Genomic DNA, 84,487 nt, shown 5'->3' with positions numbered 1-84,487 from the left:
ATAAGTATCAAGGGAAATACGAGTTTGCAACACTACAAACGTTTCAACTCATTAAAAAGTTGATTTATTAAGAAATCAACTTTTTAATTGTTTTATTAAATTTATTACACCTATTTTTTCGAAATAACAGTAAACATCCCTGTCATGTTAGGCGAATAATCTTTAAAATCATATTTTTCGTAGAATGACGTTTTACCTTGCGACGCAAACAAACCAATGAATGCTTTATCTGGAGCATTCTGATTTAAGTATTCTACTAAAGTATTCATTATTTTCTTTCCAATACCATTCTTTTGATACTCTGGATGAACCACTATATCTTGAATATAGAAATAGATAGCCCCATCACCAACAATTCTCCCCATGCCGATGATTTGATTATTATCCTTGACTGTTATACAGTAAATCGAATTTTGAAGTGATATTTCCGCCACCTCAAAGTTCATATAATTAGTCCATCCCACAGAATCACATAAATATTTATATTCTTCCAATGTTGGAATGTCACTTTTAATCTCATATTTCTTCAAAATGTCCCCTCCAAGAATTCATTTCCACCAACTACAAAGTAAATTCGACAAACTTTTATCTATCCCTTCTTACTAACTTAGCACTGTAAATCCTGATTAACCTCACGCTAATCCTTATATAATAAAGAAAGAGGCTGACGTATAGCCGTCAGCCTCTTTCTTTATTATATATTACGCCTTATGACACTCTGGACAAACGCCATAAATTTCTAAGCGATGACTATTGATAACGAAGCCTGTCGTTTTCGCAGCTTCCTCTTCCAGCTTTTCCAAGCCTCCATAAGGAAAATCAACAATCTTACCACATTTTTCGCAAATTACATGATAATGTTGACTTGTAACATAATCAAATCTACTTGAAGCGTCTCCATAAGTTAATTCCTTTACAAGTCCAACCTCTTTAAACACACGTAAGTTATTATAGACAGTTGCAACACTCATATTTGGAAACTTACCTTCTAATGCTTTATAAATATCATCCGCTGTTGGGTGCGTCATTGATTCCACAAGGTACTCTAAAATAGCATGACGCTGTGGAGTAATGCGTACACCCGTATTTTTCAGCATTTCTAGCGCTTCTTTTAATTCTTCTTTGACCACCGTCATGCACCCCGATTCTATACGGATTATTATTTTATAATTCTTATAAAGAGTGTACTCCTTTTCTTATAAATCGTCAATATTTCTACTATAAGTATGTGGTTTATTTTTATATTCAGGACTTGTTTTTATGTATCTTTCCCTTTTTCTTCATATATTAAATAGAAAAAAGTGCGACATAATCGCACTTGGAATACTATCATCTGAGGAGGTATGCCCTACACTTCCACTTTATGTAAGGCAGTAAAATATGTATAGACACTTGCCTTGTTTCTGCATATTTTATCTCCAACGTAGATTTATTTTATATAAGAAAGAACATCCTCAATATGTCCTTTCACTTTCACTTTACGCCACTCTTTTACAAGTTCACCGTCTTTATTAATAAGGAATGTAGAACGCTCGATTCCCATATACTCTTTCCCAAAGTTCTTTTTTAACTTCCAAACATCGTATAACTCTGCTACTTTATGATCTTCATCTACTAAAAGGGTAAATGGCAATTCATGTTTCTCAATGAATTTCAAATGTCTATTCGCTGAATCAGGACTTACTCCAAGAATAACCGTATCCTTCTCTTGAAATACTCCATACGCATCACGAAAATCACATGCTTCAGTTGTACATCCTGGCGTCATATCTTTCGGGTAAAAATAGAGAACTACATTTTTACCGCGGAAATCAGCTAGGCTAACTTCTTCTCCGTTACTTCCCTCTAATGTGAATTCTGGTGCCATTTCTCCTACTGTAATCATTGTTATCACTCCTACTCTTTTCCTTTACTATAACAAATGCTTCCTTATTTTTCATTGTCTATTACAGACCTCATCACAAAAGCAAAAGGGAGTGTATATCCAATTAGCGCTTCTGCAATTGCAATCCACCGCCCAATTCCAATCGGAGATATGTCACCATATCCAACAGACAATAAAGTAACTGCGCTAAAATATAAACAAACTTCAACGAGTTGAAAAGAATGAGCGTTCAAACTTTCTCCGTCCTCTTTCAAAACTGCGAAACCCATTTCCTCTAATACAACGTAACTTAATCCAAACGCGATCAGTACTGTTGTATAGATCAAAAATAATGTGGCCAAATTATACAGCGAAAAAAAACGCGTTGAATCTGAATAGGAACTCCATAATAATTGGACACTTTTCAAAATAGCGATTGCTGCAATTAATAGAATAAATCCCCATAACATGTCCTCCACCTCATTTTATATGTATGAGGTGGAGGACTGATTTATCCCTTAGAAACGAACAAGCTTCTATAATTAATTACCCGCGCCACGGTATCTTTTTACTCCTTGGTTCCAGAGGTTGATTGCAATTGTAAAACAGATAACACCAACAAGTGGCGTCGCGAATGCATAACTATTCCATTCTGTTTTTCTTAAAAAGTACGCTGCTGGATATACTCCAACAAACGCGAACGGTAAAACAAACGTTAAAATGAAACGAATTACACGATTATAAATATTAACAGGATAGCGCCCGTAATTACCTATGTTATACATAAGGGGCATAATTGAACTTTTCGCATCCGACCAAAAACCAAGGCTCGCAAGCGTAACAAATATCCCTCCATATACAAGTGCTCCTCCTCCTACCATCAATATAAATAAGAAGAAATCATACCAGTAAAAAGATAATTGTAACTCCACAGCTGCATATCCCATTACAACAATCCCTGTAATGGCTCCAATTAAAGATTCAAGTTCCATTCTTTCTAATATAATTTGAAATAGGCTATGGATCGGTCGCGTTAATACACGATCCATCTCCCCTTTAATAATGTATCGATCATTAAAATCCCATATATTAAAGAAAGCTGAAAAGATGGCAAATGGTACTAAAAAGAAACCATAAATAAAGATTACCTCTTCTCGACTCCATCCCTTCAATGCTTGTGTATGCCCAAATACAACGAGAATAAATATTAAATTAACTGCTTGAAGCGATAAATCAGAAAGTAAACCAACGATAAAATCGCCTCGATACTCCAATTTCGTTTTTATATATTGACTTGCATATTGTAAAAATAAGTTTATATATAGCATCTCATCATCCCCCTTGTACAATTAGACGTTTTCTCGCCGTTCTCCACATGAGTACAATTGGAATAATAAGTACAATTGCCCAAATCACTTGAAATACTAAAGCCTCATACAACTTACTCCCCTGTATACCTTCAGAAAAAATCATACTTGGAATATAACTAATAGCCTGAAACGGTAAAAACATCATTGCTTTTTGGGCCCATAACGGATAAAAACTAATTGGTAATAATAGACCTGAAAATAAATCAATAACAACGCGTTTTGCATACATAATTCCACTATTATTGAATAGGAAAAACGTAAGCATTCCCGTCATTAAATTAATTTGTGTATTAATAATAAAACTAAATATTAAAGATAAGAAGAAATATAACCACGTTTGAAAATTCGTTGTAATTTGCAATGAAAATAATAGCGTAACGATAACCATGCCCGGGATGGAAAAGAATGCAAAACGGAATATCCCCTCGCCAAGACCTTGCATAACTTTCATACCTAAATAGTTGTAAGGACGAATTAATTCTACAGCCACACGGCCTTCTTGAATTTCCATCGCAATTTCTCTATCTATATTATTAAAATAAAACGCACGTGCCATCCACGCGATTGCGATATACGTAGTCATTTGCGAAATAGATAAACTTTCAATATTCTCTTTTCCGCTATAAATTGCTTGCCACAAAAAATAATATGCGCCGATATTAATTGTATAAATTAAAATCCCGCTATAATAGTTTGTGCGATACGCAAGCATCATTAAAAAGCGAATTCGAATCATTTCAATATACTTACCCATGCGTAATACCTTCTTCATAAATGTTACGAATAATTTCCTCTGTAGACACTTCGTTAATTTTTAAATCTTTAATTTGAAATGCTTGTACTACTTTAGAAATAAGCATCGAAATAATAACTTCTTCATTCGGAATTTTTGCAACCCATGCGTTTTCCTCTTTCGCTTTCGACCAAACAACATGATTATCTGGCATAACCATTGATAAAGCCTGATAGGAAACTGGTGCAACAAACTGAAAGTGTATTTCCTTCTCTGCTCCCCACTGCGTACGAAGATTATTTAAAGAACCGTCATACATAATATTTCCTTCATCCAGCATGATAACACGCTCACATAAAGCTTCAATATCCGTAATATCATGAGTAGTTAATAAAATTGTTGTTTTATAACGTTCATTCATTTCTTTTAAAAATTCACGTATTTTCAATTTCACAAGTACATCTAACCCAATTGTTGGCTCATCTAAAAATAATAACGGTGGATTATGAATTAAGGCTGCTGCTAATTCACAACGCATTCTTTGACCAAGAGATAATTTTCGAACTGGTTTATCTAATAAAGGCCCTATATCTAACGTTTCAATTACGTGCTCCATATGCTCCTTATACTGAGCGTCTGATACACCATACACTTTCTTTAATAAACGAAACGATTCTTGGACTGCAATATCCCACCAAAGTTGCGAGCGCTGTCCAAAGACAACACCAATTGTTCTTACAAATTCTTCTCTTTGTTTATGTGGATTCATTCCATTTACTGTGATTTGCCCTGATGTCGGAGTCAAAATCCCCGTAAGCATTTTAATTGTTGTTGATTTACCAGCACCGTTCTCACCGATATAACCAACCATTTCACCTTGCTTTACAGTAAAAGATACATCATTTACTGCTGGTACTATTTTATAATTACGATTTAATAAATCGCGAAATGCACCCTTTAAGCCCGGACGACTTGAATAGGCTGTAAACTCTTTACGTAACCCTTGTACCTCAATTACCGATTTCATAATCGGACCCCCCTCCTAAATGTCACAACGAATAGTTTACCCAACTGCCTTCGCTATCACAAACAATACGTCTTTTCGAAAAACATGTTAGAATAATACATAGATTTTTGTAAGGAGATGAATTGTAGTGAAATTCACAAAGTCAGAAGAATTACATAAAGAAGCTTTAGAGCATATCGTTGGCGGTGTTAACAGTCCTTCTCGTTCTTTTAAAGCAGTTGGCGGCGGCGCTCCTGTTGCTATGGAACGCGGGAAAGGCGCTTATTTCTGGGATGTAGACGGAAATAAATATATCGATTATTTAGCAGCATACGGTCCTATTATTACCGGCCATGCTCATCCGCATATAACAAAAGCGATTACAACAGCTGCTGAAAATGGGGTACTTTATGGAACACCAACAGCGCTAGAGGTAAAATTCGCAAAAATGTTAAAAGAAGCAATGCCTGCATTAGATAAAGTCCGTTTTGTAAACTCTGGTACCGAAGCAGTGATGACAACGATTCGTGTTGCTCGTGCTTATACAGGTCGCACAAAAATCATGAAATTTGCTGGTTGTTACCACGGCCATTCTGATTTAGTACTTGTGGCAGCTGGATCTGGTCCTTCTACTTTAGGAACTCCTGACTCAGCTGGCGTACCACAAAGTATCGCACAAGAAGTTATTACCGTTCCATTTAATAATGTAGAAACTTTAAAAGAGGCGTTAGATAAATGGGGTCATGAAGTAGCAGCTATCCTTGTAGAACCGATTGTTGGAAACTTCGGTATTGTAGAGCCTAAACCAGGATTCCTTGAAAAAGTGAATGAACTTGTTCACGAAGCTGGCGCACTAGTAATTTACGATGAAGTTATTACTGCTTTCCGCTTTATGTACGGTGGTGCTCAAGACTTACTTCGTGTGACACCTGACTTAACAGCGCTTGGTAAAGTTATTGGCGGCGGTTTACCGATCGGTGCTTACGGTGGTAAGAAAGAAATTATGGAACAAGTTGCTCCGCTTGGACCTGCATACCAAGCTGGTACAATGGCAGGAAACCCTGCTTCTATGGCATCAGGTATCGCTTGTCTAGAAGTGCTTCAACAAGAAGGACTTTATGAGAAATTAGATGAACTTGGTGCAATGCTTGAAAAAGGAATTTTAGAGCAAGCAACGAAACATAATATCGACATTACATTAAACCGTCTAAAAGGAGCTTTAACTGTATACTTCACAACAAATACAATTGAAGATTACGATGCCGCACAAGATACAGACGGTGAAATGTTCGGTAAATTCTTCAAGCTTATGCTTCAAGAAGGAGTTAACTTAGCACCTTCTAAATACGAGGCATGGTTCTTAACGACAGAACATACAAAAGAAGATATTGAATATACAATCGAAGCTGTCGGCAGAGCATTTGCTGCCCTAGCAGACAATAAATAATCCCGTCATTAAAAGGAAAAAAGAAAGCTCACCTTTCTTTTTTCCTTTTTTCTATTTCATAAATCCCGTATTAATAGTATAATTATTCATAATTATCTGTTTTATATTCTTTTACAGCATTACTATCTCTGTGTACAAGGTGATTTGCACCTTAAATAGTAAGATTATTCTAACTTTTACAAGAGGGGGGATTGACGGATGCTCAATACAAAAAATACATGGACACCGTCTTTATTTCGAGATTATAGAAATGCAGAACACGATGCGTGTGGAATCGTTTCCGTTATGGAGAAAAGAAAAATTGCTACAAAAGAAAACATTGACCTTTGTATTCAATCACTCGTCAAAATGAATCATAGAGCTGGTTTCATTAATGGTGAGGGCGATGGCATCGGCATTCACATTGATGTACCAAAAGCGCTTTGGAATGAAAAACTAAAAAGTAGCGGATATAATCCAACGATTGTGGATCATCCCCACTTTATCGTTGGACATTTTTTTCTAAATAAAAAAGAAAACATTACTATCTTAAAAGATTATATTCGTACGCAATTAAACAACAAAAACTTTACAATCATTTTCGAAAGTGATGATGTAACAAACTCCGATGCACTCGGTCCACTTGGCAAACAAGAAGAACCTTTATTTTGGCAAGTTGCCCTTATCGCAGAAAACGAAATTACAAATATTGAGCAAACATTATTTTCTGTCACAATAAAAATAGAGGAAAACGAAGCAATTCATGTTACTTCATTAAGTCGTGATCATGTTGTATATAAAGTTCTAGGTGCTGGTGATACACTTGTTGCCTACTATAATGATTTACAACATCCACTTATCGCTTCAACTATGACATTAGGACATAACCGCTACTCTACTAATACATTATCTAATTTTTTTCGTGTACAACCATTTAGCATTCTCGGACATAATGGTGAAATTAACACAATCGCAAAATTACGCGATCAAGCTGAAATGATTGATGTACCACTTACTGCTGGAGGCAGTGACTCGCAAGATTTAAACCGCACCTTAGAAACCCTACTTGTTCAATACGACTACAGCTTATTTGAAGCAATGGAAATATTGTTCCCTCCAATTATTAATGAAATTAAACTTTATGAAACACCTTTACAAGATTTATATACGTATATACGTGAAGCATGGGGACATTTTGCACAAGGACCAGCTGGCATCATTTCCCGTTTTAAAGATGAAGCTGTTTTCAGTGTTGATTCCCTTGGATTACGCCCAGTATGGAAAGTAGAGACAGAGAGCTCTTATATTTTCTCTTCTGAACCTGGAGTTGTATCACCAACTAAATATGTAGCAGAACCAAAACCACTCGCCCCTGGAGAAAAGGTTGGATTAAAATGGAATGAACAAGATGAACTTGTTCTTTATGAATATGACAAATATCAAATCCAAGTATATAACCGTTTTAAAAAGCGAATTGATACTACCAATTACCATTTAAATTTATCTATCCCTGAAACGAAAAAAATCCAAGGGCTATGTGATTCTGTTCAAGTTGAAACGAAACAATACGTCGCTTTCGGATGGGACCGAGAACATATTCAGCTCCTTGAACAGATGGCAACAAAAGGCGTTGAGCCAATACGCTCACTTGGGCATGACTCACCACTTGCCGCACTCGATACTGATAGACGAAATATCGCTGACTTTATTAAAGAAAGTGTAGCTGTTGTTACAAACCCTGCAATTGACCGTGACCGTGAAATTGAACACTTCTCTACACGTACTGTACTTGGAGAGCGTCCAAGTTTATTAAGCGGCGCAAAACGGCCATTTGTAGTTGAAATGCTTTCACCAATTATTTTAGAAGGCAGCGTGGCACAACCTATTGCAGAGGAATTACACACAATTACGTATGAACAACTCATAGAGCTATTTATGACTCATAACTCTATCGCCACAATCTCTGCTACATTCAGCTCGTCAGAAACCCTGCAATGTGCATTAAGCCGCATTAGTTCTGAAGCGATAGCTGCTGTTAACAATGGTGCTTCTCTACTAGTATTAGATGACGCAAAAGCTCATCTAAATGAACGCTTGTGGATTGATCCACATTTAGTTACCGCTAAAGTACATCAAGCATTAAGTGTAAATAAATTACGCCGCAATTGTTCTCTCGTTATACGTTCTGGTGCCCTTCGCTCCTTACATGACATTGTAACGCTATATGGATTAGGAGCAGATAGTATTAATCCATATTTATTATTCGCGACTGTAAATGATGGAACAAAAATACCAATTACGAATCTGTATAATGCACTTAATAAAGGACTAGAAAAAGTCATTTCAACAATTGGAATTCATGAGTTACGTGGTTACGGACGTCTCTATTCATCTATTGGGTTACATGAGGAAATTGCAAATATATTACAAATTACAAATTTCTTCGGTTCAAATGATTTAGCTTTTTCACTTGAATCACTTACTGAAGATGCAAAAATACGAGCAGAGGATTATAACAATCCTAAAATTAGAATGCGAAAATCATTTCATATATTCCCGCGAATTTGGAAAGCAATTGGCGATGTTGCAAAAGGAAATTCTTATGATGATTACCGTGACAAGTTAAGTGAACTAGAAGAGAATAATCCAATCGCAATCAGACACCTTGTTCAAACGAAACAAACAAAACATGTCGTTCCAACTGAAGAAGTATCTATCGGCATTCAAAATCATAATTTACCATTTATTATTAGTTCTATGTCATTTGGTTCTCAAAACGAAATCGCCTTTCGCGCATATGCAGAAGCGGCCGATCAGCTAAATATGATTAGCTTGAACGGTGAAGGCGGCGAAATTAAAGATATGATTGGGAAATACCCACATACACGTGGACAACAAGTGGCATCTGGACGATTTGGAGTAAATGCCGAACTACTAAACTCATCAAACTTAATTGAAATCAAGATCGGTCAAGGCGCAAAGCCTGGGGAAGGTGGACATTTACCTGGTTCAAAAGTGACAGCCAAAATAGCTGAAGCACGTAATGCGACAATCGGCTCAGATTTAATTTCACCTTCTAATAACCATGATATTTATTCAATTGAAGATTTAGCTCAAATGATTACAGAAATTAAAACAGCTAATCAACTTGCCAAAGTAGCCGTGAAAGTCCCTGTCGTTCCTAATATCGGAACAATTGCTGTCGGTATAGCCAAAGCTGGTGCTGATTTTATTAACATTAGCGGATTCGATGGCGGAACAGGTGCTGCACGTATTCACGCATTGCAGCATGTAGGTCTCCCTGTAGAAATTGGTGTTAAAGCCGCTCACAACGCTTTATTAGAAGCAAGTATGAGACATAAAGTAGAGATTTGGGCAGATGGTGGTATTCGAAGTGTAAATGATGCCTTGAAAATCATGCTCCTCGGAGCAAACCGTATTGGATTTGGCACACTATCAATGATTGCAATCGGCTGTACTACTTGCCGTGGGTGCCATCTAGATACTTGCCATGTTGGAATTGCGACACAAATCGAGTCTGAAGCACAAGCAAAAGAACACGGATTACGCCGCTTCGTTCCGCGCGAATTAGAAAGCGCAGTTGCCGGCCTGTTAAATTTATTCACCTCTTTCGGTGTAGAACTACAACGATTAACAGGACAGCTTGGATATACAAATTTACAAGCAATTGTTGGGCGTTCTGATTTATTAGAGCAAGTTCGAGGCAAAAATTTATTAAACTTATGTAATTTACTACAAATACTAGAACATCCATCTGTTACAACAACAGAAGACGTGCCGGAAAAACAATTTAAAACCGTTCATTCCGCTGACTCAAAAGAATTAGTAGGCGTTGGTGTAGAGCAACGCGTTATGGGTGGTCTAGAATCATGTTATCGCGTTCGCAGTAAACTATATGAAGCTACTCAACTTGAACCACTTACATTAAAGTATACGAATGGTTCTATTCCCGGAAATGGGTTAGGTGCTTACAATAGTGAAAATTTATTTATACACGTAAATGGCGGCGCACAAGATGGCATTGGTAAAACTTCCTTTGGTGGTGGGATTTATATAACGAAATCAAAAGGAAAAGATGGAGTATATTATAACGGTTCTGTCGGAAAAGGATTTGGATATGGCGCACAAAAAGGGGCACTATACGTACAAGGGAACGCTGATGCTCGCGCTGGCATTCGCCTTTCTGGGGCAGACATGATAATTGGAGGTAGAATAACAAAACCACTCCGTGAAAAAGAGCAAGGAAATATAGGTGCATACTCCAATATTAAAGGTTTTGCTTTTGAATATATGACAAATGGGCGAGCGCTTGTTTTAGGTGACCCTGGTCCATGGATTTGCGCTGGCATGACTGGCGGTGTTGTTTATTTGCGTCGTGATTCAAACTTAGGCTTAACAGAACAAGCCTTAAAAAGAAGAATCGCAAAAGGCGCAAATGTTACATTACAACCAATTAGTAAAAATGGTTTGAAAGATGTAACTGAATTATTGCTAGACTATATTCGTGTACTAAACGAGCACGAGCAATATGAGGAAGTTGCTTTGTTAACACCATTATTAGATGATATACAGAACCAGTTTTTTGAGATTATCCCGAAAAAAGAACAGGCAGATCCATCTATCTCAACAGAGTAACATGAGTAATTTTCATTATTAAGAAAAAATTGACGAAGTACACTTCTCATAGTAATCTATAGTAACAATTTGAGACCTGCTGAAATTCAGCAGGTCTTTTTACTAAAAACTGATGTTTAAAAGAAATTAGAAAAAATTATAAAGTGAAACTTTAATTAGCCTACAGCAATTGAGCGTTTACCGGCATCCAGCTACTGAATTTAGAGGCGGGAATCTTACTGTTCACAATTAACGCGATAAAATGAATACTAATTTCTTTTAACGTCACTAAAATATCACTTGCTAACATATTGTAATGAATGTATAGTATCATGTTGTACATTCATTATGACAAGAGAAAGGATCTTATTAAGGGTATGAAACTTGGTGCTCGCATTTTAAAAACGGGTATTGCCATCACGTTAGCTTTATTTGCTTGTATTTTACTTCAATTACCGAGTCCGGTATTTGCGGGAATTTCAGCTATCTTTGCTGTTCAACCGTCTGTATACCGTTCTTATTTAACCGCACTTGAACAAATTCAAGCAAATGTAATCGGTGCGATATTTGCTATCGCATTTGCTACTGCTTTTGGACATAATCCTTTTATTATTGGATTAACATGTATATTAGTAATTGCTCTTACACTGCAATTACGATTAGAAAACACAATATCAATTGCCTTAGTAACAGTTATCGCCATTATGGAGTATCAAGGCGAAGATTTCTTTAGTTTTGCCTTACTTCGCTTTGCGACGATTATGATTGGTATTATTGCGGCTTCACTTGTAAATTTAGTATTTATGCCGCCGAAATATGAAACAAAACTTTATCATCGTATCGTTGATAATACAGAAGAAATTGTAAAATGGATTCGAATGAATAGCAGGCAAGCTTCTGATTTTACAACGCTAAAAACTGATATTGATCGTATGAAAGAAAAAATGATCAAATTAAACCATTACTATTTGCTGTATAAAGAAGAAAGAAGCTACACGAAAAAAGTAAAGTTCGCAAAAATTCGTAAGCTCGTTTTATTCAGACAAATGTTAGCGACAACAAGCCGTGCTTTAAGTACGTTAAAATCATTACACCGTACTGAAAACGAACTGCGTTACATGCCAGAAGAGTTTCAGGAATCTATCCAAAACGAACTTGACTCATTAACGCATTATCATGAACAAGTTTTATTAAAATTTATTGGTAAAGCAAAAAAACAACAATCTGTTGAGATGCTTGATGAAGTTGAAACAGGTAAACAAGAATTAATTGATATCTTTATGGAATATCAAAATAAGGACGATGAAGAAGCATATAAAACATGGCTACATCTCTTCCCTCTTATTTCTTCCATTATTAACTATAGTGAAGAAGTAGAGCATTTAGATTTACTTGTAGATAGCTTCTACACATACCATAAACCAGAAAAAGAACTCCAAATCGATGATAAAAAAGAAGACGAATAAAAAAACAGCTCCTTTTATGCTAAAGGAGCTGTTTCTGTTATATGTTGAAGTTGATATAAATTGTAATAAAATCCTTTTTTTCGCATTAACTCTTCATGAGAACCAGTCTCTTTAATCTCACCGTCTTCAATGTAAATAATCGTATCAACATGCGTAATCGTCGCTAATCGATGTGCGATTATAATCGTCGTCCTGTCAGCAGCTAACGTCTGAAGCGCCTCTTGAATATACCTTTCATTTTCTAAATCCAATGCCGAAGTTGCTTCATCCAATATAAGTACCGACGGATTCTTTAGAAACACTCGTGCAATTGCCACACGTTGTCTTTGCCCGCCCGATAGCTTTACACCACGTTCTCCAACGACAGTATTATAACCATCTGGTAAGTCTATAATAAAATCATGAATTTGCGCAGCTTTGGCAGCCGCAATCACTTCTTGCTCTGTAGCTTTCGGATTTCCATATAATATATTAGCTCCAATTGTATCGCTAAACAATAAATTATCTTGCAGTACAATTCCAATATTACTACGTAAATTTCTCATGTTATACTTTCTTACATCTATCCCATCTACATAAACCGCTCCCTCAGAAACATCATAGAAACGCGGGATCAAACTAGCAAGAGATGACTTTCCTCCCCCACTCGCTCCTACAAGCGCTACTTTCTCTCCAGGCTGCATAGTTAATGACAAGTTGTGTAATATCTCTTTTTCATCTGCATTATAACGAAAAGAAACATTATCAAATACAATTTCTCCATTTAATTTTTTCGTTTGTACCGCATTTGGCACATTAACAATATCGTATTTTTCATCTAACAGTTCAAACACACGGTCCATCGATGCAAAAGATTGTGTTAATGTTGTAGATGAATTAACAAGGCGGCGAAGCGGACTATATAAACTATCCATATATCCAACAAAAGCTACCATCGTCCCTAGCGTTAACTGCCCTTGAATTACTTCATATGCTGCAAAACCAATCACAAGTAATGGACCTAAATCTGTTAACGTATTTACTGCCGAGAATGTTCTCGCCGTCCAACTTGTATGGGTTAATGCTTTCGTTAAAAACTCATTATTTCTTTTTTCAAACTGCTTCCCCTCATACTCTTCTAACGCAAAGCTACGTGTCACTTGCATTCCTTGAATACGTTCATGCAAATACCCTTGCATCGTCGCTAACGCTTGTGAACGCTCTTTCGTCAATTTCCGAAGACGTCCGAAAAAATATTTCACTGCTATTACATAAATAGGTAAAATCAATAATGCAACAAATGTTAATTTTATATTCATAGAAAACATAACAATGATGGCAATAGCAATTGTTGCAGTATCTAACCAGACGTTCATCAAACCAGTAATTACAAAATCCTTCGTTTGTTCTACATCATGGATGACACGCGAAATAATCTCTCCTGTTTTTGTATTGGAGTAATAACGTAAACTTAACTTTTGTAAGTGACCGAAAATATACTTCCGCAAATCATACAGTATTGTATTTGCGATACGCTGCGCGAAATATTGACGATAATATTCAATCGGTGGTCTTAATACCGCAAAAATAAAAAAAGCAATTCCAATCGCTGTTATTAATTGAGATGTTTTATCTTGAAGTGAACCTCCGCCTTGAATTACATCATCGATAATATACTTTAATAACCACGGCATAATAAGTGGGATACCAAACTTAACTAGTCCAATAATAATTGTAATAGCGATAAGCCATCGATATGGTTTAACAAATTGTAAATATCTTTTTATGCCCTGCACATAATCCCCCCTCTAATAGGACAAACCTGCCGGGAAGCCCCCTGCAGGTTTGTTTTAATTTCTGTACATTAAATATCGTTCATACCACATATCTACGAAGTCTGGTGCGAACGGACCTTTTCTTTGATGAATCCACTGTGTTAAATGTGCTACATTTCGTTTTAAAATTGTATCGATAACAGGTGGATACTGCATAATTTGACTATGTTTTTCATACTCATCTTCATCTAGAAGCGTATACGTCATATCTGGATACACTTTAATATCTAAATCATAATCAATATACTTTAATGCTTCAGAATCATACGCAAAAGGGGAGCTTAAATTACAATAATAATATACGCCCTCTTCCCTAAGCATCCCAATCACATTAAACCAATAGTTGGCATGAAAATAACAAATTGCTGGTTCACGCGTAATCCATGTTCGGCCATCCGATTCTGTAACTACTGTACGATCATTCGCTCCGATCACAAGACTCTGTGTCCCTTTTAAAATTGTTGTTTCTTCCCACATTCTATGAATGGAGCCATTATGTTTATAACTATGTATTTGTACTTTTTCTCCTTCTTTGGGAAATCCCATATATGCTCCCTTCTTTCAACTGCAAATGCCCTTTGAACGGCATTCACTTTTCTTCTATTATAACTTTTTTGTCAAAATTTTAAAACTAAAGGGATAAGACTCTATTTTCCACACTGAATATGCAGGAGGTTTATCGTTGAATACAATAATACCCAATCTTCTCAGAACACAAGGATTGTACTGTATTATTTATAAACGAGGACATGTAATAGAAAAAGCCCCTCTCTATTTGAAGGACTTTTCACCTGAAGGCAATAATATATCTTATCCTAAATTTGAAATCATTTTTTCAGTTGTAAAAGATTGGATTACACTATTCGTTTGTTCTTCAAATTTCTCATGTAACATCTTCAACGCTACTTCTGTTCTATATATTTCCTGACGGATAAAATGCAGTTCTTTTTTATCGCACGTATCTTTTTCATTCATTTCAATTTGTTGATACTTCTCTAAGTGTGATTGCAATTTTAACAGCTCATCCATCGTTTCCAATTGTTCTCCCACCAACTTATCAAAATCGTTCATTACTTACCCCCTTTTGGATTTCTTCATCAGTTATTATTCCTAATTACATATTTCTAATCTTTAACTTCCTTCTCCTTTGACAACATTTGTTGACTTATTAGAAGTTATGTCGTTCACTTTCTTTTCATTACAATGACCCGCACACAAAGAAAACACTTCTCTCGAATTGGAGAAGTGTTTTTCTTTCATTACTCGTTTGAACTAGAAGATTGTGATTGTTTTGCAGCTGACTTAGCATTTTGTTTTTTCACAGCATGCACGTCTGTTTCAGTTGCAAATTCTGTACCATAACTAGCGTTTGCACTTTGTGCACCAGAAGCTTGTGCTTTCTTTGCTTCTGATTGTGCGTTTGCTTGTTTTACTGCTTGTACATTTGTTTCAGTTGCAAACTCTGTACCATAACTAGCATTTGTACTTTGAATGCTAGCACCAGAAGTTGCCTTGTTATAACCTTGTTGTTTTTTACTCATCTTTCTCACCTCCACAATCAATAATGTAACCAATTCAACTAGAAGCTATCCGTAATTTTCTTTTAAAAAAATTCCGCATATATCTCTTGTTACTCATTCAAACTATAGAAAATGGAGGTGGAAATATGTATATAGGACGCGATATGACTGAACTAACGATGCTTTCAAAAAACGAATGGAAAGAAGATGAATTAGCTTATTTTCATCATTCATTACAACAGATTTTGCCCTATTTAAATGCGGAAGGGCAAAGTATTTATAAAGAAATTGTAATAGAGATCGAATCAAGGGGCGGCTTACAAGAAGGTGATGCCAGTTGGACTCATGGGACAAAAATTTCTTACGATTAAAAAAGTGTTCCCAATTTAGGGAACACTTTTTTGTTTATTGCATTGTAATTTTCTCAACACAACTCTCATAAATCGTACGATGCGATTTAGAGAAAGGTAACTGCTCAAATGCTTCTTTCGATACAAGTTTCAATGTATCTGTTTCAACAATATCACCGGTTACTTTTCCGTAAAATACAAATATATCCCAAGTACGATGAGTAAATGTATGTTGTACATTCATTGCGTACTCATCAATAGAAATCGAAAGCTCAAACTTTTCTTTCATATAATCTATAAGCTGTTCTTTCTGACTTCGAATCCCTTCGCCAAGTTCAATATTCGGAAACTCCCACATATTAGCTAATAATCCGCTACTTGGACGTTTATTAATAACGTAACGACCATCTTTAGTTTGAAGTACTCCTGCAACAAGCGGTACCATTGTAGGAGCTTTCGCTTTACTTTTTACTGGTAGTTCTTTTTGAACACCTTCAGCATATCCTCTGCAATGCTCACGTACAGGACAAAGTAAGCAAGATGGATTTTTTGGAATGCAAATCAATGCACCTAACTCCATCAAACCTTGATTAAAATAAGATGGATTTTCTTTCGAAATAATTTCACGCACAATCTCTTCAAAAACTTTTCGAGTCTTTGGTTTTGCAATATCATCCCATACTGATAAAATGCGAGATAATACACGCATAACATTTCCATCAACTGCCGGCTCTGGTATACCATATGCGATACTTAAAATAGCGCCTTTTGTATATGGTCCGACACCTTTTAACTTTTCAATTTTCTTTACATCACTCGGTACAACCCCGCCGTATACTTCTTTTACCTCTTTTACTGCCGCATGTAAATTACGTGCTCTAGAATAATATCCTAAACCTTCCCATGCTTTTAATACTTCTTCATCATCTGCGTTCGCTAACGCTTCAAGTGTAGGAAACTTCCCCATAAAATTTGCGTAATATGGTTTTACAGCTTCTACTCTTGTTTGCTGTAACATAATTTCCGAAACCCAAACGCGGTATGGATCTTTATTTTTTCTCCATGGTAAGTCGCGCTGTTCTTCTTCAAACCAACCAATTAAATCATTTTGAAACTGCTCTATATTAAAATTTTTTAGTATTTCAAGTGTCAAACTTGATCCCCCTCATTTTTTTGCATATAAGTACTATTATAAAGATTTTAGGAAAAAATTTAAGTAAGATGACATAGGAAATTGAAGGCAAAGGACTTGAGGTATCGAATAAAAAGAGTTACATTAATAAAAAACGGAGGTGGATTTCTATGGACACAGCCACTCACCTTGTTATGGGTATCACTTTAGGTAGCTTAGCAACATTAGATCCAGCCATAGCACAAAGTGATATTGGCCCACAAGCTGTTATGCTTGCTACAATTGCTGGTTCCAACATTCCTGACATTGACACAGTTTTAAAATTGCGTAATAACGCTAAATATATAAGAAATCATCGCGGAGTTACTCATTCCATTCCCGCGGTAATTCTTTGGTCATTCCTTATAAGTGGCATCTCTTTCGCCTTCTTTTCAGACGCTCCATATCTTCATCTACTACTTTGGTCATTTATTGCAGTCTTCCTTCACGTCTTTGTAGATATTTTCAACGCCTATGGTACACAAGCATTACGGCCTTTCACAAAAAAATGGGTCGCACTCGGCGTGATTAATACATTCGATACCGTAATTTTCTTTATCCATATACTTGCAATTGCTTGCATGCTCGTCGGTTCTCATAAAGGATATACTGCCTTAGCAGCATATATATTAATGATTGTTTACTATATCGGACGAATTATGATGCACAGAAATATAAGAAGCGTTGTACACAAACGTTTCAAAAATGTCGAAAAGATTATCATTTCTCCTTCTTACCGATTTTATCATTATCATTTAGCAGTCGTTACAGCTGATTATTACTACGTTGCGAGATGGCACCGTGGTAACATCATGATATATGACAAGTTCGATCGGGTACCGTTCCCAGACAATGATATTATGCGAGCAGCTAAACAAGATGAAAACATCTCGGCCTTCCTATCTTTCTCTCCTGTATATCGCTGGGATATTTTTGATCATGATCATTATTACGAAGTACGATTCATTGATTTACGGTATCGAAGTAAAGATTATTATCCATTTGTCGCGATTGTTCAGCTCGACCATAATTTAAATATTATTAGTTCCTATACAGGATGGATTTTTAGTGAAGAAAAACTTCGAAAAAAACTGGAATTACTTCCACATTAAAAAAAGCGACTCAAGTCGCTTTTTTTAATGTTTCAAATGATCTTCTTGATTAATTAAATGACTATACTTCGGATTGTTTGTACGCATTTCATGAAGGCGTACACCATGATTATTAATCCATGATCGTACCACTTGCTCAGTCATTTCCTCACCTTGATAACGCCCTGATTTTGCATAAGTTGTTTGAAAATCTTCCCAAAGTAATTCAACCCATGCACGAGCTTGTCCGTAAGAAAGCTTGTCATTCTTGTCTAATAATTCTTTCGTTAATGCTTCATAAATATCATTCATGTTCTAATCTCCTTTTACCTATTTATCCCTTCATTTCTAAAGGATAGTTTCTTCTGTTTTGCACATTCTATAAGTGATACTTCTTAAAGAGGTATCAACTGATGAGGAGGAGGGCGTTCGCAATGGGTAAACAAGCCGAATTTTGGTCTGAATCAAAAAACAACAGCAAAATCGACGGTCAGCCGAAAGCGAAATCACGCTTCGCTTCGAAGCGACCTAACGGCACAATTAACACGCACCCACAAGAACGTATGCGTGCTGCAAATCAGCAGGAAGAGTAGTACAAATTAAATTAACTTCCTACACGAGGTGATAAAGATGAGCTACCGTGATCGCTTAGATAGTCGTTCTGAATTATTTAACCATACGTGGACTCGTCCAAAACATGCGAAAGCGCAAGTTAACGGACAGACGCAACAAACCCAGTCTCTCATTATATTGGCAAATGAATGTAAAAAACGCCAATTTTAGAATCTCCTATCTCCTTTAACGCCTACCAAAGATGAAAACCAGAGAGATATGTGCTCTCTGGTTTTTATTTTTCTTGCAATAAGGAAATTGGTATGCCAATCTCTTCATTATCATTTTGCTTATATCCCCAAGCAAATACCCCATTGAAATACGTAATTTTAAATAATACACCAGGTTCTTCTACTAATTCATATATTTCACCAATACGGAACTTGTTTATATCCGTCATATAAGCACGAGCCATTGCCATTTTTCTCATTAATACATCAAATTCATTGACAATCCCAAGCTGCTCAGCTTTTACTGCTTGCTCCTTCAAAGCGCCAATTTCTTCCCTTAGCTCATGCGGTGTCATTTCACTGTAGCGTTTTGGCATATTCATCTTATTCTCCTCATTCCTCTTCGCGTTTCATTTGCAAAAATATCTCAATTTCATCAATCGAGAATCCTTTTCTATATAACGCTTGTTTCATCTTGTTTTCAAATGTCCATCCATCATACTTCTTATATTTCTCATAATATTTATTCCCATGATAGTGTAACGCTTCTTGTTGCTTTTCGTCATCTCTTTCGTCTTTCAATTCTTCCAAACAAATTTGAATTACTTCTCTAGAATATCCTTTTCGAACAAGCATCTCATCTAACTTTAGCTTCATTTGTAAAAAAGAATGCTTTTGATAAGATTTTTTCTTCTTTTCTATGAGAAACAAGGCATTCTCAATTTGCTTTTCCTTCGGATATTCTTGTAAACTGTGCATAATAAGTAAATCTTGAACACCTTTATTTAACAACTCTCTTTTAATAACAGTTGGACCTTTTCGATTCACATTACTTTGCGTTCGCGTATATAAAACAACGTACTCTTTATCATTAATATATCGGTCATGTAATAATTTCGAAACGACTTCAGAGATGATGGCCTGTCCCACTTCTTTTTTTCGTAAAAAATCTTCTATTTCTTGTTTTGTTCTCATTTGATAGGATAAATAGGAGATTGCTTGTAAATATGCTTTTTGTACCTCTTCATTGTACAAAATATTTCCTAACTCTATTTCATCAATTTCTAAGCCTTTTTGTAATCCATGTTTCATTAAGATTACTTGATCCACACTAAACCCGTACTCTTCACCTTGGCCTTTATCAATATAAATATTAAATCGTTCTTTCGATCGTTTTTGTACTTCTATTTTTGTAATGACAGCCATACTCTCACCTCTCTATTATTTTAACATAGTCGAGGAACATTTTTTCTTTTCAAGAATATATATAATGAGGAGGAAATACTTGTGAAAATCGCAATTTCTGGTGGTACAGGCTTTATCGGTAAATATCTTTCTACTTTTTTTGTTCAAAAAGGATATACTGTTTACATCCTCACACGAAAAAAAACTACTGAAATTTCCGACCCTAACCTTCAGTATGTTCAATGGACACCAGATTTACAAACCTTCCCCCTCTCTTCTATTGATGTAGTTATTAATCTAGCCGGAGAGTCTATTAATAGTAGATGGACAAAGAAACAAAAGAAAGCCATTTTAAACAGTAGAATTCAAACAACAAAAGGACTCATTAAACAATTGCAGGCACTCCATAAAAAACCACATACATTTATTAATGCAAGTGCTATTGGATACTACGGAACATCTGAAGTAGAGTCTTTTACTGAGCAACAAGAAACTCCCGGAAATGACTTTTTAGCAGAAACAGTATTTTTATGGGAACAAGAAGCAGCTAAAGCATGTTCTCTCGGAATAAGAACAATTTACACAAGATTTGGCGTTGTATTAGGTGCAGATGGCGGAGCCTTGCCAAAAATGTTACTTCCCTATCAATTCTATATCGGCGGCACCATTGGTTCTGGGAAACAATGGTTATCATGGATTCATATAGACGATGTCGTTCGTATGATGGATTTCATCATACACAAAAAAGAAATTGATGGTCCTCTTAATATGACAGCACCAACACCTATAAGAATGAAGGAATTTGGAAAGACCATCGCTGCTGCAACGAGAAAACCACATTGGCTGCCTGTCCCTTCATTTATGCTTCACGCCTTATTAGGTGAGATGAGCATACTTGTACTAGAAGGGCAACATGTATTACCTAGTAAAGCAATTAAACATGGATATCAATACACATTTCCGGCAATAGACCATGCATTACAAAATATACTTTCGCATACAATGTAGTACTTCTAAAACACAATTTTACATGGGCCCTTTTAAAACTTTCATTTTCTAGGATCCGAAGCATTACCATACAAATAACCTTTCAGTTACTTTCCCTCAACTTCCATTAGCATTATAAAGTAACAGAAATGAGGTACCTATGAAAATATTGCTCAAACAAGCCATTGTATACCCTATTACATCTCCAAAGTTTCAAGGCGATGTACTCGTTACAGGAGAGCGAATTACCGAGGTCAAACCTTTTATTCAACCTACTCAAGATATGACCGTTATAGATGCACGAGCACTCCATCTCTTACCTGGCTTTATTGATGTCCATACTCACCTTGGTCTCTATGATGAAGGTACTGGTTGGGCTGGAAATGATGCCAATGAAACATCTGAAGTTTCAACACCACATATTCGTTCTTTAGATGGAATCCATCCTCTCGATATCGCCTTTCAAGACGCTGTACAAAATGGAATTACAACCGTTCACGTTATGCCTGGCAGTCAAAATATTATCGGGGGTACTACTTGTGTAATAAAAACAGCTGGAACTTGTATTGATCATATGATTATTCAAGAACCTGCTGGTTTAAAGATTGCCTTTGGAGAAAACCCTAAAAAAGTCCATAGTAATGGAACAAAAGAATCCATAACACGTATGGGGATTATGGGGTTACTTCGGGAATCATTCTATGAAGCACAACACTACGGGCACGAAGCTGATTTTCGAATGCTTCCTATTTTAAAAGCATTACGTCGTGAAATACCCGTACGTATCCACGCTCACAGAGCAGATGATATTAGTTCTGCGCTACGCTTTGCAACGGAATTCAACCTCGATCTACGTATTGAACATTGTACAGAAGGACACTTTCTTGTTGAAGAGCTTTCGAAACACAATTTGAAGGTTTCAGTTGGTCCCACTCTGACACGCCGTTCTAAAATCGAACTAAAAAACAAGACATGGGATACTTACCATATATTATCCAAAAATGGTGTGGAAGTTTCTATAACAACCGATCATCCTTATACACCCATTCAGTATTTAAATATTTGTGCTGCTGTCGCAGTAAGAGAAGGGTTAGACGAGAAAACAGCACTAGAAGGAATCACCATATTCCCAGCGCGAAATTTGCGGTTAGAGGATAGAATTGGAAGCATCGAGGTTGGAAAAGACGCCGATCTCGTGTTATGGACTCATCATCCTTTCCACTATTTAGCCAAGCCTGTACTAACTATGATTGATGGAAAAATAATTTACAAAAAAAATAAAAAAAACTAGTTTATTTTTTTGACTAGATAAAGTATTATACGATTATAAACTGAATGAAACCATAATCAATTTGTGTCGTGATTATCATTTTCAAATTGATGAATGGGGAAGGCAAATGGTGCGCCACCAGCGTTAGAAACTGGTTCTAGTGGGTTCGATTCCCACCCCGAAATTTTTTAAAGATTGATATAAAAATTTCGAGGGTGGGGTGTTTTTTCGTCATGCTACCCTCGTGTGAGGAGGAGTTAGTATGTTGAAAAAACGCGACTTACACGACAGCCACGTTCTATACGAGTTAATGGTGGATCCAGCTGTCTTCCCTTTTGTGCGTCAAAAGGCTTATTCTTATGAAGAATATTTATTCTTAACGAAACAAACGATTGAAGCTGAAGAGCGTGGTGAATTAATTTCACGCACAATTTTAGATGAATGGGGTAACCCTATCGGAACAATTACTTTATTTGATGTGCAAGAAAAAGCTGGATTTCTCGGGACATGGCTTGGCAAACCATATCATGGAAAAGGCTATAATAAATTGGCAAAAGATTCATTTTTTAGTGAACTTTTCTATGAATTAGATATTGAAACAATTTTCATGCGTATTCGTAAAATAAATATTCGTTCTATTAAAGCTGCAGAAAAACTGCAATATGTGAATCTAGCAAATGAAACAAGAAAAGCCGTATATGATGAAATTAACGCAAACGAAGAAGTATATAACTTATATGAAATTCCAAAAGATCAATACACACTTGCTACAATGCGAGATACAACCTTCCAAGATGCTCATCAATTAAAAGAAGCATAATCTAAATTTTCCGAAATGATAATCAATCATTAACATTTTCCATATGCGTATATCCCCTCATGTCTTTGGAAACGATAAATAGTAACTTTAAGACACGAGGTGATTTGTAATGGATAAAAAGAAACGTGATAAAGCAAAAAACACATTATCTAGTACACAAGAAGTTCTCTATCAACGCGAATTTCAAAAAGCAGATCGTGCAGCAGGATATCGCTCGAAAAGCATTTAAAGTGAAAATGAATAATTAGAAGTTTCCCCCCTAATTATTCATTTTCATTACATAATTTTCTCGACTGATAGAAGTAAGCAAAAAGGCCCCTTATGCTTATGCATAAGGGGCCTTTTTGCTGTGGACAACTTTATCCACAAAACTGATGCAATTGTTAGTAATTTTCAAAAACATTTAATATCTTTCTATATTCAAGCATATATCGACTGTTTTAATTGTGGATATTTTTCTAAAAATTGTGGACAATGTGGATATAGTTGTTAATATTCCGACTTTACTGTTTAATGAAAGCGCAATCCTTTTGTGGATAAGTAGCTAAATTTTCTTTGAAAATAACAAAGAACCCTCTTTACATATACAAAGAGGGTTTCATATTAAGTAAAAGATTGTGCAAGAGCAGGTGATTTAATAGGTATATGACGCGGTTCTGCATGATTTTCTGCCAAAATTGCATCTACAATATGACCAGCTGGCTCTGGAAGATAGATGCTTTTCATTGCTTCTTTCATTTGAAGAAGCTTCACATCATCTTGTAATAATGCCTCTGTTTTTGCGAAAACCTCACTATCATCGCGAATGACAACTGCTGCTCCTTTTTTTTCAAAGTACATCGCATTTTCATTTTCTTGTCCTGGAACAGGCTTATATAAAATGACAGGTACTTGCAACGCTGCTGCTTCACTTAATGTTATTCCGCCTGGCTTCGTAATCATACAAGAAGTAACTCGGAATAATTCATCAATATTTTCAACATACCCAAACACTTTTAATGCATCGGAATTTTGCTTCTGTAAACTTAATAAATCATGTTTTAAAGCTTCATTTTTTCCACAAACGACAACTACTTGTAAATTAGGCACTGACATAAATGATTGGCATAGTTCTTTTACATTTCCTAATACCCCATGAGCACCTGCTACAATTAGTAAAATCTTTTTATTCTTACATAACTGATATTTATTATATATGATGTCTGAATTTACCTTTAACTCAAAACTACTCCGAATTGGAATTCCTGTTTCAACAATTTGTTCCGCAGGTACACCGATATCAACCATCAATTCTTTCACGTAATCCGTTGCAACAAAATAACGATCTACTTCTCGATGAATCCATATTTTGTGCACGCAAAAATCCGTTAATACGTTATAGACAGGAATTGAAATCCCCGTTTGTTTTTTCAATTCTGGTACAGCAATAATTGGAAATGTATTAATTACAATATCTGGTTTCTCCACCTGTAACAGTGTTTTCAAACGTTTTCTTCCAAAGTTCGCATACCAAGATGCTATTTTCTTATCATAAATTTTTTCTACCCCGTAATAAAACAAACGATATAATTCTTTTCCTATTGTATAACTTTTTAAATATAGATATTTTGTAATGTCAGTTATAAATGGATGTGATTCTCCAAACAAGTCGCATACAATAACATCTTCAATTCCTTTTTGGCGAAATGTTTGTTCTAATGTTTTTGCTACTTGCACATGACCATTACCGTAATGTGCAGTTAATATTAAAACCTTGGGGTTTTTTATCAAACAAATCCACTCCTAGCTTTTTGTTTCTCCATATTGCATATACGACAATAGGAAAAACATTTTCCTTAAAAATTACATAAACAGATTCTAATAATTCCCTTTTCAGCTATGTACCTGTCGTGGATATGCAAAGCATATAAGATTGACCCCTTAATCCTATCTGTGCTCATATCTTTACATTATACTTTCCTATAAGAGCTTTCGCAATAACTTACAAATCTTCTCTATTCCATGATACTCACTCTTTTACTTCTTAATTCTTTTTACTATTTTGATTTCCCTTTACAATTATGTAAATTTATCCACTTAGTCCGTACAAAATTATGGATATTCTACTTTCAGTATACTCTTTTATCAATATATACTCTAGATTTTATTGTAAAGAAAGCAAAAAGCCTAATCCAATATTTGGATTAGACCGCTTGTAAAATATGTTTAGCATGTTCTACATTTTTCTCAGTAGGTGGTTCTACATTTGCGAGTGGATACTTGTGTCCAAGCGCCTCCCATTTATATACACCAAGCTTATGATATGGTAACACTTCAACTTTTTGAACATTAGACAGACTTTGAATAAAGCTAGATAGTTTTTGTAGATCCTCTTCATTATCCGTAACACCAGGAACTAATACGTGTCGTACCCAAATCGCTTTATTCTTATCCGATAAATAACGAGCAAATTGTAAAATATGTTCATTTGGTTTCCCTGTTAATTTACGATGCTTTTTGGAATCGATATGTTTCAAATCCAATAAAACTAAATCTGTATAATCCATTAAAATATCTAGCTTATTTTGGAATTCTGGTTCCTCAGAATAACACCCACCAGAAGAGTCGATTGTTGTATGGATACCAGCCTCTTTACACTTTTTAAACAACTCAATTAAAAAGTCTAGCTGTAATAATGGCTCTCCACCGCTAACTGTTATACCGCCTCCGGAGGCTTCAATAAATGGAAGGTAACATGTCACATCCTGCATCACTTCTTCAACTGTTATTTCTTTACCTTTACCGATTTCCCACGTATCAGCATTATGACAATATTGACAACGTAATAAACACCCTTGTGTAAATATGACATAACGAATCCCTGGGCCATCAACAGTACCACAAGACTCTACAGAATGTATTCTTCCTTTTACCATGTTACTTCCTCCTTTATTGAAACAGCCTCCCTTCGCTATGTATTAAAAGCGAAGGGACACTTTTTTTCATTTACATGCTTTCATGCATTGTACGGTTAATTACATCAATTTGTTGTTCACGAGTTAATTTAATAAAGTTTACAGCGTAACCAGATACGCGAATTGTTAATTGTGGATATTTCTCAGGATGTTCCATTGCATCCATTAATGTTTCACGATTAAATACGTTAATATTTAAGTGATGGCCTTCTTTTACTGCATAGCCATCAAGCATAGATACTAAGTTACGTACTTGTACATCATCTTCTTTACCAAGTGCTTTTGGAATAATAGAGAATGTATTAGAAATACCATCTTGTGCATCTTCATATGGTAATTTAGCTACAGATAATAATGAAGCTAATGCACCTTTTGTATCACGTCCATGCATTGGATTTGCACCTGGTGCAAATGGTTCTCCAGTACGGCGTCCATCTGGAGTGTTACCAGTTTTCTTACCGTATACAACGTTAGATGTAATAGTTAAAATTGACATTGTATGAACGGAATTACGATATGTTTTATGTTTACGCAGTTTATTCATAAATGTTTTCACGAGATTTACAGCGATCTCATCTACACGATCATCATTGTTACCGTATTTTGGGAAGTCTCCTTCAATCTCGAAGTCAACTGCAATACCATTTTCATCACGGATTGGTTTTACTTGTGCGTATTTAATTGCACTTAATGAGTCTGCTACTACAGATAGACCCGCGATACCTGTTGCCATTGTACGAAGAACATTTGTATCATGAAGTGCCATTTCAATACGTTCATAGCTATATTTATCATGCATGTAATGGATAACATTTAATGTGTTTAAATATAGACCCGCTAACCATTCCATTGTCATATCAAACTTATGCATAACTTCTTCGTAATTTAGTACTTCAGAAGTAATTGGTGCGTACTCAGGACCAACTTGTGCTTTTGATTTTTCATCTTTACCACCGTTAATCGCATATAATAATGCTTTCGCTAAGTTTGCACGAGCTCCGAAGAACTGCATTTGCTTACCGATTCTCATTGCAGATACACAACAAGCAATTCCGTAATCATCGCCGTAATCAGCACGCATAATGTCATCATTTTCATATTGAATTGCTGATGTTTTGATGGACATTTTCGCACAGTAGTTTTTAAAGTTCTCTGGTAATTGTTTAGACCAAAGAACTGTTAAATTCGGTTCTGGAGCTGGTCCTAAATTATCTAATGTATGCAAGAAACGGAATGAGTTCTTTGTTACTAATGGACGACCATCTAATGCCATACCACCGATAGATTCAGTTACCCAAGTTGGGTCACCAGAGAATAATTCATTATAATCAGGTGTTCTTGCGAATTTCACAAGACGTAATTTCATAATGAAGTGATCTACAATTTCTTGTACTTCTTCTTCTGTTAAAGTACCATTTGCTAAATCTCTTTCAATGTAAATATCTAAGAATGTAGAAGTACGTCCAAGACTCATTGCAGCTCCGTTTTGCTCTTTAATCGCTGCAAGATATGCGAAGTATAACCACTGGAATGCTTCTTGTGCATTTGTTGCTGGTTTAGAAATATCGAAACCATGAGAAGCAGCCATTTGTTTTAGTTCTTGAAGTGCACGCATTTGCTCAGATAACTCTTCGCGTAAACGCATTGTATCTTCGCTCATTACACCACCAGTTAAATTCAAATCAGCTTTTTTCGCTTCAATTAAATGATCAATACCATATAATGCTACGCGTCGATAGTCACCGATAATGCGTCCACGACCGTATGCATCTGGAAGACCAGTAATAACACCTGATTTACGTGCATTTCTCATTTCTGGTGTATAAGCATCAAATACACCTTGGTTATGAGTCTTTCTCCAATCTCTAAAAATACGACTAAGTTCTTTGTCCATTTCGTATCCATAAGATTCACAAGCTTGTTCTGCCATACGAATACCACCATATGGTTGTAAAGAACGTTTAAATGGTTTATCAGTTTGGAAACCAACTACTTTTTCAATATCTTTATTTAAGTATCCTGGGTCATGTGATGTAATAGAAGAAACAATTTTTGTATCCATATCAAGAACGCCACCGTTTTCACGTTCTTTTGTTGTTAAATCCATTACTTGATCCCAAAGTTGTTTCGTTGCTTCAGTTGCTTCTGCTAAGAAAGATTCGTCTCCTTCGAAAACGTTTACATTATTTAAAATGAAATCGCGAACATCAATCTCTGCTTTCCATTTTTCACCTTTAAAGTTTTCCCATGCGTTTTTAACATTTTCTAATACTTGAGTCATCCTAATCTCCTCCATTTTTGATTAGTACAGGACTAAGATTTTTTATATAACAGCTTACACACTTAGAATACTACTTTTTTACGAAAGTGAACGAAATAGTTGTGACATGTTTGTGAAATATTGAGCAAACTACTATATATATAGTGTTAACTTCATTTAAAAGTCTTTAAAATTAACCCTTTCCTTAATTGTATTTTTTTGGTATCCTTATATACGAGTCCTATTTTGTAATATAAGAACAATACCCATTGTAGAGCTGTAATACTCTTATCTCCTAATCTGTTATAGTTTTTATAACAGAACAAAAAAGTGTACACATGTTGTACACTTTTTTTGTTACTTCTATAAAACATCTCTTTTTCTATTGCCATCATAGAATCCGCCACGATTGTCTGTTGATGCAATTATTTGCTCTAGTCCTTCTATATGATCACCTATAATTCGAAGTACAGCTGGAGGATGACCTATTTTTGCAAAATGTTCACTGGGACGAATACGGTTCATCTTATCAACCTCAACACGACATACACATGCAATTTCAAATCCAGAAAGAAGAGCCTTCACCTGTGCTACACAAGGTGACAATAAAGATTTATATCCAATTGCTTTCAAACACTTGTGGCTAAATGCATTAGGTACCGCAATAAGTGAGCCTACCCCTAAATCCTTTCTATCACAAGCTAAATTTAGTGCATACTTAAATGCAGTTACAAGATGAAGTGGTACTCTTAAATCTAAATAATGATTTAAATCATTTAATGCGACGTCCTTTCCATCTGCAATAGCTTTTGCAAAAGGATATAGTTCACTAGCTGGAATAACAAAATCACCATCTATAAATAACACAATTTCTCCTTTTGCAAAATAAGTTCCAAGTGAACGCCCTACATCGTTTCCAAGGGCTTCTTTATATACAATGGTTGTTGCGCCTTTGTCTTTTGCAATCGTTGCTGTTTTATCTGACGAACCATTTACGACAACGATGATTTCAAAAGGTTCAATTTTACGAAGCTCTTCTATAACCTTTCCAATTGTTTTCTCTTCATTTTGTACAGGAATAACAACCGATAGTTGCTTTTCTCTATACAAATTGGATGTAACGCCCCATCCTTGATAAAAATCTTCGAAATTTAAAGTATGATAGACGCTATCCCTTTTCCTATTTCCATCATAATATCCCCCGCGTATATCACTGCTTACTATTCGTTCTGCAACTGCTTCTATATGATCACCTATCATTCGTCTTTCAGATTGAGAAAGGTTCGTGCCATATGCAGCATGTTCAATCGGTCGAAATTTATTCGGCGTAATAACATCAATAGCACAATGACGGTTAATTCTCCATTTACTTTGTGCTATACGTAAATGAGCTACAATAGGATTAACTAAACATTCATATCCAATACTTTGGACGACTTCTTTCGTCAACGCATGAGGTACAGATAATAAAGAATCTATCTTTAATTCTTCACGCTCTAACATTGCATTTAATATTTGACGCCACACTGTAACGGAATGGGGTTTTTGTTTCTTTAAAAACAATGCGTCCAAATTATTTAAAACGATGTCAGTCTGATCATGTAAAATTGGATTAAGAAACAATTGTAATTTGGAAGTTGGAATAGCAAAGTCCCCATCTATAAATAGTAATACATCACCTATCGCATGTTTTGCGCCAACTGCACGCCCAACATCGTTTCCTAATAGTTCTGTATACCTGATTACTTTACAACCTAGCTGATCAGCAACCTCTTCTGTACCATCATTACAACCATTTGCTATGACAATAATCTCTACTGGATTTAACGGTTTTACCGATTGAATAACTCCTGAAATCGTATCTACTTCATTACTTGCAGGAATAATAACTGATAGCGACTTAGCCATTGTTTTCTTCACGAAACCATTTAATAGTTTCTTTCAATCCTTGTTCCCACGTTACTGTCGCTTGAAATTGAACAAGTTCTCTTAACTTTGTTACGTTCGGCCTTCTATTCGGAATTTCTTCAAAGCCATGTGGATATACTTCCTCAAAAGGAACTTGTACAATTTTCGAAGAAGATTTCGTTAGTTTTTTTATTGTTTCTGCTACTTCTTTTATACTCTGTTCGTTCTCAGAACCTATATTAATAATCTCACCATTTACCTTCTCATCCATTGCCCGAATTGTTGCTTCTACCGCATCACTCACATACGTAAAGCAACGTGTCTGCTTTCCATCTCCGTATACGAGAATGTCTTCTCCTTGCAAAGCTGCACGGATAAATCGCGGGATTACTCCTGCATATGGACCATCTTTCGCTCTTGGACCATAAATATTAAAATAACGAACAATCGTTACAGGTAAGCCTTCTAATGCGTATCCTAAACATAATGTTTCTTCTAACGTTTTACAAACTGCATAACTCCAACGAATTTTAGAAGTTGCCCCGTACAATCGATCTCCTTCTTCAGAGAAAGGCGGTTTGCCTTTACCATATACTTCTGAAGTAGATGCAAAAACTACTTTCTTCTTTCCTTTTAATGCTGCTTGTAAAATGTTTCTCGTTCCGTCAAAATTCGTTTCAATGAGCTCTATACTTTTTTCCATTGTCGTTTTAACACCTAAAATTGCTGCTAAATGAAACACTACATCATGTTGATTTACTAATTCATAAATAGAGTTTTTATCTAAAACACTTATTGGAATAACCCGAATCTCTCTCATTAGCTCATTATGATACTTATTTTTCCCTTTATAGAAGTTATCCACAATCGTGACTTCATAACCCCTTCTCACCAACTCTTCAGCTAAATGAGATCCAATAAATCCGGCCCCACCTGTAATTAAACATTTCTTACTCATACACTCACCTTCTTTACGATTCCCCGTGTATCTATTACTCGGTTCATTCCTTTAAAAAGCTTCCAATCGATATTAGAGTGGTCAGTTAAAATTAAAATACAACCTGCCTCTTTAACTGTTTGTTCATCTAAAGCAACAGATTGATACACCTTATCTCCAATTTCCGCGGAAGAAATATATGAATCATGGTATTTTATCTCGTATCCTTCTTTTATTAGTAATTGAATAATTGGCAAAGCCGGTGATTCTCTCAAATCATTTACATCTTTCTTATATGCGATTCCTACAATTAAAACTAGTCCGGGTGATTGCACCATGCCCTTTACTTTCCGGACTATTTTCTCTGGCATTTCTTCATTAATTACATGTGCCGCCTCAATTAATTGACTAATTGCCCCATTCTTTTTTATTCTCCATTGAAAATATAAGGGGTCTACGGGAATACAGTGCCCCCCTATCCCTGGTCCTGGCCAATACGGAGTAAATCCAAAAGGTTTTGTAGATGCCGCTTCAATGGCCTCATAAAAATCAATCCCTAAACTTTCACATAATGTGTTTAATTCATTTACTAGAGAGATGTTAACTAAGCGCTGAATATTTTCAAATAACTTACACATCTCTGCTACTTTCGGCGAACTAACAGGTACAACTACGTCAAAAATGGTACTATATAAATCCTGTACTTTTTGTTTACACTTTTCTGTTTGTCCACTAATAACTTTTGGAATAGATTGAACTGAATATTGACTATTTGCTGGATCAATTCTCTCAGGGGAATATCCGATATAGAAATCTTCTCCTACCTTTTGGCCAGCTTGAGAAATAATAGGAATAATAACTTCCTCAAGTGTGCCTGGATATGTGGAACTTTCAAAAATGAAGGTTTGTCCTTTTTGGAGATTTTGTTGTATATAATGCGAAGCTGAAATGAGAGCACTTAAATCTGGTTCTCTTCGTTCATTAATTGGAGTTGGAACAGTAACAATAACATAATCACTACTTTGGAAATCAGTAATACCTTTATCTGGTGTATTTACTATTAATTTATTTTTAGTCAATAAACTTTGCAACACTTTAGAAGAAACATCTGGAATATAACTTTCTCCTTTTATAATCGATTCTATTTTTCTAGTATCTTTATCTAATCCAAGTACGGTATGTCCTCTTTCTGCAAAATGGACTGCTAAAGGAAGACCAACATACCCTAATCCAATAATAGCTACTTTACTACTAGCATTCATCTGTATTCTTTTCTTCCTTTCTCAATTGTTGAATAGTGTCTCTATCGCGATCTCCATCTGTAAAACTCCCACGTTCGTCTGTATATTGTAATAGATAAGCAATCGCCTCAAGTTGATCACCGAAAATACGGTCAAATGCCGGAATACGTCCATTTACAAATCCATGTTGCTCCGGGCGTACCCGATTGGTTTTTATAACATCTACAAATTCTACTGCTGTAATAGAAAAAACCTCCAAAATAGCTTTCATTTGAGCTAATGGCGGAATAACAAGCGAGTCATATCCTATTTTCTCTATTACCCTTTTATGCATAGCATGTGGTACTGCCGTTAATGAGTTATTCCATAAATCCGGTCTTTTCGCTACTAAATTCACAAAATATTTCCCCATACTAATTGGATCTGCAGGATGAAACATATCTAATAAGCATTGTAAATCATTTAAAACCACGTCACCTCCATCTTCAACAGCTTGCAAAAATGGAGTGAGTTTTTTTGCTGGAATAACAAAATCACCATCAACGAATAAACAAATATCGGCTGTGGCATGCATAGCTCCTATCGCTCGAGCTACATTATGTCCGAGTGCTTCCTCGAATTCAATAACGATAACATTCTCTAACTTTGCCTGTTTAACAGTCTCAAAATCTGCTCCATTCGCGACAACAATAATTTCATCTACCCCTGCTTTTTTCACTTCTTGTATAACAGATTTTATCGTCATTTTTTCTTCTGACACTGGTATAATCGCACTATATTTCGCTTTTTCCTTCTTTAATACAACTGGTTTATAGTTCCCTATAAACTCCCTATCCCTGTTTCCCTCCGAAAAACCGCCGCGTTTACCATATGTTTCGATTACATATTGCAAAGCACGTAAATGATCACCCATAATACGGCTAGTCGCTTTCGGATAAGGAGAACCAGGTGATGTTCCTGTATGCACAGGACGAACCTTATTTGTGTGAATTACATCGACCGAAGCCATATCAACAATATCTACTCCTCTAGACATCGCTATCGCTTGAAATAGTGCTGGATCTGCTAAATTCCACCACCCAAGTTTCTCGATAACTTCCCTGCTCATCGCATGTGGAATTGCAATTAAAGATCCAACAACAAGCTCCTTTTTATTCAAATAACGATTCAACATGAACTTTCCAACTGTCGTATAATGTGGTCTCATCTTTAAATAAACCGACCATGTTAAATTATTCACAACAATTTGATGCCCTTGTCGAATTCCTTTCACGAAACGTTGTAACTCTTTACTATCAATAACAATATCACCATCTAGAAACAAAACAATTTCACCTTTTGCTTCTCTAGCTCCAATAGCCCGTCCAACATCATTGCCAAGAGAATGTTTATAATAAATCACGTGACAATGATGTTGTAACGCTATGTCTTTCGTTCCATCTGTCGAGCCATTATCTACTACAATAATTTCGTAAGGCTTGAGCTTCTCCACTTCTACTAAAACTTGTGATAAAGTACTCGCTTCATTGTGCGCTGGAATAACAACTGATACTCTCATACTTGTATCACGCTTACCCTTCCAAGCGAACATAAGCAATAATAGGAGTACGCACAATTACATCTTCCGGTGGTCCATAAGAAGGAGAAGTACGAACACTTACCGCCCCATCTGTCACAGATAAAAGAATGCCTGTAACAATTTCTACAGCTGTCACAACTTGCACTAATTCACCAACATGGTTACGTAATTCATCAGTAAATAACATATATAAGTCTCCTTTCTTACACTTCTTTAATTGATATAATACTTGTAAATGGTAATAAAACTTCAGTTCCTATACCTTCTTGCAATGTTAAGAAATCATCACCGACTGCTACAATAACGCCTGTTAATTGTCCAACTGTCACCGTAATTTCAACGTTTTTACCTAAATACTGCTTTGCAATTTCTTTAAAAGGTGATGTATTGCATTCTTTTAAAATGTTGCAAATAATAGATTGAAATTGGCTTGATTTTATAAATTCTTCCGTAGCTTGCTTAGAGTTTCTTTGAATAAACCTTGCAAAGTTTTGCGAAAATAAAAGTCGTTCCACAGCAGGCAATAATTTATCATCTAAAAAATAGCTTAATTGTCTATTAAACAATCTTGATAATTTATGCCAATATTTTCTGAACAGACACATACACTTCTCCTCCTATTATTTTTAGATTATAAAATTTTACATCCATACATCTTAATGTATACAAAATAGATATTTTTGTGATAGGTAAGGCATACATTTTCAAAAGAAATATTTGTTTCAGGGCAAAAAAAAACTATCCAAAAGGATAGTTTTTTACACTTCAATATTTCGCAACATCGTATAAATGTCATTATTCACTTTACCAAATGATTTAATGTTATTTTGAATGTTAGATAATAAAACAACATACACACTACCATTTTTACTAAATCCATTTAAACAATTCCAACCTGGCATTACACCGTGATTCGAATAGCTTCCTGGGTCTACGTACCAGCCAAATCCGTAATCCTTTTTCACGGCTGTAAACATTTGATCGTAACTCGCTTTTGAAATTAACTTTCCAGAGTATAACGCTTCGTTAAATAAATATAAATCATGTGCACTCGTATATATATCACCACAACCATATAGTTGTGACATGCTCGGAATATTAGGTGTTGTCATATTATTATTTACTATTTTATAACCCGTTGATGGGAATCTTGTTTGTTCTAACGCTGTGCCAAAACCAGAATGTTTCATACCAGCAGTAGCAAAAATATGTTGTTTAATATATTCTTCAAGCGACTGTCCACTTACCTTCTCGGCAATGTATGCAAGTATAGAGTAGTTCGAATCGGAATACTTCCACTTCTCTCCTGGACCACCAATACGCTTTTGATTTCCTATTCGCTTTATCAGTTCTTCATGAGAAATATCTTCTTTTCCCTGCTCATATTCGGGAATCCCTGATGTATGTGTTAATAGATGTTTTAGCTGAATACTATTACCTTGTGGAAAATCTGGAATATACTTCGCAACAGTATCTTCTACTTGTAATTTATTTTGATCTTTCAATTGCATAATAGCAGTTGCTACAAACGCCTTTGAAATAGAGCCAATATAAAAAGTCGTCTCTGAATTATTCGGTACTTGCTGCTCTTTATTTGCCATACCGTACCCTTTATTCAGAAGAACTTTTCCGTTCTTCACAATAACAGCTGTCCCGCTAAATCCTGCGTTTTGTAAATACTGGTCCAATTGAGCGTTTTCATTAATTTCTTGAGGTGGTCCTTCAGCAGGCTGTTCCGCAGCTTGCGCTTGCTTCACTTGTTCTTCCTGCTCTTTTTGTTTTTGCTTCTGTACGTCTTGTTTCTTTTTTTCTTCTTTCTTTTTTAGCTCTTCTTGTTTCTTCATTTCTGCTGCCGCTTTTAAAGTTTCTTCTTTCTTATTATGCGCAACAATTTTTGTATACATGAAATATACAAGTGATAATAGTAAGACGAAAATGATTGTCCTTTTTATGTATACAATCGGCCGATTTGCTTTCCCATTCGCATTATTTTTTTCCTGATCCATAATTGCTTTTTTCCCCTTACTCACCAATAATTTAATTCCTCTGCTAAAGATTTATTTTAGTAGATTATGGATAATCCATTCTATATCATCCCTACTTTATCACGCACTACACATATTACCAACCCATATGTACAAAAAAGAAAAAGAAAATTTACAAAAGTAAGATTCCCGTTAAATTGTTAACAAAAAAAGAGGATATCCTGTAAAAAATTGATGTTATCAATCTTTTTAGACATCCTCTTATCTCATTATTTATACGTGTTTTTTCATATCATCGGCAACAGATTCAACATTTGTACCTACGATAACTTGTACACTTGTATTACTTAATTTCATAACACCTTTTGCACCAGCACGTTTTAATGCTGCTTCATTTACTTGACCAGCATCTTTTACTTGTAAGCGTAGACGTGTTGCACAGTTATCAATAACTGTTAAGTTTTCTTTTCCGCCTAAAGCTGCTACGTAAGTTTCACCAATTGAACCTGCAACTGGAGCTTCTTCACCTTCAGCTACCTCCTCTTCGTCTTCACGACCAGGAGTTTTTAAATCGAACTTCTTAATTAAGAAGTAGAATACAACGAAATAAATTACTGCGTAAATTAAGCCGACTCCCGCTAGTAATAATGGTTTTGTTGCAATACCGAAGTTTAAGAAATAATCGATTGCACCGGCACTAAATGTGAAACCATCGTGAATACCAAGAGTTGTTGTAATGAATAAAGAAAGACCTGTTAATACAGCATGAATACCATATAATACTGGTGATAAGAACATGAATGAGAATTCAATTGGTTCTGTAATACCAGTTAAGAATGAAGTTAATGCTAGACCACCTAACATACCTGTAACCATTTTACGTTTTTCTGGTTTAGCAGCCGCAATCATTGCGAAACATGCTGCTGGTAAACCGAACATCATAACTGGGAAGAAACCAGTCATAAACATACCCGCTGTTTTATCTCCGGCAAGGAAGCGAGCAATATCACCATTTACAACATTACCTGCTGCATTTGTAAAGTCACCAAGTACGAACCAGAAATATGTGTTCATTACATGATGTAAACCGATTGGAATTAATAGACGGTTTAATAAACCAAATAGACCTGAACCAACTGCCCCTAAATTAACAATTCCATGAGCTAATGCATCGATAGCATTTTGAATTGCTGGCCAAATTTGTGCGAATAGAATTCCTAATATTAACATCACAACCGATGTAACAATTGGGACGAAACGTTTTCCAGCAAAGAACCCTAACCATTCTGGAAGTTTAATCTTATGGAATTTATTATAAAGAAGTCCCGCTATAACACCAACAATAATACCACCTAAAACTTTCATATCCACTTTAGTCGATAATTCGGCTGCCTTAGATACTTGTGTCATTGTATCTGCAAGCTTAGATGGATCAACATTAGCGCTATTACCTATTAAATCTTGGACTTTGCCTAATTTATCTTGTAATTCTACAGTAGAATATCCCTTACTAAGTGCATCAATACTGTTTTTCATAACTAGATAACCAATTGCACCTGCAAGACCTGCTGCACCACTACCATCAACTGAAAGACCGATTGCAATACCAATTGCAAAAATGAGTGCTAAATTATCAAAAACTGCTGCACCGGCCTGTGCCATAACAGGAATATCAAATACATCTGGTTGCCCTAAACGAAGCAATAATCCTGCTGCTGGTAGTACGGCGATTGGAAGCATTAACGCTTTACCAATACGTTGTAAAAACTGCAACATTTTAATTCCCCCTATCAAATTTATGAAATCGTTATCATTATAAGTACGCCTTAGAAAACGCTTTCTATTTACATAACCATAATAACATATAGTTGTATAGATGTGTAGTTTTTATTTTCGAATTTTTTATGGATAAATCTCCTATTTCCAAACTGTTATATAAAAGGGAAATTCTCCTTTTTTAATACAAAGGACTTGAAAGAACGACCTACTATAGAACATATAACTTTCGTTTTATCATTCCACTTTTTCATGTTATTATTTATTTCCGAGCATATCGGGAAAAGTAAACTTAGTTAATTCGAAATAGGAGCGTTGGTACTATGCAGTGCATTGAAACAAACAACTTACAACAGTTGTTAGAACAAGTAAAACCATATACGAAAAAAGGAAAACTTGCTACTTATATCCCCGAACTAGGAAATGCAAATCCAGACGATTTAGGGATTGCCATTTTCCATAAAGAAACAGAATATATCCATGCAGGCAACTCACAAACACTATTTACTCTTCAAAGTATTTCCAAAGTAATTACACTTGCCCTTGCCCTTTTAGACCGTGGTGAAGAATATGTATTTTCTAAAGTTGGAATGGAACCAACGGGTGACCCATTTAATTCTATTATTAAGTTAGAAACGACAAGTCCATCCAAACCCCTTAATCCAATGATAAATGCAGGAGCATTAGCTATTACAAGCATGTTAGCAGGAAAAGATAACGAGGAAAAAATGGAACGTATTCTTCATTTTGTACGTGAAATAACAGATAACCCTACTATTAATTATTCCTCTAAAGTTGCCGATTCAGAATTAGAGACAGCTTATCTAAATCGTTCGCTTTGCTATTATATGAAACAAAACGGTATTATCGATTGTGATATTGAAGAACTTATGGATTTATATACTCGTCAATGCGCAGTTGAAGTAAACTGCATCGATTTAGCACGTATCGGCTTAATTTTTGCAATGGATGGATATGATCCATATAAAAAGAAACAAATCATCCCTAAACATATTACAAAAATTTGCAAAACATTTATGGTCACATGTGGTATGTATAACGAATCTGGTGAATTTGCAATACGCGTTGGTATCCCTGCAAAAAGTGGTGTAGCGGGTGGTATTTTCGGCTGCGTAAAAGGCGATATGGGAATCGGCATTTTCGGACCAGCTTTAGATGCAAACGGAAATAGTATTGCTGGTTTTAAAATTCTTGAACTTCTTTCTGCTCAAGAAGGCTGGAGTATTTTTTAATCGCGAGTTATCCTGCTATACTAGCAGGATTTTTTATTTCACCAAAACCTCACTTTTGTCAGTTATCAATCCTCTTACAAAAACAGTGCTGAAAGTTTCTCTATATCATGCATATTTGTTCCCCCCTCCTGAATAATATAGTACAACCTAGCGCTATATGTGGAGGTGTGAAAGATGAAACTAATATTTCAAATGGGAAAACAACCTGTTCTTGAAAAAACAATCCTTCTTTTTATATTGAGTATTGTAGAAAGCTTGAAGTTAAAAGTTGTTTCACTCGACGAAGCTCACCGATACATATTCAATTTAGAAGTACTTGAATTATTAATGGATCGGAACATCGATGATCAAGTACTTGAACTTATTCATTTCGGGATGGGACTTGAAGACATTCATCATGTGCTTCCTGAAGAACTTGAGCATACTATCGAGGAATTAAAATGGCTTTGCATCCAAGTGTTAAGTGAATACAGTATGCATGAAGAATCAGAGCAATTAATTGAAGACATACGCTAAAAAGCACCTATGTAGTATGTAGGTGCTTTTTATTTATTAAGAAGTAAATATCCGATGTCGATATATGCAATTTATTCAAGTATTTCCGAGGAAATGCTCGAACATTGCTTTTCTATTTTCACAACAACTGATCAATCCCAATAAGTATTAATAACACTCCTGCAATAACCGTCGCCCATTTCCCTAAGTAAGCTGCTAAATATCGTTTCCCTACATATGCAAAACCACTTATACAAATAAAACTAAACACCCCAGAAATAGTCGCTGTAAGCCAAAGATTTAAATTTGTTACCCCAGCATCAAACCCACCTGCAATATTATTAATAGATAATGCAACTCCTAAAACAAGTGCTTCAGAAAAACTAATTGTTTTAGATCCATCAAAATCTGCTTTTTCTGGATCACGTAAAATTCCCATAAGTACATTATCATCTTTAGAACCTACAGTATTTTTTTGACCCAAGAAAGGCTGACATAAAATAAACACCCCAATTATCCCTAAAACGATTGCTCCAATCAGGTTTGCTGTAAACTCTGAAATAAATAATGCAATCCAGTTCCCAAAAAATCCAGCTAGTAAAGTAAATAAAAATCCAAAGAATGCGATGATAAAATTGTTAAACCACGAAATACGAATTTTACGAATGCCATACGCAATCCCAACACCTGCATTATCTAAATTAGAAGCGATTCCGATTAAAAAAATTGAAAATAAACCTGCCGTACTCATAAATAGTCACCCCTTTTTCTCACTTTTCAATGCATATTATGAAAATGTTGAGCAACTGTGCCTGTCTGTTTCATATACTTGTAATAAATGCTCAACATTTTTTCAACACTAAAAAAGGAGTGCCTACACTATGGCTAATGAAAACCCGAATGATCGGCTTGGTAAATTAATAAAAAAACTTTTAAAAGAACGCGCCCTATCTATGCGCCAACTAGGAATACTTACAAATATTGATCCTGCAACAGTCTCAAGAATTATTAATGGCAAACAACCGCCAAAACAAAAACATCTACAAAAATTTGCAGAATGTCTTCAAGTTCCACCCCAATTGTTATTTGATGAAATGTACCCTGATTCTCCTCACATAAATAAAGAAAAAACGGATATGTACACATCTCTTGATACCATTCAGCAAACTTTACAATCCTCTAACTTATTCGATTTCGATTACACTACAACTCGCGTAAAACAAGAACTCGAAAATTACGAACGCTATGCCCAGACAACAGAAGGCGAAAATCGTATTCGTGACAGTTTCGCAAGCAAATTAGAGCAAATTGATAGTGCTGGTCCTTTTATTGAACAATTAACAGATATGTATCAACAATTTTGCAATGAAACCATTTCAAAAGAAGAACGTGCAGTTCTTGGGAGCGCATTACTTTATTTCATTTTATCGACAGATATTATTCCCGACTATCTCTTTCCAATTGGCTATTTAGATGATGCAATTGCCGTTGAATTAGTAAAAGAGAAATTACTTGAAATGAAACGAAAGACATAGCAAAATAAAGAACTATTTCAGTTGTTTATATTCAACTCTGAAATAGTTCACTAAAAAATCGTACAAGTATACATACTCGTACGATTTTACTATACAAATCTATTTTTTCGTGTGGCACCATTCATATATAAATGTTGTTATCACTTTTGTAAATTCAATTAACTGTTCAATTTCAACTTTCTCATTTACAGAATGTGCTTCTTCTAATGTACCTGGTCCATATATAATCGCTGGAATGTGAAACTCACTAAACCAACCGCCATCAGTTACCGTTGCAGACATATCTAAAATTGCATTTTTTGATAGAATAGACTCGTGTACTGAGCTAAGTTTTTTTACAGCTTTATGTTCACTATCTATTTCTAATGAAGGGAAAATTTCCCCACGATCTACAATCATTGATTCTCCGCCCCACTTAAATTGTGGCGGATTTTCACTTAACCATGGATCGGCAGCTGCCACCCTTCCAATATACTCTTCAATTTCGTTTATTATTTGTTCATGTGTTTCATTCGGATAGAAGTGCACTGTTATCCACAATCGGCACTCATCCGCAATAAACGCCGCATGCCTTCCTCCCTCAATAACAGCTGGATTAATTGTTGTTGTTCCAGATGGATAGCCTTCATATGTTTTCATAACTGCCCAGTGGCGCTCTAATTCTTGTAAGCTTTGTACAATTTTCATCATTTTTTCAATCGCACTCGCTCCAAATAAACGTCCTCCAGCATGGATCATTTGTCTGCGCGTTGCATCATGAAATGTTTGTGGACTTTTCACTGTAATCCATCCAGTAATGACACCGCCTTGTCCTTGCATATGTAAATCGCTCGTATCCACTACTACTGCAAAATCAGCATCGTAACCCCTTTTGCAGCATTGAAGTGTACCTGCTTCTCCAACTTCTTCTCCAATTACCGATTGAAAAGTTAAATCTCCAGGTAATTCAATACCAGCTTCTTGTAAAAGTTGAATGGCAAATAGCGCTCCAGCCAGCCCACCTTTCATATCTGCTGCGCCACGTCCAACTAACCAGCCATCTTTTATAAATGGATCAAATGGATTTGTTTCCCATGCCTCATCTGCTGACACTTCGGCTACATCCATATGTCCATTAATAATAAGACTTTTATATGAGTCACTTTTTATCCCTTTTTTTACCCCAACAACATTCGGATCATTCGGATATACATCCCATTTATCAATACTAAAATTTCGTTTTCTTAAAAACTCTGCAACAAATTCTTGTGCTTCATTTGTATTTCTCGCTGGCGGTGCTGGTGTTTCAAAACGAATTAATGTTTTTGTAAGTTCTAACAATTCCTCTTTCCTTGAATCTATTTGTTTTAACAACTGCGAAACTTCTGGATTCATCGCTAATTCCCCTTTGCATACATAGTATGTTTTCAGCTTTATTTTCACAAAAAAAGAGACTGTTTACAATTTTACAGTCTCCTAATTAATCACTATTATAAACTCTCTACTTCCGTTGTATTTGTCTTTTCAATATGCTCTACATTACTTCCCTTATTTCTTGTAGCACGATAAAACAGTAAGCAAACAATCATAAATGGAATACCACAATACAATGCCATTCTTTGTTCTGGAATAAAGGCCATGCCAACGATTACTGTTAAATTTAATACTAACGCAAGAAGTGGTACAAATGGATACAATGGTGTTTTAAATTTCAAGTCCTTAACATCCCCGCCCCGCTTCATGTATGACCTTCTAGCTAATAAATTTGATAAAGCAATAGATGCCCAAACTAGTATCGCTCCGAATCCAGCGATAGAAAGCAGCCATAAATAAACTGTATCTTCCGCATAAATACCTGATAGTAGTGAGAGACACCCTACAATTGTGCTTACAATTAATGCATAAATAGGAACACCGTTTTTAGATAACTTTCCAAAAATCGGACTAATCATTCCTTGATTAGACATAGACCATAACATACGCGAAGTTGCATATAATCCTGAATTCGCAACGGATAGTACTGCTGTAATAATAACGAAATTTATAATATCTGCTGCATAAGGAATACCAATTTTATCAAATACAACTACGAATGGACTTTCTATTACTCCTGCTTGCTGCCAAGGGAATAGTCCAGCAAGAATAAAAATAGATAGTACAAAGAAAACAAGTATACGCCAAACTGTATTGTTAATTGCCTTCGGGATCGTTTTCTCTGGATTTTCACTCTCACCTGCTGCAATACCAACTAATTCTGTTCCTTGGAAAGAAAAATTAACTGCAATCATTGTAATTAAAATGGCTGATAATCCATTTGGAAACAATCCACCATAATCAGTAAAGCTAGAGAACATTGGCGCTGGTTCATTTCCTTTCATATCTAGAAAACCAAACATTGCTGCCCCGCCCAAAATAATAAATGCAATAATTGTAATTACTTTAATACTTGCAAACCAAAATTCCACTTCCGCAAAACTTCTTGAAGATAACGCATTAATAGCAAAGAGCAGTACCGCGAACACTACACACCAAATCCATGACGGTACATCAGGAAACCAACGTTTCATCAAAATACTAACTGCAATTAATTCAATGCCTATCGTAGCAGACCAGTTTAACCACGACATCCATCCCCTGCAGGGGAAATATGCTTTGTCGCATACGTTTGATAAGACCCTGCGTCAGGCATCGCAACCGCTAATTCTCCAAGACAGAGCATCGTTAAATACATTACAAATCCACCGACAAGATAGGCTACAATTGCTCCTCCAGGCCCAGCTTCATGAATCGTATAACCTGATCCTAAAAAAAGTCCTGTACCAATAACTCCACCGAGTGCAATCATAAATATGTGCCTGCTTTTCAATTCTCTTTTTAATCCTTGGTTTTGATCCATCATATAAATCCCCCCTTTTCACTTTGCCAATCCATTTAATGTAAGCGTTTTTAAAATTATTCACCGTAAAAATAATGATTTAAAAGAGCAAAAATACACATCACTTACATTAATCACTGCCTGTTACTAAAAGGTCATCCCTTACTGTTATTAATAACTTTTGATCAGCAATAGCTTGTCCTTCTACTACTTCTAATGATTCAATATAACCACTGATTCCTATCTTAATTTCTACTTTCTGTTTATCTATCGTTTCAATTAACGCTAATTTCTCCCACTCGTATACGTAAGAACTTTCCGTAACAAATAACTTCTCTACTTTTCCATAACAAGGACTATACACACCTTCTATAACTGTCTTCACTTTATAAATCCCTCCCTCTTATTAATTGACACCGAAACGTTGTATATCCTGTAAAAATTCATATTCTCCCCTCTAGAGATTTCAAATATTATTTATGCAAAATGCGTACCAAGTCTCTAATTCATATATTAAATGAGAGTTTTACACAAAAAAGCGTGCACAACCGCAAAATTTTTCTATCATTTGAAAAGTTTTAAAAGGAAAATAGCAAAAAAATTTTGCGGTTTTATAAGAATTTTAATAAAATTATAAAAAGTCAGTCTTCATAGGGTGAAATGAGGAGAAGATAATCTATGCGTACAGAAGACATTAATTTTAAACAGATCATTGAAATGAACATGCTATATGAAACTTTACTCAATGAACTCGATATCGGGATTCATATTATTAATGAGGAAAGTAAAACGATTATCTATAACCGCAAAATGATGGAAATTGAATCAATGGAACGCTCAGATGTATTATATAAAAGTCCTTTAGAAATATTTGCATTTGAAGAAAATAAAAATAGTACTCTTATAGAGGCATTAAAATTAGGAAAAACAAACAAAAATATAAAACAAACGTATTTTAACAATAAAGGACAAGAAATTACAACGATTAACGATACTTTCCCTATAATAGAAAATGGAAAAATTAAAGGCGCTATTGAAATATCAAAAGAAATTAGTAACTTAAAGCAAACAATAAGAATGGGCCCTTCTCGAAAACAAAGTACTAAATTTACCTTTGATCACATAATTGGTGATTCTGAAGCTATTCAATCAATCATTACTGAAGGAAAAAGAGTAATTCGTACATCTTCCTCCATACTTCTAATAGGAGAAACAGGCACTGGGAAAGAACTATTTGCACAAAGCATCCATAATGAAAGTCAGCGTTCAACAAAACCCTTTATTTCACAGAACTGTGCCGCTATACCTGATACACTCATGGAAAGCTTATTATTCGGTACAAACCGAGGTGCATTTACAGGAGCTATCGATAAAGCTGGTTTATTTGAAGAAGCGAACGGAGGAACTTTGTTATTAGATGAAATCAACTCATTAAGTCCAGCACTTCAAGCGAAGTTACTACGAGCTATACAAGAAAAAACAATACGAAGAATCGGAGGCACACACGAAAAAGAAATTGATGTTCGTATTATAGCAACTATCAATGAAGATCCTTTCGAAGCCATCGCACATAATCGATTAAGAGAAGACTTATATTACCGATTAAGCGTCGTTACTTTATGTCTTCCGCCTTTACGTGAAAGAAAAGAAGATATTCTAGCTCTTGTTCAGCACTTTATTGAAAAATATAATACTCAATTCGGGCTAAACGTAACCGATGTAGATGTAAATGTAAGAGAATTTTTCTATGCATACGATTGGCCTGGGAACGTACGGGAGTTAGAACATATAATTGAAGGTTCCATGAACTTAATAGAAGATGAAACCATCATTACAGCGTTTCATATGCCTACTCGCTTCCGTGAACGAATAAAAACAGAATTCAATATGCAACATGCACTAACTAATCACAATACTGATGCACCAAAAACTTTAAAACACACAATAGAAAAAATGGAAAAGAACTACATTAACCAAATTCTTAAAGAGAATCATGGCAACATCTCACAAGCTGCAAAATTTTTAGGATTAAGTAGGCAAAACTTACAATATCGAATTAAAAAACTGCATTTACACATATGAAATGAACATGTCTCCAAGTGTAAAAACAACTTGGTAAAATATGTTATAATAAACATATAACATGCTAGAAAGGGGCTATATATATGAGTGATGATAAAAAATTAAAGTTATTACAATACTTATACTTTTTCCCTGCCATGCTCTGTATGATGTTATTCATTAATGCCGATGTAAGCAGCTCTCCTTATGCAAAGCTATTAGGAACAATTTTTGGCTCCTTTGCAGCTATTATGCTTGCTGCTTTTTGGAATTTGAAGCTACGTATAAAAAACGAGAAATCTTCGTAATACTAAAAAAATCGAGCTACTTAGCCCGATTTTTTTATTTGCCATTAAAACTCAACATTCTCTAAATACAACCCACTTGCCTCAGCAAGACAATTAATTTGATTGCGCTGCTTTTCCTCTAAAATGTTTGGAATTGCTTCAGCATCTAATTGTCCTAATCCAACTTCAATTAATGCCCCAACAATTTTTCTTACCATGTTATGAAGGAAGCCGTTACCACTTACTCTAATTTGTACAAACCCTGCCTCTTCCATCACATCAAGTGTATATACTTCTCGAACCATAGATTTTTTCTTTGATTTCGCATTTGAAAAAGCAGTAAAATCATGTGAACCAACTAAATGTTTCGCAGCTGCTTTCATGCTTTCCACATTTAATTTTTTATTCACATGCATGCTGTATTTACGCATAAATGGATTTGTATGCTCTTCATTCCAAATTTTATACAGATATGTTTTTGCTTTAGAGTTGTAACGAGCATGGAAGCGATCATGTACTTCTTCCACATTCGTAATGCTAATATCGTTAGGTAAATATTGATTTAAATATTTTTTCACTTTATGTTCCACTAACTTCTCATCACTTTGAAAGTTAGCAACTTGATTCAAAGCATGTACACCAGCGTCTGTTCTACTACAACCGATAATTTCAATTTCTTTTCCGACCATTTCAGATATGACACTTTCAATTTTCCCTTGAATCGTATTATCATTATTACCGAGACGTTGCCATCCTTTAAAACGTGCACCATCGTACTGAATCGTTAATTTATAATTATGCATAATATTCTCCTTCATAGAAAATATTCCCTCATACCATGAGGGAATATTAATAAACTTTACTTTCTAACAAGCTTCACTACATTTTCTACGTGAGCTGTATGCGGGAACATATCAACTGGTTGCACATACTCCACTTCATAGCTCTTCATTAATGCTTGTACATCACGTGCTAATGAAGAAGGATTACAAGACACATACACAACTTGTTTCGGCTTCACTTTTAAAATTGTTTCCAGTAATTTATCATCGCAACCTGTACGTGGTGGATCGACAACAATTACATCTGGACGCCATCCTTCTTTTACCCATTTCGGTAACCATTGTTCAGCTTTACCTGCTTCATATTTCGTATTTGTAAATCCGTGACGCTTCGCATTTTTCCTTGCATCTGCAATCGCTTCTGGAATTACATCCATACCACGTACTTCCGCTGCATCGTTCGCAAGCCAAAGTCCGATTGTACCAACACCACAATACGCATCTACAATTTTCTCATCGCCTGTTAACGCAGCTGCTTTTTTCGCTTCATCATATAAAACAACTGTTTGTTCTGGATTCAATTGGAAGAATGCACGTGCTGATAATTCAAATGATAAATCGCCAAGTGTTTCTTGAATTACTTCTTTTCCAGCTAATTTAAATGTTTTGTCTCCAAAAATAACAGATGTTTTACGCCAGTTTACATTTTGCATAATTGATTTAACCGCTGGCATCTGTTTTTGTACTTCTGCAACAAATTGTTCTTTATTTGGTAATTCTTCTTTTGTTGTAATAAGTGTAACTTGTACTTCCCCTGTTTGAACTGCAGTACGTGTTACAATTGTGCGTACTAAACCTTTTTGTTTTTTCTCATTGTAAATAGAAACATTTAATTTTTCTAAAATACGTCTTACAACTTTTGTCGCTTCATTCGTTGCTTTATGTTGAATCATACAATGAGCAATATCAATTAACTGATGTGAGTTTTGTTTATATAGCCCTGTAATAACCTTTTCGTCTTTACGCCCCACTTGTAATTGACTCTTATTACGGTAATGCCATGGATTTTCCATGCCAAGCGTTGGACGAATTTTCTCTTCCATACTGTTTTTCATGTACTTCTCAAATGCTTGTACAACGATATCACGCTTTTGATTCAATTGTTCTTTATAATCTAAATGTTGCAGCTGACAACCGCCACACTCCTCATATACTGGACACGGTGCTTTCACACGATGCGGTGAAGCTTTACGAACTTTTTTCACTTTCGCTTCAGCGAAGCCACGCTGAATTTTCGTTGTTTCTGCAACAACTTCTTCTCCTGGTAATGCCCCTGGAATGAAAACAACTTGTCTCTTAAAATAACCAACGCCTTCTCCGTTAATCCCAAGACGTTTAATTGTCACAGGAAACGTTTGACCAACTTCCAACTTACTCTCATGTTGCTTTTGTATCATTATTACACCTCTACTCTATACTTTTCCATAAATATAACGCTGCATAACTGCAGTATGGTTCACACTCTTGTTTCACTTTTTCTAAAAATACATCATCAGGTTTATCATCTAATTGAAATATACCTTGCACTGCACGCTGAATCCCAATGTCCGCTTTCGGGAACATATTTTTCCGTCCAAGCCCAAACATTAAAAAGTTTTGCACTGTCCATGCACCAATTCCCCTAATTGGCAACAATTGTGCTGAAACTTCTTCTTCCGTCTCATTTTCTATACTCGCTAAATTTAATGTACCACTGACAATACTTCGACCTAATCCTACTATATATTCAGCCTTTCGCTGACTAAACTTCTGCTCTCTCAATTCTTCTATTGAAATATTTGCTACTATTTCCGGAGTGGGGAAAAAGAATACACCGTTCTTCTCTGTTCCATACCGTTTCACAAATTGTTCTGTTAACACAGTAGCAAATTTCAAATTTATTTGTTGGTGAATGATACAGCGAAGAAGACAAGCAAAATAATCAAATTCTAAAATAATTGGAGTATAAGCATATGTTTCAAATAGTGGACGTAATGATGTGTTTAAAAAATGATTTTGTATATCTTGAAACGGTTCATTCCAATGAAAAATGGCCCTCATTCGTTTCATAACTTTCTCCGGATTTCCTGTCTGACTAGAAATCCAAAACTGTGGATTTTGAACAGTACCAATCCCTTGCAAGCGAACAATAACCTGTTCCTCGTCTATACAAAGCGGGATATAAATGACTTTCTCATCTAATTGAATGACGTTAAGAGGATCAAAAGATAAACGTTTTAATACTTCTTCAAAATGATACGGATACTCTAACGTAACATGTTCGCTCCACATACGTTTCCCCATCCTTTTTACACATCATTATAGCATGAGAAAACCGTAAGCATACATGCTTACGGTTGATTGCTTTTTACTAAGTCATCTAGACTTTTAAAATGATACCCTTTCTCGCGCAAATCATCAATGATTTTCGCAAGTGCTTCTGCATTATCTTTTGATATTGCATGAAGTAATAAAATAGATCCTGGGTGAATCATCGTCATAACATTATTATGCGCATATTGCCATCCTCTTTGCTGATCCACTTTCCAATCCAAAAATGCAAGTGACCAAAATACATTATAGTAGCCCATTTCTTTCGTAAGAGCTAACGTTCTTTCACTAAATACGCCGCGCGGAGGACGTACATATTTCACTTCTTTTTGCCCAGTTACTTTTTTAATTTCTTCCGTTACACTCGTCAATTCTTCACGAAGCTTCTCATCATTTACCGCTGTAAAATCAGGATGACTCCAAGAATGATTTCCAATAATGTGTCCTTCATTCTTCATTCTTAACAATAAATCTTTTTGTGTTTTAATGTAATGCCCCGTTACAAAAAAAGTTGCTGGTACTTTTTTCTCTTTTAATACATCTAAGATTTTCCCTGTGTATCCATTCTCATATCCATTATCAAATGTTAAATAAATATCTTTTTTCTTCGTATCTCCTAAATAAAACCCGCCATTTTTTTGCAGTAAATCCGTATATAACTTTCCTGCATCTGGTACTGTTTCATTTTTAGGACGCGGGATTCCCCAGTTATGTGGAGTATTTGTATAAGCCAATGCCGAAACTGGAACAAGTGCCATCATAATTGAAAAAATGAGACCGATATATAACCATTTATATTTCATAAATAGTCTCCTTTCCATATATAATCGTACCTGTAGTTTCTGTTTCCTTACTTACTTTCATGCTGTGCATGTTTTTCTATATATACCAAAAAATGCATCTCGAAAGATTCGAGATGCATTTTTGTTTATTTAAATACCGGCTCTTTAAAGCTCGCTAATTTTTCAAGTGATGTTTTATCAACATCTGCATGTAAACTATTACCATGAGAGTCCATCGTTACAACTGCTTTAAAACCTTCAATGCGTAAATGCCACATTGCTTCTGGAATACCAAATTGTAAGAAATCAACATCTTTCACTTCTTTAATACATTCAGCATAATATTGCGCCGCACCGCCAATTGCGTTTAAGTACACGCCGCCGTGTTCTTCTAAAGCCGCTAATGTTTTCGCACCCATACCGCCTTTTCCAATAACAGCGCGAATACCAAATTTCTTCATAATATCGCCTTGGTACGGTTCTTCACGAATACTTGTCGTTGGACCCGCCGCTTTAATTTGCCAATTGTCATTGTCATCTTTCACAACAACTGGACCACAGTGGTAAATAATTTGTCCATTTAAATCTACTGGACAATCATTATCCATTAAATGCTTATGGATTGCGTCACGACCTGTATACATCATGCCATTAATTGTTACAACATCACCAACGCGAAGTCCACGAATTTGCTCTTCTGTAATTGGTGCTTGTAATACAATCTCACGTTGCTCTGTTTTTTCTTGTGCTTCATGCTGAAGTGTATCTTCACCTTCTTGATATAACCAATCCATAATTTCACCTGTTTCAGGATGGATTGTTACACCTAGGCGGCGATATGCCCAGCAATTATACGCCACAGATACGTAGAAGCTAGCCGGCAGGCGGTTATACACGCCAATTTTACAGCCCAGTAAAGTTGTTTCTCCACCAAATCCCATTGTACCAATGCCAAGCTTATTCGCATTTTCTAATACGTACTCTTCAAGTTGTTGTAACTCTGGTACTGGATTGACATCATCTAATGTACGGAATAATTGATTTTTTGCTAATTCATAACCTGATGTGCGGTCTCCCCCGATACCAACACCAATTACACCAGCACTACATCCTTGACCTTGTGCCTGGTATACTGCATGAAGAAGGCATTTACGAATTCCTTCTAAATCACGGCCAGCTCGTCCAAGTCCTTCTAGTTCACACGGTAAGCTATATTGAATATTTTTATTCTCACAGCCACCACCTTTTAGGATTAAACGTGCATCAATATAATCTTTTTCCCATTGTTCAAACTTAATAACCGGTGTACCTGGTCCTAAATTATTTCCACTATTGTCTCCAAAAAGAGAGTCAACAGAATTTGGACGAAGTTTACCATCTTTTGTCGCCCGCTCAAGCGCATTATAGATAGCTTCCTTCAACTTTAATTGATTCACACCAACTGGTGTATAAATTTTAAACGTTGGCATCCCTGTATCTTGGCAAATCGGTGAGATGTTATCATCAGCCATTTTAATATTATTTGTAATTGTGCCAAGTGCCATCGCAGAACGAGTCCCTGCATTTTCTCGCTCTTTCGCTTGTTGAATTGCACGACGAACATCTTTCGGTAAGTTCGTTGACGTTTCAACAATTAGTTGATACATGCTTTCTTGAAGCTTTTCCATTGTTACTTCCCCCTCAATTGTGAACGCTACCAAAACGTTATGAGCTGAAAATTCCATTGTTATGCTCTTTAGCTTTTTATTTGTTTCACGCTATTAAAGCATAAATGAAATTTTTCACAACTTGATTATACCTCTTTTTCTATCGTCCTTCTATTATCCGCACAGAAAAAGGCTACCAAATTGGAATTGGCAGCCTTTTTAATATATTATTCGTCTTTTTTAAATTGCTCACATTTTAATTCTAATTCATCTAACATTGCAAGAAGACGATCTACATCTTCTAATTCTACTTCTTCAGGTTCAATTGTATCAATTACTTCAATGAACATATTTAAACGCTCTTTTAAATATACTAATTGTGTATCTTTATCTTGAATTGCTTTTCCCATGAAGGCACTCTCCTTTTAATTCGAGTTGCTTTTATTATACCGCAAAAATGATTGCTATGGGCATGAAATTTCATCAATTTTGTCACAGTCATCCACTATAATGTAAGCCCTCTCTCTTTTCACGCTAAAAAGTTTCACTTTATAAAAAGCACATATTCTTCTATTATAGAGAATGGACAAATTGTTATTTCAATAGTCAAAGGAGTATTTCATATGACGATATCACAAAAAATGAAGCCGATTACTCCTTCTTACGATCCATGGGAAGCGTATATGGACCTTGAAGAGTACGGCAAACTACTATTAACAAATGTTGAATTTACAACGACGACGTTATGCAATATGCGCTGTGAGCATTGCGCTGTTGGTTACACGTTACAGCCGAAAGACCCAAATCCGCTTCCGATGGATCTTTTATTAAAACGATTAGATGAGATTCCTCATTTACGTTCTTTAAGTATTACTGGCGGAGAACCTATGCTTTCAAAAAAATCCGTCGACAACTATGTAACACCACTCTTAAAATACGCCCATGAACGAGGCGTTCGCACTCAAATCAACTCTAACTTAACTATAGATTTAGCACGTTACGAACAAATTATTCCTTATTTAGACGTGTTGCATATCTCTCATAACTGGGGAACAATTGATGACTTCGTTGAAGGCGGATTTGCAATGATGGAGCGTAAACCTACTTACGAACAACGTGCAAAATTATTCGAAAGAATGATTACAAATAGTAAGGCTCTATCAGATGCAGGTGTACTTGTATCGGCCGAAACAATGTTAAACAAAAGAACTCTACCACATATTGAACATATTCACCGTCAAATCGTCGAAGAGATGGGCTGTAAACGTCATGAAGTTCACCCAATGTATCCAAGTGACTTCGCGAGTAATCTAGAGATTTTAACAAAAGCTGAAATTCGTAATGCAATTGAGCATTTACTAGAAATTCGCGATGAAAATGTATGGATGTTATTTGGAACGTTACCTTTCTATGCTTGTAGCGATGACGAGCGAGACATTGCCACATTTAAAAAATTACAAGAGAGCAAAAATGTCACTGTTCGTAATGATCCAGATGGCCGTTCTCGTTTAAATGTAAATATTTTCGATGGAAATATTATTGTGACGGACTTTGGTGATGTTCCACTTCTAGGAAACATACAAACAAACACATTACAAGAAGCATATGACAAATGGAGTGCTTCAAAAACAGCAAAATCATTAAGCTGTCACTGTCCTGCAGTAAAATGTCTTGGACCAAATGTTCTTGTAAAAAACAGCTACTATCCGACAGAAGATTTCTTATCAAAAACAGCAAACATTACATTATAAAAAAACGTCAGCTTATAAGCTGACGTTTTTTTATGTTATTGCGAGTGGGAAGAAGAAATGAATTTAAAAAATAAATGATCATGAATTGGAATCGCCGCTCCAATTCCTTGAGAAGTAATATTTTTCACAACAAGTCTTTTTTGATTTCCCTTTAATACAAGATACACTTCTCCAAATGTTACTTTTCCCTTTTCATTTACTGCTGGTGTATAAGCGTATAAATATCCGAGTTGACTCGGACTAATATTATACACACGCTCATGTCCAGTACCATAACCAATAGTTGTTTTAAACGAAAGGGGCAATTGTACTTTTTCAAGCGCTTTGAGAAGCATCATTTTTTTCACATCTGCAGCATCTTTCATATCTGCTGTTAAATCGCCTTCAACCGTCTTTTGTGTTTCTTGCTTATAGCGAAGTGGATATAAACGGTCTCCTCCGCGATTATCATACACATTTCGATTCACTTGTTTATATTCCCAATTAATCGATGTGTCTACTGATTCATAATGTAAAGCCCATTGACCTAAATAAATTTTTGCCCGGTACCCTACTGCAAGCGGCGCATTTGAAATTGTCGTTTCATTAAACATCCGAATTAAGTCTGGATTTTCAATTTTAATATTAGCTGTTTTCAATAGTTCTTGAGCAAACTTACTTGGCTGTAAACGTGGCAAATCTTGCGCATCATTTGGAAATGTATTGTCTTTTGAAATATTTAAAACAGATGAAGGCATTTTTGTTCCTACTGTTGTCTTTGCAAAACTCATGTTAGGAAATAATAAAATAAACGAGACCATAGTTGAAAGACATATGCTGTATACTCGTTTCACCTGTCTGGCTCCTTCCTATGTAAAGGTATATATACTACTTTGTTTATTGTTTTCTCTGAGCACAATTGTTATGCCTATTTTTCATAATAAATAAAAACCAATTCCCATAATGACATACGCCGCTAGTAAAGTGCCGCCTTCAAACCAGTTTGTATCTCCATCATTTGAAATCGCAATCGTTAAGAAAACAGCTGTAATCATAGATACAAGTTCTGGTATGGTAAATACTAAAGGCATCCTCTGCGCGAAGAACATAGATAGCAATACTAGTACAGGAGCAACAAACATGGCGATTTGTAATGTAGAACCTATTGCAATTTCGACTGCAATATTTACTTTATTTTTATAAGCCATAATAATTGCAGATGCATGTTCCGCTGCATTTCCAACAATTGCAACGATAATAACCCCTATAAATAATTCTGACCAACCAAATGATTTTGCAACAGTTTCAAAAGTATGCACGAGCGCCTCTGACACATAAGCTACTGCCAGTGTTGCTATCGCTAAAATAAGGAGTGCTTTCCCTTTCGACCACTCTGGCTCTTCTTCATGCGCTACTTCGTCACTTTTATGTTGATATACACCACGGTGCGTAACTAACTTAAATAGTAATGCAGCAAGGTACATGATAATCATAATAATAGAAACACCTATACTTAATTGATACGTCTTGCCAGCGTCCATCTTCATTGAAAAGATCTCTGGAATAACAAAGGCTACGACAACAGCAAATATTAATAAAGCTGAATTATGCCTTGCATCGTAAACGTTAAAGCTTTGCCTTTTATATTTAAGTCCACCTACAAAGAAGGATAATCCTCCTACTAATAATAAATTTCCAAGTACAGAACCCGTTAAAGAAGCTAACACCACTTCAATTAACCCTGCTTGAAGTGCAAAAATTGAAATGATAAGTTCAACTGCATTACCGAAAGTAGCATTTAATAATCCGCCTATTCTAGGACCAGATACAATTGCTAAACTCTCTGTTGCTCTCCCCATAAAACCAGCTAACGCGATAATCGTAATACAATACACAGCGAACATAATTGTTTCTGGCCAATGAAGTGTTTTTCCAAGTACAGATAGTGGTACACCTATAAGTGCTACTATAAGAAATATTTTATTAAACATGCTTTTCACCCTTCCATCGTATGTATTTCTCCTCAATATTATTATTATTCTTCTCCTAACTTGTCCGATTTCATCACAATTACGTTTAAAAAATCGGATTGAAGAAAACAGTATGAAAGATATTTAAATTATCTTGTTTAAACAGACAGAATTATAAATTGTGAAAAGGGGTTAAAATTATGCACTTAAAAGAAAAAATCGCAACTATTATTCAAGGTCAACGTACCGGTGTATTATCTACAGTACGAAATGAGAAACCTCATAGCGCCTTTATGATGTTTTTCCATGAAGATTTTGTACTGTACGTTGCAACAGATCGACAATCAAAAAAGATAACAGATATTGAAAACAATCCTAATGTCCATGTATTACTCGGACGAGAAGGAAAAAAATTAGATGAAGATTATATTGAAGTTGAAGGGTTAGCTTCAATCGAGGAAGACTCGACATTAAAAAACAAGTTTTGGAATAATAGCTTAAAACGTTGGTTACTCGGTCCTGAAGACCCTAATTACGTATTGATAAAAATCAATCCCGACACAATTTATTACATCGATGGTGCCGGTACGACGGAGCCTGAGTTTTTACGACTATAAAATAAAACAAGCCCCCCTTAGGTGGGCTTGTTTTGTCGAAAAGTTCTTTTGAAAAAAACAATAAAATAGGTGGAACTTTCTAAAGATTCTGTTATATAATAGCAGTAACTTAAATAAACTGTATTAAAACAGATTGAGAGGAGAAATAAAATTGATGAAGAGAGAAGAACGCAAAAACATGATTGAGTTTATTGAAAAGAAAAAAGGGATTGAGCGTGACGAATTACTGTTTATGACAGACGATGAAGTAGAACATATTTATAATGTAACGTACTTTTTATATGAGGAAATTGCAGAGTAGTATAATAATCCCCACCTTATTAAAAATATAAGGTGGGGATTATTTCGTTATTTAGCCCACTATTTGCGGGCAGTCAAACTCCCACCTTAAAATTCAGGTGGAACAAGAAGTTAAGTTGAAGTCGTGCTTCCTATAAACCTCAATTGCTTCAACTTTATACATGAGAATCATTTTCATGTATAATACTGTAAGATTGGAGGGATTTTACTATGAGTTCGTGGCTCTTGTTTGCACTATTATCAGCAATTGCTGCTGCCCTTGTATCGATTTTTGGAAAGTTTGGTTTAGACGGAATCGATGCAAACGTTGCAACAACAATTCGATCTATTATTATGGCATTATTTATGATAGGCGTTATTATAATACAAGGTAAATTTCAAAATATCGGCGACGTACTGCTAAATAAAAAAGCACTGCTATTTATCACATTAAGTGGGATTGCAGGTGCTTCGTCATGGCTATTTTATTTTCTTGCCCTCAAAACAGGAAAGGTTTCACAAGTAGCTCCTGTCGATAAATTAAGCGTCGTATTTGCTATCATTCTCGCTATGATTATACTCGGTGAAAAGTTAAACTTTATGACCGGCGTTGGTGTAGTCTTTATTACAGCTGGTGTATTATTTATTGCTTTCAGCTAAAAAAGCCGCTATTAGCGGTTTTTCTTTTTCTTTATATAAAACCATACAACACATGTAACAACTGCTGAAATTAATAAAATCCATATTCCATAATGATGTAAACTATACTCAACGAAGCGCCACTTCTCGCCTAACTTCCAGCCAAGCCCAATAAAAACACTTATCCAAATGAGCGCACCACCGTAAGCGTACAAACAAAAACGCCAAAGTGTCAAATTTGATACCCCAGCAAAATATGCTGTTAAATGACGTACTCCCGGTATAAAATAACCAATCATTAAAAGAAATGGCCCATATTTTTCAAATAAAATATGTGTTTTTTCAATGTGATGTTCTTTAATTCTAATTTTCGGCCCATATTTCTTTAAAACAGGGAGCCCAAGTTTTAAACCTAATATGTAGCTTAACGTAATCCCTAACATCGCACCAGCCATCCCACTTAAAAAAGCAGCGGTTCCTGACATAACTCCTTTTGAAACATTATAACCAACAAAGGTCAATAAAAACTCGTCTGGTATCGGTAATCCGACAATCCCACCAGCCAAGGCTATAACAATTCCAAAATAGCCATAATGCGCGATTAACTCGCCAATATGTTGTTCCATTCGGAAGACACATCCTATGCACGATCGTTATTCCACATTGTACCCTTTCTATCTTTAAGGCAAACATGGTATACATATTCACTATACATTGTTTTTATAATGAACTCTACTTCTATTCTTTCCTTTAACAGAGATAAAGTGAAACTTTAATCAGTGGGAGTTTTGTAATTATTAACCTATGCCAATCTTGCTTCTACAGACATCCCGACTCCCACATAACTCACTTACATTCACTAATTTTGAGATTAGATTCTTACTGCCTGCAAATGTCCTGATAAAAAATAAAAATTCATATGCGTGTTTTTTTGTTACAATAAAGGAAAGTTACTTTTCGCAACGGTTTAACTCTCAAGAAAAATGATATATCTAGCAAAAACATAGTTTGGTCTATATAATACAACTTCTACCTATTAAAAGAACATGAACCCTTTTACATACAACATCATTTTTCTAAATTATACAGGGGGGAACGAACATGACCATTGAAAATCAATTTATTCAAAAAGTTTACTATAAAACATTTTTAACAGAAGAAACTTCTACTCCTGCATCGGAAGTACTCGGTGAAGCATATATAAATGAATCTAAAAATGAATTCTCCAACATTTCTAATATTCGATTTGCTCAAGGTGAATTTTATTATCAAAATAAAGATTTTGAAGCAGCTATATTTAAATGGGAAAAAGTTAATAATACTCTTGCACTTTGGGCAACAAAAAATATTGCAGATGCTTATTTTGAACTAGGATTCCTACCAAAGGCAGAAGAAATTTATCAATCTATTCAAACAGAAGATACAACTCTTACGATGGAAGTTTCATTACAACTTCTTTCTCTTTATATCGAACAAGATCGTTTAGGACTTGCTTTTAAGACGATTAGTGAAGCTGTTGCATTCCAACCGGATTACCCAAATATTACTGCAATTGCACGTTCTTTCTATGAAAAACAAGAAGATTGGAACAACGCTATCGAACTAGCTGTTCAAGAAGGTATTCGAACACAATCTTTACACTGGTTTGATACATTAATAAATTACATAAACAAAGGATTTACTAAAAATATTAAGCCTGAATATTTCTATGAGTCTTTAAAAGCTCTATATGCTGTTGATCAAGCTCAATTTAAAGAACTTGTTATTGCTCTTTGGAATAGCTACCAACATGAATCCTTATACCTTCCTTGGATTCAAAGTATTAATCATTTATTCTTGCATATTGAAACAGACAATAATGACGATTGGAATGAAATTTCTACTCGCTATCAAGAAACATACTTTGCATTAATTACCGGAAATCATTTTATGCATGAATTAAACGGACTTGTACCAAATCTATTAACAAATTGGTTCAGTTTAACGAAAGCAAAAGATTCTCTAGTTGTCTCTGCAGCAGTATTAGCATGGAATGAAGTCTCACCTACAACCTTAGAATCATTACTCGTAAAAAGTGCTGGATCCTTACTTTCTAATACATCAGCTGAAGCAGATGTAAATATGGAAATAGTTTCTCATTTATTCGAAACAATCGCTGTATGGGCTGAGAAAAATGATGTAGATTTAAGTCATCAATTTACGCTACTCGTCCATGAGCTATGTGATTTAAATGTCACACCACTACTAATAGCTGGAACTAGTGACCATGATAAAACATCATTTGTTAATTCAATATTAGGAGAGAACATCTTAACTGAAACTTTAACAACTCCTATTCTATTTAAAGACGCTAGTCAAACTGAAATAACAGAATTTACCGAGTTAGATATCAGAAATATCTCTAACCTTGATGAATTCCACCAAATAGCGGCTACATCTGCTCAGTCAGAACTTGAGAAAAAATGTATAGAAATTAAGCTACCAAGTAGATTTTTAAGAAAAAATAAGTTTACATTTCTTATTACACCATCCATTCAAGGACAATTGGATAAAAACAATGCATACTTTGAATACTTACAAGCAGCAGATAGCCTTGTTTACGTATTAAATTCTTCTTCACCATTGCATAGTGAAGAAATTGATACGTTAATTTATTTACGTGAACAAGTACCAAACTTACAAATTCACTTCGTATTACACACAAATAATACGACTACTAATGAAAAACTAATTAGTAAACTTAAAGTACATTTTCCAGATGCACAATTCTTCCCATACTCTCCTTCGCAAGAGAGTAGTCAGCAACTTGGAGATGTAACAGAATCTATTCTCTCTAATCTTGCAAAACGCAATATAGAAAAAGAACGTATAGAAAAGCTAATATGGTTTACGCAAAAGACAATTGCTTATCTCATAAATGAACGTGTGGAATTAGAAAATACATTAGTAAAATCCGTACGCTGGAATAAACACATCTCAGTGAAACTTACTGGATTTATTAATAACCTTACTGCTCTTGAAAAAGATAAAATTCGCTCTATTACCGAATCCTATCTTTTAACGAAAGAAGAAATTACACGAGATATACATTCTCAAATTCCTGAATTATTACAGAGCTGCTCTGATCTTGTTCAAGAAGATAGTGATTTCAAACTAGTTCATGAAGAATTAAATGCTGCAATGAATGAACGAGTTCAAAAGCATGTACAACAGGTACTTCTTCCTAAATTTACTGGGTCTATTCAAGAATGGATTGAAACAGCACATAATGAATTTATTCAAGCTCAAGCTTATTTAGATGAAATGAGTGAAACGTTTAATAAATTATATAAAGAAGAACGTATGAAACTTCCTTGCGATTTCAAATTATTAGATGATTGGAATCGAGATGTTGTACGAATGACAAATCGAATTACAGTAACGAACATCAATATTTTATTACGCTTTACACCAACACAGTTTTTCTTAAAAAGTGCCGGAAAATTATTTGGTAATATGCAAAAAAACCAATCTATGCTCGCCAACAAATATAAACAATATATTGAAACAGAAGACTATACAGAAATTGCTCACACAATTTCAAAACAATTCTTCCTACAATTTGAAGTATTTGAAGGTGCATTAGAACGTGATATCATGATGTTCTTTAAAGATCCACTTAGCATATTGAAACAAAATGTGGATGCAGCTCAACTTGAGATAAAGGAAGACGAGCAAACATTAGCAACGCTAAGAAGCAATCCAGAAACATATCATGATCCTTTGGCGTTATTTAAACTACAATTGCTACAACATAAATTCGTTTTAAGTACTACAAAGAAACATGAAGATATGTTTGTATCTAACGAATCTCCTACTGTTTAACAAAAAAACCAAGCAAACTAAAATTTGCTTGGTTTTTTACTTTATTATTTTCATATGTTCAAACGGATAATAAATGCCTGCTAACTTTCCTAATACATCTTCTCTATCAATAAAACCTAAACCATTTCTACTATCTTTACTTATTAAGCGATTATCTCCCATAACAAAAATCTTATTTTTAGGAACTGTAATCGGTCCAAAGTCCTCTGTTAAATTCATAAGTTTTTTTTCTGCTTGTTTTTTATTACTATCCAAATACTCTTCATCTTTCACTTCAGAATTTACATATAATTGATCATTTCTCATCTCAATTATATCTCCAGATAATCCAATCACTCTTTTGACATAAAAATTATCTGTTTTCACAACAATAATGTCTTCTCTCCCATAGCTTTCAAATTGTTTTGCTAACTTATTAACAATTACCTTATCTCCATCTTGCAACGTTGGCCTCATAGATGCTCCTTTTACAGTCGTAGGGAAAAACACAAAAATTTTCGCCAAAAACACCAATAAACATGCAATTGCAATAGTTCCAAAGAATTCACGCCAACGTTTTTTCTTTTGCATCATTTCACCATCTCATCATCTTTTTACTTTTATTATAAATAATACAACCGATATTTTTCTACAAAATTCTGAATTATAAAATTATAATATTAGAAATTTCAAAATGGTAATACTGATCAAATTAAACAAGCAAAAAAGATACTCTCAAAATAGTCTATTCACTATTTTGAGAGTATCTTTTTATAATCCCACATATACAATACACATTTGAGCAGCTACATATGTAAACCAAATCCAAAGTGGCTCATACTTCAATTTACGCCCTCCGATATCTGTCACGCCAATAATAAAATCAGAAATCACAAACAGTAAACCACCAAACGCTGGTATCCACCATATTCCTGTATTTTCATAATATAAGGCGAATGCAAAGCAAGCCATTCCTCCAACCCACAATCCGTAAATTAGAGCTCCTATCGTAAACAATTTATCCTGTTTATCATTTCGGATAAAGAAGAACCATCCTACAATTAGAAAGAGCCCATATACGAGTAAGCCAATCCAAAAACCATTCCACGAAATTCCTGTTTGCAAAAATGCTTTTACATAAAAACAATGAGCAAGAGCGAAAGTAACCATCCCACCAATTAACCTGTGACCAATTGGAATCAGCCCAGCCATAAACAAATCTCCCACAGTCGATAAAGTCATACCAAGTGCAACCCACGTACTATACTCTACAGATGGATCTTGTAACCATATCCAAATTGCACTACCTGTTAAAGAAAAACTAAGAATAAGACGGATTGCTAAAGGTAACGGCATATTATCTTTCGTTCTTTTTGTCTGCCGCATTGCATAAATTGCACCAATTAAAAAAAGAAGTATTTGCCCAATTAACACCACGTAAAGTAGATTCATAATATGTTCTCCTCAATAAATGCTTTTTGTATCTTTTTTCGTTACACTTAGTCTATTATCCTTTTTCTATAAAAAAAGAAGAACAGTACTGTTCTTCCATTGTAATCGCTTTTCTGCTTTCTATGCTACTTGTTTTTCTTTCTCTATTTTTTGCTTAGCTGGCGTCCGATTTACCACAATAATTCCCGCGGCTACACATGCTAAACCGAGTAACACAAATGAATGAATTGCTTCACCTAAAATCATGCTCGATAATAACACACCAAATACGGGTATAAAGAACATATACATAGATACTTTTCCAACCTTATTGTACTTCATAATTGTATTCCAAATGCAAAAACCAGCTGCAGATAAGAAAGATAAATAAATCAGCATAAGTAGTGCATGTAGACTAAATGTAAATGGCATTACTCCAACTTGTAAAGCCCCTATACATAATAATCCTATAGAACCAAACATCATTTGGTATGCTGTCATATAGCCAACATCTAACGTTTTACTCCCTTCTTTCGCTAATATGTTTCCATATGAATACAGCATTGCTGCACTAAGAAGTAATAAGCTTCCGATTCCAAAATGAAATGATAAGCTACCATCACTCGGCATATTTACTAAAACGACGCCACAAAAGCCAATCGATACGCCAATTATTTTTCTCATATTGAGGGCATCATCTTTATATAAAAAATGGGCGAGTAAAATTTGAAAGAATGATGATGTCCCTGAAATGATAGCTCCTTCAATTCCCGAACTATAACTCATTCCAATATAAAAACAGATATATTGAAGAAACGTTTGGAATAAACCAATTTGTATTAACTGTTTCCCCGTTCCTTTTTTGAAGCTCATATCTTTTCCTAACACTTTAAAGAATAATAAGAGCATGAATCCAGATAAAAAGAAACGATAACCGGCAAATAATATTTGCTCTCCAACTTCTTGTGGTTGAATTCCAAGTTCAACATAACTTAATTTAATAAAAGGAAATGCGCTTCCCCATAAAAAAGTTGCTACTATTGCAGCAATAAATACGCCAATCGGATGGGTAAAAAATTTCTCTGTCTTCACTTGTTGTCTTCCTTTCCGACCTTTTTATGAACAATATTCATATATACCAAAGGAATTGCGAAAACACAAGTTTTCCGTTTATACTTGAAACAAAACCGTACCATCTCATAAAAACATATGATATACTATAGAATAATTACAACATAAGAACGATTAAAAACAGATTCAACAGAAATGCTGCTATCCATTATGGATGGCAGCTTTCGTCGTTTTATAGGGGTTTCGATTTTGATTATTTTTCTCAATAAGAATTCGGAAGGAGCGAGTAGTAATGAACTCAGAAGTAAAAACGTTACACGCAAAAGAAACAATTTCTCATCCCTCTTTATGGGACACATTAAAAAAACATTATGAACTTGTATTTGCAGTAGCATCTGGTATTTTTATTTTAGTTGGTTGGTTATTTACAAAGAACGATGCAATGAATGTAGGTATTACTTGCTATATCCTTGCTTATATAGTTGGTGGATATGCAAAAGCTAAAGAAGGCATTGAAGATACGATTGAAGAAAAAGAGCTAAATGTTGAAATGCTAATGCTCTTTGCAGCTATCGGTGCTGCAATTATTGGCTACTGGGCAGAAGGGGCTATTTTAATCTTCATCTTTGCACTCAGCGGTGCTATGGAATCTTATACGTTAAGTAAGAGCCAAAAAGAAATTTCCGCTCTTCTTGACTTACAACCTGAAGAAGCATTACGTATTTCCACCGGAACTGAGGAACGTGTTCCTGTTGGAGAGTTACAAATTAACGACATTATTTTAATTAAACCCGGTGAACGTGTTCCTGCTGACGGTACGATTCATAACGGTGAAACAAATATCGATGAGGCAGCAATCACAGGAGAACCTATTCCAAATGAGAAAAGACATGGCGATGAAGTATTTGCCGGTACTGTAAATTTACGTGGTGCTATCGAAGTTAAAATTACGAAGCCGAGCGATCAAACATTATTCCAAAAGATTATCCGTCTCGTTCAAAGTGCACAAAGTGAAAAATCACCATCACAACTATTCATCGAAAAGTTTGAAGGAACATACGTAAAAGGTGTACTACTCGTTGTTGCGCTTATGATGTTCGTTCCTCATTTCTTACTTGACTGGAGCTGGAATGAAACGTTTTATCGCGCTATGATCTTACTTGTAGTCGCATCTCCTTGTGCGCTCGTAGCTGCCATTACACCAGCTACGTTATCAGCCATTTCTAACGGAGCGAGAAACGGTATTCTCTTTAAAGGCGGTATACATTTAGAACGCCTTGCTTCTGTGAAAGCAATCGCGTTTGATAAAACAGGAACATTAACAGAAGGTAAACCTACCGTAACAGATGTATATGTTCGAGAAAATATAACAGAAAAAGAAGTACTTTCTATTACAGCATCAATTGAAAGTCACTCTACACATCCTTTAGCTGAATCCATTGTTAAATATGCACAACATGCGTACGACATTACTTTAAAAAAACCAGAAAAGGTTGAAGATGTAACTGGTTTTGGTCTAAAAGGAATATTGGAAAACAACGCTTATAAAATAGGTAAAGCTGATTTTATCGGTGAAGAAACAAAGACATTTCATAATGGTATTTCTGCCTCACTTGAAAAAGAAGGTAAAACTGTCGTTTATATTAGTGATGAGGGAGGCATTCTTGGACTTATCGCTTTAAAAGATACGCTTCGCCAAGAAACAATAGCTGCTATTCGTGATTTACAAAGCATTGGTGTCGAAGCAATTATGATTACTGGAGATAATGAAGAAACGGCAAAAGCAATTGCCTCTGAAAGTAATATAAAGGAATATTACGCATCATGCTTACCAGAAACAAAAGTTGAAACGATTAAAAAGTTAAAAGAAAAATACGGTACAGTAGCAATGGTCGGAGACGGTATAAATGATGCACCTGCACTAGCTACTGCTAGCATTGGTGTCGCAATGGGAGAAGGAACAGATGTAGCTTTAGAAACTGCAGATGTTGTACTGATGAAGAACGAACTATCTCGCCTTTCCCAAGCAATTCGTTTATCAAAACGAATGAACCGTATTGTGAAGCAAAACGTAATCTTTTCGCTAGTCGTTATTGCCATGCTAATTTGTTCAAACTTCTTGCAATTTTTAGCTCTTCCATTCGGTGTTATTGGCCATGAAGGAAGTACGATTCTTGTCATTTTGAATGGCTTACGATTACTAAAAGGAAGCAAATAAAACGGGTCCCTCATAGAGGACCCGTTTTTTTTAGTGATAGCTATTATGACCGTTCGCACTGCTACTCGTTTTATGCTTTGGATGCGAACTGCTCTTTTGTTTATTATTACTTTTATTATTATGGTTCTTTTTATTATTACTCATGAAATATCCCCCCTGTTCCTTTTTATTATGGAACAAGAACTCATTATTCATTACGGGAATTATTGTCACCGGTTCTATAATGGTGGAGTAAACCATTAATTTCACCGCCAAGTAAAATTACCCATCCAGTTAAATAAAACCATAACATTAAAATAATGATACCACCGAGACCACCATATGTATTGGCGTAATTCGCAAACTTATCTACATAATAAGCAAATGAGTAAGACACCACAATCCATCCTACAGTAGCAAATAACGCCCCTGAAATAACTTCTCTTCTTTTTAACTTTCGATCTGGTGCAAATGTATATAAGAAACTAAACAAAGCAAATAGTACGAAGAAACTCGCTACTAATCGTGTAATGCTCCATACGAAAGAAAAACTATCTGATAAACCGAGTGCTTTAAACACTGCTGCTCCAATAACTTGTCCGAATACCGGAACAATTAACGCAAAGACAATCATAAAAATAATAGCTAATGTAAACACAATTGATAACGCTCTTGTTGTAATAAAAGAACGTGTTTCCTTCACGTCATAAGCGCGGTTAAAAGCATTCATAACCGCATTAACACCATTTGAGGCAAACCATAACATGGATAATAAACCAAATGATAATAAACCACCATTTTGCTGGTTTACAACTTTATCTACATTTACCTCAATTAAGTTCATTGCATCATCTGGTACATAAACCTCTAATAAACTAAGCACATCCTCTGTTTGAATGGGAATAAATCCAAGAAGCGTAATTAAGAAAACGAGCCCAGGAAAAATTGCAAGCAAGAAGAAATAAGCGAGCTGTGCTGCCAAGCCCGCTACATCATCGCGCATCGTCCGGTCATATAAATCTTTACCAAACGAATAAGTACGATTTCTTCTCACCTTTTCTAAAATTTTTCTCATATATGTTTAAACGCTTTTCTTCTCTTCTTTATCTTGCTTTAACTCAATGTACGCTTCAGTTTTTTTTTCCACTGCATTTGAGTCTTTTATAAATAATTCACGCGCTTCTTTCATACCACCATCTTCAGCAACTACTGGCTCTTCTTCTGCTTTCAGCTCATCTACCTTTGGAGATACAGCTTGAATTTCAATCGTTTCTGGCTTTTCTTCTGGCCCAACTTTTTTCTTACTAAAAATTTCTTTCGTTTCTTTTAACGTCTCTACAACAGATGGGGTTAATTTTTTAATTTCTGCTACTTTCGCTTTTACCACATTGAAATCAGCAAGTTCGCGTCCTTTATCTGTAACAGTTTGCACTTTTTCTTTGATCTTTGCATTTTCACCAATTTCAATCATCTTTGTTTTTGCTTTTTCTGCTGTATTTTTTACTTTTTCACGGTTTTCTTTCTTTAACATGGATACAGCTACACCTGCCGCTACACCAATCGCAATGTTTCGAGCAATATTATTTTTCTTTGCCATATTCCTTCACCCTTTCATTTCTTATGTTAGAAAGTATTTCTTTCTAAGCTTCCTCATATTCCTTGTTCATTTCGAATGAAAGCTAATAGCTTTGCACACCCTTCTGTTACAAGGTCATATACTTCTTGGAAATTCCCTGTATAGTAAGGGTCAGGAACGTCTGTCCAGCCACCGTCTGGAACAAAATCGGACAGCCTACCAATATAGCCTCCAGTTTTACCTAAACTTTTTAAATCTGCTATATTCTTGTTGTCCATGGCAATAATATAATCAAACTTTGTTAAGTCTTCTTTTTCTACTTGCCTTGCTTTAATTCCTTCAAAAGTGACTGCATTTTCTTTTAAAATTTTTTGTGTTCCTTTATGTGGCGGATGGCCAACATGCCAATCTCCAGTTCCTGCAGAATCAATGACAATTTTCTCTTCAAGTCCCTCTTTTACGACAAGATTTCGAAAAATCGCTTCTGCCATCGGAGAACGGCAAATGTTCCCAAGACAAACAAACAATACTTGAACCATGTTTTTGTTTCTTCCCTTCTTGGTGCATTTCTTCATATATACTTATAGTATAAACAACCAATTATGAAATATAAAGGAAATCCCTACTAATTTAATAGGATTGAAAAGATTCATTAACGAAAATGATAAAAAATGTTAAGATAGCCTTATGTTATTTTAAAGGGGGACACTTCGGTGGATTTATCCGTAAAGTCAGAAGAAAACGTTGAATACATGGTCGAAGCTATTAAAGAAAAATTACGTATGGTTAATGCTGGAGCGATGAGAGCTGCTAGTTTTAACGAAGAAATGTACGAAGATTTACGTGACATTTATGATCATGTTATGAAACGTGAAACATTCAGCATTAGTGAAATGCAAGCTATTACAGAAGAATTAGGTACATTAATTAAAAAGTAAAAAGGGCCTCGCTTATATGAGGCTCTTTTTTACTTCCGACAAATTCATGACAACTCTTCTCTTTTCCTCAACCAACTGTAAAATATTGTACAATAGAAGTAGAACCTCACCTTAGATTTTTTCTCCATACATACTACTCACAAATAATAGCAACACTACCATTGCTAACTGTTTTTACTGGAGGTGCTTACTTATGAGCAATTGGTACAGTAAGACGAAAGATCAAACATTGATTGACCTAGAAACAAACGAACAACACGGTTTAACAGATGAGATTGTAAGTGAACGTTTAAAGCAATACGGTTCTAATGAATTAGCTACAAAACAAAAACGCACTTTATGGCAGCGTATTTTCGCCCAAATTAATGACGTCCTCGTATATGTCCTTATTATTGCTGCCCTTATTTCTGCCTTTGTAGGTGAATGGGCGGATGCCAGTATTATCGCGCTTGTTGTAGTTTTAAATGCTGTTATCGGTGTTGTCCAAGAATCGAAAGCAGAACAAGCTTTAGAGGCACTAAAAAAGATGGCAACACCTAAAGCTATCGTCAAGAGAAATGGTGAACTAAAAGAAATTCCATCTGAACACGTCGTTCCAGGGGATATCGTTATGCTCGACGCCGGACGATATATCCCATGCGATTTACGCCTTATCGAAACCGCAAATTTAAAAGTTGAAGAATCTGCTCTAACTGGTGAATCTGTCCCTGTTGATAAAGATGCAATCTACCACCCTTCCATGCAACGTGATGAGCAAGTACCACTCGGCGATCAAAAAAACATGGCCTTTATGTCTACTCTTGTAACATATGGAAGAGGCGTCGGTGTTGCTGTTGAAACTGGAATGAACTCACAAATTGGTAAGATTGCTACCCTTTTACATGAAGCAGACGATGATATGACACCACTTCAAAAAAGCTTAGCACAAGTCGGAAAATATTTAGGCTTTGTCGCTGTAGCTATTTGTATCGTTATGTTCCTCATCGGTTTTTTACAAGGTCGGGATACGTTAGAAATGTTTATGACTGCTATTAGTTTAGCCGTTGCAGCTATTCCAGAAGGCTTGCCAGCTATCGTTTCCATCGTTCTTGCAATTGGTGTGCAACGTATGATTAAACAAAACGTTATCATTCGCAAACTACCAGCTGTTGAAGCCCTCGGTTCTGTCACAATTATTTGTTCAGATAAAACAGGTACGTTAACGCAAAATAAAATGACCGTTACTCACTTTTATAGTGATAACACATACGATCGCTTAGAAAGTTTAAATGTAAATAATGATGCGCAACGTCTCTTGTTAGAAAATATGGTGCTATGTAATGATGCATCTTACAATAACGAATCACAAACGGGAGACCCGACTGAAATTGCACTTCTCGTTGCTGGAACCACTTTTAACATGCAAAAAGATCATTTAGAAAAAATACATGAACGTGTTAACGAAGTACCTTTCGATTCAGATCGTAAAATGATGTCAACTGTACATACATACGATGAAAGCTACTATAGCATGACGAAAGGCGCTATTGATAAGCTCTTACCTCGATGTACCCATATTTTTAAAAACGGCAAAATCGAGATTTTAACTGATTCTGATAAAAATCAAATATTAGAAGCTGCCGGAGCAATGTCTCAAGAAGCTTTAAGAGTACTTTCATTCGCATTTAAACAATACAATTCAAACGATGTGGATATAAATCATCTTGAAAAAAATCTTATCTTTATTGGTCTTGTCGGTATGATTGATCCACCACGAACTGAAGTGAAAGATTCAATTAAAGAATGTAAAAAAGCCGGTATTCGCACAGTTATGATTACTGGTGACCATAAAGATACCGCCTTTGCAATTGCCAAAGAACTTGGCATTGCTGAAGAAATATCGGAAATTATGATTGGAACTGAATTAGATAACATTTCTGATACAGAACTAGCTAGCAAAATTAATCATTTAAATGTATTCGCTAGAGTCTCTCCAGAGCATAAAGTGAAAATTGTAAAGGCATTACGCGCGAAAGGAAATATCGTTTCTATGACTGGTGATGGTGTCAATGATGCACCATCTTTAAAGCAAGCTGATGTTGGCGTTGCGATGGGCATTACAGGAACAGACGTTGCAAAAGGGGCAGCAGACGTCGTGTTAACAGATGATAATTTCTCATCTATTGTGAAAGCCGTTGAAGAAGGTAGAAATATTTATCGTAACATAAAAAAATCAATTCTCTTCCTACTCTCTTGTAACTTCGGAGAAATTATCGCTTTATTTTTAGCGATTTTACTCGGCTGGGCAACACCACTACGACCTATTCATATTTTGTGGGTGAATTTAATTACAGATACACTGCCTGCATTATCACTTGGGGTTGATCCTGAAGATCCAGATGTGATGAAGGAAAAACCACGACATGCGAAAGAAAGCTTATTTAATGGCAGCGTTCCTTTCCTGATTTTCAATGGAGTTATCATTGGACTTTTAACGCTAATAGCTTTTATCGCCGGAGCAAAATTCTATACTGGAGATACAAATTTATTTCCTCTTTTCCCAGAGCGAATTGATGACGATGCACTATTACACGCTCAAACGATGGCATTTGTCGTTCTTAGTTTTTCTCAGCTCGTTCATTCATTTAACTTGCGTTCAAGAACGAAATCAATTTTTTCAATTGGGATCTTTACAAATAAATATTTAGTTTTCTCCCTTCTTATCGGTGTTCTTATGCAAGTTTGTATCATCTCCATCCCGCCCCTTGCAAATATATTCGGTGTACATGCATTAACGATGCGAGATTGGGGATTTGTTCTCTTATTAAGTATCATTCCACTTATTGTGAATGAGATTATTAAATTAGTGAAGAGAAACTAAAAGGCAATGAGGAATAGTCCTCATTGCCTTTTCATTTATCCTTGTAATTCTTTTTTGATATTCTCTGTTAATGTAGCCATACGCTTGCGGCTTTCTTCACGCTCACGTTTATTTTGTTCTTCAATTTGTTGTGTTTCTTGCATACCTCTTGAAATAATGTTCCAAGTTTCCTCAAGTGTTTCCATCTTAATACTAGAAGAACCTGATAATCTCGCTACTTCTACACTTTGCGTTGCGATATTTTGTGCATTTTTCTTAAGTAATTCATTTGTACGGCGATCCAGTTCAGCCATAGAATCTGCAACAAGCTTTTGGCGCTTGGCATTTACCGCTTGAATGATACCATTTTTAAAGATAGGAATCGTTGTAATAAATGCTGTATTGATTTTACCAATTAATTTATTATTACCACGTTGAATCATGCGAATTTGCGGCGCTGTAAGTAGCGCAACCATACGCGCTTTTTCTAAATCATCAATACGTTGCTCTAAAATTTCAACCGAGTTTTTAAGCGACTCTAATTCAATACCTGCTAATTGATCATTATTACGCACGCGCTCTTCATACATCGGAACTAATTCTGTATTTAAACGCTCTAATAACATTTCTCCTGCTACTACGTACTTCTCTAAGTCTAAATAATATTTTAAGTTTTGCTCATACAAGCCATCTAACGTTCCAATTGATTTTTTCATCTCATCTTGGTACTTCGTAATTTCCACATAAACCTTATCAATTTCGCGGCCCATCGTTTGATATTTACTAAAGATTTGTTCTATCATTTTATCCGCTTTTTTGAACATGCGCGAGAAGAAACCACTTTTTTCTTCTGCAAAGTCTTTACTATCAAATCTGTCCATAATTTTACCAAGTTGCTTTAACAATTCACCAGAATCTTCTATCTTTGATAATGACATTGTATGTAAAATTTGATCAGCAAAACGTGAAATTTCCATAGAAGGTTCTTTTCCAAGTTCAATTAATTCCAATTGATCTTTAATATCTACTGCGTTATAAATACGTTGCACATCTGCATCTTGTCTAAGTTGCAAGCGAACATCTTGTGCGGTTTGCTCATTCAATTCAGTTTTCGAATCTAGTACGACTGGGTTATTCATATGGTATTCTCCCTTTCCTTATAAAAATGGACGAAATAGTCCTTTTATTGTTTGTGATAAATTTTTATAGGCTGATGAACCATGAAACTCAAGATCGAAATTAACTTCTTCAAGCCAATGGGAATCAAATGCTCCCGCTTCAACATATGGTTCAATATCGTTTCTGCCCGTGGGATTGAAATGGAATACATCTACTCCAATTTGATTCAAAAATAGTAATAAAACAGCGTCAGAACGAGTTAATTCTCCGCTCTTCTCATTATTAAATATAACAATTTTCGGTACATCTTGTGAATAATCAAATTTCTCAAGCTGTTCTAAAATATTGGGTGGTATTTGAGAAAGTTGTGCGAAAACATATAGCGCTACATCTTGTTTCGTCTCTTTCGCAATTGGTTTGCATATTTCACTTTCGCACGTATGGATAATCGCCTCTGCAATCCCATGTTGTAAACCTTCCGGTAAACGCTTATGTGGCCACCAATGGCTATTCATAATTAGATCAGGATGTAATTTTCCAGCTCGGTCCAATGCATCTCGATAATGATATTGGAAGTTTGCTTTTTGCTCTTTCGTAAACGGGAATGTATTAATTAATAAACTGTTATCAAATGATGTAACCGCCTTTAATCGTTGAAAATATTCTTTATCATTCTTTGAAACGCCTGATATTTTCGCAAATAAAGAAGGAATATAAATATGTTTATTTTCAACAAAGAATGTTGGACGTACAAATGCCTTTTCTTTCGTAATTAAAAAGAGTTCATCATATGTCGTTTTTAACGTACGTGCTACAGGTGTATACGAACGGAATTGCCACGGTTTATATAATAGTGAATTATCGTGGTGAAGTACTTGTTCAATTTCTTTCGAAGCTTGATACGCTACTGTTGCAACACGCTCGCGGCGGCGATCAGGGAATGGTTCAAGAGAAATGCGACCCGGATGGGACATAATAAAAGTTCTTCCCTCTTCATCAATATTTTCAAATCCATCTTTTCCTTCGGGGTGATAATAAAGCACATCACAACCGAGCATAATAAGAAAATATAAGAAATATATACGGCTTTCCTGTGCATCACCATACCAAACGATACGTGGCATCCGTTTCTTATAATTAATCGTAGAGAACCACTTCGCTACGTAATTTTCGCTTAGTTTAATTATGTCGATTAAGAAACGACGGAAGCCTTCTGTCTTTAACGACTGATTATGTTGTTTCTCATATAATTTCAATACTGCAATAAACGTCGTATGTATGTAATGCTGTAAATCAGGGTTGTCTACTTTCGGTAAAAGTTGTTTCCCAGATAAGTGTGCAACTAACCTATTTACTGTCAGACCATTTGGTGCTTCTTGATGTAATCCGAACACTTCTTGAATATGACGAAGCTTTTCTGAATCAATCACTTTGTTTAAATTTTGTTCGTGTAAAACTTCGATTCCTTTCGCTTCACTATAATCAAACAGTTCATTAAAATATTCATCTACATCATTAGGAACGCCAAGGATTCGACATGCTATATAACTAAATTTCATCTCATTCTCTGTCAGCTCATATTGTGGGCGTTTTTCTAAAAGCGCTTCAAATTGCTTTAAATCTGATTCATCTTTTAATGCATATGGTTGAAGTGTAAAACGTGAAAACACAACAGTTCACCTCCAAAAACATTTACGTTTTTTCTAAGTCCTTCTTCTATTATAAACTATTTTTGGTTATAAAAAATGGGCGCTCGCAAAACGAGCAAACCCATTTCAATTATTTATTGTCTTCTTTAGTAGCTGCTACTTCTTCTTTAGCTTGTCCAGAATTCTTCATGTAGTGAAGTATAAATGTTGCTCCAAATGCTACAACTAAAATAATGAAGAACACTGTATGGCTTATTTCAATATGAATAACAGACAATAACATTTTTGCTGCAATAATTAAAATTAAAATATATGCTGTCGTTTCAAGTTCTGGAATACGCTCTAACAATTTTAAGAATACACCAGCGATACCACGCATCATTAAAATACCTAGCATTCCGCCTAATAGTAAAATCCAAACTTCATTAGATACACCAAATGCAGCAAGTACGCTATCTACAGAGAATGCGATATCCATTAATTCAACCATCGCAACTGTTCCCCAGAAGACACCGAACATTCTGAAGAGAATACTATTTTGGTTCATACCATGAGATTCCTCTTCTTCTGCATTACCTTTTCTTTTATCAATGAAGTATTTAACTGAAAGCCACGCTAAGTAAAGTGCACCTAACACTTTTACCCATGCTAATTTAATTAAGAACATCCCGATTCCAATCGCAATAAAGCGGAACACATAAGCTCCAATAAGTCCATAGAATAATGCTTTTTTACGTTTTTCTTCCGGAAGGTGTTTTACCATTACCGCTAACACAAGTGCGTTATCAGCAGATAACAACCCTTCAAGTACAACAAGTGTACCTATTAATCCCCAAGATACTGGATCTTGCAACACTTTAATCCACATGTCCAAGTCGAAAAACTGAGCATACGTATCAAGGATTCCTTGCAAAATACTCATCTTACCTTTATCCCCTATTCTTTGCTAGATTTATAGAAAGGTCAAAAAAAGGAAACGAATATCGTTTCCTTTCTATGCATCCAAGCCATACGCTCTTACAAGCGCACCTAAACCACCTTGGAATCCACTTCCTACTGCATTAAACTTCCACTGTCCATTATGACGGTATAATTCACAAAAGACAACTGCTGTTTCGATGGAGAAATCTTCCCCTAAATCAAAACGAAGAACTTCTTCATTCGTCTCTTCATTCGCTAAACGAACAAACGCATTTCCAACTTGCCCAAAGTTTTGACTACGGCCTTCTGCATCATAAATCGTAACTGTAATAGCAATTTTATGAACATCTGCTGGAACCTTCTTCAAATCTACAACAAGTTGCTCATCGTCGCCTTCGCCTTCGCCTGTACGGTTATCTCCTGTATGTAAAACAGATCCACAAGGAGACTGTAAATTATTATAGAAAATAAAATCAGTTTCCTTCGTACATTTTCCGTTTGCATCTAATAAAAAGGCAGATGCATCTAAATCGAAATCTGATCCACCGTCATAAGATTTAATATCCCATCCAAGACCAATTACTGCTTTTGTTAAACCAGGGCTTGTCTTACCTAAATCGATTTTCTGTCCTTTTTGTAATTGAATAACCATCTATATTCACCTCTATATTTTTATCTTTAAAAATATATCCATCGGTATACACGCCTTTCACCGATGGATATATAAATCAAATCTATTACTCTACATCTAAACCAAAATTATTACATAGAGACGCTAATCCACCTTGGAATCCACTTCCGATTGCATTGAATTTCCAGTCACCTGCATGACGATATAATTCACCTACTACTACGGCTGTTTCAATAGAGAAATCTTCTCCTAAATCGTAACGAATTAATTCTGCATTCTTTTCTTCATCTAAAATACGTACGAAAGAGTTAGAAACTTGTCCAAAGTTTTGGCTTCGTCCTTCTCCATCGTAAATCGTGATTGTGAAGCAAATACGTTCGATATGTGCAGGTACATTTTTCAAATCTACTTTAATCGATTCGTCATCGCCTTCACCTTCGCCAGTTCGGTTATCTCCTAAATGCTCTACAGCACCATTCGCACCTTTTGGGTTATTATAGAAGACGAAATCCTCTGCACCTGAAACTTTACCGTTAGCACCTACTAAGAAAATACTAACATCTAAATCGAAATCGTTTTGTCCATCATAACGATTCGTATCCCAACCAAGTCCTACAAGAACTTTTGAAAGACCTGGATTCGTTTTTGTTAAGTCTACCTTTTGTCCTTTTTTCAATGAAATTGATGCCATACACAATTCCTCCTCGGTTATTTTATTGATAACGTGATACAATCTCACTTAAGTTTTTATCTTGTGTTCCTTCTCCAACTGCTGAAAACTTCCATTCACTTCCGTGACGATACATTTCACCTGCAATTAGAGTCGTTTTGCCAGCGTAATTATCCGATAAATTATAGCGTGCTAATTCTTCACCAGTTTGCGGGTTTTGAATACGAATATATGCATTACGAATCATCCCGAAATCTTGACGACGATTTACACAGTCATAAATATTTACAACGAATACTAAACGATTAATACGGCTCGGAACTTTATGTAATTCTACGAAAATTGTTTCGTCATCACCAGCGCCTTCGCCTGTTAAATTATCTCCTGAATGAATAATACTACCACAAGTAGAAAGTTTATTTCCGAAGTAAACTAAATCATTTTTGTTTAAAAAACGATCTCCTTCTAACATAACAACAGATGCATCACAATCTACATTTGGTTTACTTCCAAATAATGAAGACAGAAATCCACCTGATTGCCCAATTGGATCCCAGCCTAAGCCAACCTGTAGTTTTGCTACTTTTGGTTGTCCTTTCGTTAAATCGATCTTTTGACCTTTTTCTAAAATAATAGGCATGAAGTTTCTCCCTTTCTACAAAGCATTTTCCAAATCGGAAAATATTGTATTCTTCTCTTATATTGTAGCATTATTTACCTAGCGATAAAAAGGATAAATTCTCAGTTATATGAAAACATTCATATAATTTACTTATGATGATGTAAGAAGTGGTAAATAGCACCAATCATTCCTGCACAATTACCGTTTTGCGCAAGTTCAATCTCACAATTATTATAAATCTCTTGATTTAAGTATTTACTGACCTCCTCTTTTACTTCTTTTAAAAACTCATTTCCTCTATCGGTAATTCCTCCACCAATAATAATCGTTTCTGGATTAAAAATATAAGCAAGATTACTAATTCCGATCGCCAAATGTTTAAAGAAGATCCCAACTGCTTGAGCAACTTCCCGATCTCCTTTATCATACAACTCGAAAATTCTTTTCCCATTCCACTCGCCTTTGCCTTTATATTTTCTTACAAGCCGAATTAATCCTGAAATCGAAGCAACCTCTTCAAACGTTTTTCCTTCTATTAACATATTCCCCCATTCACCAGCACTAAATGAATGTCCTCGGTACAATTCTCCATCTATAAAAATTGCTCCCCCAATTCCTGTTCCAAGGGTGAGCATAATAAAGTTCTCTTTCTCTCTTCCACTACCATTCCACTTTTCTCCAAACGCTGCACAATTCACATCATTGTCAATCGATACTGGTACTTTTAATATCTCTTGCAATCTATCAATAATAGGAATAGTACTATATCCCGGAATATGATCCGCACCTCCCGTCACAATTCCTTTATTAATATCAACAATTCCCGTAGTGCTAATACCAATTCCTGCAATAGTATGTTCATTCATTATTTTTTTGGATACATATATAAGTTTTTGAATAATTTGTTCTCCGCCTAAATGAATTTCTGTTGCAACTGTTTTACGCTTTAATACTCTCCCTATTTCTGAAACAATGCCATACTTAATTTGCGTACCGCCAATATCAAACGCTATGTACTCTTTCATCTACTGCCACTTCCTCTACCGTTATGAATGTAAATTCCCCGCCTCTACTATTTGTAGGAAATCTACATTAACTCTTTTCTGCTTTGACAAATACACCACCTTTTTCTATATATAGTTTTTTTTGCATAAAACTCTTTTTCCTAAGAAATATTACAAAGGGATGTATTTTAGATGGAATATTAATTTCTTAGGAGGAAAACCATGACGAAAATCTTCATTTTAGCATCAACACTCTCTTTATCTTTTTTTAGCGGTTTAAATATCGGTAATGCTGCAACTGAGAACTTCCAACCATTAACAAACGCTGTTGTACAAAATAGCGATCATTTTGCAGAAGGAAATTTAAAGGATAATAATAAACCTCCAGGAAATAACGGTTCTCAGGACGATAGTGGTTCTGGCGGCAGCGGCTCTGGCGGCAATGGTTCCGGCGGTAACGGTTCTGGTGGTAGTGGTTCTGACGGCAGTGGTTCTGGTGGCAGTGGCTCTGGTGACAACGGTTCCAGCGGTAACGGTTCTGGTGGTAGCGGCTCTGACGGCAGTGGTTCTGGTGGCAACGGTTCTGGTGGCAATGGTTCTGGCGGTAACGGTTCTGGCGACAGTGGCTCTGGTGGTAACGGTTCTGGTGGTAACGGTTCTGGTGGCAATGGCTCTGGCGGCAATGGTTCCGGCGGTAACGGTTCTGGTGGCAGTGGCTCTGGTGACAACGGTTCTGGTGGCAATGGTTCTGGCGGTAACGGTTCTGGTGGCAGTGGCTCTGGCGGCAATGGTTCTGGCGGTAACGGTTCTGGTGGCAGTGGCTCTGGTGGCAATGGTTCTGGTGGTAACGGTTCCGGTGGTAACGGTTCCGGTGGTAACGGTTCCGGTGGTAACGGTTCCGGTGGTAACGGTTCCGGTGGTAACGGTTCCGGTGGTAACGGTTCCGGTGGTAACGGTTCCGGTGGTAACGGTTCCGGTGGTAACGGTTCCGGTGGTAACGGTTCCGGTGGTAACGGTTCCGGTGGTAACGGTTCCGGTGGTAACGGTTCCGGTGGTAACGGTTCTGGCGGTAACGGTTCTGGTGGCAGTGGCTCTCACGGCGGTAATGGCTCTCAAGGTGGCAATCGTGTTAAAGGTGATAGCAGTTCTCAAGGGGGTAATGGCTCTCAAGGTGGCAATCGTGTTAAAGGCGATAGCAATTCTCAGAAGGGCAACGGTTCTCAAGGTGGTAATGTAAAAGATAATACAAAAAAACAAGGTGATAAATTACCTAATACTGCAACGCATTACCCTATATCTATTTTAATGGGTCTTTCAACATTCCTCATTGGTATGTTACTGTTTATTCGTCGTAAAAACGTAAAATAAGAACAACATCCTTCCATCTAAAAAGTACATGAAATAATGTATAAAACTAAAAAGGGCTTTGGATTGCATTTTATTATGCAGCCCAAAGTCCTTTTTATCACCTATCAAAAGAGTATTAATACGCTTTTCCCCAATACACCATTTGTTTAGCTTCTTTACCACAACAAATACATTCTTCAGCTAAATGCTCTTGCTCAAAAGGCATACAACGTGAAGATACTCCTACTTCTTCTTTTAGTTTCTCTTCACAAGCCAATTCCCCGCACCACATTGCTTTAATAAAGCCTTGCTTTTCGTCAGCTACTTTTTTCATCTCTTCGAAATTTGTCACAGCATACGTATTCTCATCGCGAAATGCTTTTGCTTTATTAAATAAAGAACTATGAATTTCTTCAAGTAATGCTGGAATACGTTCTTCTAATTGATCCATTGGTACAAATTCTTTTTCCTTCGCATCTCTTCTTACAAGTACAACTTGATTCTTTTCAATATCTTTAGGACCAACTTCTAATCGAATTGGAATACCCTTCATTTCATACTCATTAAATTTCCAACCAGGCGTTTTATTACTAGCATCTATTTTTACTCGTGCAACCTTTTGAATATGTCCTTGTAACTCTGTTGCTTTTGCTAAAACTCCTTCTTTATGCTGAGCAATTGGTACAATAACAACTTGCACTGGAGCGACTTTTGGTGGCATTACAAGTCCATTATTATCGCTATGAACCATTATTAGCCCGCCTATCATTCTTGTTGATACACCCCAAGATGTTTGGTGCACATATTGCCATTTACCGTTACGATCTAAAAACTTAATATCAAATGCTTCTGAGAAATTCGTCCCAAAGTTATGAGAGGTTCCTGTTTGAAGCGCTTTTCCATCATGCATTAAACTTTCAATTGTATAAGTTGCCTTTGCTCCAGCAAACTTCTCTTTTTCTGTTTTTTGTCCTTTAATAACTGGTATCGCTAAATAATCCTCACAGAAAGAAGCATATAAGTTTAAAATATTTAATGTTTCAGCCTGCGATTCTTCTGCCGTTTCATGGATTGTATGACCCTCTTGCCATAAAAATTCAGTCGTACGAAGGAATGGTCTAGTTGTCTTCTCCCAACGAACTACTGAACACCACTGATTATATAACTTTGGCAAATCATTATAGGATTGCACAATTTTTGAAAAGTGCTCACAGAATAAAGTTTCAGATGTAGGACGTACACAAAGTCTTTCCGCTAACTTTTCATCCCCGCCATGTGTAACCCATGCTACTTCAGGAGCAAATCCTTCAACATGATCCTTCTCTTTTTGCAATAAACTCTCTGGGATAAACATTGGCATATATACATTTTCATGGCCAGTTTCTTTTAACTTCTCATCCATCACCTTCTGCATATTCTCCCATAAGGCATAACCATACGGACGTAAAATCATGCACCCTTTTACACTTGAATAATCAACAAGTTCGGCTTTTTTTACAATATCGGTATACCACTGCGCAAAGTCCTCTTCCATCTTCGTAATGGCTTGCACTTGTTCTTTTGCCATAGTCAGTCTTCCTCCTTCTAGAAAATACAAAAAAGCCCGCGTCCCTAAATAGGGACCGAGCTTTGCCGGCGTTACCACCCTGATTCATGCACAAAAATTGCGCATGCTCTCTTTTTGATAACGGGAAATTCCCGCTGCATATGCAGAACTCAAAGGCAGGTTCCATATTGCCTTTTTAAGAATCTTTCAGCCTGGCGGATTCTCTCTCTGCTAAAAAGGTTGAATATGTACTAGTCCTTTTTCATCGTTATAACGAAATAAATTTGTTGATTATCATAATACAAATTCTTTTTTAAAACAATAGCTAATTTTCTTATTATTATATATTCTTTTCATTTTTTACAGTTTTATACGTAGCTTTTTCGAGAGATTTTTACAAGTTGATGTGCAATCATACCAATAAGTGTACCTAGTAGAACGAAGAAACCAATAAATCCATATCCCATTCCTTCCCACCCACCAATAACCATCATGGTAACAGGAAATGATGCTAAGCAAAGAAGTATTACAATCAGTGCAAATATAATATCAAACTGTTTGTCTGGAAAACGTTTCTTTAGTAAATATGAAATAGCAAATACAAGGAGAATTGTGATGCCACCAATGATGTAAAATATACCGAATCCATCTAACCAGTCCATACTATTCCCTCCGTCCATAGATTCCCTTATACTTATTATATGTTTAATTTTTCTGAAAATAAACAATAAATTTTATTCAGAAACATATTTTTATTACTAGGTATTAATAGTAATATATAAGAATAGGTTTTATATAATTAGGAGGATTACTTTATGGATAAAGCATTAACGAATCGTGTCATTATTTTATCATTCGACTGTTTATCAGCTTTAGATTTTCCTATACTACAAAAACTACCTCATTTCCAATCTCTAATAAAAAAGGGCACGGTTGTCGAAAAAGTAGAACCAATTTATCCTTCTGTAACATATCCAAGCCACTCAACAATCGTAACCGGTAATTACCCTAACAAGCACGGTGTTGTTAGTAATACGTTACTTCAACCAGGACGTGAATCACCTGATTGGCATTGGTACCGAAAATCGATAAAAGGAACAACATTGTATGATGAAGCGCGTAAAGCAAATTTAACGACAGCTGCCCTTCTATGGCCTGTTACTGGGAGAGCAAACATTGATTACAATTTACCAGAAATTTTCCCCAATAGACCTTGGCAAAATCAAGTGTTAGTTTCCTTATTTAGCGGTAGCCCACTATACCAATTAGATTTAAATCTTCGTTTCGGCCATATAAGAAATGGTTTATCACAACCAGAGCTGGATGATTTCGTCCTCGCCTCTGCTGTACACACCATTCAGACGAAAAAGCCTAATGTTATGTTCGTACATTTCACTGATTTAGACACGCAAAGACATTATCATGGCTTTGAATCTAACGAAACAATAGCTGCAATTCATAGACATGATGAGCGGCTCGGGAAAATTATTCAAACTTTAAAAGACAGTGACCTATACGAAGAGAGTACAATTATCGCTCTTGGTGACCATAGCGCTTTAAGTGAAAACAAAGCGATTCAATTAAATGTGCTATTCCAACAAAAAGGCCTCGTATCTATAAATAAAAAAGGGCTATTAGTAGATTGGAAGGCCTATTGTCAAAGTTGCGACGGGTCTGCCTATGTATATGTGAAAGACAAAAATGATACGGATACAATTCGAGAAGTACAACTACTCCTTGAAGAACTGCTGCAAAATAAACAGAATGGAATTGAATTTATACTTCATGATGAAGCTGCGAAAGACTGCGGTGCAGATGGTAATTGTTTATTTATGTTAGAAGCGCAAGAGGGGTATTATTTCACTGAAAACTATACAGGAGATTTTATAAAAGACATTACTGAAAAAGATGTTACGCCTAGTAAAAAATATACATTTGGTACGCATGGATACTCTCCAACAAAACCTAACTATGAAACAATTTTTATCGCTGCTGGAAAAGGAATAAAAACCGGCGTTACCGTCCCGTATATGAGACTTATTGATGAAGGTCCAACTATCGCTAGACTACTCGGTTTACACTTAGGCGAAACAGACGGATCAATTGTAGAGGATTTACTCCAATTGTAAAGAACTGTGTATATATGTAAAAGTTCTGTAAAAATCATCACTGTTTCTCTTTTTATAATTTTTATTTTTGTACACTGTTAGTAGAACAAATTTAAGGGGGAACACTATATGAAAAAAATGTCCAGACAAGAAAAAAGCTGGATATTATACGATTGGGCGAACTCGGTATATTCGCTCGTCATTACAACTGCATTATTTCCAATTTACTTTAAAGCAGCTGCAAAAGAAGCCGGGCTATCTGGTGCAACTTCAACAGCATATTGGGGATATGCAAACTCGTTCGCTACACTTTTAATTTCTATACTTGCTCCTATTCTCGGCACAGTTGCTGATTATAAAGGATTTAAAAAACGATTTTTCACATTCTTCTTTGGACTTGGTATCGTATTTACAAGTATGTTAGCAGTCGTTCCAACATCTCAGTGGTACTTATTATTAGGATGCTATATGCTCGCCTTAGTTGGTTTTGCTGGAGCCAACATTTTCTATGATGCATTTTTAGTAGATGTCACTTCTGAAGATAGAATGGATCGAATTTCTACAAGAGGTTTCGCTTTAGGCTATATTGGGAGTACTATTCCTTTTATCGGTTGTATCGCTCTTATTATTCTTGCTCAAAAAGGAACTATCCCTTTATCAGTAGGCATTGCTAGTCAAATTTCATTCGCGATAACAGCTCTTTGGTGGGGGTTATTTACAATTCCGATGCTTAAAAACGTAGAGCAAACACACTATATTGAGCGTCATCCAAGACCTATTAAAATGAGCTTCAAACGTCTTGCTGATACTTTTAAAAATATTAAAGAATATAAAACTGTATTTATGTTTCTAATTGCTTACTTTTTCTATATTGACGGAGTCGATACAATTATTACTATGTCTACAGCTTACGGAACCGATCTCGGTATCAGTGCAACGAACCTATTAATCATATTATTTGTAACACAAATTGTCGCTTGTCCATTTGCGTTACTATACGGAAAACTATCTGAAACATTTACTGGTAAAAAAATGTTATATGTCGGTATCATTATTTATATCATTATTTGCACATATGCTTATTTCTTAAAAACGACACTTGATTTTTGGATTTTAGCAATGTTAGTTGCTACATCTCAAGGTGGTATTCAAGCACTAAGTCGTTCATACTTTGCAAAACTAGTACCAAAAGAATCTGCTAATGAATTCTTCGGATTTTATAATATCTTTGGTAAGTTCGCCGCAATTATGGGCCCGGTATTAGTCGGTGTTACAACGCAATTAACAGGAAAAACAAACGCTGGTGTTCTTAGTATTATTGTATTGTTTATTATCGGTGGATTCTTACTCACTAGAGTTCCAGAAAATAATACATCTGTTACACCACCTAGTCCAAAGACTAAAACGCTATAAGAAAAGATCCTCTTCTCATAAGAAGAGGATCTTTTTTATTTTTAACAGTGCGCCTTATAATGAACGACTCTACTGCTTGTACAAAAATAATTTATCAACAGTTGTTCCTAATACTTCAGCTAAACGGAATGC

83 protein-coding genes, 2 pseudogenes and 1 other annotated feature (2 of these 86 only partly in view) are annotated in these 84,487 nt (G+C 35.6%); of the genes and pseudogenes, 28 read left to right on the top strand and 57 right to left on the bottom strand.

Features of this window, described 5'->3' with window-relative positions; all coding sequences use genetic code 11:
- Nucleotides 1-4, top strand: the 3' portion of a protein-coding gene (locus AC3EMB_RS02795; protein WP_000025067.1) for a YgzB family protein. It extends 353 nt beyond the left edge of the window; the window shows 4 of its 357 coding nt (coding positions 354-357); its start codon lies off the left edge, out of view; its stop codon occupies nt 2-4.
- A 106-nt stretch (nt 5-110) separates the two neighbouring features.
- Here AC3EMB_RS02795 and AC3EMB_RS02790 read toward each other — a convergent pair whose 3' ends face one another.
- From AC3EMB_RS02790 to AC3EMB_RS02760, 7 genes are all read right to left on the bottom strand, one after another.
- On the bottom strand, nt 111-530 hold the full coding sequence (locus tag AC3EMB_RS02790; RefSeq protein ID WP_000759743.1) for a GNAT family N-acetyltransferase: 420 nt from the start codon (nt 528-530) through the stop codon (nt 111-113).
- A gap of 171 nt (nt 531-701) precedes the next feature.
- The gene (gene perR / locus AC3EMB_RS02785; RefSeq protein WP_000237829.1) at nt 702-1,130 is read right to left on the bottom strand and encodes a peroxide-responsive transcriptional repressor PerR; all 429 of its coding nucleotides are present in this window, start codon (nt 1,128-1,130) and stop codon (nt 702-704) included.
- Between the two features lie 299 nt (nt 1,131-1,429).
- Nucleotides 1,430-1,885, bottom strand: a complete 456-nt coding sequence (bcp, locus tag AC3EMB_RS02780; RefSeq protein ID WP_000633711.1) for a thioredoxin-dependent thiol peroxidase — start codon at nt 1,883-1,885, stop codon at nt 1,430-1,432.
- A gap of 44 nt (nt 1,886-1,929) precedes the next feature.
- Entirely contained in the window at nt 1,930-2,334 is a 405-nt protein-coding gene (locus AC3EMB_RS02775) for a potassium channel family protein (protein WP_000964343.1), read from the bottom strand.
- 72 nt (nt 2,335-2,406) lie between these two features.
- A complete protein-coding gene (locus tag AC3EMB_RS02770; RefSeq protein WP_000965774.1) occupies nt 2,407-3,192 on the bottom strand; it encodes an ABC transporter permease in 786 nt (261 codons plus the stop codon).
- Between the two features lie 4 nt (nt 3,193-3,196).
- Entirely contained in the window at nt 3,197-3,988 is a 792-nt protein-coding gene (locus AC3EMB_RS02765; RefSeq protein ID WP_000521519.1) for an ABC transporter permease, read from the bottom strand.
- Nucleotides 3,981-4,994 carry an ABC transporter ATP-binding protein gene (locus AC3EMB_RS02760; protein ID WP_000843655.1) on the bottom strand — a complete coding sequence of 338 codons (1,014 nt, stop codon included), beginning with the start codon at nt 4,992-4,994 and terminating at the stop codon, nt 3,981-3,983. The genes AC3EMB_RS02765 and AC3EMB_RS02760 overlap by 8 nt, the downstream gene beginning before the upstream one ends.
- Nucleotides 4,995-5,121: 127 nt before the next feature.
- Between AC3EMB_RS02760 and hemL the strand changes: the two genes are divergently transcribed.
- The 3 genes from hemL (at nt 5,122) to AC3EMB_RS02745 (ending at nt 12,500) form a co-directional block, all read left to right on the top strand.
- On the top strand, nt 5,122-6,420 hold the full coding sequence (gene hemL, locus AC3EMB_RS02755; protein WP_142335492.1) for a glutamate-1-semialdehyde-2,1-aminomutase: 1,299 nt from the start codon (nt 5,122-5,124) through the stop codon (nt 6,418-6,420).
- A gap of 198 nt (nt 6,421-6,618) precedes the next feature.
- On the top strand, nt 6,619-11,055 hold the full coding sequence (locus AC3EMB_RS02750; protein WP_488517445.1) for a glutamate synthase-related protein: 4,437 nt from the start codon (nt 6,619-6,621) through the stop codon (nt 11,053-11,055).
- A 356-nt stretch (nt 11,056-11,411) separates the two neighbouring features.
- A complete protein-coding gene (locus tag AC3EMB_RS02745; protein ID WP_000765787.1) occupies nt 11,412-12,500 on the top strand; it encodes an aromatic acid exporter family protein in 1,089 nt (362 codons plus the stop codon).
- 14 nt (nt 12,501-12,514) lie between these two features.
- Here the strand turns inward: AC3EMB_RS02745 and AC3EMB_RS02740 are convergent, their stop codons facing one another.
- The 4 genes from AC3EMB_RS02740 to AC3EMB_RS02725 form a co-directional block, all read right to left on the bottom strand.
- Complete coding sequence (locus AC3EMB_RS02740; protein WP_001161604.1) at nt 12,515-14,275, bottom strand: ABC transporter ATP-binding protein; 1,761 nt, start codon at nt 14,273-14,275, stop codon at nt 12,515-12,517.
- Nucleotides 14,276-14,329: 54 nt separating this feature from the next.
- Complete coding sequence (gene ntdP, locus AC3EMB_RS02735) at nt 14,330-14,860, bottom strand: nucleoside tri-diphosphate phosphatase (RefSeq protein ID WP_000506627.1); 531 nt, start codon at nt 14,858-14,860, stop codon at nt 14,330-14,332.
- Between the two features lie 264 nt (nt 14,861-15,124).
- Nucleotides 15,125-15,385, bottom strand: coding sequence for a YgaB family protein (locus tag AC3EMB_RS02730; RefSeq protein WP_000997586.1), 261 nt, complete (start codon nt 15,383-15,385; stop codon nt 15,125-15,127).
- A gap of 188 nt (nt 15,386-15,573) precedes the next feature.
- Nucleotides 15,574-15,855, bottom strand: coding sequence for a gamma-type small acid-soluble spore protein (locus tag AC3EMB_RS02725; protein WP_000039034.1), 282 nt, complete (start codon nt 15,853-15,855; stop codon nt 15,574-15,576).
- Nucleotides 15,856-15,980: 125 nt separating this feature from the next.
- On the opposite strand from AC3EMB_RS02725, the gene AC3EMB_RS02720 reads away from it, so the two are divergent.
- A complete protein-coding gene (locus tag AC3EMB_RS02720; protein WP_000275439.1) occupies nt 15,981-16,205 on the top strand; it encodes a hypothetical protein in 225 nt (74 codons plus the stop codon).
- A gap of 34 nt (nt 16,206-16,239) precedes the next feature.
- Here AC3EMB_RS02720 and mutY read toward each other — a convergent pair whose 3' ends face one another.
- Nucleotides 16,240-17,337 carry an A/G-specific adenine glycosylase gene (mutY, locus tag AC3EMB_RS02715; RefSeq protein WP_095691451.1) on the bottom strand — a complete coding sequence of 366 codons (1,098 nt, stop codon included), beginning with the start codon at nt 17,335-17,337 and terminating at the stop codon, nt 16,240-16,242.
- A gap of 149 nt (nt 17,338-17,486) precedes the next feature.
- Between mutY and AC3EMB_RS02710 the strand changes: the two genes are divergently transcribed.
- The gene (locus tag AC3EMB_RS02710; protein WP_000379115.1) at nt 17,487-18,467 is read left to right on the top strand and encodes a metal-dependent hydrolase; all 981 of its coding nucleotides are present in this window, start codon (nt 17,487-17,489) and stop codon (nt 18,465-18,467) included.
- 24 nt (nt 18,468-18,491) lie between these two features.
- Here the strand turns inward: AC3EMB_RS02710 and AC3EMB_RS02705 are convergent, their stop codons facing one another.
- Nucleotides 18,492-18,758 (bottom strand): YfhJ family protein, encoded by a 267-nt coding sequence (locus tag AC3EMB_RS02705; RefSeq protein ID WP_000998159.1) that lies wholly within the window; start codon nt 18,756-18,758, stop codon nt 18,492-18,494.
- Between the two features lie 122 nt (nt 18,759-18,880).
- Here AC3EMB_RS02705 and AC3EMB_RS02700 point away from each other — a divergent pair, with 122 nt between their 5' ends.
- Both AC3EMB_RS02700 and AC3EMB_RS02695 read left to right on the top strand, forming a co-directional pair.
- On the top strand, nt 18,881-19,039 hold the full coding sequence (locus AC3EMB_RS02700; RefSeq protein WP_000517891.1) for a small, acid-soluble spore protein K: 159 nt from the start codon (nt 18,881-18,883) through the stop codon (nt 19,037-19,039).
- A 37-nt stretch (nt 19,040-19,076) separates the two neighbouring features.
- On the top strand, nt 19,077-19,229 hold the full coding sequence (locus AC3EMB_RS02695) for a YpzG family protein (protein ID WP_000122093.1): 153 nt from the start codon (nt 19,077-19,079) through the stop codon (nt 19,227-19,229).
- 64 nt (nt 19,230-19,293) lie between these two features.
- Here AC3EMB_RS02695 and AC3EMB_RS02690 read toward each other — a convergent pair whose 3' ends face one another.
- Both AC3EMB_RS02690 and recX read right to left on the bottom strand, forming a co-directional pair.
- Nucleotides 19,294-19,611, bottom strand: coding sequence for a YfhH family protein (locus tag AC3EMB_RS02690; protein WP_001057023.1), 318 nt, complete (start codon nt 19,609-19,611; stop codon nt 19,294-19,296).
- 10 nt (nt 19,612-19,621) lie between these two features.
- Entirely contained in the window at nt 19,622-20,434 is an 813-nt protein-coding gene (gene recX / locus AC3EMB_RS02685) for a recombination regulator RecX (protein ID WP_488517444.1), read from the bottom strand.
- An 81-nt stretch (nt 20,435-20,515) separates the two neighbouring features.
- Here recX and AC3EMB_RS02680 point away from each other — a divergent pair, with 81 nt between their 5' ends.
- The 4 genes from AC3EMB_RS02680 (at nt 20,516) to AC3EMB_RS02665 (ending at nt 23,719) form a co-directional block, all read left to right on the top strand.
- Complete coding sequence (locus tag AC3EMB_RS02680) at nt 20,516-21,421, top strand: TIGR01777 family oxidoreductase (protein WP_366987638.1); 906 nt, start codon at nt 20,516-20,518, stop codon at nt 21,419-21,421.
- Between the two features lie 139 nt (nt 21,422-21,560).
- Nucleotides 21,561-22,691 carry an amidohydrolase gene (locus tag AC3EMB_RS02675; protein ID WP_000698297.1) on the top strand — a complete coding sequence of 377 codons (1,131 nt, stop codon included), beginning with the start codon at nt 21,561-21,563 and terminating at the stop codon, nt 22,689-22,691.
- 241 nt (nt 22,692-22,932) lie between these two features.
- Entirely contained in the window at nt 22,933-23,490 is a 558-nt protein-coding gene (locus AC3EMB_RS02670; protein WP_000914737.1) for a GNAT family N-acetyltransferase, read from the top strand.
- 109 nt (nt 23,491-23,599) lie between these two features.
- Nucleotides 23,600-23,719: a YfhE family protein gene (locus AC3EMB_RS02665; RefSeq protein WP_000358482.1), complete on the top strand. Its 120-nt coding sequence runs from the start codon at nt 23,600-23,602 to the stop codon at nt 23,717-23,719.
- Nucleotides 23,720-24,093: 374 nt separating this feature from the next.
- Here the strand turns inward: AC3EMB_RS02665 and AC3EMB_RS02660 are convergent, their stop codons facing one another.
- The 13 genes and pseudogenes from AC3EMB_RS02660 to AC3EMB_RS02600 all read right to left on the bottom strand — a co-directional run bounded on the left by AC3EMB_RS02660 (nt 24,094) and on the right by AC3EMB_RS02600 (nt 38,384).
- Nucleotides 24,094-25,260: a diglucosyl diacylglycerol synthase gene (locus tag AC3EMB_RS02660; RefSeq protein ID WP_053565322.1), complete on the bottom strand. Its 1,167-nt coding sequence runs from the start codon at nt 25,258-25,260 to the stop codon at nt 24,094-24,096.
- Between the two features lie 413 nt (nt 25,261-25,673).
- Nucleotides 25,674-26,405: a pyruvate formate-lyase-activating protein gene (gene pflA, locus AC3EMB_RS02655; protein ID WP_000238463.1), complete on the bottom strand. Its 732-nt coding sequence runs from the start codon at nt 26,403-26,405 to the stop codon at nt 25,674-25,676.
- Nucleotides 26,406-26,475: 70 nt separating this feature from the next.
- Entirely contained in the window at nt 26,476-28,725 is a 2,250-nt protein-coding gene (gene pflB, locus AC3EMB_RS02650) for a formate C-acetyltransferase (RefSeq protein WP_000195468.1), read from the bottom strand.
- Nucleotides 28,726-28,877: 152 nt separating this feature from the next.
- A complete protein-coding gene (locus AC3EMB_RS02645; RefSeq protein ID WP_002094217.1) occupies nt 28,878-29,099 on the bottom strand; it encodes a hypothetical protein in 222 nt (73 codons plus the stop codon).
- The gene (locus AC3EMB_RS02640; RefSeq protein ID WP_053565323.1) at nt 29,068-30,612 is read right to left on the bottom strand and encodes a glycosyltransferase family 2 protein; all 1,545 of its coding nucleotides are present in this window, start codon (nt 30,610-30,612) and stop codon (nt 29,068-29,070) included. The genes AC3EMB_RS02645 and AC3EMB_RS02640 overlap by 32 nt, the downstream gene beginning before the upstream one ends.
- On the bottom strand, nt 30,605-31,570 hold the full coding sequence (locus tag AC3EMB_RS02635) for a UDP-N-acetyl-alpha-D-glucosaminuronate decarboxylase (protein ID WP_064532189.1): 966 nt from the start codon (nt 31,568-31,570) through the stop codon (nt 30,605-30,607). The genes AC3EMB_RS02640 and AC3EMB_RS02635 overlap by 8 nt, the downstream gene beginning before the upstream one ends.
- Nucleotides 31,567-32,811, bottom strand: a complete 1,245-nt coding sequence (locus AC3EMB_RS02630; RefSeq protein WP_071730629.1) for a nucleotide sugar dehydrogenase — start codon at nt 32,809-32,811, stop codon at nt 31,567-31,569. Before AC3EMB_RS02630 ends, AC3EMB_RS02635 begins: the two co-directional genes overlap by 4 nt.
- On the bottom strand, nt 32,801-34,348 hold the full coding sequence (locus tag AC3EMB_RS02625; protein WP_423099482.1) for a glycosyltransferase family 2 protein: 1,548 nt from the start codon (nt 34,346-34,348) through the stop codon (nt 32,801-32,803). Before AC3EMB_RS02625 ends, AC3EMB_RS02630 begins: the two co-directional genes overlap by 11 nt.
- Before the next feature lie 13 nt (nt 34,349-34,361).
- Nucleotides 34,362-34,556 carry an LSm family protein gene (locus tag AC3EMB_RS02620; protein WP_000899476.1) on the bottom strand — a complete coding sequence of 65 codons (195 nt, stop codon included), beginning with the start codon at nt 34,554-34,556 and terminating at the stop codon, nt 34,362-34,364.
- Between the two features lie 16 nt (nt 34,557-34,572).
- Nucleotides 34,573-34,974: an LSm family protein gene (locus AC3EMB_RS02615; protein WP_000335542.1), complete on the bottom strand. Its 402-nt coding sequence runs from the start codon at nt 34,972-34,974 to the stop codon at nt 34,573-34,575.
- A 153-nt stretch (nt 34,975-35,127) separates the two neighbouring features.
- Nucleotides 35,128-36,375 (bottom strand): serine hydrolase domain-containing protein, encoded by a 1,248-nt coding sequence (locus tag AC3EMB_RS02610; protein WP_488517443.1) that lies wholly within the window; start codon nt 36,373-36,375, stop codon nt 35,128-35,130.
- Between the two features lie 252 nt (nt 36,376-36,627).
- Nucleotides 36,628-38,130 (bottom strand): N-acetylglucosamine-specific PTS transporter subunit IIBC, encoded by a 1,503-nt coding sequence (nagE, locus tag AC3EMB_RS02605; protein WP_000938907.1) that lies wholly within the window; start codon nt 38,128-38,130, stop codon nt 36,628-36,630.
- Between the two features lie 141 nt (nt 38,131-38,271).
- Nucleotides 38,272-38,384 (bottom strand): annotated as a pseudogene (locus AC3EMB_RS02600) (transcriptional regulator).
- Between the two features lie 69 nt (nt 38,385-38,453).
- Between AC3EMB_RS02600 and glsA the strand changes: the two are divergent.
- Both glsA and AC3EMB_RS02590 read left to right on the top strand, forming a co-directional pair.
- Nucleotides 38,454-39,383, top strand: coding sequence for a glutaminase A (gene glsA, locus AC3EMB_RS02595; RefSeq protein WP_001149850.1), 930 nt, complete (start codon nt 38,454-38,456; stop codon nt 39,381-39,383).
- 174 nt (nt 39,384-39,557) lie between these two features.
- Nucleotides 39,558-39,899: a DUF3969 family protein gene (locus AC3EMB_RS02590; protein WP_000766603.1), complete on the top strand. Its 342-nt coding sequence runs from the start codon at nt 39,558-39,560 to the stop codon at nt 39,897-39,899.
- Nucleotides 39,900-40,017: 118 nt separating this feature from the next.
- On the opposite strand, the gene ytaF is transcribed toward AC3EMB_RS02590, so the two are convergent.
- Nucleotides 40,018-40,629, bottom strand: a complete 612-nt coding sequence (ytaF, locus tag AC3EMB_RS02585; RefSeq protein WP_423098079.1) for a sporulation membrane protein YtaF — start codon at nt 40,627-40,629, stop codon at nt 40,018-40,020.
- A gap of 130 nt (nt 40,630-40,759) precedes the next feature.
- On the opposite strand from ytaF, the gene AC3EMB_RS02580 reads away from it, so the two are divergent.
- Complete coding sequence (locus AC3EMB_RS02580; RefSeq protein ID WP_071730622.1) at nt 40,760-41,413, top strand: DUF1232 domain-containing protein; 654 nt, start codon at nt 40,760-40,762, stop codon at nt 41,411-41,413.
- Between the two features lie 99 nt (nt 41,414-41,512).
- Here the strand turns inward: AC3EMB_RS02580 and AC3EMB_RS02575 are convergent, their stop codons facing one another.
- The 3 genes and pseudogenes from AC3EMB_RS02575 to AC3EMB_RS02565 all read right to left on the bottom strand — a co-directional run bounded on the left by AC3EMB_RS02575 (nt 41,513) and on the right by AC3EMB_RS02565 (nt 44,652).
- Complete coding sequence (locus tag AC3EMB_RS02575) at nt 41,513-42,787, bottom strand: acetylornithine deacetylase (RefSeq protein WP_423098078.1); 1,275 nt, start codon at nt 42,785-42,787, stop codon at nt 41,513-41,515.
- A 95-nt stretch (nt 42,788-42,882) separates the two neighbouring features.
- Nucleotides 42,883-44,291, bottom strand: a pseudogene (locus tag AC3EMB_RS02570) (amino acid permease).
- Between the two features lie 106 nt (nt 44,292-44,397).
- On the bottom strand, nt 44,398-44,652 hold the full coding sequence (locus tag AC3EMB_RS02565; RefSeq protein ID WP_000859489.1) for a biotin/lipoyl attachment domain-containing protein: 255 nt from the start codon (nt 44,650-44,652) through the stop codon (nt 44,398-44,400).
- A 293-nt stretch (nt 44,653-44,945) separates the two neighbouring features.
- On the opposite strand from AC3EMB_RS02565, the gene AC3EMB_RS02560 reads away from it, so the two are divergent.
- The gene (locus AC3EMB_RS02560) at nt 44,946-46,349 is read left to right on the top strand and encodes a sigma-54 interaction domain-containing protein (protein ID WP_098679277.1); all 1,404 of its coding nucleotides are present in this window, start codon (nt 44,946-44,948) and stop codon (nt 46,347-46,349) included.
- Between the two features lie 83 nt (nt 46,350-46,432).
- On the top strand, nt 46,433-46,636 hold the full coding sequence (locus tag AC3EMB_RS02555; protein ID WP_089170366.1) for a hypothetical protein: 204 nt from the start codon (nt 46,433-46,435) through the stop codon (nt 46,634-46,636).
- A 44-nt stretch (nt 46,637-46,680) separates the two neighbouring features.
- On the opposite strand, the gene truA is transcribed toward AC3EMB_RS02555, so the two are convergent.
- The 6 genes from truA to AC3EMB_RS02525 all read right to left on the bottom strand — a co-directional run bounded on the left by truA (nt 46,681) and on the right by AC3EMB_RS02525 (nt 52,605).
- The gene (gene truA / locus AC3EMB_RS02550; protein ID WP_095691456.1) at nt 46,681-47,418 is read right to left on the bottom strand and encodes a tRNA pseudouridine(38-40) synthase TruA; all 738 of its coding nucleotides are present in this window, start codon (nt 47,416-47,418) and stop codon (nt 46,681-46,683) included.
- Between the two features lie 56 nt (nt 47,419-47,474).
- Nucleotides 47,475-48,854 (bottom strand): 23S rRNA (uracil(1939)-C(5))-methyltransferase RlmD, encoded by a 1,380-nt coding sequence (gene rlmD / locus AC3EMB_RS02545; RefSeq protein ID WP_089170364.1) that lies wholly within the window; start codon nt 48,852-48,854, stop codon nt 47,475-47,477.
- Between the two features lie 10 nt (nt 48,855-48,864).
- A complete protein-coding gene (locus AC3EMB_RS02540) occupies nt 48,865-49,728 on the bottom strand; it encodes a DNA-3-methyladenine glycosylase family protein (protein ID WP_000269416.1) in 864 nt (287 codons plus the stop codon).
- Nucleotides 49,729-49,787: 59 nt separating this feature from the next.
- A complete protein-coding gene (pdaA, locus tag AC3EMB_RS02535; protein ID WP_000875959.1) occupies nt 49,788-50,570 on the bottom strand; it encodes a delta-lactam-biosynthetic de-N-acetylase in 783 nt (260 codons plus the stop codon).
- Between the two features lie 125 nt (nt 50,571-50,695).
- Nucleotides 50,696-52,216: a class I fumarate hydratase gene (gene fumA / locus AC3EMB_RS02530; RefSeq protein WP_000413530.1), complete on the bottom strand. Its 1,521-nt coding sequence runs from the start codon at nt 52,214-52,216 to the stop codon at nt 50,696-50,698.
- Between the two features lie 206 nt (nt 52,217-52,422).
- Complete coding sequence (locus AC3EMB_RS02525; RefSeq protein ID WP_000513558.1) at nt 52,423-52,605, bottom strand: SE1561 family protein; 183 nt, start codon at nt 52,603-52,605, stop codon at nt 52,423-52,425.
- Nucleotides 52,606-52,818: 213 nt separating this feature from the next.
- Here AC3EMB_RS02525 and yfkAB point away from each other — a divergent pair, with 213 nt between their 5' ends.
- Nucleotides 52,819-53,946, top strand: a complete 1,128-nt coding sequence (yfkAB, locus tag AC3EMB_RS02520; protein ID WP_000156025.1) for a radical SAM/CxCxxxxC motif protein YfkAB — start codon at nt 52,819-52,821, stop codon at nt 53,944-53,946.
- A 35-nt stretch (nt 53,947-53,981) separates the two neighbouring features.
- On the opposite strand, the gene AC3EMB_RS02515 is transcribed toward yfkAB, so the two are convergent.
- Both AC3EMB_RS02515 and cax read right to left on the bottom strand, forming a co-directional pair.
- Nucleotides 53,982-54,779: a YfkD famly protein gene (locus tag AC3EMB_RS02515; RefSeq protein WP_002083605.1), complete on the bottom strand. Its 798-nt coding sequence runs from the start codon at nt 54,777-54,779 to the stop codon at nt 53,982-53,984.
- An 81-nt stretch (nt 54,780-54,860) separates the two neighbouring features.
- Nucleotides 54,861-55,916: a calcium/proton exchanger gene (cax, locus tag AC3EMB_RS02510; RefSeq protein WP_000482133.1), complete on the bottom strand. Its 1,056-nt coding sequence runs from the start codon at nt 55,914-55,916 to the stop codon at nt 54,861-54,863.
- A 179-nt stretch (nt 55,917-56,095) separates the two neighbouring features.
- On the opposite strand from cax, the gene AC3EMB_RS02505 reads away from it, so the two are divergent.
- The 3 genes from AC3EMB_RS02505 to AC3EMB_RS02495 all read left to right on the top strand — a co-directional run bounded on the left by AC3EMB_RS02505 (nt 56,096) and on the right by AC3EMB_RS02495 (nt 57,451).
- Nucleotides 56,096-56,512 (top strand): pyridoxamine 5'-phosphate oxidase family protein, encoded by a 417-nt coding sequence (locus AC3EMB_RS02505; protein ID WP_000550219.1) that lies wholly within the window; start codon nt 56,096-56,098, stop codon nt 56,510-56,512.
- Between the two features lie 154 nt (nt 56,513-56,666).
- Nucleotides 56,667-56,813: a BH0509 family protein gene (locus AC3EMB_RS02500; RefSeq protein ID WP_000817786.1), complete on the top strand. Its 147-nt coding sequence runs from the start codon at nt 56,667-56,669 to the stop codon at nt 56,811-56,813.
- Nucleotides 56,814-57,022: 209 nt separating this feature from the next.
- On the top strand, nt 57,023-57,451 hold the full coding sequence (locus AC3EMB_RS02495) for an EamA family transporter (RefSeq protein ID WP_088024138.1): 429 nt from the start codon (nt 57,023-57,025) through the stop codon (nt 57,449-57,451).
- A gap of 11 nt (nt 57,452-57,462) precedes the next feature.
- Here the strand turns inward: AC3EMB_RS02495 and AC3EMB_RS02490 are convergent, their stop codons facing one another.
- On the bottom strand, nt 57,463-58,056 hold the full coding sequence (locus AC3EMB_RS02490) for a DedA family protein (protein WP_000434876.1): 594 nt from the start codon (nt 58,054-58,056) through the stop codon (nt 57,463-57,465).
- A gap of 475 nt (nt 58,057-58,531) precedes the next feature.
- Between AC3EMB_RS02490 and AC3EMB_RS02485 the strand changes: the two genes are divergently transcribed.
- Nucleotides 58,532-61,294, top strand: coding sequence for a tetratricopeptide repeat protein (locus AC3EMB_RS02485; protein WP_069354911.1), 2,763 nt, complete (start codon nt 58,532-58,534; stop codon nt 61,292-61,294).
- A 36-nt stretch (nt 61,295-61,330) separates the two neighbouring features.
- On the opposite strand, the gene lepB is transcribed toward AC3EMB_RS02485, so the two are convergent.
- From lepB to AC3EMB_RS02470, 3 genes are all read right to left on the bottom strand, one after another.
- Nucleotides 61,331-61,867 carry a signal peptidase I gene (lepB, locus tag AC3EMB_RS02480; protein ID WP_000983310.1) on the bottom strand — a complete coding sequence of 179 codons (537 nt, stop codon included), beginning with the start codon at nt 61,865-61,867 and terminating at the stop codon, nt 61,331-61,333.
- Between the two features lie 177 nt (nt 61,868-62,044).
- Nucleotides 62,045-62,725: a lysoplasmalogenase gene (locus tag AC3EMB_RS02475; protein WP_001051080.1), complete on the bottom strand. Its 681-nt coding sequence runs from the start codon at nt 62,723-62,725 to the stop codon at nt 62,045-62,047.
- Between the two features lie 120 nt (nt 62,726-62,845).
- Nucleotides 62,846-63,796 carry a DMT family transporter gene (locus AC3EMB_RS02470; RefSeq protein WP_000845702.1) on the bottom strand — a complete coding sequence of 317 codons (951 nt, stop codon included), beginning with the start codon at nt 63,794-63,796 and terminating at the stop codon, nt 62,846-62,848.
- A gap of 271 nt (nt 63,797-64,067) precedes the next feature.
- Between AC3EMB_RS02470 and AC3EMB_RS02465 the strand changes: the two genes are divergently transcribed.
- Nucleotides 64,068-65,993: a heavy metal translocating P-type ATPase gene (locus AC3EMB_RS02465; protein WP_088024143.1), complete on the top strand. Its 1,926-nt coding sequence runs from the start codon at nt 64,068-64,070 to the stop codon at nt 65,991-65,993.
- A gap of 187 nt (nt 65,994-66,180) precedes the next feature.
- On the opposite strand, the gene AC3EMB_RS02460 is transcribed toward AC3EMB_RS02465, so the two are convergent.
- From AC3EMB_RS02460 to AC3EMB_RS02450, 3 genes are read right to left on the bottom strand one after another with little or no spacing between them, the layout of a single operon-like run.
- A complete protein-coding gene (locus AC3EMB_RS02460) occupies nt 66,181-67,047 on the bottom strand; it encodes a YihY/virulence factor BrkB family protein (protein ID WP_001226536.1) in 867 nt (288 codons plus the stop codon).
- A gap of 6 nt (nt 67,048-67,053) precedes the next feature.
- The gene (locus AC3EMB_RS02455) at nt 67,054-67,569 is read right to left on the bottom strand and encodes a DUF4075 domain-containing protein (RefSeq protein ID WP_454486312.1); all 516 of its coding nucleotides are present in this window, start codon (nt 67,567-67,569) and stop codon (nt 67,054-67,056) included.
- 53 nt (nt 67,570-67,622) lie between these two features.
- Complete coding sequence (locus tag AC3EMB_RS02450; RefSeq protein WP_000250916.1) at nt 67,623-68,087, bottom strand: low molecular weight protein-tyrosine-phosphatase; 465 nt, start codon at nt 68,085-68,087, stop codon at nt 67,623-67,625.
- Nucleotides 68,088-68,261: 174 nt separating this feature from the next.
- On the opposite strand from AC3EMB_RS02450, the gene AC3EMB_RS02445 reads away from it, so the two are divergent.
- Complete coding sequence (locus AC3EMB_RS02445; RefSeq protein ID WP_000366196.1) at nt 68,262-68,486, top strand: DUF1128 domain-containing protein; 225 nt, start codon at nt 68,262-68,264, stop codon at nt 68,484-68,486.
- A gap of 193 nt (nt 68,487-68,679) precedes the next feature.
- The gene (locus tag AC3EMB_RS02440) at nt 68,680-71,346 is read left to right on the top strand and encodes a cation-translocating P-type ATPase (RefSeq protein ID WP_488517442.1); all 2,667 of its coding nucleotides are present in this window, start codon (nt 68,680-68,682) and stop codon (nt 71,344-71,346) included.
- A gap of 35 nt (nt 71,347-71,381) precedes the next feature.
- Here the strand turns inward: AC3EMB_RS02440 and AC3EMB_RS02435 are convergent, their stop codons facing one another.
- From AC3EMB_RS02435 to AC3EMB_RS02405, 7 genes are all read right to left on the bottom strand, one after another.
- Nucleotides 71,382-72,464: a toxic anion resistance protein gene (locus AC3EMB_RS02435; RefSeq protein WP_001064413.1), complete on the bottom strand. Its 1,083-nt coding sequence runs from the start codon at nt 72,462-72,464 to the stop codon at nt 71,382-71,384.
- An 18-nt stretch (nt 72,465-72,482) separates the two neighbouring features.
- Nucleotides 72,483-74,114 (bottom strand): YceG family protein, encoded by a 1,632-nt coding sequence (locus AC3EMB_RS02430; RefSeq protein WP_095691460.1) that lies wholly within the window; start codon nt 74,112-74,114, stop codon nt 72,483-72,485.
- Between the two features lie 109 nt (nt 74,115-74,223).
- Nucleotides 74,224-75,015, bottom strand: a complete 792-nt coding sequence (locus AC3EMB_RS02425; RefSeq protein WP_023520991.1) for a TerC family protein — start codon at nt 75,013-75,015, stop codon at nt 74,224-74,226.
- A gap of 72 nt (nt 75,016-75,087) precedes the next feature.
- Nucleotides 75,088-75,666, bottom strand: coding sequence for a TerD family protein (locus tag AC3EMB_RS02420; protein WP_000236649.1), 579 nt, complete (start codon nt 75,664-75,666; stop codon nt 75,088-75,090).
- A gap of 85 nt (nt 75,667-75,751) precedes the next feature.
- Nucleotides 75,752-76,336 (bottom strand): TerD family protein, encoded by a 585-nt coding sequence (locus AC3EMB_RS02415; RefSeq protein ID WP_000146729.1) that lies wholly within the window; start codon nt 76,334-76,336, stop codon nt 75,752-75,754.
- 22 nt (nt 76,337-76,358) lie between these two features.
- A complete protein-coding gene (locus tag AC3EMB_RS02410) occupies nt 76,359-76,955 on the bottom strand; it encodes a TerD family protein (RefSeq protein ID WP_001121586.1) in 597 nt (198 codons plus the stop codon).
- A gap of 128 nt (nt 76,956-77,083) precedes the next feature.
- Complete coding sequence (locus tag AC3EMB_RS02405) at nt 77,084-77,962, bottom strand: ROK family protein (protein ID WP_340719541.1); 879 nt, start codon at nt 77,960-77,962, stop codon at nt 77,084-77,086.
- A 201-nt stretch (nt 77,963-78,163) separates the two neighbouring features.
- Between AC3EMB_RS02405 and AC3EMB_RS02400 the strand changes: the two genes are divergently transcribed.
- Nucleotides 78,164-79,309: a cell wall anchor protein gene (locus tag AC3EMB_RS02400; RefSeq protein WP_488517441.1), complete on the top strand. Its 1,146-nt coding sequence runs from the start codon at nt 78,164-78,166 to the stop codon at nt 79,307-79,309.
- Nucleotides 79,310-79,424: 115 nt separating this feature from the next.
- Here the strand turns inward: AC3EMB_RS02400 and proS are convergent, their stop codons facing one another.
- Together proS and AC3EMB_RS02390 are read right to left on the bottom strand one after the other, a co-directional pair.
- Nucleotides 79,425-80,855, bottom strand: a complete 1,431-nt coding sequence (proS, locus tag AC3EMB_RS02395; protein WP_098125820.1) for a proline--tRNA ligase — start codon at nt 80,853-80,855, stop codon at nt 79,425-79,427.
- 47 nt (nt 80,856-80,902) lie between these two features.
- Nucleotides 80,903-81,109 (bottom strand) — a binding site (T-box leader).
- A gap of 93 nt (nt 81,110-81,202) precedes the next feature.
- Nucleotides 81,203-81,496 (bottom strand): YesK-like family protein, encoded by a 294-nt coding sequence (locus AC3EMB_RS02390; RefSeq protein ID WP_000383860.1) that lies wholly within the window; start codon nt 81,494-81,496, stop codon nt 81,203-81,205.
- 153 nt (nt 81,497-81,649) lie between these two features.
- Between AC3EMB_RS02390 and AC3EMB_RS02385 the strand changes: the two genes are divergently transcribed.
- Both AC3EMB_RS02385 and AC3EMB_RS02380 read left to right on the top strand, forming a co-directional pair.
- Nucleotides 81,650-82,963 carry an alkaline phosphatase family protein gene (locus AC3EMB_RS02385; protein ID WP_053565342.1) on the top strand — a complete coding sequence of 438 codons (1,314 nt, stop codon included), beginning with the start codon at nt 81,650-81,652 and terminating at the stop codon, nt 82,961-82,963.
- Between the two features lie 108 nt (nt 82,964-83,071).
- Complete coding sequence (locus AC3EMB_RS02380) at nt 83,072-84,355, top strand: MFS transporter (protein ID WP_000738820.1); 1,284 nt, start codon at nt 83,072-83,074, stop codon at nt 84,353-84,355.
- A 69-nt stretch (nt 84,356-84,424) separates the two neighbouring features.
- Here the strand turns inward: AC3EMB_RS02380 and AC3EMB_RS02375 are convergent, their stop codons facing one another.
- Nucleotides 84,425-84,487, bottom strand: partial view of a helix-turn-helix transcriptional regulator gene (locus tag AC3EMB_RS02375; protein ID WP_002023181.1) — the end only. The gene runs 189 nt beyond the window's last position; only the last 63 of its 252 coding nucleotides appear in the window; its start codon lies off the right edge, out of view; it ends in the stop codon at nt 84,425-84,427.

The sequence above is a fragment of the Bacillus sp. LQ16 genome (assembly GCF_057784645.1).
Note: the sequence above shows the minus strand (reverse complement) of the source record. Positions and strands in the feature narration are given on the sequence as shown.

What these genes read in the sequence shown, in the direction of transcription:
- bcp (WP_000633711.1), bottom strand. Translation starts at nt 1,885, where the DNA reads ATGATTACAGTAGGAGAAATGGCACCAGAATTCACATTAGAGGGAAGT.
- AC3EMB_RS02775 (WP_000964343.1), bottom strand. Translation starts at nt 2,334, where the DNA reads ATGTTATGGGGATTTATTCTATTAATTGCAGCAATCGCTATTTTGAAA.
- AC3EMB_RS02770 (WP_000965774.1), bottom strand. Translation starts at nt 3,192, where the DNA reads ATGCTATATATAAACTTATTTTTACAATATGCAAGTCAATATATAAAA.
- AC3EMB_RS02765 (WP_000521519.1), bottom strand. Translation starts at nt 3,988, where the DNA reads ATGGGTAAGTATATTGAAATGATTCGAATTCGCTTTTTAATGATGCTT.
- AC3EMB_RS02760 (WP_000843655.1), bottom strand. Translation starts at nt 4,994, where the DNA reads ATGAAATCGGTAATTGAGGTACAAGGGTTACGTAAAGAGTTTACAGCC.
- AC3EMB_RS02750 (WP_488517445.1), top strand. Translation starts at nt 6,619, where the DNA reads ATGCTCAATACAAAAAATACATGGACACCGTCTTTATTTCGAGATTAT.
- AC3EMB_RS02745 (WP_000765787.1), top strand. Translation starts at nt 11,412, where the DNA reads ATGAAACTTGGTGCTCGCATTTTAAAAACGGGTATTGCCATCACGTTA.
- ntdP (WP_000506627.1), bottom strand. Translation starts at nt 14,860, where the DNA reads ATGGGATTTCCCAAAGAAGGAGAAAAAGTACAAATACATAGTTATAAA.
- AC3EMB_RS02730 (WP_000997586.1), bottom strand. Translation starts at nt 15,385, where the DNA reads ATGAACGATTTTGATAAGTTGGTGGGAGAACAATTGGAAACGATGGAT.
- AC3EMB_RS02725 (WP_000039034.1), bottom strand. Translation starts at nt 15,855, where the DNA reads ATGAGTAAAAAACAACAAGGTTATAACAAGGCAACTTCTGGTGCTAGC.
- AC3EMB_RS02720 (WP_000275439.1), top strand. Translation starts at nt 15,981, where the DNA reads ATGTATATAGGACGCGATATGACTGAACTAACGATGCTTTCAAAAAAC.
- AC3EMB_RS02710 (WP_000379115.1), top strand. Translation starts at nt 17,487, where the DNA reads ATGGACACAGCCACTCACCTTGTTATGGGTATCACTTTAGGTAGCTTA.
- AC3EMB_RS02705 (WP_000998159.1), bottom strand. Translation starts at nt 18,758, where the DNA reads ATGAATGATATTTATGAAGCATTAACGAAAGAATTATTAGACAAGAAT.
- AC3EMB_RS02700 (WP_000517891.1), top strand. Translation starts at nt 18,881, where the DNA reads ATGGGTAAACAAGCCGAATTTTGGTCTGAATCAAAAAACAACAGCAAA.
- AC3EMB_RS02695 (WP_000122093.1), top strand. Translation starts at nt 19,077, where the DNA reads ATGAGCTACCGTGATCGCTTAGATAGTCGTTCTGAATTATTTAACCAT.
- AC3EMB_RS02690 (WP_001057023.1), bottom strand. Translation starts at nt 19,611, where the DNA reads ATGAATATGCCAAAACGCTACAGTGAAATGACACCGCATGAGCTAAGG.
- recX (WP_488517444.1), bottom strand. Translation starts at nt 20,434, where the DNA reads ATGGCTGTCATTACAAAAATAGAAGTACAAAAACGATCGAAAGAACGA.
- AC3EMB_RS02675 (WP_000698297.1), top strand. Translation starts at nt 21,561, where the DNA reads ATGAAAATATTGCTCAAACAAGCCATTGTATACCCTATTACATCTCCA.
- AC3EMB_RS02670 (WP_000914737.1), top strand. Translation starts at nt 22,933, where the DNA reads ATGTTGAAAAAACGCGACTTACACGACAGCCACGTTCTATACGAGTTA.
- AC3EMB_RS02665 (WP_000358482.1), top strand. Translation starts at nt 23,600, where the DNA reads ATGGATAAAAAGAAACGTGATAAAGCAAAAAACACATTATCTAGTACA.
- pflA (WP_000238463.1), bottom strand. Translation starts at nt 26,405, where the DNA reads ATGGTAAAAGGAAGAATACATTCTGTAGAGTCTTGTGGTACTGTTGAT.
- pflB (WP_000195468.1), bottom strand. Translation starts at nt 28,725, where the DNA reads ATGACTCAAGTATTAGAAAATGTTAAAAACGCATGGGAAAACTTTAAA.
- AC3EMB_RS02645 (WP_002094217.1), bottom strand. Translation starts at nt 29,099, where the DNA reads ATGATGGCAATAGAAAAAGAGATGTTTTATAGAAGTAACAAAAAAAGT.
- AC3EMB_RS02640 (WP_053565323.1), bottom strand. Translation starts at nt 30,612, where the DNA reads ATGGCTAAGTCGCTATCAGTTATTATTCCTGCAAGTAATGAAGTAGAT.
- AC3EMB_RS02635 (WP_064532189.1), bottom strand. Translation starts at nt 31,570, where the DNA reads ATGAGTAAGAAATGTTTAATTACAGGTGGGGCCGGATTTATTGGATCT.
- AC3EMB_RS02630 (WP_071730629.1), bottom strand. Translation starts at nt 32,811, where the DNA reads ATGAATGCTAGTAGTAAAGTAGCTATTATTGGATTAGGGTATGTTGGT.
- AC3EMB_RS02625 (WP_423099482.1), bottom strand. Translation starts at nt 34,348, where the DNA reads ATGAGAGTATCAGTTGTTATTCCAGCGCACAATGAAGCGAGTACTTTA.
- AC3EMB_RS02620 (WP_000899476.1), bottom strand. Translation starts at nt 34,556, where the DNA reads ATGTTATTTACTGATGAATTACGTAACCATGTTGGTGAATTAGTGCAA.
- AC3EMB_RS02615 (WP_000335542.1), bottom strand. Translation starts at nt 34,974, where the DNA reads ATGTGTCTGTTCAGAAAATATTGGCATAAATTATCAAGATTGTTTAAT.
- AC3EMB_RS02610 (WP_488517443.1), bottom strand. Translation starts at nt 36,375, where the DNA reads ATGGATCAGGAAAAAAATAATGCGAATGGGAAAGCAAATCGGCCGATT.
- nagE (WP_000938907.1), bottom strand. Translation starts at nt 38,130, where the DNA reads ATGTTGCAGTTTTTACAACGTATTGGTAAAGCGTTAATGCTTCCAATC.
- glsA (WP_001149850.1), top strand. Translation starts at nt 38,454, where the DNA reads ATGCAGTGCATTGAAACAAACAACTTACAACAGTTGTTAGAACAAGTA.
- AC3EMB_RS02590 (WP_000766603.1), top strand. Translation starts at nt 39,558, where the DNA reads ATGAAACTAATATTTCAAATGGGAAAACAACCTGTTCTTGAAAAAACA.
- ytaF (WP_423098079.1), bottom strand. Translation starts at nt 40,629, where the DNA reads ATGAGTACGGCAGGTTTATTTTCAATTTTTTTAATCGGAATCGCTTCT.
- AC3EMB_RS02580 (WP_071730622.1), top strand. Translation starts at nt 40,760, where the DNA reads ATGGCTAATGAAAACCCGAATGATCGGCTTGGTAAATTAATAAAAAAA.
- AC3EMB_RS02575 (WP_423098078.1), bottom strand. Translation starts at nt 42,787, where the DNA reads ATGAATCCAGAAGTTTCGCAGTTGTTAAAACAAATAGATTCAAGGAAA.
- AC3EMB_RS02560 (WP_098679277.1), top strand. Translation starts at nt 44,946, where the DNA reads ATGCGTACAGAAGACATTAATTTTAAACAGATCATTGAAATGAACATG.
- AC3EMB_RS02555 (WP_089170366.1), top strand. Translation starts at nt 46,433, where the DNA reads ATGAGTGATGATAAAAAATTAAAGTTATTACAATACTTATACTTTTTC.
- truA (WP_095691456.1), bottom strand. Translation starts at nt 47,418, where the DNA reads ATGCATAATTATAAATTAACGATTCAGTACGATGGTGCACGTTTTAAA.
- rlmD (WP_089170364.1), bottom strand. Translation starts at nt 48,854, where the DNA reads ATGATACAAAAGCAACATGAGAGTAAGTTGGAAGTTGGTCAAACGTTT.
- AC3EMB_RS02540 (WP_000269416.1), bottom strand. Translation starts at nt 49,728, where the DNA reads ATGTGGAGCGAACATGTTACGTTAGAGTATCCGTATCATTTTGAAGAA.
- pdaA (WP_000875959.1), bottom strand. Translation starts at nt 50,570, where the DNA reads ATGAAATATAAATGGTTATATATCGGTCTCATTTTTTCAATTATGATG.
- fumA (WP_000413530.1), bottom strand. Translation starts at nt 52,216, where the DNA reads ATGGAAAAGCTTCAAGAAAGCATGTATCAACTAATTGTTGAAACGTCA.
- AC3EMB_RS02525 (WP_000513558.1), bottom strand. Translation starts at nt 52,605, where the DNA reads ATGGGAAAAGCAATTCAAGATAAAGATACACAATTAGTATATTTAAAA.
- yfkAB (WP_000156025.1), top strand. Translation starts at nt 52,819, where the DNA reads ATGACGATATCACAAAAAATGAAGCCGATTACTCCTTCTTACGATCCA.
- cax (WP_000482133.1), bottom strand. Translation starts at nt 55,916, where the DNA reads ATGTTTAATAAAATATTTCTTATAGTAGCACTTATAGGTGTACCACTA.
- AC3EMB_RS02505 (WP_000550219.1), top strand. Translation starts at nt 56,096, where the DNA reads ATGCACTTAAAAGAAAAAATCGCAACTATTATTCAAGGTCAACGTACC.
- AC3EMB_RS02500 (WP_000817786.1), top strand. Translation starts at nt 56,667, where the DNA reads ATGAAGAGAGAAGAACGCAAAAACATGATTGAGTTTATTGAAAAGAAA.
- AC3EMB_RS02495 (WP_088024138.1), top strand. Translation starts at nt 57,023, where the DNA reads ATGAGTTCGTGGCTCTTGTTTGCACTATTATCAGCAATTGCTGCTGCC.
- AC3EMB_RS02490 (WP_000434876.1), bottom strand. Translation starts at nt 58,056, where the DNA reads ATGGAACAACATATTGGCGAGTTAATCGCGCATTATGGCTATTTTGGA.
- AC3EMB_RS02485 (WP_069354911.1), top strand. Translation starts at nt 58,532, where the DNA reads ATGACCATTGAAAATCAATTTATTCAAAAAGTTTACTATAAAACATTT.
- lepB (WP_000983310.1), bottom strand. Translation starts at nt 61,867, where the DNA reads ATGATGCAAAAGAAAAAACGTTGGCGTGAATTCTTTGGAACTATTGCA.
- AC3EMB_RS02475 (WP_001051080.1), bottom strand. Translation starts at nt 62,725, where the DNA reads ATGAATCTACTTTACGTGGTGTTAATTGGGCAAATACTTCTTTTTTTA.
- AC3EMB_RS02465 (WP_088024143.1), top strand. Translation starts at nt 64,068, where the DNA reads ATGAACTCAGAAGTAAAAACGTTACACGCAAAAGAAACAATTTCTCAT.
- AC3EMB_RS02460 (WP_001226536.1), bottom strand. Translation starts at nt 67,047, where the DNA reads ATGAGAAAAATTTTAGAAAAGGTGAGAAGAAATCGTACTTATTCGTTT.
- AC3EMB_RS02455 (WP_454486312.1), bottom strand. Translation starts at nt 67,569, where the DNA reads ATGGCAAAGAAAAATAATATTGCTCGAAACATTGCGATTGGTGTAGCG.
- AC3EMB_RS02450 (WP_000250916.1), bottom strand. Translation starts at nt 68,087, where the DNA reads ATGGTTCAAGTATTGTTTGTTTGTCTTGGGAACATTTGCCGTTCTCCG.
- AC3EMB_RS02440 (WP_488517442.1), top strand. Translation starts at nt 68,680, where the DNA reads ATGAGCAATTGGTACAGTAAGACGAAAGATCAAACATTGATTGACCTA.
- AC3EMB_RS02435 (WP_001064413.1), bottom strand. Translation starts at nt 72,464, where the DNA reads ATGAATAACCCAGTCGTACTAGATTCGAAAACTGAATTGAATGAGCAA.
- AC3EMB_RS02425 (WP_023520991.1), bottom strand. Translation starts at nt 75,015, where the DNA reads ATGAGTATTTTGCAAGGAATCCTTGATACGTATGCTCAGTTTTTCGAC.
- AC3EMB_RS02420 (WP_000236649.1), bottom strand. Translation starts at nt 75,666, where the DNA reads ATGGTTATTCAATTACAAAAAGGACAGAAAATCGATTTAGGTAAGACA.
- AC3EMB_RS02415 (WP_000146729.1), bottom strand. Translation starts at nt 76,336, where the DNA reads ATGGCATCAATTTCATTGAAAAAAGGACAAAAGGTAGACTTAACAAAA.
- AC3EMB_RS02410 (WP_001121586.1), bottom strand. Translation starts at nt 76,955, where the DNA reads ATGCCTATTATTTTAGAAAAAGGTCAAAAGATCGATTTAACGAAAGGA.
- AC3EMB_RS02405 (WP_340719541.1), bottom strand. Translation starts at nt 77,962, where the DNA reads ATGAAAGAGTACATAGCGTTTGATATTGGCGGTACGCAAATTAAGTAT.
- AC3EMB_RS02400 (WP_488517441.1), top strand. Translation starts at nt 78,164, where the DNA reads ATGACGAAAATCTTCATTTTAGCATCAACACTCTCTTTATCTTTTTTT.
- proS (WP_098125820.1), bottom strand. Translation starts at nt 80,855, where the DNA reads ATGGCAAAAGAACAAGTGCAAGCCATTACGAAGATGGAAGAGGACTTT.
- AC3EMB_RS02390 (WP_000383860.1), bottom strand. Translation starts at nt 81,496, where the DNA reads ATGGACTGGTTAGATGGATTCGGTATATTTTACATCATTGGTGGCATC.
- AC3EMB_RS02385 (WP_053565342.1), top strand. Translation starts at nt 81,650, where the DNA reads ATGGATAAAGCATTAACGAATCGTGTCATTATTTTATCATTCGACTGT.
- AC3EMB_RS02380 (WP_000738820.1), top strand. Translation starts at nt 83,072, where the DNA reads ATGAAAAAAATGTCCAGACAAGAAAAAAGCTGGATATTATACGATTGG.